This window comes from Proteus vulgaris (assembly GCF_016239305.1).
GTDB lineage: Bacteria > Pseudomonadota > Gammaproteobacteria > Enterobacterales > Enterobacteriaceae > Proteus > Proteus vulgaris_C.
The window spans coordinates 57672-144705 of sequence record NZ_JAEHOQ010000009.1; the positions used below are offsets into that span (position 1 = coordinate 57672).

71 protein-coding genes and 1 pseudogene (1 of these 72 running past the window's edge) are annotated in these 87034 nt (G+C 38.5%); 38 read left to right on the forward strand and 34 right to left on the reverse strand.

The features are described 5' to 3' along the window. Both JEP40_RS08660 and JEP40_RS08665 read left to right on the forward strand, forming a co-directional pair. Nucleotides 1-603, forward strand: partial view of an NCS2 family permease gene (locus JEP40_RS08660; protein ID WP_198623222.1) — the 3' end only. 756 nt of this gene lie to the left of the window's left edge; the window shows 603 of its 1359 coding nt (coding positions 757-1359); its start codon lies off the left edge, out of view; its stop codon occupies nt 601-603. Nucleotides 604-682: 79 nt separating this feature from the next. Then, nucleotides 683-994: a monooxygenase gene (locus JEP40_RS08665; protein ID WP_198623223.1), complete on the forward strand. Its 312-nt coding sequence runs from the start codon at nt 683-685 to the stop codon at nt 992-994. Between the two features lie 48 nt (nt 995-1042). Here the strand turns inward: JEP40_RS08665 and JEP40_RS08670 are convergent, their stop codons facing one another. Together JEP40_RS08670 and JEP40_RS08675 are read right to left on the reverse strand one after the other, a co-directional pair. Continuing rightward, entirely contained in the window at nt 1043-1591 is a 549-nt protein-coding gene (locus JEP40_RS08670; protein WP_198623224.1) for a GNAT family N-acetyltransferase, read from the reverse strand. 2 nt (nt 1592-1593) lie between these two features. Beyond that, on the reverse strand, nt 1594-3066 hold the full coding sequence (locus JEP40_RS08675; RefSeq protein ID WP_198623225.1) for a glycosyltransferase family 39 protein: 1473 nt from the start codon (nt 3064-3066) through the stop codon (nt 1594-1596). 188 nt (nt 3067-3254) lie between these two features. Between JEP40_RS08675 and yihI the strand changes: the two genes are divergently transcribed. From yihI to JEP40_RS08705, 6 genes are all read left to right on the forward strand, one after another. Next, nucleotides 3255-3752: a Der GTPase-activating protein YihI gene (yihI, locus tag JEP40_RS08680; protein WP_198623226.1), complete on the forward strand. Its 498-nt coding sequence runs from the start codon at nt 3255-3257 to the stop codon at nt 3750-3752. A 241-nt stretch (nt 3753-3993) separates the two neighbouring features. Further along, nucleotides 3994-5439, forward strand: coding sequence for a DUF4026 domain-containing protein (locus JEP40_RS08685; protein WP_198623227.1), 1446 nt, complete (start codon nt 3994-3996; stop codon nt 5437-5439). 411 nt (nt 5440-5850) lie between these two features. Further along, nucleotides 5851-6087, forward strand: coding sequence for a ferrous iron transporter A (gene feoA / locus JEP40_RS08690; protein WP_036914344.1), 237 nt, complete (start codon nt 5851-5853; stop codon nt 6085-6087). Nucleotides 6088-6135: 48 nt separating this feature from the next. Further along, nucleotides 6136-8463 (forward strand): Fe(2+) transporter permease subunit FeoB, encoded by a 2328-nt coding sequence (gene feoB, locus JEP40_RS08695; RefSeq protein ID WP_198623228.1) that lies wholly within the window; start codon nt 6136-6138, stop codon nt 8461-8463. 19 nt (nt 8464-8482) lie between these two features. After that, a complete protein-coding gene (locus JEP40_RS08700; RefSeq protein WP_198623229.1) occupies nt 8483-8713 on the forward strand; it encodes a FeoC-like transcriptional regulator in 231 nt (76 codons plus the stop codon). A gap of 182 nt (nt 8714-8895) precedes the next feature. Then, nucleotides 8896-9354, forward strand: a complete 459-nt coding sequence (locus JEP40_RS08705) for an OsmC family protein (RefSeq protein ID WP_198623230.1) — start codon at nt 8896-8898, stop codon at nt 9352-9354. A gap of 39 nt (nt 9355-9393) precedes the next feature. Here the strand turns inward: JEP40_RS08705 and JEP40_RS08710 are convergent, their stop codons facing one another. Continuing rightward, nucleotides 9394-9831, reverse strand: a complete 438-nt coding sequence (locus tag JEP40_RS08710; protein WP_198623231.1) for a MarR family winged helix-turn-helix transcriptional regulator — start codon at nt 9829-9831, stop codon at nt 9394-9396. Between the two features lie 129 nt (nt 9832-9960). Here JEP40_RS08710 and JEP40_RS08715 point away from each other — a divergent pair, with 129 nt between their 5' ends. Next, the gene (locus JEP40_RS08715) at nt 9961-11379 is read left to right on the forward strand and encodes a DHA2 family efflux MFS transporter permease subunit (protein ID WP_232799212.1); all 1419 of its coding nucleotides are present in this window, start codon (nt 9961-9963) and stop codon (nt 11377-11379) included. A gap of 348 nt (nt 11380-11727) precedes the next feature. Here JEP40_RS08715 and bioH read toward each other — a convergent pair whose 3' ends face one another. Next, nucleotides 11728-12492, reverse strand: a complete 765-nt coding sequence (bioH, locus tag JEP40_RS08720) for a pimeloyl-ACP methyl ester esterase BioH (protein ID WP_198623232.1) — start codon at nt 12490-12492, stop codon at nt 11728-11730. Between the two features lie 36 nt (nt 12493-12528). Here bioH and gntX point away from each other — a divergent pair, with 36 nt between their 5' ends. The 6 genes from gntX (at nt 12529) to glpD (ending at nt 17811) form a co-directional block, all read left to right on the forward strand. Beyond that, nucleotides 12529-13221, forward strand: coding sequence for a DNA utilization protein GntX (gene gntX / locus JEP40_RS08725; protein ID WP_198623233.1), 693 nt, complete (start codon nt 12529-12531; stop codon nt 13219-13221). Between the two features lie 60 nt (nt 13222-13281). Continuing rightward, entirely contained in the window at nt 13282-13860 is a 579-nt protein-coding gene (gene nfuA, locus JEP40_RS08730) for a Fe-S biogenesis protein NfuA (protein ID WP_036933770.1), read from the forward strand. Between the two features lie 175 nt (nt 13861-14035). Further along, on the forward strand, nt 14036-14362 hold the full coding sequence (gene glpE, locus JEP40_RS08735) for a thiosulfate sulfurtransferase GlpE (RefSeq protein ID WP_198623234.1): 327 nt from the start codon (nt 14036-14038) through the stop codon (nt 14360-14362). Between the two features lie 19 nt (nt 14363-14381). Continuing rightward, nucleotides 14382-15221: a rhomboid family intramembrane serine protease GlpG gene (gene glpG, locus JEP40_RS08740; protein WP_198623235.1), complete on the forward strand. Its 840-nt coding sequence runs from the start codon at nt 14382-14384 to the stop codon at nt 15219-15221. 38 nt (nt 15222-15259) lie between these two features. After that, complete coding sequence (locus JEP40_RS08745) at nt 15260-16018, forward strand: DeoR/GlpR family transcriptional regulator (RefSeq protein ID WP_006534541.1); 759 nt, start codon at nt 15260-15262, stop codon at nt 16016-16018. 299 nt (nt 16019-16317) lie between these two features. Next, nucleotides 16318-17811, forward strand: a complete 1494-nt coding sequence (gene glpD / locus JEP40_RS08750; protein ID WP_198623236.1) for a glycerol-3-phosphate dehydrogenase — start codon at nt 16318-16320, stop codon at nt 17809-17811. A 115-nt stretch (nt 17812-17926) separates the two neighbouring features. Here the strand turns inward: glpD and JEP40_RS08755 are convergent, their stop codons facing one another. After that, a complete protein-coding gene (locus JEP40_RS08755; protein ID WP_198623237.1) occupies nt 17927-18280 on the reverse strand; it encodes a DUF488 domain-containing protein in 354 nt (117 codons plus the stop codon). A gap of 277 nt (nt 18281-18557) precedes the next feature. Between JEP40_RS08755 and metF the strand changes: the two genes are divergently transcribed. Further along, on the forward strand, nt 18558-19457 hold the full coding sequence (gene metF, locus JEP40_RS08760; protein ID WP_198623238.1) for a methylenetetrahydrofolate reductase: 900 nt from the start codon (nt 18558-18560) through the stop codon (nt 19455-19457). A gap of 47 nt (nt 19458-19504) precedes the next feature. Here metF and JEP40_RS08765 read toward each other — a convergent pair whose 3' ends face one another. From JEP40_RS08765 to JEP40_RS08805, 9 genes and pseudogenes are all read right to left on the reverse strand, one after another. Continuing rightward, on the reverse strand, nt 19505-20095 hold the full coding sequence (locus JEP40_RS08765) for a DUF4291 domain-containing protein (protein WP_198623239.1): 591 nt from the start codon (nt 20093-20095) through the stop codon (nt 19505-19507). Between the two features lie 256 nt (nt 20096-20351). Further along, complete coding sequence (locus tag JEP40_RS08770) at nt 20352-21356, reverse strand: LacI family DNA-binding transcriptional regulator (protein WP_198623240.1); 1005 nt, start codon at nt 21354-21356, stop codon at nt 20352-20354. A 264-nt stretch (nt 21357-21620) separates the two neighbouring features. Continuing rightward, nucleotides 21621-22931 (reverse strand): annotated as a pseudogene (locus JEP40_RS08775) (tripartite tricarboxylate transporter permease); the annotation flags it as partial. A gap of 20 nt (nt 22932-22951) precedes the next feature. Continuing rightward, on the reverse strand, nt 22952-23413 hold the full coding sequence (locus JEP40_RS08780; protein ID WP_198623242.1) for a tripartite tricarboxylate transporter TctB family protein: 462 nt from the start codon (nt 23411-23413) through the stop codon (nt 22952-22954). A 55-nt stretch (nt 23414-23468) separates the two neighbouring features. Next, nucleotides 23469-24443, reverse strand: coding sequence for a tripartite tricarboxylate transporter substrate binding protein (locus JEP40_RS08785; protein WP_232799213.1), 975 nt, complete (start codon nt 24441-24443; stop codon nt 23469-23471). A 20-nt stretch (nt 24444-24463) separates the two neighbouring features. Beyond that, the gene (locus tag JEP40_RS08790) at nt 24464-25516 is read right to left on the reverse strand and encodes a sialidase family protein (RefSeq protein WP_198623244.1); all 1053 of its coding nucleotides are present in this window, start codon (nt 25514-25516) and stop codon (nt 24464-24466) included. Nucleotides 25517-25536: 20 nt separating this feature from the next. Next, on the reverse strand, nt 25537-26466 hold the full coding sequence (locus JEP40_RS08795; RefSeq protein WP_198623245.1) for a dihydrodipicolinate synthase family protein: 930 nt from the start codon (nt 26464-26466) through the stop codon (nt 25537-25539). Nucleotides 26467-26476: 10 nt separating this feature from the next. Continuing rightward, nucleotides 26477-28123, reverse strand: a complete 1647-nt coding sequence (locus JEP40_RS08800) for a signal transduction protein (protein WP_198623246.1) — start codon at nt 28121-28123, stop codon at nt 26477-26479. A gap of 50 nt (nt 28124-28173) precedes the next feature. Beyond that, nucleotides 28174-29760 (reverse strand): FGGY-family carbohydrate kinase, encoded by a 1587-nt coding sequence (locus JEP40_RS08805; protein WP_198623247.1) that lies wholly within the window; start codon nt 29758-29760, stop codon nt 28174-28176. A 438-nt stretch (nt 29761-30198) separates the two neighbouring features. Here JEP40_RS08805 and JEP40_RS08810 point away from each other — a divergent pair, with 438 nt between their 5' ends. Beyond that, on the forward strand, nt 30199-30627 hold the full coding sequence (locus JEP40_RS08810) for a hypothetical protein (protein ID WP_198623248.1): 429 nt from the start codon (nt 30199-30201) through the stop codon (nt 30625-30627). Nucleotides 30628-30678: 51 nt separating this feature from the next. Here the strand turns inward: JEP40_RS08810 and JEP40_RS08815 are convergent, their stop codons facing one another. From JEP40_RS08815 to JEP40_RS08840, 6 genes are all read right to left on the reverse strand, one after another. After that, nucleotides 30679-31431 (reverse strand): ABC transporter ATP-binding protein, encoded by a 753-nt coding sequence (locus JEP40_RS08815; protein ID WP_198623249.1) that lies wholly within the window; start codon nt 31429-31431, stop codon nt 30679-30681. Nucleotides 31432-31455: 24 nt separating this feature from the next. Then, nucleotides 31456-32271 (reverse strand): ABC transporter ATP-binding protein, encoded by an 816-nt coding sequence (locus JEP40_RS08820; protein WP_198623250.1) that lies wholly within the window; start codon nt 32269-32271, stop codon nt 31456-31458. Next, complete coding sequence (gene opp1C, locus JEP40_RS08825; RefSeq protein ID WP_198623251.1) at nt 32249-33118, reverse strand: nickel/cobalt ABC transporter permease; 870 nt, start codon at nt 33116-33118, stop codon at nt 32249-32251. Before opp1C ends, JEP40_RS08820 begins: the two co-directional genes overlap by 23 nt. Before the next feature lie 2 nt (nt 33119-33120). Then, a complete protein-coding gene (opp1B, locus tag JEP40_RS08830; RefSeq protein ID WP_198623252.1) occupies nt 33121-34047 on the reverse strand; it encodes a nickel/cobalt ABC transporter permease in 927 nt (308 codons plus the stop codon). Between the two features lie 62 nt (nt 34048-34109). Further along, nucleotides 34110-35684 (reverse strand): nickel ABC transporter substrate-binding protein, encoded by a 1575-nt coding sequence (gene nikA, locus JEP40_RS08835; protein WP_198623253.1) that lies wholly within the window; start codon nt 35682-35684, stop codon nt 34110-34112. A gap of 15 nt (nt 35685-35699) precedes the next feature. Beyond that, nucleotides 35700-36482, reverse strand: coding sequence for a class I SAM-dependent methyltransferase (locus tag JEP40_RS08840; protein WP_198623254.1), 783 nt, complete (start codon nt 36480-36482; stop codon nt 35700-35702). Between the two features lie 434 nt (nt 36483-36916). On the opposite strand from JEP40_RS08840, the gene JEP40_RS08845 reads away from it, so the two are divergent. The 12 genes from JEP40_RS08845 to JEP40_RS08900 all read left to right on the forward strand — a co-directional run bounded on the left by JEP40_RS08845 (nt 36917) and on the right by JEP40_RS08900 (nt 54689). Next, a complete protein-coding gene (locus JEP40_RS08845; RefSeq protein ID WP_198623255.1) occupies nt 36917-38440 on the forward strand; it encodes a vWA domain-containing protein in 1524 nt (507 codons plus the stop codon). 567 nt (nt 38441-39007) lie between these two features. Next, nucleotides 39008-40483 (forward strand): SrfA family protein, encoded by a 1476-nt coding sequence (locus JEP40_RS08850; protein WP_198623256.1) that lies wholly within the window; start codon nt 39008-39010, stop codon nt 40481-40483. A 3-nt stretch (nt 40484-40486) separates the two neighbouring features. After that, nucleotides 40487-43471 carry a virulence factor SrfB gene (locus tag JEP40_RS08855; protein WP_198623257.1) on the forward strand — a complete coding sequence of 995 codons (2985 nt, stop codon included), beginning with the start codon at nt 40487-40489 and terminating at the stop codon, nt 43469-43471. 2 nt (nt 43472-43473) lie between these two features. Then, nucleotides 43474-46182 carry a putative virulence factor gene (locus JEP40_RS08860; protein ID WP_232799214.1) on the forward strand — a complete coding sequence of 903 codons (2709 nt, stop codon included), beginning with the start codon at nt 43474-43476 and terminating at the stop codon, nt 46180-46182. Nucleotides 46183-46185: 3 nt separating this feature from the next. Continuing rightward, entirely contained in the window at nt 46186-47199 is a 1014-nt protein-coding gene (locus tag JEP40_RS08865; protein WP_198623259.1) for a hypothetical protein, read from the forward strand. 9 nt (nt 47200-47208) lie between these two features. Then, entirely contained in the window at nt 47209-49212 is a 2004-nt protein-coding gene (locus JEP40_RS08870) for a vWA domain-containing protein (protein WP_198623260.1), read from the forward strand. Continuing rightward, the gene (locus JEP40_RS08875; RefSeq protein WP_232799215.1) at nt 49212-49904 is read left to right on the forward strand and encodes an ABC transporter ATP-binding protein; all 693 of its coding nucleotides are present in this window, start codon (nt 49212-49214) and stop codon (nt 49902-49904) included. The genes JEP40_RS08870 and JEP40_RS08875 overlap by 1 nt, the downstream gene beginning before the upstream one ends. Continuing rightward, on the forward strand, nt 49885-51120 hold the full coding sequence (locus tag JEP40_RS08880; RefSeq protein WP_198623261.1) for an ABC transporter permease: 1236 nt from the start codon (nt 49885-49887) through the stop codon (nt 51118-51120). Before JEP40_RS08875 ends, JEP40_RS08880 begins: the two co-directional genes overlap by 20 nt. Continuing rightward, on the forward strand, nt 51110-52666 hold the full coding sequence (locus JEP40_RS08885; RefSeq protein WP_198623262.1) for a formylglycine-generating enzyme family protein: 1557 nt from the start codon (nt 51110-51112) through the stop codon (nt 52664-52666). The genes JEP40_RS08880 and JEP40_RS08885 overlap by 11 nt, the downstream gene beginning before the upstream one ends. Nucleotides 52667-52690: 24 nt before the next feature. After that, nucleotides 52691-53374 (forward strand): hypothetical protein, encoded by a 684-nt coding sequence (locus tag JEP40_RS08890; RefSeq protein WP_198623263.1) that lies wholly within the window; start codon nt 52691-52693, stop codon nt 53372-53374. A gap of 17 nt (nt 53375-53391) precedes the next feature. Next, entirely contained in the window at nt 53392-53880 is a 489-nt protein-coding gene (locus JEP40_RS08895; RefSeq protein ID WP_232799216.1) for a hypothetical protein, read from the forward strand. A gap of 257 nt (nt 53881-54137) precedes the next feature. Continuing rightward, nucleotides 54138-54689: an Ail/Lom family outer membrane beta-barrel protein gene (locus JEP40_RS08900; RefSeq protein ID WP_198623264.1), complete on the forward strand. Its 552-nt coding sequence runs from the start codon at nt 54138-54140 to the stop codon at nt 54687-54689. 486 nt (nt 54690-55175) lie between these two features. On the opposite strand, the gene chbG is transcribed toward JEP40_RS08900, so the two are convergent. The 6 genes from chbG to JEP40_RS08930 form a co-directional block, all read right to left on the reverse strand. Next, a complete protein-coding gene (gene chbG / locus JEP40_RS08905; RefSeq protein WP_198623265.1) occupies nt 55176-55937 on the reverse strand; it encodes a chitin disaccharide deacetylase in 762 nt (253 codons plus the stop codon). 36 nt (nt 55938-55973) lie between these two features. After that, nucleotides 55974-57329 (reverse strand): 6-phospho-beta-glucosidase, encoded by a 1356-nt coding sequence (locus JEP40_RS08910; protein WP_198623266.1) that lies wholly within the window; start codon nt 57327-57329, stop codon nt 55974-55976. Between the two features lie 161 nt (nt 57330-57490). Beyond that, a complete protein-coding gene (gene chbR / locus JEP40_RS08915; RefSeq protein ID WP_198623267.1) occupies nt 57491-58339 on the reverse strand; it encodes a transcriptional regulator ChbR in 849 nt (282 codons plus the stop codon). Nucleotides 58340-58349: 10 nt separating this feature from the next. Further along, a complete protein-coding gene (gene chbA, locus JEP40_RS08920) occupies nt 58350-58697 on the reverse strand; it encodes a PTS N,N'-diacetylchitobiose transporter subunit IIA (protein WP_198623268.1) in 348 nt (115 codons plus the stop codon). A 60-nt stretch (nt 58698-58757) separates the two neighbouring features. After that, complete coding sequence (gene chbC, locus JEP40_RS08925; RefSeq protein WP_109409028.1) at nt 58758-60116, reverse strand: PTS N,N'-diacetylchitobiose transporter subunit IIC; 1359 nt, start codon at nt 60114-60116, stop codon at nt 58758-58760. A gap of 94 nt (nt 60117-60210) precedes the next feature. Next, a complete protein-coding gene (locus JEP40_RS08930; protein WP_072068900.1) occupies nt 60211-60537 on the reverse strand; it encodes a PTS sugar transporter subunit IIB in 327 nt (108 codons plus the stop codon). Between the two features lie 452 nt (nt 60538-60989). Between JEP40_RS08930 and JEP40_RS08935 the strand changes: the two genes are divergently transcribed. The 4 genes from JEP40_RS08935 to JEP40_RS08950 are packed head-to-tail and all read left to right on the forward strand — an operon-like array spanning nt 60990 to nt 64672. Beyond that, the gene (locus tag JEP40_RS08935) at nt 60990-61949 is read left to right on the forward strand and encodes a siderophore ABC transporter substrate-binding protein (RefSeq protein WP_198623269.1); all 960 of its coding nucleotides are present in this window, start codon (nt 60990-60992) and stop codon (nt 61947-61949) included. Between the two features lie 9 nt (nt 61950-61958). Continuing rightward, nucleotides 61959-62921: an ABC transporter permease gene (locus JEP40_RS08940; protein ID WP_198623270.1), complete on the forward strand. Its 963-nt coding sequence runs from the start codon at nt 61959-61961 to the stop codon at nt 62919-62921. Further along, entirely contained in the window at nt 62908-63915 is a 1008-nt protein-coding gene (locus JEP40_RS08945) for an iron chelate uptake ABC transporter family permease subunit (RefSeq protein ID WP_072068903.1), read from the forward strand. The genes JEP40_RS08940 and JEP40_RS08945 overlap by 14 nt, the downstream gene beginning before the upstream one ends. Nucleotide 63916: 1 nt before the next feature. Then, nucleotides 63917-64672, forward strand: a complete 756-nt coding sequence (locus JEP40_RS08950; protein WP_197269758.1) for an ABC transporter ATP-binding protein — start codon at nt 63917-63919, stop codon at nt 64670-64672. Between the two features lie 204 nt (nt 64673-64876). Here the strand turns inward: JEP40_RS08950 and JEP40_RS08955 are convergent, their stop codons facing one another. The 3 genes from JEP40_RS08955 to JEP40_RS08965 form a co-directional block, all read right to left on the reverse strand. Continuing rightward, a complete protein-coding gene (locus JEP40_RS08955) occupies nt 64877-65209 on the reverse strand; it encodes a cupin domain-containing protein (RefSeq protein ID WP_198623271.1) in 333 nt (110 codons plus the stop codon). Between the two features lie 111 nt (nt 65210-65320). After that, nucleotides 65321-66631, reverse strand: a complete 1311-nt coding sequence (locus tag JEP40_RS08960; protein WP_198623272.1) for an MFS transporter — start codon at nt 66629-66631, stop codon at nt 65321-65323. Between the two features lie 71 nt (nt 66632-66702). Further along, the gene (locus JEP40_RS08965; RefSeq protein ID WP_198623273.1) at nt 66703-67863 is read right to left on the reverse strand and encodes a mandelate racemase/muconate lactonizing enzyme family protein; all 1161 of its coding nucleotides are present in this window, start codon (nt 67861-67863) and stop codon (nt 66703-66705) included. Between the two features lie 295 nt (nt 67864-68158). Between JEP40_RS08965 and JEP40_RS08970 the strand changes: the two genes are divergently transcribed. The 4 genes from JEP40_RS08970 to JEP40_RS08985 all read left to right on the forward strand — a co-directional run bounded on the left by JEP40_RS08970 (nt 68159) and on the right by JEP40_RS08985 (nt 71560). After that, entirely contained in the window at nt 68159-68872 is a 714-nt protein-coding gene (locus tag JEP40_RS08970; RefSeq protein ID WP_198623274.1) for a GntR family transcriptional regulator, read from the forward strand. Nucleotides 68873-69139: 267 nt separating this feature from the next. Continuing rightward, on the forward strand, nt 69140-69928 hold the full coding sequence (locus JEP40_RS08975) for an SDR family NAD(P)-dependent oxidoreductase (protein WP_198623275.1): 789 nt from the start codon (nt 69140-69142) through the stop codon (nt 69926-69928). Nucleotides 69929-69965: 37 nt separating this feature from the next. Further along, nucleotides 69966-70928, forward strand: a complete 963-nt coding sequence (locus tag JEP40_RS08980; protein WP_198623276.1) for a sugar kinase — start codon at nt 69966-69968, stop codon at nt 70926-70928. A 2-nt stretch (nt 70929-70930) separates the two neighbouring features. Beyond that, entirely contained in the window at nt 70931-71560 is a 630-nt protein-coding gene (locus tag JEP40_RS08985; RefSeq protein ID WP_198623277.1) for a bifunctional 4-hydroxy-2-oxoglutarate aldolase/2-dehydro-3-deoxy-phosphogluconate aldolase, read from the forward strand. 100 nt (nt 71561-71660) lie between these two features. Here the strand turns inward: JEP40_RS08985 and JEP40_RS08990 are convergent, their stop codons facing one another. After that, on the reverse strand, nt 71661-72212 hold the full coding sequence (locus tag JEP40_RS08990) for a TetR/AcrR family transcriptional regulator (RefSeq protein WP_198623278.1): 552 nt from the start codon (nt 72210-72212) through the stop codon (nt 71661-71663). Nucleotides 72213-72297: 85 nt separating this feature from the next. Here JEP40_RS08990 and JEP40_RS08995 point away from each other — a divergent pair, with 85 nt between their 5' ends. Next, a complete protein-coding gene (locus JEP40_RS08995; protein WP_198623279.1) occupies nt 72298-73788 on the forward strand; it encodes an MFS transporter in 1491 nt (496 codons plus the stop codon). A gap of 60 nt (nt 73789-73848) precedes the next feature. Here JEP40_RS08995 and JEP40_RS09000 read toward each other — a convergent pair whose 3' ends face one another. The 4 genes from JEP40_RS09000 to JEP40_RS09015 form a co-directional block, all read right to left on the reverse strand. Then, on the reverse strand, nt 73849-75492 hold the full coding sequence (locus JEP40_RS09000; protein ID WP_198623280.1) for a TolC family protein: 1644 nt from the start codon (nt 75490-75492) through the stop codon (nt 73849-73851). A gap of 12 nt (nt 75493-75504) precedes the next feature. Continuing rightward, nucleotides 75505-76620, reverse strand: a complete 1116-nt coding sequence (locus JEP40_RS09005; RefSeq protein WP_420094339.1) for an HlyD family type I secretion periplasmic adaptor subunit — start codon at nt 76618-76620, stop codon at nt 75505-75507. Between the two features lie 274 nt (nt 76621-76894). Further along, nucleotides 76895-79036, reverse strand: a complete 2142-nt coding sequence (locus JEP40_RS09010) for a type I secretion system permease/ATPase (protein WP_198623281.1) — start codon at nt 79034-79036, stop codon at nt 76895-76897. Nucleotides 79037-79116: 80 nt separating this feature from the next. Beyond that, nucleotides 79117-87015 carry a hypothetical protein gene (locus JEP40_RS09015; RefSeq protein ID WP_232799218.1) on the reverse strand — a complete coding sequence of 2633 codons (7899 nt, stop codon included), beginning with the start codon at nt 87013-87015 and terminating at the stop codon, nt 79117-79119. Nucleotides 87016-87034 lie beyond the last annotated feature (19 nt).

The following is an 87034-nucleotide window of genomic DNA, read 5'->3' on the forward strand; positions in this document are numbered from 1 at the left end:
TCTGGTGTAATTTTTGCTTTTATGCTGGTTAACTTATTTGACTCATCAGGCACTTTAATTGGTGTGACCGATAAAGCGGGTTTAACCGATGACAAAGGTAAATTCCCACGCATGAAACAAGCGTTATACGTCGATAGCTTAAGTTCTGTTGCAGGCTCTGCAATGGGTACATCGTCTGTAACTGCTTTTATCGAAAGTACTTCTGGTGTTTCTGTCGGTGGCCGTACAGGTTTAACTGCGGTTGTTGTGGGTATTCTTTTCTTACTTGCTATCTTCTTATCACCACTGGCAGGTATGGTGCCAAGCTATGCGACAGCAGGCGCACTGATTTATGTGGGTGTGTTAATGACATCCAGTCTTACGCGGGTGAAATGGGATGATTTGACAGAATCTGTTCCGGCTTTTATCACCGCAGTCATGATGCCATTTAGTTTCTCAATTACAGAAGGTATCGCACTAGGCTTTATTGCTTATTGTGTTATGAAGATAGGGACTTTCCGCTGGAAAGAAATTAATCTGTGTGTTGTGATTGTTTCATTAATGTTTATTTTAAAAATATTACTGATTGATACTCATGTTATTGATTTAAATTCTTTATTTTAATATTCAATAAATCAGAGCAATCATAATAACGAATAAAACGGCACAGATAAGTGCCGTTTTTATAAGAAAAGAGGTGATCATGCAGGTTCTTCTACAAGTCGATTTCCCTTATCAAGGCCCTTTTGGTGATGAAATGACACAAGCTATGGATGCATTATCTTCATCGATTAACCAAGAGCCTGGTTTTATTTGGAAAATTTGGACTGAAAATAAAGAAACACAAAAGGCGGGTGGAATTTATCTTTTTGATTCAAAAGAGAATGCTCAAGCTTATTTAGAGAAACACAGCGCTCGATTAAAATCTTTTGGTATTCCAGAAGTACGTGGTGATATTTTTGCAGTAAACCAAGCTTTAAGTTTAAAAAATCAAGCCTATTTTTTGGCTAAGTAGTTAAAAGCACAAGTGTTATATGCCACTTGTGCTTTCGATTTTCTGCAATTACGCTACTTTCGTGGGCAACAACAAACCAAAGATAATGGAATCAGAAACCTCATCACCCACAATCCAACGCTGTTTAAGATATCCTTCCTGTTCAAAACCTAACTTCGCTAATAAAGCAGCTGATGCTTTATTATTAGGATGAATATCCGCTTCTAAACGACGCACCGCTAAATGCGTCTGGAGATAATCAATAAATGCGACCATGGCTTCCTTCATGATCCCTTTTCCCTGATAAACTGTATCAAGGCAATATCCGATTTCTCCTCGCCGAGAACTAGGATAATGATTAAAGAAAACACACATTCCCATTAATGTATTTGTCTCTTTGTCTATCACCGCTAAGCGCAGATACTCTTTTCTTTCCATATGCGTAATATCTTGAATGATATCTTCTTGCGCTTCTTGCAGTGATTGCCAAGGAAGATGGCTCCAGTAGCGAGTGACTTCAGGTGAACTCATAATATTAAACCAATTTTCAGCATCGCCCATTTTAAAGGGACGTAAAATCAATCTTGGTGTTTCAACCTGAATATCAGCGTAACGCATTTCTACTTTTCCTTATGAGTGCTTGGAGCCACAAATGCAATACAAATGGGCTCTGCAATAGCATTTGGTTCAGAACGGAACATTATCTCTTGAGTATCGACTATTTTTAAACTCGGCCAGTATTTTAATCCTTTATCAAAAGAGGCTTTTTCACAGTAATAGCCCACTTCGCTGATCAATACGACGCCTTTTTCTTCTAATTGTTGAAGCGTGATATGGCGATTATAGATATTAGGTGGTTGCACATTTTCTTCTAATATCCAAGGCTGTGAAGATAGAGGCCTATCTTTACCATAAAAAGTTACCCATTCATGCATATATTCACCACCCACATACGCTAACGGTGTGTGATAATGTTGATGCCAAGCTTGTTCAACCTCTTGCACAAATGTTTTGATACCAATAAATTTTTGACCCGCATTACGCACATTAGCTGCTTGTACGACGGTATAGCCAGAAACAACCAACATGCCAAACACGCCTAAACCGTATAATACACCACGCAATGAACGCTTAGGCATGACACTGATTGAACCCACAAACAGCGCAGTCGCTATCGACATAAATGGCTGTAACCACTCCGTAATACGACCACCTTCATGAAAGCTAAACCAAGTAAAAATAATTGCTAATGGAAATAACAAAATAAAATTCAGTAATTGGCTATCTTGAGATGAAGACCAACTTAATCGCCCACCATAAAGACGTAATATTGCCCACATCAAGATAATAGGATAAAAAACCGTCAGTGCAGCACGCATCGTACGCAAGTTAAAACGGCTCTCTATTTGAGAATCGACCCATTTAAACGCGGCAAAGTCGGTTTGCCATAACCAAATAAAATTAGGGATAACAAAAGCAAACCAAATCGCAATCGCCAAATAAAAATAAGGCGATCGATAGCTCACTCGCACTTTAGGCACAAATAGGCTTAATAAAAAGACAGAGCCCATAAAAGCTAGTGATGAGTATTTCCCCATTGTGGCAATCCCCATAACAATAGCAAAGCCAATCCAATATTTTTGATTGTCATTGATTGCGCAGAGGAAAAAATAAAGAGCCCAAGCCCAGCAACCGACTAGAATATAGTTATCGTTATAAGGGATAATATCGAAGTTAATAATGCCAGATAAATTAAGCCCTAACATGGCAAACCATGCAAGGTTAGTATTACGTGTCAGTTTATAAGCTAAATTCCAGACACCTAATAACCCTATGGCAATCACAATAAAGTGGATAAAATACCAATAAAAGCTAAAATCGACACCGCCATAAATAGCAGGTGACATTATAAAACCAACAAACCAAGGATTTTTAGGGGAGCCCCAACCTCCATTGGTACCCCAATTGACCGCTTCTACGGCATCATAAGGCACCGTAGGGTCAAAAAGATAGCTGACTAAGATCCACAGTGCCGCATAGCCAATAACCCACCAATATACCGGTTTACGCAATTGCGCAGATGATAATGTCATAATAAATAGAAAGTTAAGTTGATAAATTTAATTTTGTCATTAAAGAATGTCACAACACAGTAAAGTATAGTGAAATGAATCGCACATTGTACGTGAGCAAAAATTAAATTGTCTTAAATTTGCGCTTTTATTGAAAATTTGTTTCTGATAGATTGCGCAACCAAGAAGATCACTACCGAGTTACCATTATGAATATGATTAAAAGAAAGCCTGCAGCAAAAACACGTAAAAAAACACGTGAAGAGCTGAACGCGGAAGGACGTGAACGCAAACGTCAAAAGAAACATCGCGGCAATCCTGCTGGTAACCGTCAGCAGGAAATGGAAAATAAAAACCAAGCTAAAAATACAGCACCGAAAGATCCACGTATTGGTAGTAAAAAACCAATCCCTCTGATTGTGGGTGATGCATCTAAAGTGGCGAAGAAAAAAACTGCGCCCGTCAAAGCAGAGCCGGCTCGTTTAACGCCGGAACAAGAATTAGACTTGTTAGAAAACGATGCTCGTTTAGATGAATTACTGTCTCGTCTTGAAAATGGTGAAAAACTTAATGCCGAAGAGCAGGCTTATACAGAGAAAACCCTTGATCGTATTGACGAATTAATGGTTGAACTCGGTATTGAGTTTGAAGATGATGACGATGAAGAAAAAACTGAAGACATCATGCAATTACTGAAAGGTAAATAATCAAAAGGCTAATCATTTGCCTTGATTGCCTTACATCTAATGGATATCAATAACTTATTGATATCCATTATTTTTATATATAACCTGTTTTTTTTCATATTTGATTTATGTTTAAAAACACCTCTTCTTGTGATGACATAAACAAACCTATCAAGCTCAGATAACTCCACCTATTCCTCTCTTATCATCCCTGATATTCTATTTTTCTATCTTTAATATAAATATACGAGTGATAAGAAATATGGATAACAGACAGCAGTACTTAGATATCGCAGCCGGGCAAGGAGAAAAAGTGCCCTCTCGTATAGTGGCTTTTCCTGCACAGCCACTAAACTATGCGCTTATTGAGCAACGCCTAGAAGAGCAGACGGATTATACTGATGGTGAAATCAATTATCTGAGTGAAAATATTGATGATGGTTTTTTCTATCGTTGCCAACATGGTGATAATGAATTGCATTTTTTTGTCTGTCTTTACCCTCGCGATGAAGATTATGAAATACGTCCAATGTATTCTACAGACGAACTTACCCCGCAATTATTAGCGCATGCAAATGCCACAACTCAAGATTTATTATTAGAAACACTCTTTACTGAGGCACTGCATCCTTTGGCAAGTTATCGCCATCAACTGAATTTTCTAAATATTATTGCCCCTGAAATAGTCTTAGCATTAGATGAATCCGCTGCAGGTAAAGCCTTAACACCAGAATGGATCCACTTTCAATTAGAATCACCGGATCTTTATCCCGAAGTAGAAAGCCTATACGTCATTCATGCTGTTTATGACACAGAAAACGATCCGCCAACAATGTTTTGGTTTCATACTCATGGACTCGCGCGCTGTGGCTTAACAGAAGTCGATTTAGTTATTCCAAGTATGCTTGAATCTTACTATGGTATTCCCGATCTCTTCCGTTGCTTTGTTAACAACAGTATTAATCATCGCCAAATCGAATTTGGTGAACCAATGCTTTGTGGACAAACATCATCAGGTTTAGAGTATCTTGTTGCCTTACCTTTTGAAGAAGGTATCCGCCATGTCAATCAATCAACACCTCTCGAAAGCCTTAGACCTTTAGAAGAGATGCGTTATGACACTGAAGGTGCACCAAATGGCATTTTCTTGGGTGATTTAGCCGATCGTGACGAATATCATCAACACCCTTCATCTATGCTATTTAGAACCAATGAAGAAAATCCTGTTCTAGAAACCTTCTTTAAAGGTTATGAAGAGCAGCAAGCGATGATGCTACTGCGTAGCAATGAAGAAACCTATGAAATGTCTGAAAAAGCCAAACGACGCTGGGAATACTTTGTTTCTATGTTTGATAACTACAACCAGCTACCCATTGAAAAAAAGAACGGATTTTTTTCGAAATTATTAGGTAAAGAAAAACCTGAAGAAACTGAAAACCCTTGGCAGTTTATGATCAAGTTTGGTATTCCTTATGGTGAAGAGGAAGAAAAAGAGCTAGAACATATGTGGTTTGTGCCACAGTCTCGTGATGGTGACACTATTTATGCTAAATTACTCAACGTGCCATTTTATGTTGAAGAGATGCAAGAAGGTGAAATCTACCCTATCAATATAGATTTAATTACTGATTGGATAGTTTCCTATGAAGAGAATAGTTATACCCCAAACAATATTTATCAACTTTTTAACCATCAACAAACACATTAATTAGCGGACAATTTCACACGACTTATTCGGGTTTTTCATTTTAAAATAATGAGAAACCCGCTTTTTAATTACAGTGAAATCTACTTTTACCTTGTGATCAGTTAACATTATTAATTGATTGTTATTTTGTTGCTACATTGACATCTCAACTCTTCACATTTTGTTTTTGTCTAGTAACAGATAGAGAAAACAGTCTGATTTCCTCCCAATATCTTTTCTCTGGTTGATTTAAATCAAGTGTGGATAAGTGTAGAGTAGGCTAAATTATACCCAATAAGGATAATTATAATTCTCATTAGCATTAAAAATATTTATTATAATTACCCTGACTCTTATTATGTGAATTTTTATATACGTTAATAATTATCAGTATCATTATTTTTTGTATCAATATTCGTGGAAGAACGATTTATGTCACTGATCCCAAATCACAGTTATAAAATCTTGAGCTACTCACCTCAGATTAGCCCTGCATACAGGCAGAAGTTGTTATCTTTAGGTATGTTGCCTGGCGCTGTGTTTAACGTTATTCGTATCGCACCACTGGGTGATCCTATTCAAATAGAAACGCACCGAGTATCCCTCATTTTGAGAAAAAAAGATCTCGCACTTATTAACCTTAGCGAAGTGGTTCATAACGAAAAATAATCGTTATCTCTCATTCAACCAGGCAAGACAACTATTGGCATCACTATTATGACTCCTCTCACTATAGGCCTTATCGGCAACCCCAATGCTGGTAAAACAACACTTTTTAATCAGTTAACAGGCTCTCGCCAGCGCGTAGGTAACTGGGCAGGTGTGACAGTCGAACGCAAAGTAGGTCGTTTCACAACGGCAAATCATAAAATTGAGCTCGTCGATTTACCCGGCACTTACTCCTTAACGACAATCTCAGAACAGACATCGCTTGATGAACAAATTGCCTGTCATTTCATTTTAAGTAATGAAGCGGACATGCTGATTAACGTTGTTGATGCCTCTAACCTTGAACGTAACCTCTATTTGACATTACAACTGCTTGAGTTAGGTATTCCCTGCATTGTGGCATTAAACATGCTTGATATTGCAGAACACCAAGATATGCAAATTGATATCAAAGCATTGTCTGAGCAACTGGGTTGCCCTGTTATTCCTATGGTTTCAACCAAAGCATCAGGAATAGATAAGCTCAAAGAAGCGATTGATACTTTCCCTGCTGAAAAGAAAAAACCACAAGAATTACTAACGTCTTACCCAATATGGTTACTTAATGAAGTCGAAGCACTCGCTGAAAAAATTAATCATGATGAGTTTAATTTACAGCAACGCCGTTGGATGGCCTTACAGTGTTTAGAAGGGGATATTTATACCCATCAACGTGCTCAAGTTACCACCGAAGATATCAAAGCAATTCGTCAACGAATTCAAGACGAACACAATAATGAACCAGAATTAGTCATTGCGGATGCCCGTTATCAAAATATTGAGCGTATCTGTCATACTGTGATTAATATGGAGTCCATTAAGCCAAATATCCTGACACAAAATATCGATAAAGTGATATTAAACCGTTGGTTAGGTGTGCCTATCTTCCTATTTGTAATGTATTTAATGTTCGTTTTGGCGATTAACATCGGTGGTGCATTACAACCCGCTTTTGAAGGGGGCTCAGAAGCCATCTTTATTCATGGAATTCAATGGATTGGCGCAACCTTTAACTTCCCAGAATGGTTAACTATTTTCCTTGCGCAAGGTGTCGGTGGTGGTATCAATACTGTTCTTCCACTGGTACCACAAATCGGGATGATGTATCTCTTCTTATCTATTCTTGAAGATTCAGGTTATATGGCTCGTGCCGCATTTGTTATGGATAGATTAATGCAGGCTTTGGGTCTGCCTGGTAAATCATTCGTACCGCTGATTGTTGGCTTTGGTTGTAACGTACCGTCAATTATGGGTGCGCGTACTCTTGATGCTCCAAGAGAACGATTAATCACAGTATTAATGGCACCGTTTATGTCTTGTGGTGCACGCTTAGCTATCTTTGCTGTTTTTGCCGCTGCTTTCTTTGGTAAAAATGGCGCCAGTGTAGTTTTCTCACTTTATATTTTAGGTATTGTTGTCGCGATCCTTACTGGTTTATTATTAAAACACACCATTATGCGTGGTGAAGCATCACCTTTCGTGATGGAATTGCCGGTTTATCATATTCCTCACCTAAAAACATTGTTGATGCAAACTTGGCAACGCTTAAAAGGTTTCGTGGTACGTGCTGGTAAAGTCATTATTATTGCCAGTATGTTTATTGGTGCATTAAATAGCTTTACCTTCTCAGGTAAACCTGCGGACAACATCAATGACTCAGCATTGGCATCAGTCAGTAAAGTGATCACACCATTATTGCAACCTATTGGTGTTCATAACGATAACTGGCAAGCAACGGTAGGTTTAGTAACAGGGGCGATGGCAAAAGAAGTGGTTGTGGGAACATTAAATACCCTTTATACCGCAGAAAGCATTGTTAATGAGCCTTTTGATCCTGAAGAATTCGATCTCTGGGGTGAAATTGGTGATGCCTTTGGTGAAACATGGGATAGCTTAAAAGAGACCTTTACCCTAGCGGCACTTTCTAATCCAATTGAAGCAAGTAAAGGTGATGGTGAAATGGATACCGGTACAATGGGAACCATGGGTGCTAAATTTGGCTCCGGTATTGCCGCATACAGCTACTTAATCTTTGTTTTACTGTATGTACCTTGTGTTTCAGTAATGGGTGCGATTGCTCGTGAAACAAGCCGTGGCTGGATGACCTTCTCTATTCTTTGGGGATTAAATATTGCTTATTCATTGGCTGCGCTATTCTATCAAGTAGCAACCTTCAGTGAGCATCCGCAAAGTAGTGGCATAACCATTGCTGCCGTGGTGATCTTTAACTTAATTCTATTCATCTTGTTGCGTAATGCTCGTAGTCGTCTAACAATTAACTTAAGCAATAAGCCTTCATTAGCTAAACAATGTTGTTCAAAAGGTAGTTGTCACTAGGTGACAAAGGAAAGGTAAGATGGCCAGTTTGATAGAAGTACGTGATTGTATCGCCCTCAATGGTCGAGCCGATGCCCGTCTTATCAGCCATCAACTCAATATGCCTGAACCGTTGGTGCAAGCAATGTTAGAACGGCTCACATTGATGGGTAAGCTTCAAGAAGTAGATGTAGAGGAGTGCCTTACGGGCAGTTGTAAAAGTTGCCCTGAAGCCACCGCCTGCCAGACAAAGCTTTATCAATTAATCTAACAAATTGATAAATACCATCACAAAAACCCTTACTTTATGTAGGGGTTTTTTATTTAATGCTTAAGATGAATCATTTTCATCTTCCTATTTAATGATTTACTTTCCTAACTATCACGGCATAATCCTTTAAATATAGACGTAAAGACGTCTATTATCATTTCACTTTATAAGAATATAAAATTATGCCAATAACTGAATTTTCATCGACCATTACAACCAGCAAACAAGGTGGATTGCAGATGCAATGTGCATCACGCCAGTTTCAATTTTTACTTGATGAACCTTTGTCATTAGGTGGAAAAGACACTGCAATGAATCCTGTTGAAGCATTATTAGGTACATTGGGTGCTTGTAAAGGGATTGTCGCCAAAAGCTTTGCGCGAATACATAAAATTAATCTCAACGATATTCGCATTGAAGTTAAAGGCGAATTAGATACCGATGGTTTTACGGGAAAAAATAAAGAAGCCAAAATTGGCTTTAGTAAAATTACGACGCACTTTTTTATTCAAGCCGATAATAGTGAAGAAGAGATCGCTGCATTTATCGCTTTTATTGAACGCACTTGCCCTGTTGCTGACACAATAAAAAATGCACCTATTTTAAACACGTCCTTTCATCTCGAAAACGTACCTGCATGATCGTCTATTTATGGCTGCCCTAAATAAAAGGGCAGCATATTAAGGTGTTTCTTTAAACCAAGGTTGGCGTAATAACTGCTCAAATAACTGCTTATTTTCTTCACCGATAATGTTCACAATTTCTGTGATGATCTCTTGCTTTAGCTCGTCATAGCGTTGATAACATTCTTGGCCTAATGTCGTCATTTCGACACCTTTTAGTTTTTTACTGTCTTTCATATCAAACACGTTAATTAAACCTTTTTGCTCCAACTGTCGTATAAACTTATGAATAGCTTGTCTGGAAATCACGACTGTTTTACTAATTTCAGCAATAGTGGCAGGTGCATCCACAATACGCGATAAGATGTACCATTCTGAATTTGCCAAATGGATATCACTTTGTGCGTTCCAGCAGGTATCAATACGCGAACGTAACAAAGAGTGCTTCTCGCTAATTAAATCAATTATATCAAGCTTTTCTAATAAAATAGCCATACTTATCACCCTCTTTTTATGCCAGTATAACAGAATATAATTGTCAACTCAGTTGATCATATTCTCTATTTCCGTTATTTTTCATTATGTCAATTTAGTTGACATTGTAAAAAATAGGAAATAAATGTAATGAACAAAGCAGAAAAAATTGTCACTCAGCCTCGCGCAATGATAAGTGTCTTAATGTTAGGGACATTTGTGGGGTTATTTGGTGAAACCGCGCTAAATATGGCGTTAACAAATCTGATGGAGCAATTCGTAATTAGTGCAGGATTAGCTCAATGGCTTGTTACCGGATATTTACTGACTTTAGCTATCTTCGTACCTATCTCAGCAATCTTAGTCCGATGGTTTAATACAAGAAGTTTGATTATTAGCGCGTTATTTATCTCGCTATTAGGTTGTGTGGTTGCGGCACTTGCATCTAGCTTTCCTCTCCTGATGATAGGCCGAATTATTCAAGCAATTGGCACAGGAATTATTCTACCTGTATTAATGAGCGCAGCTTTACTTATTTTTCCTCTTTATCAAAGGGGTGCCGTTATGGGAGTTATTGGTTTGACAATCACCTTGGCTCCCGCATTAGGCCCCACATTATCGGGTTTTATTTTAACCTCAATGAATTGGCATGCTATTTTTTGGATCAGTGCCATCTGTTATATCGCTATTTTAGTCTTAGCTTTTTATTCAATGGAACATATCGGTACTCTAACAAAACCCCGTATTGATATTATTTCACTCTTATTATCTTCTATCGGTTTTTCTGGACTGATTTATGGATTAGCCGTATTAGCTGAACATTCAATTACCTCAGTAAATGTTTGGGGCTCAGTATTAATAGGTGTTTTGAGCTTATTACTGTTTTGCTGGCGACAAAAACAGCTCGCAATGCCAATGATTAATCTTCAAACTTTTAAGCATTCAATATTCGTTATTGGATTATTAATGATGATTGTTTGCATGATGAGTGTATTATCGGTTGCGATTATTCTTCCTATCTATTTGAAAGAAGTTCTACTCTTTAGCGCTGCGATTGCAGGTATTTTATTATTACCGGGCAATATTATTAATGTGATTTTTTCACCATTAATTGGTTTTCTTTATAATCGATATGATGCCCGCTTTTTTGCCGTTATGGGGGCGCTGTTTATGTTGTTAAGCGCCTGTATTTTCTTAGTCTCAGTTAATGAACATACTGCTGCATGGAAAATTATTGTCGCCTTTATGGCGCTTTGTATGGGTGTAACCTGCGTCATTATGCCTGCGCAAACAACCGCATTAAGCGATTTAACGCCTGATCTTTATGCTGATGGCTCTGCTATTTGGAATACGCTATACCAAGTTTCTGGCGCATTAGGTACCTCTATCGCCATTACGTTAATGTCTTATTTTCGTGAAAATGCGTTGTCACAAAATAGTGCTATCTCTGCCCTATCATTTGGCACACATGCTGTGTTTTATTTCACACTAGCCTTGAGTATCATTGCATTATTACTGGCTTTTCGACTTAAAAAACCATTAGCAAAACCAGTGTTATCCCCTAAATAATGCCGTTTTAAACACCTTCTCAGTTCAGATAAAAAAGCCCATATTAAGCCAAAAGGCATAACATGGGCTAAATCGGTGTCTAATTCAGAAGGAATATCATCTTCAACACCAGCGAGATAATTCGTCTCATTCACACAACATTTCACTGAAATACTAAAGACAAAACTCTTTTTCGATAAACGCTATCTACCTGAAACAGTTATCACAAAGGAACAAATAGATAACCAAGTCGCCTTTTATAAGGCGTATTATTACAACTCGTATAGAGCAAGAATTAAATTTATTAAAAAATTAATAAAAATACAAAAAGAGCTGTTCTAAAATAGAATCAGCTCTTTAAAACTATCATCATTTACAAGCCTCGATTAACGCTTGAGTAAATTCATCAGGATGTGAAATAAACGGGGCATGAGCCGCATTACGGAAAGTCACGGAAGGTGAATGTGGATAAAGAATATCTAATAATCCAGCCACTTTTCGAGGTACTAAACCGTCTAAATAACCGTAAAAACGAATAAAAGGACAACCCAACGTTTTCAACTCTTCTCGTAAATCCTCAGTACGCAGAATTTCTAATCCGCCATTAAGCACTTCAACAGAAGGGAGTGGTTGCTCTAATACCACTGATTTTAATGCTTTCATATCTTCACGCGCACTTTGAGTGCCCAATGTTTGTAGTGCTAAAAAGCGCTCAACGGTGCGATGAAAATTCTCATTTAACTGCTGTTCAAATCCTTTCAAAACTTCAGGCTTGATACCCGGCCAACCATCATGTGCACCAAAACAAGGAGAAGAAGCTACCGTAATCAACGCTTGCACACTATTGGGATTATCTAAAACAATACGGCTAGCGACTAATCCACCTAAAGACCATCCTAGCCAAATGGCATTAGCAGGCGCTTTTGCAAAAACAATCTCTGCCATCTCTTTTAATGTGAGCGCTGAAAATCCTTGGCTACGTCCATAACCCGGTAAATCAACAAGATGAAGTGTAAAATGCGAGGCTAATCTCGGTATTAATGATTGCCAGACCTGTGCATTCAGCCCCCATCCGTGTAGTAGCACAAGATCTATTTTTCCTTCACCGATTGTCTGCCAATACAGTTTATTCATTGTTATGCTCTCTTCTCTTTTACAAGGATGTTCATTATGTGGATAACAATAGCAGGATATTGTTGGCTATGTCGTCAACCCTTACATTATGATACTAAAGGCATTTGTTCGAGTTGTATTCGACATCTACCAAAACAACAAAATCGTTGCCCTTGCTGTTTATATCCTTCCCATCATTCTATGATGTTGTGTGGACGTTGCTTACAATCACCACCTCTATGGAAACAGATGTTGACAGTCACCGACTATCAACCGCCATTAAATAAATTATTACACCTTTATAAATACCAATCTCGCCCTCAAATAGCCTTATGTCTTGCACGACTTTTTCTATTGCGATGGCTTTCACATCGACGAGAAAATTTAGTGCAGAAACCTGATAGAATTATTAGCGTTCCTTCGCATCACCATCGCCGTTGGTCTAGAGGCTTTGAGCAAGTAGAAGCTATCGCTAAGCCTTTGGCAAGATGGCTAAATTGTGCTTATCAACCGGATACCCTGATAAGAACTCGTGCTACACTGATGCAAACGCATCTTAATGCCAAGCAAAGGCAACAAAATTTAAAACATGCATTTGTATTAAATAACACAGTGTCGGTATCAGGGAAAAATCTGGCACTAATTGATGATGTTATCACTACAGGTGCGACATTAAACTCCATCGTACCCTTGTTATTTCGTGCGGGAGCACGCTCTGTTGAGGTATGGGCGATTTGTCGAACCTTGTAGTTAACCGCCAATTGGGCGTATGATAACCAACCAGAACAGTCAACTATTGAGCAAGACGATATGATTACTATTACTGATGCCGCACAGGCGCATTTTGCCAAACTACTGGCTAACCAAGAACCCAACACCCAAATTCGTGTATTTGTTATCAATCCAGGTACACCTAATGCTGAATGTGGCGTTTCATACTGTCCACCGGATGCTGTAGAACCAAACGACACTGAAATTCAATTTGAAAAACTGTCTGCGTATGTTGATGATATCAGTGCGCCTTTCTTAGAAGATGCCGAAATCGACTTTGTGACTGACCAACTGGGCTCACAATTAACCCTAAAAGCACCTAACGCAAAAATGCGTAAAGTTGATGCTGATGCACCGTTAATTGAGCGTGTTGAATACGTACTGCAATCACAAATTAACCCTCAATTAGCGGGTCATGGTGGTCGCGTAAGTCTGATGGAAATCACTGAAGATGGCTATGCTATCTTACAATTTGGTGGTGGTTGTAACGGTTGTTCAATGATTGATGTCACCTTAAAAGATGGCATCGAGAAAGAATTGTTAAACCTGTTCCCTAATGAATTAAAAGGTGTCAAAGACTTAACTGAGCACCAACGTGGTGAACACTCCTACTACTGATCCTTCAGTATCAAATCCCCTATGATATTCACCTGCACTGATATCATGGGGGATTTTTGTATTAAAATAATCATTTACAAAGAGTTACGTCATCTTTACCCATTTGACGTTATGATAAATGTATCGTTCTCTCGCTCAGAACAAATAAATTAACAATATAATAAATAAGACAATTATGGATAAGTTTCAATTTCTTAGCATTGAGCAAGCTTATCAATTCTGGGTATCTCAATCGGCTACTTTAGTCGATGTGAGAGATCCTCAGAGTTATCGCTTTGGTCATGCGACAAATGCATTTCATCTCACCAATGAAACGCTAAATCAATTTTTACAAGATGCTGACTTCGATGTTCCTGTTATGGTGATGTGCTATCACGGTCACAGTAGCCAAGGGGCAGCTCAATATCTGGTTAATATGGGCTTTGAAACCGTTTATAGTATTAATGGTGGTTTTGAAGCATGGCAAAGAGAGTTTCCACAAGCGATAACGTCTCTGCAATAACGACGGATGAGTTTTGTCAATGATCCACATTATTACGCTTTCCAACCATCAAGCTGCTGATTTATTTGTCAATTACATGACAACAAAAGGTGTGCGAATTCACGCAAAAAATGAAAATCAGCAAGTCTCACTTTGGTTAGAAGACCAACATCAATTAGAAATGGTTGAAAAAGAACTTAACACGTTTCTACGTGAGCCTTTTCATCCGCGCTACCAGGCCGCAAGTTGGCAAACCGGCAATCCGCAAAATACGGGTATAAAATATCGCCCAGCTTTTTCGATAAAAAATATGGTGCAACGTTCAGGCCCGTTAACGGTACTGGTGATTATTTTATGTATCTTCGTTTTTATCTGGCAACAAGTGGTTGGTGACTATAATGTCATGCTCCATTTAGCATGGCCTTATGAAGAGAGCTTAAACCTTGAAATTTGGCGCTATATCACCCCTGCGTTTGTTCACTTTTCACTAATGCATATTGCCTTTAACCTTGCTATGTGGTGGTATCTTGCAAGTCAAACAGAGCAGCAATTAGGTACCAGTAAGTTATTTGTGATCATGCTCGTTTCTGCGCTCTTTAGTAATTGGGCACAATCACTGTTTACAGACTCTAATTTTGGCGGACTTTCCGGTGTTGTTTACGCATTAATTGGCTATGTAGGTTTAACAGGAATACGTAATCCCGAAAAAGGTATTGGTGCCCCAACAGGTTTAATCGTTTTTTCAATTTTGTGGATTATTGCGGGTTATATGGGCGTTTTAGGTGACTCTATCGGAAATGCTGCACATTTTGCAGGCTTCCTTATCGGCTTATTGATGGCTTTGTGGGATAATCGACATCAATTATCTCGTAGATCATAATAAAATTAACATGATATTTTTAACATTAGGGGACACCTGTGAAGCAAACGCAACGACATGATGCCATCATTGAACTGGTACGCCTACAGGGCTATGTCAGCACTGAAGAGTTGGTGGAGCATTTTGAAGTCAGCCCACAGACCATCCGACGTGATTTAAATGAATTAGCGGAAAAGAACAAAATCCAACGTCATCACGGCGGTGCTGCATTACCTTCAAGTTCAGTGAATACCGCTTATCATGATCGTAAAATTATGTGGTCTGATGAAAAATCACGGATTGCACAACGCGTGGCTAGCTTAATTCCTGATGGTGCAACACTGTTTATTGATATTGGTACAACGCCGGAAGCCGTAGCACATGCCCTTATTAACCATAAAAACCTCCGTATAGTGACTAACAACCTTAATGTAGCAACATTACTTATGGGTAAAGAAGACTTTCGTTTGATCCTTGCGGGTGGAGAAGTACGTACACGAGATGGAGGGATTGTCGGTGAAGCTACACTTGATTTTATCTCTCAATTCCGTCTTGATTACGGTATTTTAGGGATAAGTGGTATTGATATGGATGGTTCTTTGCTTGAGTTTGATTACCATGAAGTTCGTACTAAACGTGCAATTATTGAAAACTCACGTTGTGTTATGTTGGTAACTGACCATTCTAAGTTTGGTCGTAATGCGATGGTAAATTTAGGTAATATGAATCTGATCGATTACTTATTTACCGATCAAGAGCCACCAGCAGGGATCCAAAAAATTGTTGAACAGCACAACGTTCAACTCGAATTATGTTAATTAAATAAATTCCTAAAAAAGTACCTTATCAGGTACTTTTTTTTCATCTTCATCACGACTAACCCTTTCTAATTTATTATTTTTTTATCAAAACATCTCTCTTTTTTATTAAAAACCTAATAATGTTGGTTGTATTTAATAAGCCCACAAATTATGTGGATATGATAATAAATTGTTATCCATATCACGCAGTTATGTTTTTTATCAGTTATATAGTTGGCATTTTCATCAAACTTCATTACAATTATGAGCGAAAACGAACATTAAAGAATTGTTTCGCGCATTCGTAGGAGGATGTTATGAAAACTCAAGACTTGATTGTCATCGGCGGCGGAATAAACGGCGCTGGAATTGCGGCGGATGCAGCTGGCCGAGGCCTTTCAGTACTTATGCTGGAAGCTCAAGACTTAGCAAGTGCGACATCTTCCGCGAGCTCTAAACTTATTCATGGTGGTTTACGTTATTTAGAACACTACGAATTCCGCTTAGTAAGCGAAGCGCTGGCAGAGCGTGAAGTGTTATTACGCTTAGCGCCACATATCGCATTTCCTATGCGTTTTCGCCTGCCACACCAGCCACATTTACGCCCAGCTTGGATGATCCGTATTGGTCTGTTCCTTTATGATCATTTAGGAAAACGTGTAAGCCTCCCAAGCAGTAAAGGCATTAAATTTGGTGCAAACTCTGTTTTAAAACCAGAGTTAACACGCGGTTTTGAATATTCAGACTGCTGGGTTGATGATGCACGTTTAGTAGTATTAAATGCGCAAGAAATCGTCCGTCGTGGTGGTGAAGTGCGCACACGCACAAAAGTAACTCGCGCTTGGCGTGAAAATGATTTGTGGATGGTAGAAGCTCAAGATTTACGTACAGGTGAAACATCTCGCTACCAAGCCAAAGCCTTAGTAAATGCAGCTGGCCCTTGGGTTAAAACTTTATTTGATGAAGGCTTAAAACTGAAATCACCTTATGGGATCCGTTTAATTAAAGGTAGCCATATTGTTATTCCTCGTGCTCATAACGAACCACAAGCTTATATTTTACAAAACGAAGATAATCGTATTGTTTTCGTTATTCCTTGGATGGATGAATTCTCTATCATCGGTACTACGGATGTTGAATATAAAGGCGATCCTAAAGATGTCGCTATTGATGACAACGAAATTCAGTATTTACTGAAAGTCTATAACGATCACTTTAAAAAGCAGTTAACTAAAGAAGATGTGGTGTGGGATTACTCTGGTGTGCGTCCATTATGTGACGACGAATCAGACTCACCACAAGCGATTACCCGTGATTACACCTTAGATGTTCATGATGATAATGGTCAAACACCACTGTTATCTGTATTTGGTGGTAAATTAACGACTTATCGTAAATTAGGTGAGCACGCTGTTGATAAACTTGTTGCTTACTTCCCTAACATGGGTAAACCATGGACTAAAAATGGTCAATTACCGGGCGGTAATTTAGAAGGTTGTGATCGTGATGGCTATTCACGTTTAATTCGTCAACGTCACCCTTGGTTACCAGAAGCACTGGCACTGCGTTTTGCCCGCACTTATGGTAGCAACACCGAATTACTGCTTGAAGGTATTACTGATTTAGCCGGCATGGGCGAAAACTTCGGTCATAATCTATATGAAGCAGAATTACGTTATTTAGTGAAACATGAGTGGGTTATTGAAGTTGATGATGCTATTTGGCGTCGTACTAAACTCGGCATGTGGTTAAATGATGAGCAAAGACAACGTATTAGCCAATGGTTATCGGCAAATACACACACTGTATAAGAGTAGTAAAAATATTCTCTGACTCTGTTCGATGTTTTTATTAGCAATTTTTGTGGCGCCTAATACGCGCCACTTTTTTTCATCGTAAGAAAATCAATATATAACCTATTAATCGCTATTTAAGCTGTTTTTCTAAAAAGGCTTTTAATACTGTCGCATTATTTTGTTGCTTATCTTTGCCTGAATAAAGTAATACCAACGGTTGCTCTTTGGCTATTGCGACAAGCGATTGCCAATGTTCAGGTGTAGCCATTAATTCTTGCGTATAACGTTGCGTGAATTCAGTAAAATCTCCCCCTCCGCCATGAAACCATTTTCGTAATTCAGTCGAAGGTGCAACGCCTTTATTCCATTCATCATAATGAAAATCCGTCTTTTTCACGCCCCTTGGCCAGAGCCTATCGACTAACACACGATAACCTTCATGCTCACCGTCTTTATCATCATAAACACGTTTACAAGTGATCATTTCGCCTCTCATCAATACGTTAGTTAACTTTATTGTAGAAGAAAAATGAGAAGACTGACCTCTCAATATGCTTATTTTTATCATAGAGCTGGTTTCAACATGAAATTTCCTCTCCTTTTGATTGAATTATCCTCATCAAAAATAGGGTGAATAGTTGTTGACTAAATAACCTAATTAAGAGAATCTACATCTAGACGTCTAAATGGTTAGATGGGTAAATAAGTAGTGATACTTAAATAAAAATTACAACACAGTAAAAGATTGATGAGGTACAGGTATGAGCTTTTATCACGCAAGCCAACATGAAGCACTTAACCAAAATCTTGCTGAATTAGATGGCCAGATCCAAGTTTCATTTGAATTTTTTCCTCCTCGTACCGAAGAGATGGAAAATATTCTTTGGCAATCTCTTGCGCGTTTAAATACCTTAAAACCGAGCTTTGTTTCTGTGACTTATGGTGCAAACTCAGGAGAGCGTGATAGAACACACTCTATTATTAAAGGAATAAAAGAACGCACCGGATTAGAAGCAGCACCACACTTAACCTGTGTTGATGCAAGCCGTGAAGAACTCCAACATATTGCACAAGATTATTGGCAAAATGGTATTCGTCATATTGTTGCATTACGCGGAGATTTGCCCGATAACACACAAAAACCAGAGATGTATGCCACCGATTTAGTCCATTTACTCAAAGGAGTGGGTGATTTCGATATTTCTGTTGCGGCTTACCCAGAAGTGCATCCTGAAGCGAAAAGTGCACAAGCGGATTTAATTAACTTAAAAAGAAAAGTAGATGCGGGAGCAAATCGCGCTATTACTCAGTTTTTCTTTGATGTCGAAAGCTACTTACGTTTTCGTGATCGCTGTGTTTCAACAGGAATTGATGTGGAAATTGTGCCGGGTATTCTGCCTGTGACTAATTTTAAACAGCTAAAACGCTTTGCGGGTTTAACCAATGTAAAAATTCCGGGGTGGATGAATAAAATGTTTGATGGATTAGAGAATGATCCCGAAACCCGTAGTCTGGTCGGTGCATCAATTGCAATTGATATGGTGAAGATTTTAAGCCGTGAAGGGGTAAAAGATTTTCACTTTTATACGCTTAATCGTTCAGAATTAACCTATGCTATTTGCCACACGCTGGGTGTTCGTCCTGAACTTGTTAAAGCATAAATCGATACAATTACCCCGCCAATAAAGCGGGGTGACATTCTGATGAATTACTCACCAAAGTGATACGGTTTTTCTACTGGTAATAGGCTGTATGCGGTGTCGAGATCACCATTAGCAATACAAGCATCTATTTTATGTACCTTATCGGTAATATCCGTAATATTCACAATCCACTCTTTGCAATATTTTTCAACTGCTTGATTTCGTAAACCAATTTGGATGGTACGATAACTGAGTCGATTAAGATAAATATCACGTTCGGGATCCCACTGAATGCGAATATTACTGGTTTCTGATGCTTCTTTCCAAGCCTCAGCACTGGCATAGCAGTCTGGATCAAAATGACTCACAACACCCTGAGTCAGCATCTCTTGAAAGCCTTCATGCGTAATATCAACCGCAAGAATAGAGGCTTGATTAGTGTCTTTACGCCCCCACCCAGAACGGTACATCATCCAAAGAAAGGAAGGTTTTACCCAAGTCATGCGGGTCATACTAAAAGGGGGCGAAACAAATGTTCCGTTTGCGACTGCGCTCTGAGCAATAGTATTAGAATAGGCTTGATAAACACGAACAAAATCATTCGTATAATATGCCCTTACTTCACACTCAGGACATCGGTCAACATCATCGTTCATCTTTCTTTAATATCCTTTTATATTAATAAAATGGAACTATCCGCTTAAATTATGAGCCTCTGATTGCAGATAATCAAGAGCCCTTATTTTTGTTAAGACTCCATCAATAGAGTAGCGTGCATTTATAAAAGTAAAAAAAAGAATAACGATAAAACAAGCAGACTCATGTTCCTATTGTGTTTTATTTATACAGTGATGAGTCAATAAATCTTGCTAATCTACGCACAAAGTGAGGCGAATAAGCAATTTAATAGACTCACAGAGTAGAAATTAGGCGCTCGATAAGCTGTGTTTTTATTAATGCAGGAGATTTAACTGTAGTGCCGGCTATCTTTGCCGTCATGATTTCAAAGGCTTTTTCGACCAATAAAGCCTCATCTTGCTTCATTGACCACACATTATTAGGTAAAAAGCTCAACATCACATGATCATCGAAGGTACCAATATGGAGGTGAGCAGGAATAACGCCTTCACGCTGACGAATAACACTCAATAGACCTTCAAGAATAGGCAGTGATGAGGCAATGAAATGAGACGGTATTTGCTGATGTTGCTCTAAATACTGTTTCATCATTTGTTCGCCGTCTTTGGTCGTATTATGTTCTGCATAAGAAACCGTTACACGACTATCATCGCCATAATGCCCTTTTATCGCTTGCACATAACCTCGTAAACGCGCTGCAATAGTAGGCAATAACGCATCTCCCGCAAAAAAATGGATTGGTGCATCTTGCTTTATCATTGCTCTTGTCAGTTGAGCTCCACTGTCGCAGTTATCTGATGCTACACAAATAGCCTCACTGACAGAGAAATCTCTATCTAAGAAAACGAGGGGTTTTTGACGATGTTTAACATGGTGTAACTGATTTTTTCGACTTGATGACACAATGAAAATACCATCAACATTACGCTCATCCATTGATTTAACGAGTTTATTTTCATTTTTGATATCACCATAGGTACAGCTAATTGTTAGCTGACAACCAATTTGGTGACAATGCATCTCTAATTTTTCAGCTAAAGCTGCAAAAAAGGGGTTAGAAAGGCGAGGGATAACCAATCCGTAGGTATCTGTTTTATTAAGCTTTAAACTTCTAGCCGCATGATTGACGGTATAACCAAACACCTCAACATAGTCCGCTATCTTTTTTTGTGTTTTTGCACTGATCCGGTATTGATCACCTTTGCCATTTAATACCAATCTGACTGTGGTAATAGACAAATTCAAGTCATTTGCAATCTGTTCAACTGTTTTTGCCATTAATATTCCATCATTGATATTGCCCTCATCTTAATGATGAGGGCCAGTTAACCTTTACTGAGCAGGCTTAGCACGCCATTTCTTCCACATTGCTTTTAACGAAGGCCCAATAATCGGTAGGATCAACGTCAGTATCGCAATACCTAAGAATGTCGCGGTAATTGGGCGCGTATACAGAATCGATAAATCACCTTGAGACATTGTTAATGCTCGACGTAAATTAGATTCCGCCATTGGCCCTAAAATAATACCAATGACTATTGGCGACATCGAAAAATCTAGCTTAATCAATATATAAGCAAGGAGTCCTGTTCCCATCATGATAAACACATCACGAATATCGTGGTTAACAGAATAAGCTCCAATGCTACACAATACAAAGATGATAGGCACTAATACACGACGCGGAACATCCATTACTCGGACAAAGAGTTTCATACATAAGAAACCTAAGATGCCCATTAAAATATTCGCAACCATTAAGCCAATAAAAATACTGTTTACTTCAACGGGATTGTCCGTAAAGAGCTGAGGCCCTAATGCCAACCCTTGTACCATAAACGCACCCATAATAATGGCTGTCGCACCATCACCTGGAATACCTAAGGTCATTAATGGCACCATACACCCACCCGTTACTGCATTGGCACCCGCTTCTGGTGCGGAAACACCTTCTGGTGAACCATGTCCAAACTCTTCAGGGTGTTTTGACCAACGCTTCGCTTCATTATATGAGATAAATGAAGAGATATCGCCACCCACTCCTGGAATAACGCCCACACCAGTGCCAATCGCTGATGAACGTAAGTACGTTGGTAAAACACGTTTAAAATCTAACCATGTTGGTAATACACGCTGAATACGCGCACTCACTTTTCCTTCTGGGTTCTTTTGACGGCGTTCACGGTAATCTTCTTCAAAGCTAATTAAACCTTGAGAGAAAGCAAACAAACCAACTAGGATCGGAATAAAGGAGATCCCGCCCATTAAGTACACAGTATCAAAAGTAAATCGCATACCCGATGTCATCGGATCAAGACCTACTGTCGCGATCGCTAATCCAATTGCCCCGCCCATTAATCCTTTAATAATCGATTGCGATGATACACTGGTAATAATACTTATGCCAAATACAGCGAGTGCAAAATACTCAGCTGCAGAGAAACCGATTGCAACTTTAGCCAACTGAGGCGCAATTACAATCAGAGCAATCGTACTAAATATTCCTCCAAACATAGAGCCCATGGTGGATAAACCCAGTGCTCGCCCTGCTTCACCTCTTTTCGCCATTGGATAACCATCCAATACCGTTGCTGCTGATGCAGGTGTTCCTGGTGTACTAATCAATATCGCAGTAATTGAACCACCGTAAACGGCGCCACAATACATTCCTAATAACAATAATATCCCTGTCATTCCTTGAAAGGAGTATGTTAATGGGAGTAGCAATGCAATTCCCATATTGACTGTTAAACCAGGTAATGCACCGATAACAATACCTGCGAATACCCCTAACAGTAGTACTGTGAATGTTTCCAAACTGAAAACAATCATAAATGCATCTAATATTTCCATATCAAAGCTCCTTTCCTGCTTTATTCAAGAAAAACAGGGATTGGTAGAGGTGAATTGAACAGGAGTTCAAAGAAAAGATACGACATCACCACAATCGCAATAGGAACCACGATAAGTAAGATCTTTTTGCGTTCATTCATCAACCACATAATGATTGGGATAAGGAGCAATGATGAAACAATGAATCCTAAGAAATATAAGCCTACTGCGTAGAATATTAATAAAAATCCTAAACCATAAGCCCGTTTAACAGCCGTCGAACTTAAATCAACAGAGCGGTGGACGTGTTTTGCTTTATCTATAATTACACTGATCCACTGAAAAATCCCCAGTAAAATAAACAAGATAGCTAAACCATAGGGCCAAAAACGCTCCCCAGGTACACCATACTCGTCAAATATGCTCATATCACGGGAGAGGTAGATAATAAGTAGCCCAAAAGCTACTGAAATCGCACCGATGATGGTATTACTTTTTGTCATGTCGGGATCTCCCTGACCAACCCTATCCGCCTAAACGGATAGGGTGGTATCACTATTATTTCTTCAGTGTCGCCGCGATGAGCTCAGCGTACATTTCGTGGTCTTCTTTCATCATTTGGTAAGCATCATCACCAGTGATAAACACCGGCATAATACCCTGTTTTTTCAACGCTTCTTGATAAGCTGGTTTTTGAACCACTTCAGAGAATGCGCCTACTAACTCATTTTTCACGTTATCAGGTATACCTGCGGTTGTTGCTAATACAGCCCAAGCTCGCATTTTCACGTTGGTATCTAACTTCAGTGCTTCTTTGAATGTGGGTACTTCTGGAATAAGAGGGAAACGACGTTCATCCATCACACCCAGAACACGTAATAAGCCACCATCAACGTGTGATTTTACTGCGCCTGGAGTAGTTAATACGCCATCAATATGATCACCTAATAAAGCTGCGATTGATGGGCCTGTACCTTCGTTATAAGGAATGTGGTTAAATTTAGTTCCTGTAGTACGTTCAATATTCACACCTGCAAGATGGAAAATAGCGCCCATACCAGAGTTACCAATTTTTAGTTTTCCTGGATTCGCTTTTGCTCCATCAACAAAATCTTGTAGTGTTTTATAAGGTGAATTGGCATTGACGACTAATACAACAGGATCCGCAATAGTGGTGGCAATCGGAGTAAAGTCTTTATAAGTCACTGGCGATTTCCCTTGATGAGGGAACATTGCCAACTCAACCGTTGTCATCACTAATTTCGTGCCATCTGGACGCGCATTAGCTACTTCAATCAGCCCCGTTAAACCATTACCTGTTGGTTTATTGATAGGAACAAAAATACGACCTGCAGGCATCACATCTTTAGCAAACTCTGCAATAGTACGTGCAGATGTATCAGTACCACCGCCCGGATTTTTCGGGATAATCACATCAATATTTTTTGTAGGATACGTTAACTGTTGGGCGACTGCATTCCCCATGCCCAGTGTCATCGTAATCGCCAACGCTGCGAGTAGACTCTTTTTCATAAAACCCTTTCTCCACATTTTTATTGAGTAGCTATTAATTGCTGATAAACAATGTTTTTTCGATTCCAAGTAAAGGTCACGTGTAGGGTATTGTTTTCAGCAATAATAGCCGGATATGAAAATTCGCCTTCCCCATCGAGTAAATCGAATGGTTCAGACCAAGTACTGCCATTATCGGATGAAAGACTGACAGAGATGGGATAACGACGACTCCAGTTACCTGAGTTCGGGTTATACACCAATGCCAGTTGACCATCTGCGAAGGAGACGACATCAATGCCGCTATTATTATTTGGTAATATTGTTGCATAAGCTGGACACCAACTGCGCCCATAATCCGTTGAATCGCTACGATAAATAGTACCGCGCGTACTCCGCATCATGGCATGCACATGCCCAGGCCGGGATTCCCATAGTGTTGGCTGTATCACGCCGTCCCATTGAAAAACGCGTTGTAGATCAGTCTCCCATAAGGCATCGTCCTTTAAACCCTGCCAGATTTCATGTTCCGTTTGCCCACCTTTATGGTGTTCAATCGGAATATCCACTCGCAACCAGTGTTGACCGTCGTCACTCGATATATCGACAAACGCATCCCAGAATTGGTCATCCTCAACCGACCCTGGTGCCAACCACTCGCCATTCGACATCACTAACACTTTGTTCTTCACAGGACCTCTAGGTGCTACATCACCAGAAACCAATTCACTCGGTAAACTCCAGCTATTTCCGCCATCCTTCGAGATAACGTATTGGGTCGTCCAACTATGTACATCGGGACCCGTTTTATAAAACAGCCAGATATTACCTGTTGATGGGTCAACATGTAAAACTGGATTCCAGTGCGCAACACCTGGATTTTTAACAACAGGCTGAGCGTGTTGCCAGCCATCACCCTCTTTTATCACCAGCCAGATAGCCGTATTTCCGCTACCTTCTTTATCGCCAGCAAAAAAAGCGGTTAACAAACGCTCAGAGTTAGGCACACGCACAATCGTTGAAGCATGGCAGTGATTAAAAAGTGAATGTGCGTTATCAAGCACAAACTGGGTTTCCTTCATCACGAAAGGCATATTCCTACTCCTGTCTTAAATTAATCTAACGAAAGCCATTTTTTCATGTTTTCACCCAAAGCAGTCATGCTATTGACGGCAGAGGGGAAAAATGAGTTTTCAAACTGACTGCTGTTACGGGAACGGCAGACCAGAGTGCTGAAGTTACCAATCAGACGCTGATGATATTTAGCGCATGCTGGGTAATCCAGTGTTTCGGTCATCGCTGCTGTTGATAAATAATCAGCTAACACTGCAGCCTGCTCTGGTTTATCCTTCCAATTCTCATAAAGCCAAACATAAAGCTCTGGATGGAAGTTAGCCATAACACCGCTATATGCCTGACATCCCGCTTGGAATGACGCTAATAACGTTTGACTGTTTGCATTCGCTAAGTGCAAGCGAGTTCCTTTTGATAATGCTAAACGACGCTCTATCATTGGTAGAGAACAGCAGGTATCTTTAATAAAAGTAAAGCGATTACTTTGTGCACACCACTCTACAATCTCTTCAGATAGCAAGCGTTTGTAAGGATGAGGGCATTCATAAATACCCAAATCAATCTCTTTTGGTACCACATTGGTTAAGACTTGCAGTGTTTCCAACGCCTTATCATCTGACTCCCCGACTAAAGCCAAGCGGTTACTGATCATAATGACGCCATCGACGCCCGTACCTGACATTGCCTGCAGTTGTTCTTTTTGCTGACTTAATGCAGTTGCAGTATGACCAGAAGCGACTACAGGTACTCTTCCATCTGCTTTTTCAACGATAAAGCGGGTAAGTGCTTGAGTTTCCTCGTCACTTAAATAAAACATTTCGCTTGATTGGCAGGCGGCAAAAAGTCCATGTACACCAGAATCGATATACCAGTCTACAAGACGCTCTAACGACGCCCAATCAATCTCCCCTTTGGCATCAAAGGGGGTTAGCATAACAGGCCAAACACCGACGTATTTTTGCTGGCTCATCATCAATTCCTTACAGTAAGTTAATGGCATCGCCTGCCACTTTCACTTGAATACCTTGAGTCAATGCTTGAGCAACAAAAGCTTTAAGCACAAACGCCAATTTATCTTCATCAATGTAAGCCACGGTAATGTGATTACTTTGATGTCCCGCCATAAGGTCATCACGCGTTACACCATCTAACGTACAGTTTAATAATGGCCATTCGTAGTTGGTTGCTCTACGGCGACGTTCAAATTCTGCTTCAGGTAATTCTACCGCCACACCCGTACCGATATGCATAATCACATCAGTGCCTTCATAGTGTGCACGACCCCATAACAAGCGCCCTGCCTTACCTTGACCTGCGATAGTTGAACCTCCTTTAGGGAAGAACATTGCCGGCTGACGATAACCTGTTGCACCTTTTAAGCCACCTTTGAGGTGTTCAAAAGGAACCGATCCTGAAATCTCCATATCCCAGTAGAATGTTCCTTCGTACTCACTACCCCAACGAATATCATGTAGTGTAGTTTCTGCCGGTAACCCTAATGATGTTAATAAACGCCATAACATCGTTTGAGGAATAGCCGTACCCATATCCACTTCATTGATACAAGGAATTGGTGTGTTAGGGCAGATAATCTCGCCGTTTTCATCTGGTAGTGGGAAACGTGCTGTTGAACCAATAGCACCTTCGGCAAAGTCAGACGCTGGGCAACAATCTTTTAAGCCCTGCTGATATTGCACACCCACCGCAGTTAAACCAAAACGTTTTACGAAACGCGCCATTGCAATCATCATGGCGCACTGCTCCATCACTTGCTCACGAGTGAGTTCAGTTTTGTCATCTTGACCAAACATAAACGTCATCCCGTTATCTTCGTACCACTGTAAACATGCCTCTCTTAATTCTGTTGGTACTTTCGCCATTTCGACCAGTAACGCAGATTGAGAAAGGGATTCAATTGGCATACCAATATTGATCATGGCCTGTTGTGGGAAGACCCCGTTAATCATTCCCATACAGAATGTATCGAACAAACCTATTATTTCTTTATTTTTAATTATGTATTCGCCGACTTTACGACCCACTTCACCGGCTTCTGTCGCCATTACCCTGTGTGTTGGCGCAATCTCTGTAAGATAGTTAAGCTTATGATTTACATAGCCATATTTTAGCCAAGTTGCTAAACCATCTACAAAGAATTCATCTTCAAACTCTTCTGACCATAAACGTGAATAATTTTTACCTAAACTGGTCATCGTGCCCGCTAAACACAACATACCCACCAGACCCGGCCATGTACCATCAAAGTTAGCCAGCAGTAAAATAGGACCACGATGGTGTGCTAAGGAAGAAGCAATATGGTGTGAATATTGCCATGCGGTTAATAACACGATAACCGGAGCATCAGGATCGATGGCGGCAAACATGTCGCAACCTTCACGCTGACTACTGATAAAACCATGGCCACGAGCTTCATTAATTTCATGAGCACGCTTCATTTTGTAACCTTGGGCTTCTAATGCCACGGCCAGTTTATCTTCAAATTTTTTCTGTACAGGCCAGCAAGTTACGTTTGCAGGCTCACGTAAGTCTGCGTTAGTAACCATCAAGATCTCTTTCTGACCTGCTGTGATAGTTGTCGGTAATTTTGGTAGATTTAAGTTCAACATAAGATATCCCTGGTAAGGTAAACTCGGTTCATAATCGGAAAAATTAGTGGTCAGCAATCTGACATCATTTCGTTATAACGCTGCTGATCTTGATACATTTGCAAATAAACTTGATATTTAGCCTGATGGAAGGCAAACGTGTCGCTATCTGGTGTGATAATGCCACCTTCTCGTACCATTGCACTGGCAGCTTTTGAGAAATCATCAAAGGCTTTACACGCTACAGCACCTAATAATGCAGCCCCTAAATTCACCGCATCTTCCTCTTGTGCTAAATGAATTTCACGACCTGTCGCATTGGCATATTCACGTAGCCACAATGGATTTTTCGTTGCGCCACCACACATCACGATGCGATTGATTTGATGTCCAGCATCTTCAAGTGTGTCGATAATATGGCGTGTGCCATAAGCAATAGATTGCAGTGTCGCAAGATAATAACGAGCCAATGCAACACGACCACTTTCCAACGTTAACCCGCTTACCATGCCTTTAGCAGCTGGATTGGCACGCGGAGAGCGATTGCCATGATGGTCAGCTAAAACATGAAACTGAGTGGTTGGATATTGCTCATTTTCTTCCAATTCAGCGACGGCTTCGTTTAATAAGGCATAGTAATTAACGCCTTTTTCATTCGCTTCTTGCGCTAATTCAGCCCATGACTCATGACGGCGGATAGACCATTCAACTAACGCACCAGCAGCACTTTGACCGCCTTCGTTTAGCCATAAGCCGGGTAACATCGCGCCAAAGTAAGGTCCCCAAACACCGGGTACCATAATGGGATATTGGCTTACGATCATGTGGCAATTAGACGTACCACTGATAATTGCCAAACTCCCTTCAGGTTGTGATGCTGTTAATGCCAAGCCACCCGCATGCGCGTCAATAATGCCAGAAGCAACAATGACACCCGTGTGCAAGCCAAATGCATTGGCAACCGATTCATCTAAACAACCCGCTTGTTCACCTAATGCCAAAATGGTTTGTGGTACTTTTTCTAATAATTCATCCAAACCTACATCGGCTAACAAGCTCTCACTAAATTGCCCCTGATGTGCTAAATAGTTCCACTTACAGGTTAATGTACAGGTGCTTGCCACATCCCCTGATGTTGCTTTCCACACTAAAAAGTCAGCTAAATCAAAGAATCGCCATACATTTTGATAACGCTCTGGATAATGATTTTTTAACCACAAAATTTTTGGCAATTCCATTTCAATGCTCACTTCGCCACCGACATATCGCAGTGAAGGATCATTGGTCAGATTGATGGTGACCGTTTCTTGTACGGCTCGGTGATCCATCCACATAATGATATCTTGTTCAGTATTACCACTTGGCGAAACCGAAAGCCCTTTACCTTCTTTATCCACGGCAACCAAAGAACAAGTAGCATCAAAACCGATAGATTTCACATGGATAGGATCAATAGCTGATAACGCCACCGACTCTTTTACGGTAGTGCAGACCTGCTGCCAAATATCGGAGGACGATTGCTCAACGAAATCCGTTTTAGGACGGAATTGAGCAATAGGGCGAACAGAAAAGCCTAAACGCTTTCCATTGCTATCAAATACCGCTGCACGGACACTGGCTGAGCCAACATCAACGCCAATAAAATATTGTTGTTCCATGCGAACCCTCATTATTTGCTAACGCTATGCTAATTTTTGCTACTTCGAGTTAGCAACTTAATTCGAGCATGATGAAAAAACAATCACAATAAGATTGGTTTGTGATGCAGATCTACATCAATAATCTATTAGATTGATTTTATTGATAATTTATTTATTTCACTTTATTGACAATTTAAATGAAGTACTGAATCGATTATGTTCGTTATAAATATAACGAACATTTAATTAATGAGTGAGTAAAAATACTTATTAGAATATTAATAGGCTTATCATAAAATGATTTTATTAAAAGATATCTCACTAATAATTCAAATATTATTCAAAAAAAGAGTAGAACAGTAAAAATAATCATCTTCCTATTGTTATAACTTTCTATTGTTTTATTTTTAATAAGTTAATTTAAATTTATACATACATTTTTTGGAGTATTTAATTATGTTGAAAAATATTGCTGTTAGTTTTTCTTTACTGCTTATTTCCTCTTCTGCTTTTTCAGCAACATTAGCAGAAAAAGAATTACATCAAAAATTTGAAGAGAATATTCAATCCCGTGTTGTTGATTTAAATAAAAGCTGCGATGCCAATATAAAAGTAACTTTTGATTGGTCTGCATTTACTGCTGATGATTTAAAAACAATAGGAGTTGATAGTTATTGTGGCGAGGGACTAAAAGGTGTAATAAATACCTGTGAAAGCTCTAAAGTTGCACAAGAAACAGTAAAAGAAAAAATACAGAATATTACCTGCTCTAAAGCGACACCTCGTAGTATTGAACTCAAAGAAGGTACGCTGAATTTCGGTATTGATTTCAATGCCTCAAATGATGCAAAAGCTGTTCAAGAATACTTAATGAATAATCTCTAAATAGATTAAATTCAGTGAACAGCAATGCTTAATAGTATTGCTGTTTATTAATTAGATAACTGATTGAATAAGTTTTTTAGAATAATCATGCGTGACATTACCTAAGTTATTTATCTCACATAATTCAACCTTTTTGCCTTGTAAAAAGAACATTATTTTATCGCAAAAGTAAGCGACGGTTTGAATATCATGACTGATAAAAAGATAAGATAATTGGAATTCATCTTTTAACTGTTTTAATAAATCTAATATCTGTACTTGAGTAGGAATATCTAATGAACTCAATGCCTCATCTAATACAATCAATTTAGGGTAAGAGGCTAATGCGCGACATAAACATACGCGTTGTGCCTGCCCACCTGAAAGTTCATAAATATAACGTTGATAACAATTTTTAGGTAATCCCACTTTATCTAAAAAAGCAAAAATAAGCTTTTCTAATGCCTGATGATGAATACTTGGATCCACTATTTTTACCGGCTCAGCAATAATTTCGCCAACCGTTAAGGTGGGGTTAACGGATGTTGTATAGTCTTGGAAAACAACACTAATAACACCTTGGCGATGAAGTCGTTTCGTCACCGATTTATTATTCAGATAGATAGCACCACAATCAGGTAATTCTAATCCACAAATTAAACGTGCTAAGGTACTTTTACCACTGCCACTTTCCCCCACTAAACCAAAAGCTTCTTGAGTATTAATATTAAAAGAAAGAGCGTCAATGACCTTCACTTTTTCACCGAATAAAGTGTTATTTCTTTGAGCATAAAACTTACTGATATTCTCAACGTTTAATAACATAGCGTCTCTTTTATTATGATGATATTAATCTGTTTTTTTATTAATCAATTGCTCGAAACGTAATGAAAGCTGTCGCCGTGCATTAATTAAATAACGCGTATATTCCTGCGTTGAAGATGTTAAAACGGTTGTTTTATCACCAAACTCAACCATTTTTCCCCCTTGCATCACGATGATATCATCAGCAATTTCATTAACGAGTCCTAAATCATGGGAAATAAAAATCAGCGTTGAATGGCGAGTCGTTACGACATGCTGGAGCAATTTTAAAATCTCTCGACGAAGAGGTGCATCAAGTGCCGTTGTTGGTTCATCAGCAATTAATAGTTTAGGTGACAAAACGAGCGCAATTGCAATCATCACACGTTGTAACTGTCCGCCACTTAGTTGGTGAGGAAAAGCCTGCATAATAGATTGAAATTGATGAGGAAAAACATGAGATAATGCTAACGCAGCCTCTTCTATGGCTTGCTTTTTAGTATAGGAAAAATGATAGATTAAAGTTTGGCTTATTTGCTTGCCTATTTTCATCAAAGGATCAAACGCACTCATACCATGTTGAACAATTAAACCTAAAGATGTTCCCAATAAAGCTCGGCGTTGAGATAGCATCTCATCACTTATCTTCTTTCCATCAAAGAAAATACGCCCAGACATCACCAATGATCCTGGTAGCAAGCCCATAATGGCTTTACTGATCACACTTTTTCCACTGCCACTTTCGCCAACAATCGCTAATGTGCGCCCTTGCTTTATTGAAAAAGAAATATCCTCGATCAGCGTTTTTCCACTTTCTTTATGAGAAATAGAAACATGCTCAAGCGTCAGTAAGTTGTTCATGCTTTTCTCCTACTGATTGGCGATTATCGGGATCAAACACATCACGTAAAAAGTCTCCCCAAAAGTTAAAGGCGGTGACAACAAGAGTGATAGCAATCCCCGCAGGTAGCATCTGCGCTGGGTGTAATACCATGACATTTTTTGCTTCACTGAGCATATTTCCCCATTCTGGGGTCGGTGGCTGTACGCCTAACCCTAAAAAAGAGAGTGCAGAGATCATTAAAATAACACTGCCAATATCGGTTGATGCTAAGACGATAGTTTCAGCAAAAGTCACAGGTAATAAGTGGCGTCGTAAAATATGGTGAGAAGGCGCACCAATCACGCGAGCGTAAGCAATATAGTTACGGTGTGAATATTGGCGAACAACCCCTCTGATCATTCTGGCATACCATGCCCATTTCACCAAAATAACGGCAATTAAGATATTACCAATGCCCGGCCCCATTATTCCCACTAATGCTAAGATCATAATTTCTGCGGGAAATGATAAAACCACATCACATAATCGCATAATCAATGTATCTGTTTTTCCATGGAAAAATCCAGCTAACATGCCCATTAGCCAACCAATGATTAATGTCACACTCATGGCTAATAAGGCATAAAATACCGTGGTTCTTACTCCAAACAATAACCTTGAAAAGATACAACGCCCTAAATTATCCGTACCTAACGGATAATCAAAACTCATGGGTTTAAATTTCAAACGTATTGAGGTTAATGTGGGATCATGCGGTGCTAACCAAGGAGCAAATATTCCTGCAATAGCCACAATCATGATCACCAATAAGCACAATTGCGCACTTTTATCTTTTGCAAGTCGTTGCCAAAACAGTTGCCACATTATTATCTCCTTAACCGCGGATCAGTCATCATTTGAATAACATCCATCAAAAAGTTAAAAAAGAGAAATAGCAGTGACATCAATAAAATATAGGCCTGTATCATCGGATAATCACGACCAAATATGGCGCTAATACATAGTCGCCCAATTCCCGGCCATGCAAAAATATTTTCAATCACTACTGTGCCAGCAATAAGCTTTGGAATACTCATGCCCAATGCCGTTAAACTGGAATACAGCGAATTACGTAAAATATGGCGACGTAAAATAAGGTTATCGGGTAATCCGCGGGCTTTGGCATAAAAGACATAAGGCTGATGCCATTGATTTAACATCGCCCCTCTTAACAGCCGTAAATAAGTACCGATATAGCCCAAAGAAAGCGCCAATGCAGGCAAAATAACAGATTGTGGCGATAACATTCCACTGACAGGGAGCCAATCTAAATAAACGGCAACTCCCCAAATCAATAGCAATCCCAGCCAATAATTAGGTATAGCTGTTAGAATAAAGACAATAAAACGAATGCTTTTATCTGTAAAACTTTGAGGTTTAATCACACACCACAATGCTAAAGGCAGTGCCAAAATAATCGTAAAGAATAAGGCCGTTGAAGCCAACCAAAGCGTTGGTGGTAATGCTCTTAGCATCTCTTGAATAACTGGGGTTCTAGTAAGAAAAGAAGTACCAAAATCAAGCTGGGATCCTGCCATTAACCATAAAAAATAACGGGTTAAGAAAGGTTTATCTAAACCTAGCTCATGACGCATACCATCAATGGCTTCAGGGGTTGGAACAATTTCATTAACACGTAATGCGACTTCCGCGGGATCAGACGGCGCTAATTCCAACAGAATAAAAGCAATAAATGAAATCATCAGTGCCAGCGGGAATATCGCCAACACTCTCCAGAATATATAACGTAGCATAAGGTTTAATCAGTGTGGCACTTTCATGTAAGGTGCCACACTTGTCTAAGTGAGCGTTTTAATTACGGCTTAAAATGCATTTTTTCAAACGGTATTTCATATTGAGACGGATTAAAGCCAACATTTTCTAATTCACTGCGATGAATAGCCTTAGTGCGTGAATAGGTTAATGGGATATAGACTGCTTGATCAGCTAATGACGTAAATAAGGTTTTATATAATGCCTGACGTCGTGTTTCATCAGGTGTAATTAATAGCTCACCAATCATGGCATCTAATTGCGCTTTATTCGCTAATCCTTTTTGCCCTTGATAATCAGCATGAGCGGGTATTCTAAAAGATGAAACAAAGGAAGCCGGATCGTAAGGTGTTCCCCATGAAAGCGAATATTGTAAATCAAAATCGCCATTTTTTTGTCTATCTAAATAAGCTTGTTTTTCTTCACCTAAAATAGTCAAACCAACGCCAATCTTTTTAAAATCATCTTGAATAAGTTCCGCAATTTCTTTTTCTACTGCGTTATTCACATTATAAGAGAGTAATAATTGCAGTTTCTGACCCTCTTTTTGACGGATAGTCTCACCTTTTGGTAATACCCAGCCCGCAGCCTCTAATAATTCAACCGCTTTTGTAGGCTGGTAAGCATAGATTGGCGAGCTAAAATCACAATAAGGCACACTGCGCGCCATTAAAGTATCTGCGACTTTTTCACTGCCCGCTAAAATACCTTGTGCAATACCCTCTTTATCGACTGCATATTGCAATGCTTGGCGAACATGTTGATTTGATGTCATTGGACGACTACTGTTTAGCACAATAGCACGAGATGCAATTGGCGCACTCATTTCAGTTTTAAATTTATCTGATGCCATAAGGGCTTCAAATGAATCCATATCTAACATGTCACCATCAGCGCCAAATATAAGCTGAATATCACCCTTTTGCAGAGAAAGTAGCATCGTTTGTCGGTCTGGGATCACTCGCCACATTACCCCATTTAATACGGGTTTTTCTCCCCAATAATTTGGGTTAACTTTAAACTCTGCGTATTGGTCTTTTTTATGCTCTGCTAATACCCAAGGCCCCGTACCGATATAGTTTGCGACGCCTGTTTTTGTTTTGCCATTAATAAACGAATTTGGCGAAATAAAACGAAATGGGCGAGTTAAACCTAATTCAGTTAATGTTGGGTAGTAAGGATTTTTTAGATTTAATTTAACGGTAAATTCATCAACGATTTCAACATTATCAATTTGACGAACTAACTCTAACCATGCATGTCGTTCATAGTTATCTAGCACAGCTTCAATATTTAATTTTACAGCTTTGGCATTAAACTGCTCGCCATCACTAAAGGTCACATCATGGCGTAAATAAAAGGTATAACTTTTACCGTCAGGGGAAATATCCCAACGCTCCGCTAAATAAGGTGCAACACCTTTTTCGGTATTTAACACTAAAGATTCAAAGACCATGTTTTGTGCTGCCATCTCACCAGAATAGAGATGGGGATTAATATCACGAATATCTTTTGTACTGGCATAATCCAGTATGTTATTGCTTTTATCTGCAAGTACTGGAAATGCACATGCAAGTGTTAATAACAGGGTCGGGATCACTGAAAATAAAGGCTTCACGTTATTCTCCTTTCATTATTTATACGTTGTTTTTTGTGCGTGGATCATAAACATCGGTGTTGATCCATAATTAATTTTTTCTTCTTCATTCCACACAAAATCACCAATACGGGTATCTATCATGTATCGGTTAAAACCAATCTCTAATAAGGTATTAATGTCCCATTGAGGACGTTTTATTTGACTCAATGGAAGTTGACGCGCAATTCTTTCCATCTCTTTTGTATCAGTGTTCACATAGTGATCTTCCACTTGTTCTTCTATTGAACGAGCTCTATCTGCCACAAAACCTTGCCAATAAGTGTCATCAAAAAGGTGTAAATACCAGTTAGCATCAAAATTAATTAAACTACCGCCTGGCTTTAATACACGAAACCATTCTGAATAAGCCATTTGGGGCGCTTTTAAATTCCAAGTGACATTACGGCTGACAACAAGATCAAACTGTTCATTGGCAAAAGGCAATTGATGCACATCGCCACGAATAAATTGAATATTTACCTGATGTGTTTGTGCATTCTGTTTTGCTTCAAGTAACATGCCTTCGGTTGCATCAATTGCCGTTACATCATGGCCTGATAACGCTAATAAAATGGCAAAAAAACCTGGGCCAGTCCCAATATCTAGTACTTTTAAAGTTTCACCCTCTTTAACGTGCCCCAATAATAAATGACGCCATTTTTGTTGTTTTTCACTCAGCAATTCCTGTTGATTCGACTCACTATAACTTTCTGCCCTGATATTCCAGTAACGAGTTACATCATTAAGTAATGGGTTATTATTTATTTTATTTGTCATCAGAAACCTGCTGTTGTATCAACGTAAAGAGGGGGGAATAAATTCCCTCAAAAGCGAATGATTTGGCTATTTTATAGTGTGGGTAACATACCTTGTAACCCATCGATACTCTATGTGCTATATCAATATTCATCAGCACTCAATGGTGAAAGTTGACTGATGTGTCATCTTCATCTTTAACATAAATGCGCCATCCTAAAGGCTAGAAAGATAAATAAGCAAATAGATTATTTTGCTTGTTAAAATAGAGAAATAAATTGAGCGAATTTAGCAATAAACCAAAATCAAAGTGCTATAAAAATTTATTTTGCCTTAGATTAAAAAAATGAACGCTTTAATTTCACCTTTTTAATAAAACCGTTATAGTCAGTAATATTGATATCTTAAATTTCTCTCTTTAAACGAATATAGCCGTCACAAAGGCTCTCTAAAATATGAATCGAATTTCACGATTAACGGCTGATATTACCCGCGCCGATTTTGCCTTAACCCATCAACAGCAGTTACTTCAATTGCTGACACAACATTTTCCGACTAAGTATCGAGCGTTGTTTGCCACGCCCGAAAAGAAATCGGATGATGTCATTGAATGGTATTCTGCTGTTTCTGGTAATCCTGTTGCTTTGACCTCGTTACAAGGACAAGAACAACAAGAAATAAGACGTATTTTAGATGAACGCCTTAACGATATTAAAACGCAAACAGCGCTATTAGCCTCACAAAACAGAATTACAGATGAAGAGCGTCATCTTTTAGATACGGCATCAACGTTGCCTGATAGCGAAAGTGTCTATGTCATTAATGGACAACCTGTTATTACATGGTGGCCTCGAACAACCCCATTACCGCCACCAATTGCACAAGTTACCGCAGGTGCAAGTGCCGCAGCTGCGGGTGCCGCACTTGCTGATGTACCAGCCAAAACGCGCAATCGCTGGTTACGTTGGTTATTACTTTTCTTATTCTTGCTGTTTTTAATTTTATTAGCATCTTGGCTAAAGGGGTGTTTTGATCCCAAAGCAGTTCCTCCTGTCGAAGAAGAAAAACCTGCTGTCGTAATACCACCAAAACCAGAACCCACACCTGAGCCAGAGCCTATTCCTGAGCCTGTACCAGAACCTATTCCAGAGCCGGTTCCTAAACCCGTTCCAGTACCTGAACCTATCCCTGAGCCAAAACCTGTGCCCAAACCTGTGCCTGTGAAAAAACTCACGCCACTAGAAGCTTGTGTGCAAGATGAATTAAAAAAAGTGGGTGTGACAGAAAAGACAGCTAATACAACTTGTGAAAATCGCTTAGCCAGTAAGATAAAACAAATGTGCCCAGCAGATCGCCCGCCAGAACTGGCACCACAAGTGATTATTATCTTTGATGCTTCAGGCTCAATGGCGTTGAGTATGAATTTAACGGAAGACGATTTAGACTTTATCTCCTCTACAGGACAACTTTTTCCTGGCTATGATGCTGAACCTAGACGGATCACCGTGGCAAGAAATGCGGCAACCAAGATTATTAATAATATTCCTTCAGATATGAAAATTACTACCGTTGTGGCATCAGATTGTGGCGTAGTGAAATCAAGTCCAGCTTATGGTGGCAATGAACGATCAAAATTGCTTAACTATATTAAACGTATTGAACCCGATAGTGGCACACCATTAGCCGAATCTATTCAACGAGCAGGCTCTCTGATCAAAGGCAATAATCGTGACACTATTATTGTCTTATTATCAGACGGTTTAGAGTCTTGCGATCAAGATCCATGCACTGCAGCCAGAACGTTAAAACGTGCTCACCCTCGTGCCATAATTAATGTTGTCGATATCTTAGGTACAGGCGCAGGTAACTGTGTGGCGAACGCAACGGGAGGAAAAGTTTTCACTGCGCGTAATGCCAATGAAGTCAGTTTAATGACTCGAAAAGCGATTGAAGATTATATTCCGAAGAACTGTAAATAATGATTGATTACTATTTTTAATATTTATTTCACCCTCTTTGTTTCAACATTGAGGGTGAAATTTTTCACGTATTACGCGTAATTTATTATTATATTGAAACTAGTAGGTGCTATATCTTATCTATTTAAGATCCATCCTTAATTGCGTATTTCGTTTTTTTCTTATTCTCTCATTATTCAGAATAAACCTATTTTGTGATTATTATCACAACGACTAGATGTTTCTGATGGTTTACCTTTTTATATCTTGTCTTTTTTTTCTTCTATTTCATTATTTTTTAATGTAAAAACCAATATATCGGTGATTTTATCCATATATTTAAGAAAATATAGCGCAACCTGTAAAGTCATTATTTAATTATCATAATATTCTCTCTTCCGCCCAAGAAAAATAAAAAAGTCTTTAATAATAATCAGTTAATTAACCCTAAATAATCCGCTAGATAGACACCAAATTTCTGATAATATAAAATGTATATAAATTTTATATCTTTATTTTTAGCCTTAAAGCCTATTTACGGATAAGCCAACTTACCCATAGATAATCTTGCCTAGCGGAATGATCGTCGTGAATAAAGCATTCTTACGAAGTGGTAAATTAGAAAGTTACCTCCCTATGGGAGAAAATGGACAGGCTGTTTATATCTCTGCATTGCAGCTACGTGAAACTCTGCGTTTAAGAGGAAAGGCTCATATTTCTCAATGTCTTGCCATTCCTCAGCCGAATGAAACAGGCGAACGTATTGATTGGTATTCACCGATTGACGGCTCTGTTATCCCTTGGTCTGCGGCTTCTGAAGAGGAACGTACTGCTGCTTATGCTGTGCTGAGAAAAAATCAAGATGATTTAATCGCCTTTAGCGAACAAGAACAGCAAAGGGCTGGAAATAAAGAAAGCCAACTTTTTGGCGCACTCCTCAGTAAAACAATCCAATTTCCTGACGAAAACCATATTTTTATTGTTGATGGCCAACCCATTATGACTTTTTGGGGATTTGTAAATGCCAATCAACAACTGAGAGTTGACCCTGTCGCTTGTTTAAAACCAGTTGTTGCACCTATTACGCCAACATCCCCCGTTAATTCACCAGTGCAAGAAAAAGTCATCATTGCTGACACTAAGCGCCCTTGGTGGCGTTTTTTATGGTGGCTATTACCTTTATTATTACTTCTACTCGTCATTTTCTTCTTAAGAGGCTGTTTTTCAACGCCAACGTTACCTACGGTCGATATTAAAACACCCGATATTGAAGTACCTAAATTGCCAGATCCTACGCTTGAAAAGCCAAAAGTCCCTACAGTGGTGACTAATGGTCATACGGTTGGTGTAACGACAGGAACGGTTAACACAGGAACACTGGGTACTGTTGATGCTAATGGGAAAGTCATTGATGGTGTTATTGATACAGGCACTGGTGTTGATCCTAATACGGGTTTACCTGTGGTTGACCCTCAAACAGATAATAATCAAGGTGCTTTACCTGAAGGAACAGCACCCGATAATGCGCAACAACCCAATGTACCTCCGGTTGATCCTGCAACACAAAATGAGCAACCGAAAACAGATACCTCTCAAAGTTCAGAGAATGATAGTAATACCGCCAACCCCCCGGTTGATCCTAATGCACCACCGGATGTCACGCCACCAGCTACAGCTGATAACACAACACCACTGACTATTCCTGCAAATGCGTTGGCCAATGGCTCAACCCAATTTCTTAACGGCCAATGGAAAGCCGGTGCGGGTATTCAAGATCAAAAAACAGGTAAACCACTGAGCCTGAACTATCAATTAGATAATGGCAAAGGACAAGTCGTAATGACGCGCAGTGATGGCGTGACCTGTAAAGCCCCTGTGAACGCAGCCGTCAATCAAGGCGGGCTGAATATTAATAACCAAGGTCAGGCTCTGTGTAGTGATGGCTCGAACTATTTGATGCCAAATATTATTTGCCAACCAGGAAGCCAAAATATTGCTGATTGCCAAGGGAAATATGAGAACAGTCAGCCATTCCCATTATCAATGAAGCGGGAGAATAATTAATTCATGTTAGCGCCACTGACCGATTATAAAGATAAAATTACCCTTATCCGTGACAGCAATATTCAGTTTCTGGATTTTGGTTTTACGCTACCACAGCGCAAAGAGTACGGTGAGTTTGTTAAAAAAGGTGAAAACGGCCCGTTAATGCGACTCATCTATAATGAGCGAGACGATAACTATCTTTATCCAGCACCGAAAAATCAACCACAAACGCCCAGAGAAGCAGAATTTAGCTTCTCTCTTGATGAGTCATTAAATTTACTCAATGACACTTGGTTGCCTGTGCCATTTTTCCGCTTTAATCCGCCACGTTCATTCTCTCAAGGCCCAGATAACTGGGTGAGAATGATGTTCCATCAATTGCCAGAGCCAGATGAAGACGGGCATACACATCGCATTGTGGTGGCTTTTGATACTCGCATTGAACCCAATCGTACTAATACAGCTTATCTAGCACCAAACGAAGAAGATGTTCGCTCTGGTGTTGCTTTCGCACTAGCCTATCTAGGTTATGAGGTAGAAAATTTCCTTGAAACACCTTGGATTGATGGTTGGTTAAAGGAAGTCTTTAGTGAAAGAGCGCTGGCGGTCACTAAGATATACCACGATGAACTTGAAGAAGCGCTCAAAGAGTTTCAGCATCAAGCTCATTATCTGAATTTGCTCAATATCTTAGGTGAGAAACTCCACTTACCTGAAATCAAAATTAATGAAACCAAACCGCAAGAGCCCGCCATTGAAGTTGACCTTATCCTTGATGTGGGTAACTCACGTACATGTGGGATCTTAATTGAAGATCACATCAATGATAATAAAGGGTTAACTCAACTTTATGAAATGACGTTGCGTGACTTAAGCCACCCTTATCAAATCTACAACGAGCCTTTTGAAAGCCGTGTTGAATTTGCGCAAGCGGAATTTGGTAAACAAGACTTTTCAGTCAATAGTGGCCGTAATAACGCCTTTATGTGGCCAACGATTGGCCGCGTTGGCCCTGAAGCTAACCGCATGGCAGCACAACGCTTAGGAACCGAAGGCTCAACAGGTATTTCAAGCCCTAAACGTTATTTATGGGATGATTCGCCATATTCTCCAGGTTGGCGCTTTAGTCGCTCTTTTGGTCAAACAGACAGAGAGCCATTAGCAACCGCTGTACCTATGACCTATTTACTTAACGATCACGGTGAACCGTTATTCCGTTTAGAGCCTGATGATCGTATGCCTGTCTTTACACCAAACTACACACGCAGTTCATTAATGACCATGATGTTAACCGAAGTGTTAGCTCAGGCATTAACACAAATGAACAGCCCTGCTCAGCGTCTTAAAATGAGCCATGCAAGTGCACCTCGTCAATTACGTAATATTATTTTGACTATTCCACCCGCTATGCCAAAACCAGAGCGTGCTATTTTTGAGACATGCATGGAAAACGCATTAGGGCTAATTTGGAAAGCAATGAATTGGGATCCGACTGACGAAAAACTGAATTTTGATGGCAAAGATGCCCAATGTCGTATACCAATGCCTAATATCCACGTTAAATGGGATGAAGCCACTTGTGGTCAGTTAGTTTATCTTTATAACGAAACTCAAATTAAATTTGGTGAGCGCACTGAAGCCTTTTTTGCTAGCCAAGTGCGTGAAGATAACCGCGCATTAACAGGGGATAGCACGTTAAAGATTGCCTCAATTGATATTGGTGGTGGCACAACCGATCTCGTTATCACACGCTATAAGCTGGATATGGGAACAGGAAGTAACGTCAAAATTATTCCAACACAATTATTCCGCGAAGGGTTCAAAATTGCGGGTGATGATATTTTATTAGATATCATCCAGATTTGTGTTTTGCCTGCATTACGCACAGCATTAACAGATGCTGGTATTTCTGATGCCGATGCCCTGATGTCTTCTCTTTTTGGTAGTGAAGGTTTAGATGCGGGTCAGCAAGTGTTGCGTCAACAGCTTACCTTACAAATCTTCAATCCAATTGGATTACGTATTTTAAGCCAATATGAAAACTTCGATCCATTAGTGCCTCATGAAGGTATTAACAGCACCTTTGGCGAATTGCTAGATGTCCAGCCAACAGAGCATGTGCGACGTTATATTGACGATGCCGCCAATAAAGAATTGGGTGGCGGAGATAGTTTCTCTATCTTGAATGTGCCGGTGCAAATTAACTTTACGCAACTGCACGCTGAATTTATTTCAGGTGAACGTATTAACATCACTCGTAGTTTAAAAGCGCTGTGTGAGGTGCTTTATTACTACTCCTGTGATGTTTTACTGCTCACTGGTCGCCCTTCTCGCTTACCGGGTATTCAAGCACTATTAAAAGTATTACAGCCTGTACCACCTTCTCGTATATTGCCATTACATGGTTACAAAACGGGTGGTTGGTATCCGTTCAACAAAAAAGGCCGCATTGACGACCCAAAATCAACAGCAGCGGTCGGTGCGATGCTGTGTTTAATGGCTGAAAATGCACGTTTGCTCAACTTTTATTTCTCGACAGGTAACTTTAAAACTTACTCAACAGTACGTTATTTAGGGATGTTAGATAATAACAATACGATTTCTGATAATGACGTTTATTACCGAGATATTCAGGATAAGTTTGAGCCTGATCCAGATACCTATTTTGAAGTCAGAGGCGGGATACGCTTAGGTTTCCGTCAATTAGATAACGCCCGTTGGCCAGCCTCACCACTCTATACATTACGCATTAAAAATCCGAAATTGGCACAACAATTAAGCCAAGAAGACAGCGTATTGCATATCAAACTAGGAGAAGAGCGCGGAGCCTCTAGCCATAATAATGACAATAAATCTGAAAAATTACGGATTGAAGAAATGGAACTCATTAATGGCAAGGGTGGCGTTAATAAGAGTGGTTTAAGCTTCAAACTCAATACGTTAGCAGACAGTGGCATTGGTGAAACATCCTATTGGCTGGATAGCGGGAGTGTACTAGGTAAATGAATATGATGGATGAAAAACAGTTAACAGCTAAATGGGATGCCATTTATCAAGGCGCAGGCAAAGCCATTGATTGGGTTAGCGCGGTAAGGGGTAATGCACCTCGTTTAAATACAGAAGCCGATAGCCTTATCTATCGTCTGCGTCGTAGCCGTAATATGGCAAAGAACCTCAGCTTAGCGACCCAACGCCCAATGTCAGTCGGCTTTTTTGGTCTGTCTCAGGCAGGAAAATCATACCTGATCTCAGCTCTTGCGGCAGGGCAAGAAGGTCGTTTAAGAACAAGCATGTCAGGTAAAACGCTTGATTTTATCGACCATATCAACCCACCAGGGGGCGGTAAAGAGGCGACAGGATTAGTCACCCGCTTTAGTCGCAAAGCAACGAAAGGCACACAAGAATTTCCTGTAGAGTTACACCTTTTTAGCGAAATTGAAATTGTTAAGATCCTTGCTAATGCTTATCTGTATGACTTTAATCAGGAAAAAATTGATTTTGAGTTAGATGAGGAAAAAATTTCTCGTTTAATCAATTCATTAAGCTCTCAGTGCAGTGCTACTGCTGTCGCAGGTATTACGCACGATGATGTCGTTTCATTATGGGATTACCTGCAACGTCACGCCGAAAAAAGCCAGAAAAAATTAGCAACAACCTATTGGCCTAGAGCAATTGAATTAGCGCCTTATCTCAGCATAGCCCAACGTGCCAAGTTATTTTCAGTGTTATGGGGCGACATTGCAGAACTGACATCGGCTTATCAGCGTTTTAGTACCACACTTGCCTCTTTAGGCAATGCACCATTGGTTTTGGCTCCACTTTCTTCTTTAGTCAAAGAACAAGACGGTGTGTTAGTACAAAACGACAGTATTATGAACGTAGATATGTTAGAGCGTCTTAATACTGCCAATGATAGCCAGATCAGCATTTGTCCGGTTCATGGTGATCGTATTGATGCCCCTGTTACCCTTTCTTTAGCGGAACTGACTGCACTCACTGTTGAATTAGTCGTACCGTTATTAGATGCACCAAGCAAAACGCTGTTTGAACAGGTTGAGCTACTGGATTTTCCAGGCTATCGCGGACGTTTGGGGGTTGAGACCATGGCGGATGTGCGTCGTCAAGTCAATGATGATAGCGCAAACCCACTTGCTCAACTTATCCTTCGAGGTAAAGTCGCCTATCTGTTTGAACGTTATACCGATAACCAAGAAATGAATGTGCTGGTGGTTTGTACCGCATCAAACAAACAATCAGATGTAAAAGAAGTCGGTGCAGTACTCACAGAATGGATCAATAACACGCAAGGTAAAGATGCACAAACTCGTGCTAAACGCCCTTCTGGCTTGATTTGGGCGATGACCATGTTTGATATGCGTATTACCAACTCCTTAACCATGAATGAAGCGTTATTACGCCAATCATGGGGTAAAGGAGGCATGATAAAAATGGCTATGTTAGAGCGCTTTGGTCAATACGAATGGATGTCATCGGATTGGATTAATGGCGAAGCATTTAATAACACCTTCTTAGTACGTAAGCCGGGCGTGCCCACACCGTTTATTCAAATCAGTAATGGCAAAGAAACAGTTCTAAATGAAGACAGTGTTTCACAATTACATCTGATGAAAAAAACCTTTGCTGAAGATGAAACTGTCCAACGTTATATTCGTGAGCCAGACCAAGCATGGGATGCCATGTTGTCGCTTAACGATGGTGGTATGCAACGCCTTGCTGATTATCTTGAAACCGTTGCCTTAAAATCACTAAAACTTGAACGTATCAGTGAGCAATTGCAAGAAATTCAACGTGATTTAATTGGTCATCATCTTGAAAAATGGTATCAATCAGGTGGTGAAGAGGAGCTACAAGTAAAACGCCGTAATGCCGCGACTATTTTGCGCTTTATGCAAAGTCGCCCTTATTTACAAGGCGCGTTACTCGATTACCTGTTGCCTTCTCGCAAATCTCTCTACGACCTGTATATGCAGGAAAAAGAGGTTATTGATACCCTTTCAGACAACCAAAAAACGACGCAAGCTCCTGTTTCTGCCTTTGCTGCTATGGAACAACCGACTTTTGATCTCTTTAGCGATGCGCCAATCTCTTTAGTGCCAGAAGAAGATGAAGCCCCCAAAGGCCACGGCAATGAGGTTACCTACCCTAAAAAGGTGATGGCATTATGGATAAACCATCTGCGTAGTCTGCCTGATAACAGTACATTGTTAACCTATTTAGGTATCGACCAAGAAATTATGGTGCTGTTAGTTGATGAACTTATTACAGCTATCAATCGTCTTGGTGTTGAACAACGTATGCTGAAAACCCTAGCGGGTACTGAAGCCATTGCTCGTCGTGATGACTTAGCCGAACAGCAGTCATCTCGTGTATATAATGTACTAGGTGATTTTATTACTTGGTTTAATTTCAAAGATAATGGTGTTGAAAAACCAGAGAGTAAAATCAACGCTGGTCATAAAATTTTTGAAAGACCTGATAACACAAGCGTGCAATGGGGTGATGATGAGCGTTTAGTCCGCTTACCAGTCAATCCTGTTAACTATACTCTTTTATTTGTGATTGATTGGCTTATCGCGTTATCCGCGATTATTACTGAGAATGCTGGACATTCTGCGGGAAGAGAGATCAGTGCTGAACAAAATGCACAGTTAGGCCAAATCATTCAAACCATGAAATCATCCGTCGTGGAGTCATAATTCGTGTTTAATCCAGAATTAAAACCCGTACAACCTGCTCGTCCTGGCTTTGCGGTATTAAGTATTCGTAATTGGGAAGGTGATGCTTCCCCTGTTTATTTAAGTATTCAGCGTAACCAAGATCGCTATTTCTTAAATGATAAAGGGGAATGGGTAGGTAATGCCTTTTTCCACCAGCTTTCTCTTGAAGATGCCGATGATGGCTATCAAATCGTTCTTGATAAAACGTTAGTTGATCCCCTTGTTAGCAACTTACAAATGGCCTATCAATTTACGCTAAAAGACGATAATGAAACACAAGATATTGGCCGACTACGTATTCGTGATGGTGTATTAGCCTCTCAAGCACAAGGTCAAAGCGAAGCATTAAAATCAACGGCTACATTAGATAATCAAGCCATTCCGCCTGCCCACATTGTCGAAACATCACCGGAGCCATCACCTGAGCCTGAGTCAATCAAAGAGCCAGAGCCTGAGCCAATTATTCCTGAAATTAAAGTAGATGAACCACCACAACGACCAACACCATCTGCACCGAAAAAATCTAAAATTGGTTTAATTTTAGCGATTATCCTGATCTTAATTTTAGCGGGTATCTTAACGTGGTTCTTCTTACTAAGAGGCAATCCTGCAGGCGAACCAGCACCACAACCGACACCTGAGCCATCAACACCAAGTGTGTGTAGTGTTGAAAATATGAAATCAGGTACTGCGCTCGCTTTTGTACAAAGTTGTATACAGAGCCAACCAGACAGTAAAACTATTCTTACTACGATTGAACAAGCCAAACAGAACAATCAATGTGACGTTGCTCAGCGTTTATATGCATATAAAGCGCAATCAGGTGATGTTGAAATCGCACTCAATTATGCTCGTGAATACGATCCAGAAACAGCATCAGCACAAGGTTGCTTTGGTGCAGACAAAGAAACGGCCATTTATTGGTACGAAGCTGTTCTTAATCATGACTCACAAAACAGTGACGCAAAAGCGCGTCTTGAAGCACTGAAAAAATAGGAAAGTCGTATGAAAAAGGCGCATTGGCTTACTCTTATTCTCAGTGGTTTAATTCTGACAGCACCTGCAAGTGCTGAAGAGAAAAAACCGCTATTACAAGAGGGTAAAAAAACTCTCTATCAGCGTGTATTAACCTACCCAGGTTGCCAAGTGGCAGACACAATTGGCGTAGCAGGTAAAGAACAACCCGCATTTAGCCGTTTTTATGTATATCAGCGTCAAAAACAAGGCGCCAATGAGTGGCTACAAGTCGGCCCTGATAGCTTGGGTCATATTAGCGGTTGGATGAATGCAAGCTGTACATCTGAATGGAAAATGCAGTTAACGCTGGCTTTTACTAACCCAGCGGGCCGTAACCCAATGCTATTCTTCAAAGATAAGCAAACGGTTGAAGGCTTGCTTGAAAGTCCTACTCCCGAAAAACAGTATCAACCTTTTTTAGCTGATATCAAAAATCAAAAAATCAATCCGGCTGTTTTAGCTAAAGAGCCTGATTATCTGATTGATCAGAAAAGTAATTTTTATCTATTACCTGTACTAGGTTCAGATGAAGTCTTTACTGATGCGGGATATAAAGTGCGAGTGCTCAATGTGGCGTCTGTCTCTTCACAAACCAAAGACAGCAAAGACGCACAGAATACGAATGCAACCACAAACAATACAAAGCCAGCAACGCCAGACAGCAAAGATGCTGACAATATGATGCAAGGTTTTTCTGCGGCTGTCGTGTTTGTTATCGACTCAACAATATCAATGGATCCTTACATTGATAGAACCAAAGAAGCGATTCAAAAGGTTTATGCTCAAGTCGAAAAAGACAATATGTTGGATAAGGTAAAATTTGGTTTAGTTGCGTTTCGCTCGAATATCAAAGCCGTCCCCGCATTGGAATACGATAGCAAAATGTTTGTAAACCCCAATGACGTAAAAGACGGCCCTGATTTCCTGAATAAAGTAAAAGAGTTACGCCAAGCGAAAGTCTCAAGTAGTCGTTTTGATGAAGATGCATATGCTGGTGTTATGCAAGCCCTTGATGATGTTGATTGGACTCGTTTTGGTGCGCGTTACGTTATTTTAATCACTGACGCGGGAGCATTAACGGGAGATGATCCGCTGTCATCAACTAAACTCGATGCTGAACAAATTCGCCAAGAAGCGGCTTATCGTGGTGTTGCTCTTTATACCCTGCATTTAAAAACCCCATCAGGGGCAAAAAATCATGCTTCAGCACAAGCACAATATGAAGCATTAACACTTAATCCGTTCTTACACAAATCACTTTACTACCCTATTAACTCAGGGGATGTAAATAGTTTTGGTCGTATGGTAGACAGTTTAGCAACTGCTGTAACCACACAAATTCAAACGGCTTATCGTGGTGAAGCCACCGTAGGCAGTGCATTAAATGCCGATCCTACTTATAGCAAAAATAAAGAAACTGATGCCTTACTTAACGATGCGCATGATTTAGGTTATGCCATGCGTTTAGCATATTTAGGTGAAAAACAGGGCACAAAAGCACCTCCGGTCTTTAAAGCGTGGATTAGTGATCGAGACTTATTACAGCAAAATATCCCAACAACAGAAGTACAAGTGTTACTGACCAAAAGTGAGCTTAGCGATTTAAGTGATGTGATGAAAAAAATTGTTAATGCCGCTAACGAAGGGTTGATCTCACCTGACAATATGTTTGCTGATTTACGTTCGATTGCTGCCACTATGGGTAACGATCCTAATCAAATCAAACAGGGTTCTGCGACTAAATTAGGTGAAATGGGCTTATTGGGTGAATATGTCGAAAATCTCCCTTACTTAAGTGAAGTATTGAGCTTGGATGAAGAGACATGGAAAAGCTGGGATGGTCTAACACAAGAGAAGTTTATCCGCCGACTCAATACGAAATTACAATATTATCAACGTTATAACGAAGACGTTGATCGTTGGATATCCCTTGCACCACAAAGTGATCCGCGCGATCACGTTTACCCAGTTCCACTGGAAAACCTACCTTAATGATCCAGATTGAAGGCATGGTAATTACGCGTGGTGATGCGCAACATGGTTTTCGTGTTGCGCTTCCTTCATTGATCCTTGAAAAAGGAGAAATCGGCGCGTTAACCGGATTAAGTGGCTGTGGAAAAAGTACCCTGTTGGAAATGATCGGGCTTATTTTACGCCCTGATGAATTAACCCATTTTCAACTCGATGATAATTTAACTCTCACACAAGCCGTGCTAAATAATGAGCAAGCACAACTCGCATCATTACGAGCAGAGAAATTAGGTTTTATGCTTCAAAGTGGAGGGTTACTGCCTTTTTTAACCGTCATGCAAAATATTCAATTACCTCGCAAAATGCTGGGGTTAACATCGCACTCCGCTTGGCTCGATCACGCAATTGACCATCTGCAATTGCGCCCATTGTTAACTCGCCTTCCTCGCCAGCTCTCCATTGGTGAACGTCAACGCGCAGCGTTTATTCGCGCTATTGCACACGAGCCGACATTATTACTTGCTGATGAACCCACTGCAGCTCTTGATCCCCATAATGCGCAAGCGCTGTATGCCCTTATTGTGGAGATGGTGAAGCAACTGGAGATCTCTGCGCTGGTTGTTAGCCACGATTGGTCTCTAGTCGAGCGTTTTGGGTTTAGCCACTATCACGCACAACTAGAAGGAGGCGGTAGTGTCTTTATCAAACAATAGTGCCGATCCTAATCGCCTTGGCTTACTCAGCTCACTCGCTTGGCGCGACTTAATTTATGATCGCAAAGTCGCATTATGTATTGTGTTTTCTTTAGTCTCGGTAATTGCGCCACTGTTGCTACTATTTGGATTAAAAAATGGCATTGTAACGCAACTCCATAACCAGCTTCTTAATGATCCTCGTAACCTTGAAATACGCATGTTAGGCAATAGTAATTATCCACAAAGTTGGTTTAATAATATTGCGCAGAAAGATGAGGTACGCTTTGTTATCCCATTAACACGTAGCTTAAATACACAAGCTGATATTGTGATTGATGGACAACATTTTATTGATAATGCGGAAATCATTCCGACAGCAGAAAGCGATCCTTTATTAGAGGGAGTGGCTATACCTAAAAATGCAGACACGTTAGTGCTTTCTGCCAATGCCGCACAAAAATTACAAGCTAATGTCGGTGATAACGTCCGATTATTTATCAGTCGCAAACTTAATGGCGTCAATGAACGCGCAAAACGTACTTTTACTATTAGTGCCATTATCAGTGATAGTAAATTTTCAAGAGCCGCGGCCTTTGTTTCTCTTGATGTTTTAGTGGCAATGGAAGATTACCGTGATGGTTATCAAGCTCCTCTTTTTGGTATTACACAAGGTGTTGAGGCAAAACCAAGAACTCAGTTTGCTAAAGCTCGTCTTTATGCCAAAAATTTAGATGCCATCGCACCATTAGATAATTGGTTTCGGCAACAACACATTGATGTGATAACACAAAAAAGCCAAATAGATTCTGTAAAAGCAATCAGCTATGTTCTTAACGTTATTTTTTCTGTTATTGCTTGGGTCTCATTATTAGGCTGTATCGCTTCATTAATTGGTGCCTTTCTTGCCAATATTGACCGCAAACGTAAAGACATGGCAGTACTACGCCTACTGGGATTCCGTCAATTTGCTGTTTCTTTATATATTGTGTTGCAAGCGCTGCTATTAACAAGCGTTGCCTTTATTTTAGCCCTTGGGCTTTATGGGATTGGTAGTAGCTTATTTACCACATTATTAGGCACCCATTTACCCGAACAAGCCTTTGTTTGTCAGTTAACGTTTTGGGATTTATTGATTGCTATGTGCAGTGCCTTACTTGTGGCCTTAGTCGTTGCCTGTATTGGTGCATTACGTGCCGTTTCAATTGAACCTGCGGAGAGCTTACGTGAAATTTAATTTATCGCTTTTAACTTTATCATTCGCGCTGTTATCTAGCAGTTTTACGGCATCAGCCAAATGGGATGATAAATTTGTTAACCCAAAAGCCTTACCTGATGATGTGATATTGCCATTTCCTTGTGAAGGTTCAATGGTCTTTCGCCAAGTTACTATCCCTCTCAGTCAGCCTTTACAAGATTACAGCGTGACTTTAGGGCAAGAAGGTGATGAATGGGGTTATTTAGAGCAATCACGAGCTGAACATATTGCGGGTAGCTTCCCACTAAAAGGTAAAGAAAAAGGCCGTTATTACCTTATGGCAAAATATCCCGTTACCGATCTGCAATATAACGCCATGCAAAGCACTATTAATGGTAAAGAGTGCCCTGTTGCCTCAAATAAATTACGTTTACCGAAAGTAAATATTAGCTGGTATGAAGCCATGCAGTTCGCCGATCAATATAATCAATGGCTAAGAAGCCATCATCCAGAAGCATTACCCGTAGAAGATGGCGCAAAAGGCTTTGCACGATTACCGACAGAAACAGAATGGGAGTTCGCAGCTCGTGGTGGCCTAAAAGTCTCAGCGTCAGAATTCCGAGATATTCGTTTTCCTATGCCGGAAGGTACCAAAAACTATATTTGGTCGGCAGGTAGCCAATCTGCTAACGGTTCTTTACAGCTAACAGGCCTATTATCGCCTAATCCTCTCGGATTACATGACATGTTAGGTAATGTCGCTGAAATGATGTTTGAGCCTTTTCGATTAAACAAACTCGATCGCTTACACGGGCAAGCAGGTGGATTTATCGTACGTGGCGGTAGTTATCTAACGCCAGAGAGTGATATGCGCAGTTCATGGCGTCAAGAAGAGCCTTATTACACCAATACGGGTGCAAATAAAAATAAATACACTGGCTTTCGTTTAGCCATTGTTGCCCCAGCATTAACATCACGCGATAAGATCAAAGAGATAGAAAAAGAGTGGCAGCAATTAGGAAATGAGAAGCCCGCAAGTAACAACTCAAAAACTAATAGCGATAACTCCATCAATAGCCTGAATACACTCTCAACCCAAGTGCAAGATGAAGCATTGAAAAAACAATTAGCTGAATTAAAAAATACCTTACGGGCAAATGCACAACTACGAGATGAACAACGTGATCAAGCTATCCGTACCTCACTGCAATTAGGTGCTTTTTTATGTACCAAATTAAAAGATGATGGCGAGTTCTATGACAGATTAATCGCATTACATGAAAAAAACTGTCCTCCAGGCACTAAAGATGCCACATGTGAACGACGTCAAGAGCAAGTTAACGAGCATAAAAAAACGCTCGACTTTGTTGTGAGCTATTACGCAGACACATTAGTGGATATGGCAACCACCTATGACGCCTCTTTAGTTAAACCGCAAATTGACGTTGTACGCCAATTAATGGAAGCCAGAGGTAAATCGAATTTAAATACGTACCTTTCAACCTATATGCAGGGACTCCAAGGATATTGGGCGAACGGTAAAGTTTCACGGAATGAATGGCTTGAAGCGTGCAAAAAACAATAACAGAGACTTTGGGATAGGTGTGGTATGAATAAACGACTTATGGCTGTACTTGGCATTAGTGCCGTACTTACTTTATCAGGGTGTCAAAGTAATAGTGGTGCTGATCCACGTTTAAAAAATAACAGTGATATGGAGTTTTTCAGTAAATCTGGCATTGGGGCTTGTGCAGGTGGTGCTGCTATTGGTGCATTAAGCTGCCTAGTGGCTAATGTTGATAACAAAGGCGCCTGTATGATCATCGCCGCGGTCGCGGGTTGTGGTGTTGGTATTGGTGCAAATGCCTATTTAGACAATAAGCGCCAAAACTATGCCTCGAAAGAAGAAATGCTCAACTCAATGATAGAGGATGTGAAAAAAGAGAACCAGCGCTTACAAAGTGCCTCAAATACCGCCAGAGCCGTAATCAACGACGATAAAAGAGCGTTGGCAAAAATTGAGCAAGATATGAAACAACAACGCCTCAATAAAGCCGCGGCTGAAAAACAATTAAAAGGTATTGATGCCAATATCACAGCACTTCGTTCTCGTTTAGCGGATATGAAAAAACGTGAAGGTGAATGGCGTGATATCGCTGCTCAAAGTCGCCAAGATGGCCTAAAAACGGCACAACTTGATAAACAAATCAATGGGATGAAACAACAAGTAACCTCTTTACAAGAAGAACTTGATAGCCTTTATACCCAACGTACAGCAATAAAACTTAGTTAACGTTAAAAAGGATGATAATGAAATTTTTACCTCTTTCCCTTGTCGGCATGACCTTACTTTTAAGCGGTTGTGTCACCAATCCCGCTGATTGTGATCCAACAACGGGTGATGTCAGTATAATTACCAAATTCAACTGTAATTATTCAGGGACTTATGACAATCGTATTGAACAAAAAAAAGCAATTTTAGGTAATGAACAAGCATTAAACACCGAGTTTAAAGCTGTTCTTGCTGCCATTGAGAAAGAAAAACAACAGACCAATGCAGATCTAAAAAGTAAACAAGCTAGTCAACGTGCATTAAGCCAATCAATGAATAATCTGTTAAATCAAATTCGCCAAAAAACCAAAGGGCAAAATGATATTCAAAAGCAGATCAATGAAATTGATACGCAAATGAAAGCGGCACAAAACAATCCATCAAAATCAGTGATGGAAAAACAGCTTGAATTAGAGAACTTACAAAATCAAGTCATTAGCCTACAAAGTGACCTAGGACTTAAATAAATCCTCACAGGCTCTCTAGATAATAGAGAGCCTTCTTTTAACGTCTACTTTTTCTTTTTATTGTTGTTCCCTATTACGAATCATATTTAATTTATATTAATTGTTTAATAGTATTATTAATAATTAAATAGACACTTTAATAAAATAACCTTATTTAAACACATGTACTCTTTTTTATTCCATTAAAAACAATCTCATTATTATAATCCTCCCGCTTCATAATACGTTCTCCGCTTTTTATTTATGGGATATAACTAATGAAAATAAAATTACTATCAACTTTATTTATTAGTGGCTTATTGGCTACCTCTTCTGTTTATGCTCAAAATGATTTTAAATTAGAAAAAATCACTCTTTCAGCGGGTTATGCTCAAGTCAAAATGGCAGGTCAAAATCCAATGCACGGCGGTGTATTCTCTATTCGTCAAGAAATCAATTCACAATTTGGTATTTTAGCAACAGCCACTTATGCTCAAAATGAATATGATTTGAATAAACCTGTTAATACTTTTTTTAAAGATGTGAATGCACGCTATTACTCTGTAATGGCAGGTCCTACAATACGTCTAAATGATTTCATTAGTGTTTATGGCACCGCGGGTATCAGCCAAATTCAATTTAAATCTGAAAATTCAGAATTAAAAAAATTAAAGAAAAATGCATTCAGTTGGGGAGCTGGTTTAATCGTTAATCCAGTTGAGATGGTTTCTATTTCTGTTGGATATGAAAACAGCCGTTTTAAATTCAAAGATATCAACAATCGGATCATTTTAGATGGTTTTATTGCCAATATCGGTTATCGTTTTTAAATAATATAAAGCACATATTATTTTATGATATGTGCGTTTTCATAATGTAGTTTAAAACTACATTATGAAAAATTTATTATATGCTGTTATTAGAGTAAATAGTATTAGTTATAAAATATAAATAAAGATAACTATTCTAAATCTCTCAGTTGGAGAACCGATATCACGTTCACATCTCCAAAAAATATTACACTTACTTTAGGTTATGAGGGGACTATTTCAGAATGAAAGAAAAAATCACCCTAAATTTATTTTAAATTAAAGGATATTTTGTACGTTCTAGACAGTAACATCCTTGTATTAAAGAGTGAGAAAATAACCTTACTGATAACCAGAAGGGAGCCTAATTTAGTTAAATTGAATGAAAACACGTAAAAACAAAAAACCTCTGCTTTATAAAAACAGAGGCAAAAGACTATTTAAATTATAATTTCCAAAAGACCCACACTAGGGAATAAACACAGACACCGATTGTCTAAAAACCCACTACATTAAATCTTGATATGTTCCTAGCTGATAACCTCTTTCCAAAATGGCCTGTTTTAATGCGCCATCCGTTAACACTTCTAGCTCTGTTAGACGCTGAAAACAATAACCACTAGTACGCAATGGATTATCTACAAAAGCAGGATGTGTCATCACTTCAATAGAGTGCTCATGACGTGCTTTTGATTCATCAAGTACCTTTAAAAATAAGGCTTGAGTGATTTCATCACCATAAAATTGACTATCAAAACCATCACTACTTATCACACCTTGAGTGTCAATCCCTTCTTTGTGGGCTAACGATCTATCAACCCGCATCGGTAATGATTTTTCTTTGGCAAACTCCGCCACAATAGGAAAGATCTGCTTAAACATATGTACATGATGGTGACTATCAATATGGTCTGGCGCACAGCCGAAGATCTCAATAAAACGCTGATATTGCACGTTAAGCTCAACACGAATTTCATCAAGCGGTAAATTGTCCTCTTCTGCCATTTGCCACACCCATTTCCCTAATACACCATCACGCGTTAAAGAAGGTAAAGGAGACAGTGGTTTACCCATCGTCAAAGTAAAGTGAAGCCCAACACCTAAACCAGGCAACTCATGACGCAATTGTGCTGCGTGTTCAATTCCCTCAGCATTGACAAGTGCCGTTGTTGAGCTAACAACACCATGACGAAAACACTCTGCAATACCATAGTTTTGGCCTTTACTAAGCCCAAAATCATCCGCATTCACAATTAATAAACCAGCCATTCTGTCTCCTTATCACTTATATTTATCTGCCGACAATTAATGAGAGGCTTTTTCTAACTCAGCAATTGCTTTAGCAAAATGAGGTAGATGTGCTTTATGCGCTAATAACATTTCACGTGTAAGCACTTCTGCATCTTTATCGGAAAGTACTAATGGCGTTAAATTCATGGCTAATAAAGCGTCATTTAATTCACCGCTAATAGCTGCTTTACTGGCTGCAATTTCAAAGGCTTTAATGGTATGAATTAATCCCATCACTTTTTCATCAAAATGCGTTAAACGAGGATGAGGTTTAGCGCCATCTCGGCCTAAAATTGCAGTCACTTCAATTGACCAATCTGCAGGAATATTATCAATATGGCCATGATGTGGAATATTCACATAATGCTCAGCTTGTTTATCATTATAAATGGCGTTAATCACTTCACAAGCTGCATCAGAATAATAGGCACCACCGCGTAATTCCAACTCTTTTGGTTTGATATTTAAATCAGGATCTTTATATAACTCAAACAGTTGTTTCTCGACTTTCTGTACCACTTTAGCGCGAGCGCCACCTTTATAGTATTCGCCCATTTCTATAGCTAACATCTCTTTTTGCTTAAAGTAATAAAGCAAATATGAACACGGCAACATATTAAGGGAACGAATTAACCCTTCACTAAAAGGTAAATCGAAAATATTTTTCACCGAGCCTGCAGTTAATGTTCCTGAAGCAACACCATCCAATAATTCAGGAAAACGAGATTGACCATTTACAATGACATCTTTAATAAACACCATATGATTTAAACCAAATAAATCAATTGAGAGTTCATCTTTATCTGTTAACTTCAGAACATCTGTAATAAACATCTTCATACCAATTGGAATATTACAAACTCCAATAAATTTCTTAAAGTTGGTATGACGATAAACCGCTTCAGTTACCATACCTGCTGGGTTGGTAAAGTTAATGATCCATGCATTAGGGCAAATTTCTTCAACATCTTTAATAATATCGAAAATAACAGGGATCGTGCGTAGCCCTTTAAATAGCCCACCCGCACCATTGGTTTCTTGTCCTAAATAGCCGTGACTTAACGGGATCGACTCATCAAGCTCTCTTGCTTTCAATTGACCCACTCGCAATTGTGTTGTGACAAAATCAGCATCTTTTAATGCTTCACGGCGATTAAGGGTTTTATAAATAGTTAAAGGAATACCCGCTTTTTTAACCATACGCTGGCAAAGTTCAAAAATAATATCGAGCTTCTCTTTCCCTTCTTCTACATCCACCAGCCATAATTCAGTGATCGGTAATTCATGATAACGCTTAATAAAACCTTCTAACAATTCAGGCGTATAACTGCTTCCACCACCAATGGTAACGATTTTTAGTTTATGACTCATAAAATACTCCCATACAGCACAATAATGCTGTTATTTGTGTATTAATAGCGAAATTAAGGCGCAAAGAGTCCTTGAAGAAAATAGGTTTATTTTCTTTTTTTTCTCTATTTCAAATACAATCAATATTTATTATTGATTAATTTTTTACGCTTAATAATGAATTAGTTTGTTTCTTTAATACTGCACAAATTTTTTCGATAACTATTTGGCGTCAATGATGTTATTTTCTTAAATGTCTTAATAAACAAACTCGGGCTACTGTAGCCAGAATCAAAAGCAATATCGGTTATCGAATAATTTGTTATTTCTAACTGTTTTTTCGCAAAATTAATCCTAATATCATGAATAATTTGCATGGGTGTTTTATCGTAATAACGCCGTGTTGCTCGGGTTAAGTACTCTTGTGATTTTCCTGATAGCATTACCATATTAATCAATGCATTTTCACCAAACTTTTGTTTGTCATGCATCTCGCTTACGGTATCTCTTAGCCATAAAGGAATATCATCTTCAATACGATTATCTCGATGGTGTCGTAATCTGTTCACCACATTAAAGGTGACAATTTCAATAAATTCATTAAATTCCGTATGGCGAAAATTTAATGAGCTAATAACAGATTCAATATAAGAGAGAAACTCATTTTTTAATTCATAAACCTGTGAGGCAATAAAATAAGAAGGTAATAAAGAGAGATAATGTTTATCAAAAAAAGCTTTACTGATCCCTACATTTAAAATACGTGTCGCACCAAAATCATAAAAACTTTGATGATGAGAGCCTATAGGAATAAAAACAAAATCACCACGCTCTAATAAAACCTTTTTACCATTAATCTCTTGATAATAACGTCCTGTTAAAACAATGGTGAATTCATAATAATCATGTTGATGCAGTCCGCTGACACTTTCTGTTTTATTATAAATAAAGACATGAAAATTTTTGCCATTAAATAGCTGATCTTCATAGACCATACGTATTTCGCTTTGTGCTCTCAATGACTCCACCACAGTATTCACCTTATTTTATTTTTTCATGCAACTCGATTAATTCTGTCACTAGCTCTCTGGCTAACATTGAAGTCATTAAATGATCTTGTGCATGGACTAAAACTAAACTGACTTTCGTTTTTCCAATACCTTGGTCATCACCAATTAAACGTGTCTGTATTTTATGGGCTTCATTTAAGGCTTCACGAGATTGCTCCATTAACTTTCTAGCGCCTTCAAAATCACCTTCTTTGGCTTTTTTTAGTGCACCATAAGCCACACTGCGTGCTTGACCTGAATTAATGATAAGACCCATGATTATCTCTTCAAATTCATCTTCCGTAGCACTGCTATCAACTATATTTTCAATATCTAACATGGTATATCCTCTTTAACTCTGAAAAGTGCAGAGAAACCTCTGCACTTCTTTTTCTATGACTTAAAATTTCAATGCATTCGCAATATCTTCTTCACTCTCTTCTTTCTCAATTTCAGTTTGTGCTTTGTTTGAGATGATGACGAAAGGAAGATAAATCAGTGTTGCCACACCCAAGTTAAACAGCGCTAATAACAGTGCTGCAATACTGCCGTTAGTATTAAAGAATGCGCCTAATCCCGTTGGCATCGTCCATGGCGCTATATTTGTTACTGGTGGGATTATCCCTAAGTAATAAGCAGTCACAGTAATTGCAGCAAGAATAGGCTGAATAAGAATAAAAGGAATAAACATCACTGGGTTCATAATCACAGGTAAACCAAAAATAATCGGCTCATTAATTTGGAATAAACCTGCTGGCAATGCCAATTTAGCAACTTGACGGTGATCCGCTCGACGAGATGCGATAAAGATAGCAATAATAAGTCCCAGTGTTGCCCCTGTACCGCCTAAGAAGATAAAGGAGTCTAACATCGGTTTCGCCCAGAGATGGAACGTCTTACCTGCTGCCAAAGCGGCTTCTACTGAACCGTACTCAGTGTAAATAGAGACGTTTTCTAATGCCCACGGCGTCATAATACCACTATCAAGTGCTGCAAGTGCCAGTGAACCATGAATACCAAAGAACCACAGTAGAGAGGTAAAAATAACGTATGCCCAACCTACAACAGAACCCATTGATGCTAATGGTGTTGAGATAGAATCTAAAATAATTTGATGGAAGTTTGTTTCATATGTCGCTAATCCCCACGAAATAATCCCCATAATTGATAAGATAATAAAACCGGGAATTAACGCAGAGAAAGAACGCGAAACAGAAGCTGGTACACTATCAGGTAATCGAATAACCCAATTGCGACGCACAATAAAGGTAAACATCTCAGCCACAACAAGACCAATAATGATACCTGAAATAATATTTGCCCCACCTAGCCAATTAGCGCCAACAGCATAAGCGCCAGCGGCATTGTAAGGTGTTACCGTCATAAAGGCAGCAATTGAGAGTAAGCCTGCCGCAATCGGGTCAACTTTTCGCTCTTCTGCTAATGCCATTCCGATAAAGAATGGCGCCATCAACGACATTATACCTAATGTACCGTTATAGACGTTCCCCCCGATAGCTTTAAAACCATTGAGTGTTTCTATTGTTGATGCATCAAGGCGGATACCTAGAGAATAAAAAAAGGAGCCATCACCAAAACTAAGAAAAACGTTATTGATAAGTACAAACATTGCCCCTGCAAGGGTTAACGGCATTAAACGAATAAAGCCATTTTTAATCGCATTAACGTGAGGTTGCTTTCCAATTTTAACCGCAAAAGGAAGGAGTACCTTTTCAAGTGAACCAATGAACTTACTCATAGAAAAATACCCTTTAAATGCCGCTAATTGCTCGGCTTGCTGAAAAATTCGCTCTTTGACTGGAATAAAAAAATTAAATAATTAAAAAATAAAATTAATTTGTTGTTGCAGATGCTTTTTTAATAGAGGCGACAGCGGCTTTTAACACGCCTAAGCCATCTACTTTTCCATATAACAGAGAATCGATCACTTCGACCGGTTTATTCGGGAGTAATTTTTGGATATCAGGTAACATCCAGCTAATTTGTGGACCTAGTAAAATCAGATCCGCATCCTGCCCTTTTTGTGCAGCTAAAGTTTCAGGAAAAGCTTCAATGACCACAGGCACATCATATTTTTCTGCTTGTGCTCGCATTTTGGTCACGAGAAGGGATGTTGACATGCCAGCAGAACAAAATAAGTAAATATATTTCTTTTGCATAAAACCCTCTTGAGTTGGCAATGATTTACCCTAGAGATAACAAGACTTTCTCTTGTGCATTCATTACTGTGTCAGTACAGAAACCGAAGTAAGATTAAAATAAGGATTGTTTCTGCTTGAATGAAGTATACGCAATGATACTAGCTAACGATATTTCTTACAGGTTAAGAATTGTCCCTCCTTGACCTACTCTTTTGACGCTCTTCACAAATTGAGCAAATAATCTTAAGAGTTCTTTCTCGTCACAAAATTTGTTCTTTATTTTCCTTTAATGATCTCTCGCAAAATTTCGCCATTTTAGTCAAGTTAACCCTTTATTATTATGAGAATGTGAATTAGTATCATTACTCTTTATACTTTTGATGGTATTATCATCTTCTTTGTGGATCGACATTTAAGCCACTGCTGTAAAGATCCGTCTTATTTCGTGTTGCAACAATATGGGAAAGAGAATGTTTAAAAAGTCATTAAGCCCACTGTTTTTACTGCTTTCTTCACTTGTTATCGCTGGTTGTGATAACGCTCAAGACACATCAACAGCACAATCAGCAGAGAAACAAACTCTCACGATTGAACATTTTCAAGGGACAACTGAAATCCCCGCACACCCACAGAAAGTGGTTGTGATGAATATGGAAACCCTTGATATTATTGATGCATTAGGTGCTCCTATTGTTGGCCTACCACAAACCAATGTTCATTTACCTAAATTCTTAGAAAAATACACCAACTCGAACGACTACATTAATGAAGGTGCCTTATTTGAGCCAAACTATGAAAAGCTCAGTACAACAGCGCCTGATTTAATTTTAAGTGGTAGCCGTGCTCGCGATGCGTATGCGAAATTAAGTGAAATTGCGCCTGCAATTTCAATGGATATCGACCCTAAACGTTTTGTTGAAAGCCTTGCTGAACGCACAACAACATTAGGTCAGATTTTTGGCAAAGAAGAACAAGCCAAAAAATTACTGGCTGATTTCAATAGTAAAATTGATACCGTAAAAGCCAAAACACCTGATGCTGGTAAAGCGATGGTAGTGCTAGTCAGTGGCGGTAAAATTTCAGCATATGGTCCAGGCTCTCGCTTTGGCTTTATCTATGATGTATTAGGCTTTGAACCTGCTTATTTATTTGATAGTCCTGGTTCACACGGCAACATCGTCAACTCTGAATTACTGTTAAAACTTAACCCAGATTGGATGTTTGTTATTGACCGTGATGCCGCGATTGGTCGCGAAGATTCTCAACCTGCGCAACAAGTCCTTGATAATGCACTGGTAAGAAAAGTAAACGCTTGGAATAAAGACCAAGTTATCTATCTTGATGCAAGCTCTATTTATATTTCCGGCGGGATCCAAACTTACTCTCGCTTAATGGATACTATCAATCAAGCGCTGGATCAAAAAAAATAAAGTAACTGAATGAAAACGTTCCATTTATCATTGGGGATAGGACTTGTTGCTATCCTCTCAATGATCAGTCTATTTGTCGGTGCAGGAGATATTACTCCTGCTTCGCTGTTTTCTGATCCCGATATGCGCGATATCTTCTTTATCAGCCGTGTTCCAAGAACCCTGTCATTATTACTCGCCGGTGGTGCCATTAGTGTTGCTGGCTTAATTATGCAACTGCTAACCCAAAATCGCTTTGTCGAACCATCTCTTGCGGGAACCACTCAATCTGCAAGCCTTGGATTATTGGTCGTTATGTTGCTCTTTCCGGCGGCTGGCATCTTTACCAAAATGATGGTCGCTACCATTTTTGCCCTTCTCGGTACTTTGTTGTTTATGTTGCTTCTGCAAAGGATCACGTTAAAAACGACACTGATAGTACCTTTAGTGGGGATTATGCTTAGCGCTGTTATCGGTGCGTTAACTATTTTCTTAGCCGTTTATTTCGATTTATTGCAATCTTTAGACGCATGGACAAGTGGCGATTTTTCAAGTGTATTACAAGGCCGTTATGAGCTTTTATGGCTTGTTGGTGCGCTTGCGTTAATGGCCTGTTGGGTTGCTGATAGCTTTACCGTGGCCGGAATGGGACGTGAATTTTCCATTAATGTGGGGCTGAATTACCGCAAGGTGATGATCATTGGATTATCCATTATTGCACTGATTAGTGGTGTTGTTGTGTCAGTTGTTGGTGCATTACCTTTCCTTGGCTTAATTGTACCCAATCTAGTGAGCTTAGTGATGGGTGATAATATTCGTAAAACTATTCCTTGGGTTTGCTTGAGTGGTGGTGCGATTGTTTTATTGTGTGACGTGATTGGTCGACTCATTCGCTACCCATTTGAGATCCCTGCCAGTGTTATTTTAGGTGCTGTGGGTGCCGTCATTTTCCTTTTCTTACTACTAAAGCAGCAACGTTATGCAAAAAGTTAATTCATCCATAATTAGCAAATGTACTGGCGCTGCCGAACATAAGAAAATGCGCCTTTCGCCCATGTCTCGTATCTGGTTATTATTAGGGGCATCGTTATTATCTATTGTATTATTTATGACGATAAACCTAAACGGCAATATCTCTTATATTCTGACTCATCGTGCCTACATTATTCTCACCATGATTGTGGTGGCGTTTGCGGCTGGTGTTTCGACGATCCTGTTTCAAACCATTGCCAACAACCGTATTTTAACTCCTTCATTAATGGGTTTAGAAGCTCTGTTTGTATTACTACAAACCGTGTTTGTCTTTTTTGAAGGTGATATGCCCGCATCATGGATGTTGAACTTATCAAAATTCTTTTTAGAATCAACACTATTGGTGCTATTTTCGGTTGTACTTTATCGTTGGTTATTTAGCTCCGTACGTTTTAACATCAATTTAGTCCTGATGATTGGGATTATCTTAGGTACATTATTTCGCAGTTCAGCCACTCTATTACAACGTTTGATGGATCCTAATGAGTTCTCCATTTTACAAGGTCGTATGTTTGCCACCTTCACCCGTGCAACCCCTGATCTTATCTTTTGCGCTTTAGCCATTATCGTTGTCGTCGGTATCTTACTTTGGCGGATGCGCTATAGCTTTGATGTCATGGCATTAGGCCAAGCGAATGCAATTAACCTTGGTATTAATTACCGCAAACAAACCACTTATATTTTATTACTGATTTCTGTTTTAGTGGCTGTTTCAACCGCTTTAGTCGGCCCATTAACCTTCTTAGGTTTAATTGTCGCTAACCTTGCTTACCATATCAGTGGCAGTAGCCAACACCGTTTCTTAATGCCTGTTGCCTTTTTACTGGGTACTATCGCCTTAATTGGTGGGCAACTGGTTTTAGAATATGGTTTAAAAATGACAGGAACACTTTCTGTTGTGATTGAGTTTGTCGGTGGGATGTTCTTTATCTATTTGGTGTTAAGAAGACTTTAATATGATTGAAATCAGCAAAATATCAAAGCATTATCAAGATATAACCGTTCTCGATAATATTACAACAACAATTCAACGTGGCGGTATTACTTCGATCATTGGTCCTAATGGTGCAGGTAAATCCACACTGCTTTCTGTTATTGGACGTTTATTAATTCCTGAAAGTGGCATGGTCAGTGTTAACGGCATGGATGTTGCGGCAACAGATAGTGATGTGCTGGCAAAAAACCTCTCAATACTGCGCCAAGAAAACCAGTTCGTCAGTCGTTTAACTGTAGAAGAATTAGTCGGCTTTGGGCGTTATCCTTACAGTAAGGGCCGTTTAACACTTGATGATAAAAAAGTGATTGATGAATCATTAGCTTTTTTAAATCTAACTGAATTTCGTCATCGCTATTTAGATGAGTTATCGGGTGGGCAACGTCAACGCACCTATGTTGCGATGGTGCTATGCCAAGATACAGAATATGTCATGCTTGATGAACCTCTGAATAATCTTGATATGAAGCATGCGGTAATAATGATGAAACTTCTACGAAAAGCCGCAGATGAATTAGGAAAAACCATTATTATCGTTATCCATGATATCAATTTTGCCTCTGTTTACTCTGACTATATTTTAGCCATGCGTAATGGACAATTGTATTATCACGGCTCACCCAAAGAGATCATGAAAGCAGACATTATCGAAGATATTTTCGACACCCCCGTTGACGTTAAAGAGATCGATAATAAGCTAATTGCTATGTATTACTAATCTTTCCTATTAAGGCCCCGATAATTAAATCCCTAATGGTAGGGGCCTTTCTAAAATAAATACAAATTTTTTATGGCTTAAAAACTGGATGAGTACTGAATAACAACTTTTACTGAATGGTAGAAATCTATTTATTGCTCATATCGACTTATTTAGTTACAAATTATCACATACAAAATAACTAAAAATACACACTAGTAGAGATCACAGATAGACTAAAAAATCATCTCTACTGGGTGTAAATATATCGAGCAATACACCTTCAGATAAACTTTTACAAGAATGATATTTTTCTGAGCTAATATATACAGAATCACCTTCATGCAATATTTTAATTTGGTTTTCGATACTATATTCAAAGCTGCCAGATAAAATATAAACCATCTGTTCATGTGGATGATTATGTTTTTTTCCTTGAATATCTTTATCAAAAAAAACTTTTACGATCATCATTTCTGGACTTCTAGATAATATTTTTCTTGTTATTCCTGGCTCAACATCCTCTGTTTCGATTTCTTTATCTATAAAAAATGGCATCTTTTTTCTTTTCTCTTTTATTATGTAAAAGAGGTTATCTGATTTAAATTAATCAAGAGAACCTCTCCAACTATATTTATGGATAATATATTTTTTATTTTTGATATATTATTAGCTTAATTTTGTACTATTTTTTTCTATCTCTATTTCATTTGGTGTAATGGGTTTAATATCTCGTAACATAACAAGATAAATTAATGCTCCCACTGCACAAGCAATTCCAGATACAATTAATGCCCACATAAAAGATCCTGTCGCACCAATAATATAGCCTGTGACAATCGGCCCCAGTATGCCCCCACAATTTGAAACTGCACTTTGCATTCCACCCAATACTGACGTCATATTTCGGGGTGCAACATCACCGGGTAAGGACCATATAGCGGAAGCAGCAAAAGCCAATGCTGCATAAGATAAGCAGAGTAAAAACATCATAACTGATGTTGATTCTACAAGCCCTGAGAAGGCTATACTGGTTGCAACTAACATGCCTCCAACAATAGGGAACTTACGAGCAATGTTAATATTATTATATTTAATAAAGAGATAATCGGTTGTAAAACCCCCTAACCATTGCCCAGCAATACCACACAGAGGGGGTAACATTGCCGCAAATCCCATCTCCTCTAAACTCATTCCCCTTTCCATCATTAAATAAGCAGGGAACCAAGTAATAAAGAAATAGATGGCATAATCGAGTAAAAAGAAGCCCATACACATTGCCTGGACATTACGATAGCGAAATAATTCATACCATTTCATGGGTTGAATATTATCAATACCTTCTTTTTTAACCTGTCCATCACGAATGTATTTTAATTCTGCTTCACTCACTTTTGGGTGTTGTTCGGGATCATGATAAATTTTTAACCACGCGATCACCCATAGAAACCCTAACGCACCACAGAAAATAAATGCTGATTCCCAACCCCATTTAGCAATAATCCACACCACTAAAGGCATCGCGAAAGCCGTACCAAATTTTGAACCACTATCAAACAGTGCGGTTATCCTTCCTCTTTCTCTATCTGGAAACCACTTGGCCGTTATCCCACTATTACAGGGATAAGCACCCGCTTCCCCCATTCCCATTAGAATACGTGTGGATATAAAACTCAGCGGTGTTTTAGCTAGTGCCGTCGCAGCTGTAGCCATAGACCACCATAACACTGCCCCCGCAAGGGTTTTTCTTTGCCCAAATCGATCGGCGATAAAACCTGCGGGTATTTGACATAATGCGTAACTAAGAAAAAAAGCAGACATTATCCAGCCCATAGCTTCAGGAGAAATTTGTAGTTCTTCTGATAACGTAGGCGCAGCCGCTGACATAACCGTTCTATCAAGATAATTAATAGCAATCGCAAGGGTCATTAATATTGCGATAGAAAACCTGACTCTTGTTCTTTTTTGAGTATTTATCATGGTATTCCCTTTTTAAAAAAGGTGTAGGGTTGTTAGTTAAAAATAAAAACTAACAAGAGGTCTCTAATTAATTATTTAAATAATTTTTCTGGGTTGATGGTATATTTTTTTAATTTCTCAATATCTAATTCGATACCTAATCCTGGTTTTTGAGGGATATCTAAATAGCCTTGTTCATCAACACTAAATGGCGTAGTCGTAATACCATCTATATATTGGCTACCACCAATAAACTCGACAAAATCGACATTCGGAAGTGCGGCAGCCAATTGCAGATCAGCGGCTAGCCCCATGGCGGTATTCCAACCATGGCCAACATATTTAACCCCAAAATCATCAGCCATCCATGCGATACGACGTTGTTCTGAAATACCACCGACTTTAGTCACATCAGGTTGCACGATATCGAAGGCACCTTGAGATAGCCAAGGTAAGAAAGATTGGCGACGAGTGAGAACCTCCCCTCCGGCAATAGGAACAGGACTTTCCTTACGCAAGACTTTAAAATCTTCAATATCATCAGGGCGTAAAGCTTCTTCGAACCAACCTACATCATATTCACTTAACATATTTGCAGTGTTGATGGCCCATTTAAGCCCATTTTTCCAATATGCATCACTCGCACCAGCATCAACCAATAAGTGAGCCTCATATCCAGCCGCATCCCGCGCTGCTGCAATAATATTTCTATCTAGTTCTTTATCATTCGTTCGACCAAAAGGTCCCCAACCAATTTTAAATGCTTTAAATCCTAACTTTTTATAATGAGAAATCACCTCAAACATAGTGTCGGGTTCTTCCATTAATAAAGAACAATAAGGTTGGATCTTCGATCGGTAATTACCGCCAAGAAGAGTACTGACAGGTAAGCCACTTGCTTTACCTAAAATGTCCCAAAGAGCAATATCAATTCCACTAATGGTATGAGTTAACGTCCCTCCTCTTCCCATCCAAAAGGTATGCTGGCGTAGCTTTTCAGATACACGTTCAGGCTCTAACGCATTCTCACCAAGACAAAGAGGAAGTAATACTGATAAGCCTGCTTCAACCAATCTACCATCAGTAAAAACACTGCCGTAGCCCGTTATTCCCGCATCAGTATGCACAGCAATAATGGCATGAATGGAGTCTTCGGGTTTGATCTCATTAGACCATCCGCCTTTAGGACTTTCACCAAATAGCGGAACGGCAACAATCTCAGTAATTTTGATTGTATTCAGAGGTAAGTTCATTTCTTTTTCCTTAATCGCCTTCTATTAACACTCCGATTAAAGCATACAGTATGATTGTATACAATATTACAATCTTTAAATTTGAGTAATAAAGCTCATTTAAATGGAAAAAAAAGTAGGGGTAGCTCACAAAATATGAAATAAATAATAGATAGGTGAAAATAAAAAAATATTTTTAAACAATGAGTTAAATCATTTCCAGATGAGTAAATAAAATCATTAAACTCTTTTTTTATTTATGTATAATGATTTTGACAACGATTTCTCCACTTCACTACAGAGTAAATAACCACTCATGAGTCATTCAACAAAAGAAAATTACTGGCAACCCGTAAAAGTAAAAACCATCGCTGACGATGTTGTCGATGCCATTGTCGAAGCCGCGACACGGGGCTTTATTCTTCCTGGTGATAGAATTGTTGAAAAAGAAATTGCTGAAAAAATGAATGTAAGCCGTATGCCTGTTCGTGAAGCATTACGTGTTTTAGAAAGTCAGGGGATCGTGGTGAGTGAACCTTTTAAAGGAATACGTTTAGCACCTGTTTCAGAACAACGCCTTAATGAACTGATCGATGTTAGAGTTGTGCTTGAACTATATGCAATTAGAACCTTAATTGGTAATAAAGGGCATCTTATTTCAGAAAATATCAATTTATTTAAGCATAAAATCGATCAAATGAGAAAAGCCACATTACTAAAAGACCATTATCTTTTCTCTCTTAGCGATGTCGATTTTCATCGTACTATCTGTATTCTCAGTGGAAATATAACGTTAACTTCACTTTGGGAAAATGTCGCTAAACAACTCACAATCGTCATTGGTATCTCAACTTTAAGCAAACCGATGGAAGAAATTATTAGTGAGCATGAAATACTGCTCGATAAAATTATCGCTGGTGATTTAGCTCAATTAGAAAAAGAATTTGAAGAACACATTTGTGCACAAACTAAACGTGTCGATTTTTCAAAAATCATTGATAACAAAAGGAAGAAAGACATTAACTCTTAATACTTTTTAATATAAAAAACTCAGTGGCATGATTATTATGTCACTCTTTGCCTGTACTTTACTCCTCTCTTTTCCCACTTTTATTATCTCCATTTTTTGACCCCACCTCTATTTGAAACATTGATAATGATTCTATTTATATAGCATATCATTTGACTTCATTACTTATTGTATTATTGTATACAATATACAGTGTAGCAATAGGTAATAAAAATTCATTTAACAACAATAGATTAGATGAATTTCCTTATTAATGAGTAGAAAAATATGTTCAGTGAAAAAAAAGTCATGTTTATTACAGGTGCGGGAGCTGGTATCGGCGAGGCCATCGCATTACATCAGGCACAACAAGGTTATGCTGTCGTGATTTCTGACCTTCATATTGAGCTTGCTGAAAAAGTTAAAAATAAAGCCATGGCATTGGGCGCTCAGGATGTACTTGCGCTCCAATGTGATATTTCACAAGAACAGAGTGTTATTGAAGCGTTTGATCAAAGTATTAGCTACTTTAATGCAGTCCCTACAGGCATTGTTGCAAATGCAGGTATTGAAATAACTAAAATGGCGCACGAAACCTCATTAGCAGAATGGGAACATGTTATTAAAACAAACCTAACGGGGACATTCTTAACCTGTCGAGAAGCAATAAAACAGCTAATAAATAATAATATTGCAGGTTCATTAGTTTGTATTAGCTCACCGAGTGCCTCCGTTGGATTTGCAGGTGGCGCTAATAGTGCCTATGGTGCAAGTAAAGGAGGGATTTCCGCCTTAGTGAAAGCATTAGCGATTGATTATGCCTCTCATCATATTCGTGTGAATGCAGTCGTACCGGGTGCAACAGATACTGAGCTGTTAAAGGTTACGACAAATAACGCAGAGCATGCTTCTCTTGAACAACGAATTAAAACGCAGATCCCCGCCCAACGTTTAGCAAAACCAGAAGAAATTGCCCATGCAGTAGATTGGTTACTTAGCACTCACTCTAGCTATATTACAGGATCACATCTTTATGTTGATGGCGGGCTAACAGCGAGAGGCGCAAATGACTTTTGAGCCACACGATCAATCTCTCATCAAAAAGGAAGAAAATATGAAGCGAATTGCGTTTATTGGTGAATGTATGATTGAGCTTAATGGTTCACCATTTGGTGAAATGATACAGACATTCGGAGGTGATGTATTAAATAGCGCGCTTTATTTAAGTCGAGCCCTTTCTCATAAGCAAGATAATCAGCTTGAAGTATTTTTTATTTCTGCAATGGGTCATGACCTCCTCAGCAAAGAAATGCGCTATCGTTGGCAAAAAGAAAATATAAATTGCCAATGGGTATTAGAAGATAAAAAACATCACGCTGGCATTTATCTCATACAAACCGACGCCAATGGAGAACGCACATTTCTTTATTGGCGTAATAATTCTGCCGCCTGTCATTTATTCCAACATCCTGATTATCCTAGGCTTGAAAAAGCGCTAGATGAATTTGATGTTATTTATCTTAGTGGTATAACGTTAGCCATCTTTAATCATGAAGATAAAACAAAGTTACTTCACCTAATTGCACACTTATCCAAGTTAGGTAAAGAGATTATTTTTGATAGTAATTATCGATCTCATCTTTGGGATAACAGCTTAACCGCAAAATATTGGTATCACCAATTACTCCCTTTTGTCACATTAGCGCTTGTTACTGATGATGATGAAAAAAAACTCTGGAATGACATAACAATAAATAACACATTTCAACGACTTCATCATGCGGGAGTAAAAAAGGTTGTTATTAAATCAGGTAAAGAAGGCTGTTATTGCTCTGGTTTTCAACCCGATATATTAAAAATACCCGCCACAAATGTTGAACATATCGTAGATACCACCTCAGCAGGTGATGCATTTAACGCAGGCTTTTTAGCTGGCTATTTAAACCACCTTACCATACTGCAATCTGCTGAAATGGGGCATTTATTAGCGGGTCGAGTTATTCAGCATAAAGGCGCCATTATTCCCCAAGAAGATACTCAACCAATCACAACGACTTTTTTCAAAAATGAGAAATAGCCATGAAAGAGATTATCAATAGATTACGCCAATTAAAAATTGTTCCTGTTATTTCAGTTAAACATGCTGAAGATATAATTCCCCTTGGTGAAGCTCTCGCGAACAATGGATTACCCGTTGCTGAAATTACATTTCGTTCTCCTGTTGCAGCGCAAGCTATCTCATTATTAAAACAACATATTCCATCTATGTTAATCGGAGCAGGTACTGTATTAACTAAAGATCAAGTTAACGCAGCAAAGCAAGCAGGTGCTGAATTTATTGTTTCTCCTGGATTAAATCCCACAACAGTCACCTATTGTAATGAAATTAATCTTCCTATTATTCCTGGTATTAACAACCCGTCATCTATTGAATTAGCCTTAGAACTCGGTATCGATTTCGTTAAATATTTTCCAGCACAAGCCTCTGGTGGCATTACGATGTTAAAAGCATTATTAGCGCCTTATCACCATATTAATATTATGCCAACAGGCGGAATTGGATTAGATAATATTCATGATTACCTCAACATCCAACAAGTCGTCGCATGTGGTGGTTCATGGATGGTAAGTGAACAACTTATTCAACAAAAAGAATGGAATAAAATAGGCCAATTAACATTAGAAGCGGTTAATTTCGTTAACACATAACCATCTAATACGTTAGGCGAGTTTTATGATATTCCGATGAACAATGCATCCGTTTATGGAGAAGCATATTGTTATTTTCTTTATACAATATGCTCTTTTATCACTTAGTAGTGGCTTTAATAAGTTCAACATCAATATCTTTAAAAATAGCTTCCCACTCATTACCATTAATATTCATTAGCCCAAAATAACGCAGTAAAAAAGTGCCTTCTGCCGCTAAAAATGCCAGTCTTGCACGCCTTCCCGCTTCATTTGTTGTATCTAACCCCGCTAATCGTTGCTGATACCATTCTTTTGTACTTTGTAAATATTCTGGCGTTTGTAGTAATGCTGCCATTAAACTCGCGCCTTTGGCAAAAGAGACTTTATCGTGATGATGTATTGCATGGATATGTGCAGCGACACGATTGTCAGGGGAATTATCACTTTCAACTATCTTGTTAAATTGTGTTTCATAACTCTCTTCCCAGAAATCAAACATCGCATCAATCATCGCTTCTTTACTGCTAAAACAGTATTGAACGCCGCCTTTTGAGATCCCCATTTTTTTTGCAACAGTATCAATCGTTAACGCTGCAGCACCTTGTTTCATCACGATATCGAAGATCGCTTCTAATAATTTTTCTCTATCAATAGTTCTTTGACGTCCCATAAAAAACCTCTTTTCAATACGTTCGTATGGATTTATATTGTAGCCGCTAGTAAAAATAATACACATAAAAATAACTGAGATTTCTATGATAAAAGATTATAAACGTTGGATAGTATTACTTTTGGTATCTAGCATGCTGTTCCTCATTGTTGTTGATGTAACCGTGCTTTATATCGCATTACCACGTTTAACTCATGACTTAAACGCCAGTGCATCAGAAAAATTATGGATAATGAATGCTTATCCATTGATTGTGGCTGGATTATTACCCGCAGCGGGTATGCTCACAGACAGGATCGGCCATAAAACACTTTTTATTTGTGGGTTACCGCTATTCGCTCTCGCCTCTTTGTGTGCGGCTTTTTCTCCCACTGCGACGACCTTAATTGCATCTCGTGGTTTTTTAGCGGTGGGCGCAGCAATGAGTATGCCAGCCACCCTGTCAATAGTGCGACAAGTCTTTAGCGACTCGCAAGAGCGCGCTATTGCGATTGGTATTTGGTCTGCAGTTGCTTCTGGCGGTGCGGTTGTAGGGCCTTTAATCGGTGGTATGCTGCTTGAACATTTTTGGTGGGGCTCTGTCTTCTTAATTAACGTCCCTATTGTTCTTTTGGTATTACCATTCTCTATTTGGTTTATTCCTAAGTTTTCTGGACATGGTAACCATAAAATCGATTATTTAAGTTCCGGTTTAATTTTAATAGGTTTGATCAGTGCTATTTATGCTTTAAAAGAGCTAGGTAAACCTTATACACAGTGGAACGAAGTCACTATTGCAGGTGTCATTGCGGTAATTTTTCTCACGCTATTTGCTTTACGTCAGCGTAAACAGACTCACCCAATGATTGATTTTAAGCTATTTAAAAACCGTTTTTTTAGTATTGGTATTTTAATGTCCATACTTTCAATGGTGATTATTGTTGGGATTGAACTACTACTTAGCCAGCGCTTACAGCTTGTTGCGGGTTTTACTCCTTTAAATGTGGCACTAGTGATCTTACCTATCCCAATTGGCTCAGTATTGGCATCTCCTTTAGCGGGCTATTTTTTAACACGGTTAGGTGAAGTTCGCCTGATCATCAGCGGATTTTTGCTCACTTTAGTGGGAAATCTATGGCTAATTGCTATTTATCAAACAACATCTCTAATAGTATTGATTGGTAGCTTGTTTTTAATCGGCTTTGGTTTAGGTGTTATTTTTACCACAGCATCGACATCTATTATGTTGAGTGTTGCTGATAAACAAGCGGGTATGGCGGCCTCAATTGAAGATGTCGCTTATGAGTTAGGCAGTGTGATTGGAGTGACATTTATGGGCAGTTTAATGAGTACAGTGTACACCTTAAAACTCGTACTACCTGACTCATTAGCTATCAACGATGCAGTCTATGACAGTTTAGATGAAGCCCTCATTGTGGCAGAAAAATTACCCATTGACGTGGCTTCTCTTGTGATATCTCAAGCAAATCTAGCCTTTGAAAATGCCGTTTTCGTGGTATTAGTTGCTACTGCAATCATTACAACATTAAGTCTTTTTATATTACCATTTATATTACGTAATAAGCGTTTATATTAATTATAAGCGATACCTTTCCAGACAGATATATTTTATCTCTCTGAAAAGGTATCGCTATTATCAATTTGGAATGTCTAAAACTCGATTAATTTCGCCAGATGCCAATAAACAATCTAGACTTTGTAAATTTGTCTCAATAACATTATTAATATATTCAATATTAGATTGATGAATATCTCCCTCTGCGTTCAATACATCAATCAAAGGTCTTGTTCCTAAACTTTTGTATTGTAATAGATAAAGATCTCTCGTTTTTTCTGCTGTTTGTATTTTTTCTTTTTGTGAATTCATCATAGATAAATTACCCGTTACTTGAGATAACGCGACATTTAATTGCTGCTTGGTATTAATCGATATTGTTTCATATTGATACTGACTAGCTAATAATTCATTGGCTGCTTGAGACATTTTTGAATATTTACTTCCTCCTTCAAATAAAGGAATATCCACGTTAAGTTTAATTTCTCTTCTATCAGGATCATAATCTACATTATCGTTTTTATTGATATTTGTTCGATAATTACCTTCCAAATAAATTGTTGGGAAATTATCTAATCGTGCATATTCCATATTTTTCTTTGCAAGTTCATGATCATATTTAGCAAGTAACATATCGATTGACTCTACCCCATGATCTGTATATTGATAGCAAATATTAGAAAGATGAGCATCAGTAATTAAAGGAATTTGAGAATAGCTTACCGCATTATTTGTATAATTTTGTAATAATGCATTCCACCGCGCTTGCTGTGTTTTATAGCTATAAAGCAATGCTTGTGCTGAAACAAGTTTATTTTTACTTTGTACATAGTCAGCTTGTGTAGAGGCTCCTAATGAAGAACGACTCATCGCTAATTGTTCTATCTCACTAAAACCCTCCACTTGTAATTGAGCAATATTAACTAAATTATTATAAAGAGAAGTATAAAAGTAAGCTTGTGAGACTTGATAAATAAGATCTTGCTGGCTTTTTAAAGAAACTATTTTTTCTCGTGCAAAAGAAATCTCTGCAGAATCGACTCTTGTAGATGTTTTCCCAAAGTCATACACCATTTGTCTAACGGTAAAACGAACATCAGAACCTTTATTATTATTTCCATACCGATCTTTATTTTCATAGAGCTTATTATCCATTCCTACACTGACTTGTGGAAAATAATCTGCCCGCGATCCATCAACCATATCTTGAGCCGCTCTCGCTAAATATTCACTATTTCTTAATGATGGATGCCAATTTAAAGCTAATCCCACTACAGAAGACAGTGACTGTTTCTCAATATCTGTTCCTATTTTTTGTATTGGTTGTAATACATTAGGTTGAGCGTCAGCAATGCTGATTGATTTTGTCACACCCTGAGCTATATTAACGTTATTAGAGGTTACACGCTTATTTTCTTGTATCGATTTTGCGTCTTCACTCTCTTTTTCTAATATCACATTTTGATTATCCACATGTGGATGTAATAGTGATATATCAGCGGGTTTTAGTTGCTTGTTCTCTACTGATGATAAAATTTCCTCCTTATCTTTTTGCTGAGATAAAAAACGTTTAGGAGGCTCTACGTCCTTATGGATATCCACAATATCTAGAGTAAAAGAGTTAACTGGTTCAGTTTGTGATGTTGCGTTTGCTTGTTGTATACCACTACCACCTAATGATAAAACTGACCCTATTAGTAAAACAGTATGTTTGATTTTTTTCATTTTATTAACCTATTACCGTTCTCTTAATGCTTCATTAATTTTATTAAATGGTTTAATTAAATACTGTAATACTGTTTTACTGCCTGTTGTTATTTCGACTGATGCAATCATACCCGGCGTAATAGAAAATGATTTTCCCGCTTTATTCACTAAATAATCTTTATCAGTTTTGACGTATATTTTGTAATACGTCACATCACTTTTAACTTCATCTTTTACCGTATCCGGTGAAATAACGCTGACCGTTCCCTCTAATCCGCCATAAATAGCATAATCATAAGCAGTTATTTTGATTTTGGCTTGTTGTCCAGGATGAATAAAAGCAATATCTTTTGGCGATATTTTAGCTTCAATAATTAGTGTATCTTCCAAAGGAACAATATCCATCAATATACCATTCGGTGGAACCACACCACCAATTGTTGAATTTTGAATATTCTTCACAATACCTTTAACAGGTGATGTGATAGTTGTTTTTTGTACAAAATCTTGTCGCCCTTTAATTAAAGGCGCCAGGCTATCTATTTCAGCCATTACTTTCGCGAGTTCTTGTCGTGCAGTAACATAAAAATCCGACGTGTATTCTTGTGTTTTACTTTCTAAATCAATCAACTCCTTTTCTAATCTTAATACTTCGACGGTACTACTGGCACCTTGGCGAGCCAGCTCTTTATTAATATTTAATTGCTGGCGAATAATGAGCTTACTCTTTTGCAAATTAGCGAGTGTTTGAGTGAGTTTTTGTTTGCGTGATAAATAAAGCTTATTTTCATAATTAATTAATTCAGTTTGTGTTTGTAATTCTTTAGGGAAAACTAAGTTAACTATTTTATGTTGGTCAACTTCTGCTTTTAACCGAATAGAGGTTGCTAAAGCCGTATTATATTTCGCCTGTGATTCTTCTAGACTTGATGCTGTTCTTGTCGAATCTAATGTCGCTAACGTTTGTCCAACTTGAACAATATCCCCTTCTCTCACAAAAATATTGGTCACAATCCCACCATCTAGAGATTGAATAAGTTGCTCTTTAGAACTTGGGATGATTTTTCCATTCCCTTTTGTCACCTCAGCAACTTCAGCAAAATAAGCCCAAATCACCATAATAAATAAAAAGATAAAGATAGCCATGATGATACGATTTGCTCTACTGGCTTTAGTATCATCAATCAAACCAAATTCAGCAGCATCACCAATACTGTCTTCAATAAGATAGAGATCTTTATCTTTTTTATTCGTAATATAACGATAATCAGCAATAAGATTTTTTATTCGTTTGAAAAATCCCACTTTTTCTTCTTGGGTCTGTTGCATTCCTTGATTGTGTTGTTGGTTTAAACTTTCTAGTTCTTTCACCAACTTATTCATCTCATCAGGAGATACTGCATTCGATGAGTTATTTTTTTTATTTTTCATCTGTTACTCCTGAAAGCATTTTTAATGCAACCGCTTTGGGTTTATCAAGTACAATTTTGCCACCTGAAACAACAATAATACGATCCACAAGTTCTAATAATTTTTTTCTATGAGTGGTAATAATAAATGTTTTTCCAAGAGCTGTTTTTTCAATATTCTTAATAAAGTTAGCTTCAGTAATATCATCAAGAGATGCAGTTGGCTCATCCAATAGTAAAGTCGTTGGTTTTTTCAATAATAAACGGCTTAATAATAATGATTGTTTTTGTCCCCCTGATATACCAATACCACCTTCTTGAATAATATAATTAATCCCTTCTGGTAATTTATTTATAAATTCAGAAGCACCTGTTTCCTCAAGAACTTGATAAACTTCTTCATCGGTGGCTAATGGATTTCCTAATGTCACATTATCTCGTATAGTACCGTAAAATAATTTAGCACTTTGGCTTAAATAACCCACATCTCTACGTAAATCTGAAGGATCTAAGGTATTTAATTCAATATTATCTAGTGTTATTGTTCCTTCTTGATATTCCATCTTACCAAAAAGTGCCGAAAGCAAAGAGGATTTACCCGCACCATTGCGGCCTATAATCGCAATTTTCTCACCAGGATTAATTTCCAATTCATTTATATAAATCGCATAATTTGGGCTATTTTGATTAAATTTAAAACCAATATTTTCTAATTTATAATGACCTTTAATAAAAGGTAAATGGACTTTTTTAATAGACGTAGGATGATCAACCGGTAATTCCATAATAGACGTCAGCCCTTTTATTGATACCTTAGTTTGTTGCCAACGCGTAATAATATTCGCCATTTGAGAAATAGGCCCCATCATTCGGGAACTTAATATAGAAGAAGCGACGAGTGCCCCAGTGGAAAGCTCACCACTGATCACTAAAGGGGTTCCCATACAAATCACCCCCACAAACACACTGTTTTGAATAAAATAGGCCATACTACTTAATTTATGTGTTAGGTGTTTTAGCTTTAAACTGGCTTCAGCACTCGTTTTTGTATAATGGATCCATTGCTGTTGAAAACGGTACTCCGCCTGCATAGCTTTTATATCATCAAGTCCTTGAACTGATTCAACAATCATGCCACTACGTAGAGTGCTTTCTCTCATTGCTTCATTGGCAAGCACAAACAGTTTTTTCTGTGCTAATAGCCCAGGCGTTATCATTAAGAAAAAACCAGCTAATGGAATGACACAAATAATTCCGCCAATCATATAAATAATAAAGAGAAAAAAGAGAAAGAAAGGTAAATCTGCAATGGCAGCGACTGTACTAGACGTCATCATTTCTCTAATTTGTTCAAGATCGCGCAATTGAGAAATAAAAGAACCTGTAGAAGGTGGGCGATTACTGTCTTTTATCCTTAAAGAATGTCCATAAACACGATCCGACATGCGTAAATCGGCTTTTTTTCCTAATAAATCAATCACTCCATAACGTAACATTTTAAGAATATAGTCAAAAATAAAAGCAATTAATACACCCACAACCAAAACAAACATAGTTGAATAAGATTGTGATGGAATAATCCTATCATAGGTTTGCATAGAATAAGTGATCCCAGCCAAACCCAATACATTAATAATAAATGTTGCCATAATGACATATTTATAAGGAGAAACATCTCTTAATAAAATACGCCACAGCCAATGTTTTTCTGTGGGTTTAATATATAAATCCACTCTTGGATCAGGCCTGTCAACCATTGGCCTAAAAATAGCAATTCTTTTTATATTTTCTTTTAGTGTGTCTATATCAACATCAACAGCCAGGCCATAATCGCCACTGAATAATATTGTCGCGTTATTACCTTTTATATTTTGAACTATTCCCACTCTGCCATCATTACTTTCAACAACAACAGGTAACGACCAAACATTAAATTTAAAATTTTTGCTGTCTATAAATTTTGCAACCAAACAACACTGTCTAGCTAATAGCTTAATTACATCATCATAAGAAATATTATTCTCATACCACTTAGCCGTAATATTGATATTTTCTGGTGAAAAATCTAATCGGTAATGATTGGCTATATTAATAATCGCTTCTTTATAATTTTCTAAATAGCAATGAGCGTTATTATTTTCACTATTTTCCATAATAATACCTTAATATGGGAAAAACATCCTCATGCCGTATTGGCACGAGGATGTTAATTATTTATTTTATTTTTATAGATTTAGATATTATGAGTTGTCCCCATATCTTCCTCTGTTATTAGTGTTGCAACCTGATGAGATTCAATATTCCCATCATGTGTCGTTTCACTAACAAAAAGTGGAGACTGAATTGCATATTCTGTTTCTTGAGAAGTTGGAACAATATTTTCAATGCTAATATTGGCCTGACTTGCATCCGTTAACAATTCACTTAATTCAGGTAACTCAACATTATCTTGTTGTTCGTTCGATATTGTTTCTGAGGCCTCACCTAATTGAAGTAATGCCGCGATATCAAGGTTATTTGATTCTTCATTAACATCAGTATCTGTGTCGGTATCAACATCAGTATCTGTGTCAGTATCAACGTCAGTATCTGTGTCAGTATCAACGTCAGTATCTGTGTCGGTATCAACATCAGTATCTGTGTCGGTATCAACATCAGTATCTGTGTCGGTATCAACATCAGTATCTGTGTCGGTATCAACGTTAGTATCTGTGTCGGTATCAACATCAGTATCTGTGTCGGTATCAACATCAGTATCTGTGTCGGTATCAACATCAGTATCTGTGTCGGTATCAACATCAGTATCTGTGTCGGTATCAACATCAGTATCTGTGTCGGTATCAACATCAGTATCAGTATCAACGTCAGTATCTGTGTCAGTATCAACGTCAGTATCAACGTCAGTATCTGTGTCGCCTGTTGATGGTTTAGTTGGTGCTATAGGATCAATATCGATATCATCAAAATTTATGCCATCATTTGAATCTTGGTCTGTAGGTGGCTCTTGTGTATTTGAATTCACATTACCTTGTACAGATAAATAGTTTTTACCAAGAATAAATGCATCACTTTGAATATGCTCCCACTGACCACCTTCATAAGCAATTGCAGCATAAATCCATTTCAGATCAGGATATTGGTCTGTTGTTACACCTTCAATTTTAACAACTTTTTGGCCACCAATCATTTGAACAACGCCAGTACCTACAACAGTTTTATAATCATAAAAATCATAGACTTTTATCTGTTGCCCTACTTCAAATTTGGTACTCTTCAAGTAAAGGTGTTTTTTGTTATCTACCCAAGCTGTCACATCTTTTGTGGTAATGTCAGCATATTTACCCGTTATTAAATCACTATGAATTTCGGCTGGTGACTCTTTCTTACCGAAAGAAGCACTCTTAGAAGATTCATTTTCACCAACACCAACACGACTAATGGCTAGATTACTCGAATCACCTAATCCTTTAACTGTATCCCATGAATGTGCACCAGAATATTCCGTCACAACACCCACAAATTTACCGTTATGTAATGCCACATGACCCTTACCGACTTCTTCAAAATCTCGTATACCTAATAGGTTTGTTGAGACTTTATAGAGAGTAAAGGCATCACCTGCTTTCAAACCATCACCAGTGATCATAATTGTATGATCTTCAGTGATGTATGCTTCGACATTTTTAGGTGTTGAGGAATCCTTAACTTTAAAGCTACGACTAATATCTGAAGTGTCTTTTCCTAGCTCTTTTTGATAGCCATACAGATAACTTAAATCGTTACCACTCGACTTGATATTATTTGCTGTTTCTTTATCTACAAAAATATCAACGTATTTGCTGCCATCGGTACGAGTATGAACAGTACCTGAACCAAATGTTTTATCGACCGTACCAGAAATATTACCTAGCCATGCGCTATACCACGGTAAGTCTTTCCCCCCTAATGTAAAGACGGCACCATCAACAAGTCGGGCTCCTTCGATATGAATTTTACCGTCATTGGTAACAGTAATATCCAATGCCGTATCCAATGTACCCGCTGGTTTCTGCGTTTTTTCTCCCGTACTTAAATAAGGGTCAAACATTTTCAGAGAGTTAAGTGCATCGTTATAATCTTGCTGCAATTCAGCCAGCTTGATCTTCGAAATCGTTCCTGACAACTTAGCTTCCGTCATCACTTTATTGGCAGTTTGTAACTGTGTATAAAGCGAGTTGTAAACTAAATCTTTTTGTTCTTTGGTATCTGTTGCTTTGAGTAACTTCTCAATGTTTTTCGCTTCAGAAACAACATTATCAATTAATATTTGAGCTGCAACGATTGGATCTTCAGCTGACAAATTGTTGACTGAAATGTTGAGTTTATTCAGATTAGCCTGAACCATATCCAGTGGTGCACCATCAATAATTGATTGCTCAACTAATTGATAAGCTTCACTCAGTTCTGCGGCTAATTTCTGAACAGCATCATATTTCTCACTCGCACTCTTAATACCTGACAGCTCTTTTGAAGAGGCATAAGCCTGATTCGTCATTTCCGTCAGTTGAGTGATGCTATTCCATGCTTTTGAAAAATCTTCAATTTCTTTACTAAATTCTTCAATTTGATAATTGTAATACGCTAATTTAACGTCTTTAACGCCTTTCGCGGAGTACTCTTCTGATAACACTTTCGCATCATTTAATGCACGAATAGCAATTTTGTACTGCTCTTCAAAGACAGCATGATTAGAAAGCGTTGATTTATCTAAATTGATATGTGCGTTATATACAGATTCTTGCAGTAAACTCATGACTATATCGAGGTCAGCAAAGGCTTGCTCGCCTAACTGTCCATGGAATTCATTCATTAAGTTTACTTTGGTTTCATTAGCCGTATGCGCGGCACTATTAAGATAAGTCGTTCCTGCACTGTCTAATCCTAACTCTTTCGCTTTATTAGCTCGTTCTTTACCTTCTGCTAATAACGCGTTTGCTTCCGTTACGATAGATAAGAACTCTGTAGGATCTTTGATTACCGAGGTTGGGTCTTTTTTCAGTAGCTCATCGGCTTTTTTATACTCATTTGTCGCAGTTGTTAATAACTCTAAAGAGAGCGACATACGTGAGTAAGCATCGATTTCCTGAAGAACCCCTTTTGGATAATCAAGTTTGTTATCAAGTGAGTTGTAATACTTGTTGAGTTGATCTGTAAGATAATCTGGAACACCTTTGCTAGAAGCATTTGATACTGCATCTTTAGCATTATTCAGACTATCTTGAGCAGCAATGACACTATTTTTAATTGCTGTCGCTTGCTGAATAGAGGTAATGTTGTTCTCTTTTGCTTCAGCTGCTTTATCAACCGCTTTTCTAACAGCAACCTCAGCTTCAGTTATTGCAGCTTTGGCATCGTTATAGGCTTCAATAATATCTTCTTCAGTAAGTTGATTATCTTTTGCTTGAGCAATCAATACTTCAGATTCATTATTTTGTTTATCAACAAGCGCTTCTGTATCATCAAACTGCTTATCGACACCAGTAAAGGTTTTCAATAAAGCATCTTGTAAAGAACCGGCACTGATTGATGATTTAATATTGCTGACAACATCATCATATAAGCCTTTTGCTTCAATCAGTTGTTCTTTCGCTTCTAGCGCTTTAGCCAGTTTTTTCTCTGCTAACAGAATATTTTCTGCAGTTGGTGTTTTAACAGCTTGTTTCGCTGCCATTAAAGCATCATCAGAGAGTGTTTTTGCATTATTTAATGCAGTATCAAGCGCACTTTTGAAAATACCTAATTTTGCTAATGCATTTTCAATATTCTCTGGTGATTTATCTTTAGCCAGATCATTGATTGCATCATTCGCATCTTTAGCTTTATCTTCTAAACCATCAATATCAATCGCATTCAGAGTTAGACCATCTAACGTAGTTTGCGCTGAATCAATAGTATCATTTGCACTATTAATACCTTTTAATGCATGTTCAATTAAACCCTGATCCACACCATCAATGTTTGCTGCATCATTAATGACACTGTGCAGTTTTTCTATATTAAGCTCAGCTTTATTAATAATATCTTGGGCATCTTTTACTGCTTTATCAAAGTTCTTAACATTGGCAGGACTAGGATTTTTCTGTGCATGATCAAAAGCCGTTTGTGCTTTATCTACCGCTTTAATCACTTCGTTTAATTGCGCATTAATGACATTATCAACATTTAACAATGCGTTATTAATGGCATCACTATCGCCTGATTCAATTTTATCTTTAAGGTGATCAACCAATTGACTGATATCATCACCTTCAAAGTCAGGTAATTTTTCATCAGGAATAGCATTCTTCGCTTTCGCAATATTTGCCCCAGCTTTACTGATTTCATTGTCAAAGTATTTAATATTGGCAATGTATTCTTTAAATTCTGAGTTATTTTCTGGTGTTAAGCCTTTACTAATCGCTTTTTCGACCGTTTTTTGTAAATCGCTGGTATTTTCTTTAGCTAATGTATACAGCTCATCAGCAGTATTAAGTAAATACTTCACATCTTGTAAAGCCTGCTGATATTCAACGCTAGACTTATCCATTTCGGCAAGTTTTAGCGCCGCATCTAAGGCTTCTAAGGCTTTACTCGTAAGCTCTTGAACTAACTCATTGTTATTATCAATAGCCGCTTTTAATGCCTTATTGAAATTATTGATACTCTCTTTATTTTTTGGATCTAATTTATCTAATGCTGTATTTAAATCATCAAATACAACATGAGACTCAATTTCCTGAATTTGTTTATTCAGGTTATTGGCTTCTTTTTTCAGATCATTGAGACGTTCTAAAAGCTCTGCTTCCGTCGTTTCATATTTCGCAATAACATTACTACCTACGCCACCTTTTAAGGCTTTATCTAATGCAGCTTTCACTTTCTCATCGGCTAATTCTGCATTTTCAATAGCTTTAGTGAACTCATTTAAGACTGTTTTAGCATTCTTAATATCTTGTTCTTTAGGTGATGTTGATTCCAATAGTTTTTCAATTTGACTATTTGCTGTTATGCCTTTTTTCTGAGCTTGAAGAATTTCAGTATCAAGTTTATCCAGCGTATTTTTGATATTCGCAATTAAATCAGGATCACCTTCCTGATTATGTAAATTATCGAGAATATCAAGCGCATTATTAAGTGCAGTATTCGCACTGAGTAATGAGGTATCAGCTTGATCAGCTAACGCTTCTGTGACAATAAGATCAATATCTGTACCTTGTGCTTTTTCGATTAATTTATCGAGATGATCTTTACTATTTTGCGCTTTTTCAATGTATTGAGTCGCATCACTAACCGACTGTTCAGCAATCAATAAATCATCATAATTGCCCGATACTTTAGCTTTTTCAGCGTCATTTTTAGCAATATTCGCTTTTTCTTCAGCTAATTTAGCTAAATCAGCCACCAACTCTGCCGCTTTTTCTAAGCTCTCTTTTGCTTTAGCCTTATTCTCATCCGTTGGATCTTTAATCACATCATCAATTGCAGTATCTGCATCATCTAATGCAGGCTCTGTAATGTCTGAAATTAATTTATCTAGGATATTCTGAGAAATAAGAAGGTCATTTTCTGCAGTTGTCAGATGTTCAATCGTGATGTTTAAATCAGTAGCAGAATTTGTCGTATCAACGCCTTTGCTTTCTGCTTTATCAATTAATTGGCTTAATTGCTCTTTTGCAACATTTGCTTTATCAAATGCTTCTTGAGCTATTGCTAATAATGCTTTGGCAGCCAATACATCGTCAGATGTTAAACTTTCATTTGCTGTTTCTGCTGCGACTTTTGCTTCATAAGCGAGTGTCTGCGCTTTCTCAGCCAACGTCACAACGTACTCAGAGGCAGTATCTAAAACCTCTTTAACTTGCTCTTTTTCTTCATCTGTTGAGTTTTCATCAAGATCATCAAGGCCTTTTTCAGCATCATCCAATGCACCCTGACCATCAAGATCTGCTTTGATACTGGCTAATGTATTCTCAGCATTACCCACAAGATTTAGCGCATTATCAATATGTTCATTCGCAAGGATAAATTCTGCAGTTGCATCCTGAACATTAACTTGTTTTGCTTGCGCTTTTTCAATCAGATTTTCTAATTGTTGCTGCGCTTCTTGAGCTAATTTAATTGCGTCTTGAGCGACAACGACTGCATCGTAAGCAAATTGAATATCCGCGTCAGATTTACTGATAGCTGCTTTATCTGCCGCTTGTTTTGCAGATTCTGACAATGCTTCAGCTTTTTGCGCTAATTCAGAGCCATATTTAACTGTATTATCAACCGCTTCTTTTGCTTTTTCTAACTTATCTTCTGATGCATCTTTACCCAGATCATCAATAACACTATTAGCATCATCAATTGGATTTTTATCATCAGTTTTACGTAAATCTTGAATAATGGCATCAGTATCATTAATTAGTTGATGCGTTGTATCAAGATTAGTTTGAGCCTGTTGAGCATCATCTAACGCAATCTCTGTTGAAACACCTTTTTCTTGTGCTTTAACAATAAGTTGGTCTAATTCTGCTTTTATTTTCTCGGCATGAGAGAATTCAACTTTTGCTTTCTCTAATAAAGCTTCAGCTTCAACAAGATCAGTCTGTTTACCGCTATTGAATGCTTTTTCTGCTGCTGATTTAGCAAGTTCAGCCAATGTCAGTGCATTTTCTGTCACAGCAACAACATATTCAGATGCTAATTCAACCGCTTCTTTTGCTTGCTCTCTATCTTGCTGTGATGAATTTTCATCTAAATTATCAATAACTTCAGTACCCTTATCTAATGCATCTTTTGCATCATCAATAAGCTGTAACTTATCAAGAATTGATTGTGTATCTTTTAGATTTTGAGTTGCTTCATCTAATGAGATTTGAGATTTATCAGCATCAATTTGAGCATCCGTTGTATCAACACCTTTACTTTGTGCTTTTACAATTAAGCTATCTAACGTTGTTTTAGCTTCATTTGCTTTATCTAATACTTCATCAGCTTTAGCAAACAATGTCTTAGCCGTGGCAAAATCTTTCGCACTACCTGAGATCAATGCTTTTTCTGCTGCCAATTTGGCACTGCTAGATAAAATTTCTGCTTTCGAGGCTAAATTAACCACTAAATCTGAAGCTGTATCTAAAGAGGCTTTAGCTTTAGCTAATTCATCTGGTGTTGAATTTTCAGTTAAATCATCAATCAGATCATTGGCCTTATCTAACGCATCTTGATCTTTCAATAAATCATTCACCATATCCAAAATATTTTGTGTATGACTTAAAATATCATTGGCATTATCAATGTGTTCTTGTGAAAGAAGTGCATCAGATTGGGCTTCATCTGTATTAATTTCTTTAGCTATCGCCTTGGTAATTAGTGAATCCAACTTATCTTTAGCGACTTGAGCCTTATTAACTGCCTCTTGTGCTTTTTCTTGCAATAAAAGCGCGGTATTCAGATCTTTTTCTTTGCCAGAAATGAGTGCTTGTTCAGCGGAATCATGAGCTTGTTTAGCCAAGATTTCTGCTTTTTCAGCGAGGCCAACCACATAATCAGAAGCTGCATTTAATGATGCTTTAGCTTCTTCTTTTTGCGCATCAGTTGGATCTTCTGGTAAATTTTCAAGAATATCATCGGTTTTATCCAATATATTCGTATCTTCACCATTAGTTTCTTTATCTAACATATCAATAATAAACTGTACATTCGCTAACGTATGTACTGCATCATCAATATGTCCCTGTGCTTTATTTGCATCAATTTGAGCGTCAGCTATATCAATATCTTTTTCTTGAGCTTTTTGAATTAAAACATCAAGTTCAGCTTTTGCTTGTTTTGCCGTATTTAATACTTCATTGGCTTGACTTAATAACGTTTTCGCAAAATCAATATCTGCTTTATTCTCGCTAATCAAGGCCTTATCAATGGCAGCTTTAGCCATATCAGCATAAAGATCAGCTTTCAATGCCAATGCAACAACATATTCAGAAGCCGCATCTAACACTTTTTTCGCTTCCGCTTTTTCTTCCTCTGTTGCTGTATCTTTATCTAAGTCATCAATAATTTCGTTACCATCATCAATATTTCCACCTCCATTTTCAGTTGTGGCCAATGTATCGATGATTTTTTCAGCCACATTCAGTGCATTGTTCGCC

Coding starts and splice junctions, on each gene's coding strand:
- JEP40_RS08665 (WP_198623223.1), top strand. CDS start 683: ATGCAGGTTCTTCTACAAGTCGATTTCCCTTATCAAGGCCCTTTTGGT.
- JEP40_RS08670 (WP_198623224.1), bottom strand. CDS start 1,591: ATGCGTTACGCTGATATTCAGGTTGAAACACCAAGATTGATTTTACGT.
- JEP40_RS08675 (WP_198623225.1), bottom strand. CDS start 3,066: ATGACATTATCATCTGCGCAATTGCGTAAACCGGTATATTGGTGGGTT.
- yihI (WP_198623226.1), top strand. CDS start 3,255: ATGAATATGATTAAAAGAAAGCCTGCAGCAAAAACACGTAAAAAAACA.
- JEP40_RS08685 (WP_198623227.1), top strand. CDS start 3,994: ATGGATAACAGACAGCAGTACTTAGATATCGCAGCCGGGCAAGGAGAA.
- feoA (WP_036914344.1), top strand. CDS start 5,851: ATGTCACTGATCCCAAATCACAGTTATAAAATCTTGAGCTACTCACCT.
- feoB (WP_198623228.1), top strand. CDS start 6,136: ATGACTCCTCTCACTATAGGCCTTATCGGCAACCCCAATGCTGGTAAA.
- JEP40_RS08700 (WP_198623229.1), top strand. CDS start 8,483: ATGGCCAGTTTGATAGAAGTACGTGATTGTATCGCCCTCAATGGTCGA.
- JEP40_RS08705 (WP_198623230.1), top strand. CDS start 8,896: ATGCCAATAACTGAATTTTCATCGACCATTACAACCAGCAAACAAGGT.
- JEP40_RS08710 (WP_198623231.1), bottom strand. CDS start 9,831: ATGGCTATTTTATTAGAAAAGCTTGATATAATTGATTTAATTAGCGAG.
- JEP40_RS08715 (WP_232799212.1), top strand. CDS start 9,961: ATGAACAAAGCAGAAAAAATTGTCACTCAGCCTCGCGCAATGATAAGT.
- bioH (WP_198623232.1), bottom strand. CDS start 12,492: ATGAATAAACTGTATTGGCAGACAATCGGTGAAGGAAAAATAGATCTT.
- gntX (WP_198623233.1), top strand. CDS start 12,529: ATGTGGATAACAATAGCAGGATATTGTTGGCTATGTCGTCAACCCTTA.
- nfuA (WP_036933770.1), top strand. CDS start 13,282: ATGATTACTATTACTGATGCCGCACAGGCGCATTTTGCCAAACTACTG.
- glpE (WP_198623234.1), top strand. CDS start 14,036: ATGGATAAGTTTCAATTTCTTAGCATTGAGCAAGCTTATCAATTCTGG.
- glpG (WP_198623235.1), top strand. CDS start 14,382: ATGATCCACATTATTACGCTTTCCAACCATCAAGCTGCTGATTTATTT.
- glpD (WP_198623236.1), top strand. CDS start 16,318: ATGAAAACTCAAGACTTGATTGTCATCGGCGGCGGAATAAACGGCGCT.
- JEP40_RS08755 (WP_198623237.1), bottom strand. CDS start 18,280: ATGATCACTTGTAAACGTGTTTATGATGATAAAGACGGTGAGCATGAA.
- metF (WP_198623238.1), top strand. CDS start 18,558: ATGAGCTTTTATCACGCAAGCCAACATGAAGCACTTAACCAAAATCTT.
- JEP40_RS08765 (WP_198623239.1), bottom strand. CDS start 20,095: ATGAACGATGATGTTGACCGATGTCCTGAGTGTGAAGTAAGGGCATAT.
- JEP40_RS08770 (WP_198623240.1), bottom strand. CDS start 21,356: ATGGCAAAAACAGTTGAACAGATTGCAAATGACTTGAATTTGTCTATT.
- JEP40_RS08780 (WP_198623242.1), bottom strand. CDS start 23,413: ATGACAAAAAGTAATACCATCATCGGTGCGATTTCAGTAGCTTTTGGG.
- JEP40_RS08785 (WP_232799213.1), bottom strand. CDS start 24,443: ATGAAAAAGAGTCTACTCGCAGCGTTGGCGATTACGATGACACTGGGC.
- JEP40_RS08790 (WP_198623244.1), bottom strand. CDS start 25,516: ATGCCTTTCGTGATGAAGGAAACCCAGTTTGTGCTTGATAACGCACAT.
- JEP40_RS08795 (WP_198623245.1), bottom strand. CDS start 26,466: ATGAGCCAGCAAAAATACGTCGGTGTTTGGCCTGTTATGCTAACCCCC.
- JEP40_RS08800 (WP_198623246.1), bottom strand. CDS start 28,123: ATGTTGAACTTAAATCTACCAAAATTACCGACAACTATCACAGCAGGT.
- JEP40_RS08805 (WP_198623247.1), bottom strand. CDS start 29,760: ATGGAACAACAATATTTTATTGGCGTTGATGTTGGCTCAGCCAGTGTC.
- JEP40_RS08810 (WP_198623248.1), top strand. CDS start 30,199: ATGTTGAAAAATATTGCTGTTAGTTTTTCTTTACTGCTTATTTCCTCT.
- JEP40_RS08815 (WP_198623249.1), bottom strand. CDS start 31,431: ATGTTATTAAACGTTGAGAATATCAGTAAGTTTTATGCTCAAAGAAAT.
- JEP40_RS08820 (WP_198623250.1), bottom strand. CDS start 32,271: ATGAACAACTTACTGACGCTTGAGCATGTTTCTATTTCTCATAAAGAA.
- opp1C (WP_198623251.1), bottom strand. CDS start 33,118: ATGTGGCAACTGTTTTGGCAACGACTTGCAAAAGATAAAAGTGCGCAA.
- opp1B (WP_198623252.1), bottom strand. CDS start 34,047: ATGCTACGTTATATATTCTGGAGAGTGTTGGCGATATTCCCGCTGGCA.
- JEP40_RS08840 (WP_198623254.1), bottom strand. CDS start 36,482: ATGACAAATAAAATAAATAATAACCCATTACTTAATGATGTAACTCGT.
- JEP40_RS08845 (WP_198623255.1), top strand. CDS start 36,917: ATGAATCGAATTTCACGATTAACGGCTGATATTACCCGCGCCGATTTT.
- JEP40_RS08855 (WP_198623257.1), top strand. CDS start 40,487: ATGTTAGCGCCACTGACCGATTATAAAGATAAAATTACCCTTATCCGT.
- JEP40_RS08860 (WP_232799214.1), top strand. CDS start 43,474: ATGATGGATGAAAAACAGTTAACAGCTAAATGGGATGCCATTTATCAA.
- JEP40_RS08870 (WP_198623260.1), top strand. CDS start 47,209: ATGAAAAAGGCGCATTGGCTTACTCTTATTCTCAGTGGTTTAATTCTG.
- JEP40_RS08875 (WP_232799215.1), top strand. CDS start 49,212: ATGATCCAGATTGAAGGCATGGTAATTACGCGTGGTGATGCGCAACAT.
- JEP40_RS08890 (WP_198623263.1), top strand. CDS start 52,691: ATGAATAAACGACTTATGGCTGTACTTGGCATTAGTGCCGTACTTACT.
- JEP40_RS08895 (WP_232799216.1), top strand. CDS start 53,392: ATGAAATTTTTACCTCTTTCCCTTGTCGGCATGACCTTACTTTTAAGC.
- JEP40_RS08900 (WP_198623264.1), top strand. CDS start 54,138: ATGAAAATAAAATTACTATCAACTTTATTTATTAGTGGCTTATTGGCT.
- chbG (WP_198623265.1), bottom strand. CDS start 55,937: ATGGCTGGTTTATTAATTGTGAATGCGGATGATTTTGGGCTTAGTAAA.
- JEP40_RS08910 (WP_198623266.1), bottom strand. CDS start 57,329: ATGAGTCATAAACTAAAAATCGTTACCATTGGTGGTGGAAGCAGTTAT.
- chbA (WP_198623268.1), bottom strand. CDS start 58,697: ATGTTAGATATTGAAAATATAGTTGATAGCAGTGCTACGGAAGATGAA.
- chbC (WP_109409028.1), bottom strand. CDS start 60,116: ATGAGTAAGTTCATTGGTTCACTTGAAAAGGTACTCCTTCCTTTTGCG.
- JEP40_RS08930 (WP_072068900.1), bottom strand. CDS start 60,537: ATGCAAAAGAAATATATTTACTTATTTTGTTCTGCTGGCATGTCAACA.
- JEP40_RS08935 (WP_198623269.1), top strand. CDS start 60,990: ATGTTTAAAAAGTCATTAAGCCCACTGTTTTTACTGCTTTCTTCACTT.
- JEP40_RS08940 (WP_198623270.1), top strand. CDS start 61,959: ATGAAAACGTTCCATTTATCATTGGGGATAGGACTTGTTGCTATCCTC.
- JEP40_RS08945 (WP_072068903.1), top strand. CDS start 62,908: ATGCAAAAAGTTAATTCATCCATAATTAGCAAATGTACTGGCGCTGCC.
- JEP40_RS08950 (WP_197269758.1), top strand. CDS start 63,917: ATGATTGAAATCAGCAAAATATCAAAGCATTATCAAGATATAACCGTT.
- JEP40_RS08955 (WP_198623271.1), bottom strand. CDS start 65,209: ATGCCATTTTTTATAGATAAAGAAATCGAAACAGAGGATGTTGAGCCA.
- JEP40_RS08960 (WP_198623272.1), bottom strand. CDS start 66,631: ATGATAAATACTCAAAAAAGAACAAGAGTCAGGTTTTCTATCGCAATA.
- JEP40_RS08965 (WP_198623273.1), bottom strand. CDS start 67,863: ATGAACTTACCTCTGAATACAATCAAAATTACTGAGATTGTTGCCGTT.
- JEP40_RS08970 (WP_198623274.1), top strand. CDS start 68,159: ATGAGTCATTCAACAAAAGAAAATTACTGGCAACCCGTAAAAGTAAAA.
- JEP40_RS08975 (WP_198623275.1), top strand. CDS start 69,140: ATGTTCAGTGAAAAAAAAGTCATGTTTATTACAGGTGCGGGAGCTGGT.
- JEP40_RS08980 (WP_198623276.1), top strand. CDS start 69,966: ATGAAGCGAATTGCGTTTATTGGTGAATGTATGATTGAGCTTAATGGT.
- JEP40_RS08985 (WP_198623277.1), top strand. CDS start 70,931: ATGAAAGAGATTATCAATAGATTACGCCAATTAAAAATTGTTCCTGTT.
- JEP40_RS08990 (WP_198623278.1), bottom strand. CDS start 72,212: ATGGGACGTCAAAGAACTATTGATAGAGAAAAATTATTAGAAGCGATC.
- JEP40_RS08995 (WP_198623279.1), top strand. CDS start 72,298: ATGATAAAAGATTATAAACGTTGGATAGTATTACTTTTGGTATCTAGC.
- JEP40_RS09000 (WP_198623280.1), bottom strand. CDS start 75,492: ATGAAAAAAATCAAACATACTGTTTTACTAATAGGGTCAGTTTTATCA.
- JEP40_RS09005 (WP_420094339.1), bottom strand. CDS start 76,620: ATGGCTATCTTTATCTTTTTATTTATTATGGTGATTTGGGCTTATTTT.
- JEP40_RS09010 (WP_198623281.1), bottom strand. CDS start 79,036: ATGGAAAATAGTGAAAATAATAACGCTCATTGCTATTTAGAAAATTAT.